Below are 112,371 nucleotides of genomic sequence, written 5' to 3'. Positions count from 1 at the left end.
TCCTCTAAAGAGCCGTTGAAGACTACGACGTTGATAGGTTGGATGTGGAAGCATAGTGATATGTGAAGCTGACCAATACTAATTGCTCGTGAGGCTTGACTATACAACACCCAAACAGTTGTTGTATTAAGCATCAATTGATTCGATATTCAGCAAAATAACTTGATTTAGTGATCAAGCTAGTTAAACTAAACAAACTTAATTCAACACAAATATTCTGTTAATAACTCTTTTGGTACAAAGTACGGCATGAGAAACATCGTTTCGCAAGAGAAGATGATCTATAAGACCCGAACAAGTCCATAAACAGTTGTGCTGGCGACAATAGCAAGAGTGAACCACCTGATCCCTTCCCGAACTCAGAAGTGAAACCTCTTTGCGCTGATGGTAGTGTGGGGTTACCCATGTGAGAGTAAGTCATCGCCAGCTCATTATTCGAAACACCCCCAATTTAACAGTTGGGGGTGTTTTTTTGTGCGTGAAGAAAGGCTTAGGTGATCACTCAGATGAAATCTCCACAGAAAAAATGAGCGAAAGGCGTATACTGGATCTATCTAAGGAGCGGATATGTCCTCAAATTCATCTTCTAGCCATATTGAATATGGTACTACCGCATTTAAAGCAGTACTTTTTTCCTTATTTCTTGCCGGCTTTGCCATTTTCTCATCTTTGTATTGCCTACAGCCGATGATGCCCATTTTGGCAGATTATTTTCAGGTCAGTCCGACTCAAAGTAGTTTTCCCTTATCACTTTCTACCCTTGCCTTAGCCATTGGTCTGCTATTTACCGGACTGATTTCAGACCGTTTTGGACGTAAACCGGTGATGGTCTGTTCCCTGGCATTGATTGCAATTTTGTTAATGCTCAGTTCGATACTATCTCTTTGGTCGGTATTTTTATTGCTTCGGATCTTGATTGGTCTCTGTGTCAGTGGTGTGGCAGCAGTCGCCATGACTTATATCGGGGAAGAAATTGCCGAAAAAGATATCGGTTTCGCCATGGGCTTATATATTTCTGGTACAGCCATTGGCGGGATGGGCGGGCGTTTGATTGCCGGAGTTCTAGTTGATTTTATCTCCTGGCAATCTGCTACTCTGATAATTGGTATCTTAAATATCTGTATTGCAGGATTATTTTATTATCTGTTGCCGGCATCGCAACATTTTAAAGCTTATCCGATCAAGTTTAATCGATTCAAAAACTCATTCAGGCATAATCTGGCCGATCCGAAACTTCGGATTTTATTTCTGCAAGGTTTTATCCTGATGGGCTGTTTTGTCTCGATATTTAACTATCTCAGCTATCGTTTGCTTCAGGCACCTTTTGAATTATCACAGGCCTGGATTGGTTTAATCTCGGTGACATATTTGGCTGGTATTTATAGCTCCCCCCGAGCGGCACATTGGGGTCGGCATTATGGTAAATTCAAGACATTGGTCGTCATGATGCTGATGATGCTCCTTGGATTAACGCTCATGCTGCTCAACCAGCTGGCTCTGGTCTTTATCGGATTACTAATCTTCACTTTTTCATTTTTTGCCGCGCACTCTACTGCAAGTAGCTGGGTGTCGATCCAGTCGTTACAATATCGGGCAGTCGGTTCTTCGCTATATTTATTCTGTTATTACCTCGGTTCCAGTGTGTTGGGCAGTTCGAGTGGACTGGTCTGGGAAAATTATGGTTGGAGTGGATTAACTGCATTTATTACACTACTGTTGCTGAGTGGTCTGGCATTCAGTTTCAAGCTCCGCTCAGATTAGAACATCGTATTTAGATTTTTCTCTATAAAATAAACCCTGTGCATTTATCTTGCGGATCATTTTGCTTTCAATTCTGATGATGACCAGGCCTTGATTCGCTTAGTTCCTGATTTTGTATAAATTATAATCAAGCAAGCTGGGTCTAATTCATGGTAAAATGATCGGCTTTCATCTTTGATCTTATTTTAGATCTCCTATCATCTGCCAGCCGAGAATTGCTAGCCATGTCTACTGCTTATACCATGCAGACTGCGCCAAAAGCGTTGTTTGATTACGACAAATATTGGGCGTCTTGTTTTGACCCTGCGCCTTTTTTGCCGATGTCACGCGAGGAAATGGATCAACTCGGCTGGGACAGCTGTGACTTTATTCTGGTCTGTGGCGATGCCTATATTGATCATCCGTCTTTCTGTTCAGGTATTATTGGCCGGGTATTAGAAGCCCAAGGCTTTCGTGTCGGTATTATTGCACAGCCAGACTGGACCAACGTGGATGCGTTCCGCGTTCTGGGTAAACCGAATATTGCTTGGGGGGTAACGGCAGGGAACATGGATTCCATGATCAACCGTTATACCGCCGACCGTAAAATCCGCTCGGATGATGCCTATTCCCCAGATAATCAGCCAAATAAACGTCCAGACCGTGCAGCAACTGTATATTGTCAGCGTGTCCGTGAAGCATATCCAGATGTGCCTGTATTATTAGGTGGAATTGAAGCTTCTCTGCGTCGTATTGCACATTATGATTACTGGTCAGATAAAGTCCGTCGTTCAGTGTTGATGGACTCAAAAGCCGATCTTTTGATGTACGGCAATGGCGAACGCTCAATTACCGAAATTATGCATCGTCTGGCGCGTGGCGAAAAAATTCACGAGATTACCGATGTTCGCGGTACTGCGTTCATTGTCAATAAACATAACCGTGCATCGAAAGCAAAGTTTGTCGAAATTGCCTCGAATGATGTTGATGCGATTGGCCGTGTCGATCCAATCATTAACCCTTATGTGATGACTGAAGATCTGGAAGGTTGTGAAATTGAAAAAGACAAAGATAGTCTGACTCAATATCAAGGTTTCCAGAAAGAGCCTGTCGCCAATCCGATTGTGCGGGCCGGCGATGAGCTAGATCCTGATACGCAAATCGTGCAATTACAACCCGCTTCAAAAGCAATTAAACATAAATTACCACCGCGTGAACTGGCCGTAATTCGCTTGCCTGCATTTGAAGAAGTGGCTGCAGATCCGGTGCTTTATGCCCATGCCAACCGAATTTTGCATTTAGAAACCAATCCGGGCAATGCCCGTGCCATGGTACAAAAGCATGGTGAACGTGATGTCTGGCTAAATGCGCCACCAATTCCGTTGACCACGGAAGAAATGGACTATGTGTTTGACCTGCCTTATGCACGTTTGCCACATCCTGCTTATGGTGAAGCGCGTTTTCCAGCGTTTGACATGATCAAGTTCTCTGTGAATATCATGCGTGGCTGTTTTGGTGGCTGTACCTTCTGTTCGATTACAGAACATGAGGGTCGTATTATCCAGAACCGTTCTGAAGAGTCGATTCTGCGTGAAGTGGAAAAAATCCGTGATACGGCGCCGGGCTTTACCGGGATTATTTCAGACCTAGGTGGCCCGACAGCCAACATGTACCGTCTGGCCTGTAAAGATCCAGAGATTGAAAAGAACTGCCGTAAACCGTCGTGTGTCTTCCCGGGCGTTTGTCAGAACCTGCATACCGATCATGCACCATTGACCCAGTTATACCGTAAAGCACGTTCATTACCGGGTATTAAGAAGATCTTGATTGGTTCTGGTTTACGTTATGACTTAGCGGTTTTAAACCCTGAATATGTCAAAGAATTGGTAACCCATCACGTCGGTGGTTATTTAAAAATTGCACCGGAACATACCGAAAAAGGCCCACTCAATAAAATGATGAAGCCGGGAATCGGAACCTATGATCGTTTCAAACAGATGTTTGAACGTTATAGTAAGGAAGCCGGCAAGGAACAGTATCTGATTCCTTATTTCATCGCAGCGCATCCGGGGACTACCGATTACGACATGATGAATCTTGCGATTTGGTTGAAGAAGAACGGTTTCCGTGCTGACCAAGTACAGACCTTTTATCCATCACCGATGGCAACGGCTACCACCATGTATTACACCGGTAAAAACCCGCTTGCCAAAGTGGCACGTTATACTGAGCAAGTAGATATTGTCAAAGGTGATAAACGTCGTCGTCTGCACAAAGCTTTCTTGCGTTACCATGATTCAAACAACTGGCCGTTGTTGCGTGAAGCTCTGAGAGAAATGGGTCGTCAGGATTTGATTGGTAACTCCAAACAGCATTTGATTCCGACTTATCAGCCTGCTGGCAGTGCAGAAGGTCAATACCAGTCTGCGCGCAAGAAAAACTCGACAGTGGCGGGTGATTCGCAGAAACGTACCGGTGAGCAGGGAAATCGTGGCAAGGCTGCACAAGCTCAGTCCCGTCCTTCAAATACCAAGAAGCGTCCTGAGCGTGGTCAAATCCTGACCCAGCACACAGGCCTACCGCCGCGTGAAACAGGGGATGCCAAAAAACCATTTGGTGGATCAAAGCCGAAAGCAAAGCCTAAATCACGTGCATAATTGAGTTAATAGAAAAGACACTTCGGTGTCTTTTTTTAGCACTTAGGTAAAGTAACGTAGCTTGAAACGAGGACTGAAAAATGTAAAAGGATGTATTATTTACATTAAGTCTGGCTTAAAAGTGATATAAAAATAACACTTTATCGGAATTGTTCTACAGTTGGGCAGATTTGTATTGCGATCAATTCTAGGGATGTTTTAGAGTGCATTATCAGTACTTTAAATCCACTTTCATTGACATAGGGAAAGATGTCATTTTAGGTAACGCAGAATCAGGTTTTGATACCGGTTGTATGGGTATCTAAGCAGATTAGTTGTAAGACCTATTTAAAATAAAGTGTGAGTTTATACTGCACCACAATAAAACAAAAATGATGATAAGAATGCAAGGATTGAGGCATGACCACCTATATTATGATTGGGAGTTTCCTGCTCTTCTGTGTCGTGCTCATGGCATGGAAAACGCTCGGAAATAATTCCAAACCACAAGACAGCGCGTTAAAGCAGCGTGCTATTTTTAACCTGAATGAGCAATTGACCTTCACGCGCTTGAAGGAAGTATTACCTGAATATATTGTTTTGGCCCATGTGTCCTATGACGCCTTAATGACCACCAAATTTAACCGGACGCGACATAAATATCGCAACCTGACTGCAGATTTTGTGATTATGGATCAACAGCATCAGATTATAGCCATTGTGGCTGTGGATGATCCTTTAATCTTGAAGCGTCCACAGCAGACTGGTTTTCAGGATGCCTTGTTGAGTATGGCCGGTTATCGGGTGATTCGCTACGATGATGTGCCGGAATATTACCAGTTGCGGCAAGATTTTCTGCAGGAGCAAGCGCAAATGAAGAAAATGCCCAAATATACGGTCAGCAATGATCTGAAAAAGTATTATTTATATTCAGATTTAGAGCGCAGTAAAATCAAAGCAGTAGGTTAAAATAAAAAAGCATGCCATGAGCATGCTTTTTTATGCATATCGATTTTGCCACATTATTCTGGTTTGACGGCCACGACTGTCATTTCAACCAAAACCCGTGGATCATAAAGTTTTGCCTCGACACAGGTACGAGGTAATGCTTCGATATCAGCCACCCATGCATCCCAGATTTCATTAAATGCCGCATAATCTTTTTCAATGTCTTTTAAATAGATGGTCACCGACATGATGTGACTTTTGTCTGTACCGGCATCTGCCAGAAACTGGTCGATAATATCTAAAGTTTGTTGGGTTTGACCTTTGATATCCAGCTCAACATCTGTGGCCAGTTGCCCGGCAAGATGTACCAGATTGCCTGCAATGGCAATTTCTGAAAAGCGTTTCGAGATATGTAAGCGTTCCACTGTCATATTATTCATCCTGCGTTTTGGGCACCAGGGCTGCGACCAGTGCGGTCAGCAAGCAACCCACTGCCAGATAGAGGGCAATATAATGCCATGAACCGTCTGCCCAAATCACCCGTACTGCTGCAATAAATGGGGGTAAAACCACCACCAATAATACTGCCCATCTGATAGCCAACGCCGGCACCGCTGTAGCGATATTCGGTACCGAACAGGGAAGTGAAAATCGGTTGATGAGCCCTGACCACCCTGTCGTATGCAACATTTGCCAGTAAAATTATGTCGACAATGATCATTCAGGTGTTTTGTGCATCGAGTGCCATAAAGAATGAAAAGGCCGAGAGCGCACCAATCAAACTATTCTAGCCACACATTTTTTGATGATGAAATGTATCCACCCGTCAGGCAAAAAACGGAATGCTGAAACAGCGGATTGCACCGACCATCAAGGTGATATTCCAGAAGAACTGTTTGTCCATGCCCAAGTAATTGCTAGAAATTCCCATCAGGACGACGGTTAAGACCTGCATTTTCTTATGGCCAAGCTAGTGACCAACGTGACCAAAGACCATGCCATCTAAGGGCAAAACAGAAAGCCAACACCAAAAGTGGCCAATGCCGCCAGAGTGTCCATATTCTCACCAATGCTGTGGAAACTGATCTTTAAAAATTAAGGTTGCAACAATGCCGTAAAGGAGAAAATCGATACCAATCGACAACAGCACCAACAAAACTAGACAGCGCAGCTTTACGCGTGTTGTTTTTGAACTACAGAAGATTTACAGAAGACATGCAGGAAGGAAGTCCATGAGTTACATCAGAGTTGCCCTGTAATATTCGGATTTGATCGTCACGCCAATCACAGGACAGCATGCTGAAAGTAAAGGTGATTTTCAGCATCTCAGCATATACATGGATAATGCATTGCGCAGATAGAGTACTCTAAAAAATCAAAATATAAAAATAAAGTTGCTGTATTTTTAAACTGATGTTCAAAACATGAACAAAAGTCGTTTAGAGCAGTAATAATTGGGTTTCAGTCTCGGGGGCGCTGAGTTGATAGACGCCGACACCGATCAGCCGGAATTGCATCTGCGGCGCGATATGCAGATCATCCAATAGTAAGTCTAAGGCTTGTGCTAATTCCTGCGGACTGCGCAAGAGCTGCTTAAAACTTTTACTGTGTTGCATCACCTGAAAATTCTTGAGCTTTAATTTGACCGTAACGCCGCGAGCCGAAAGCTGCTTTTTTTGCAAGCTTTGCCACAGTTGTGTAACTAAAGCTTCCCAATAGGGATGGCACTGATTTAAATAAAGATCATCATCAAAGGTGGTCTCTTTGGAAATCTGCTGGCGTTCCCGTTCTACTTCGACCGGTCGTTCATCAATGCCTTGCGCATATAAAAACAGCCGCCGTCCATATTTACCAAAATGCTGAATCAGGATAGCTTCATCTATCTGTTGTAAGTCACCCAAGGTATCCAGATTCAGGCTTTTCAGTTTTTCCTGGGTGACTTTACCCACCCCGGGAATTTTCTTCAGCGGCAGATTCTGAATAAAACGCTGCACCTGTGAGGGCTTGATCACACAGATGCCATTCGGTTTGTGCCAGTCCGAGGCAATTTTGGCCAGAAATTTATTTGGTGCCACGCCGGCAGAAGCAGTCAGTCCAGTCACTTGAACAATATCCTCCCGAATCCGCATGGCGACCTCGGTAGCACTCGGAATCTGCTGTAAATTTTCTGTGACATCCAGAAAGGCTTCATCTAGCGATAAAGGCTCAATCAGGGCAGTATATTGCTGGAAAATTTGATGGATCTGTGCAGAGACCTGACGGTATTTGGCAAAGTCCGGCTCAATCACGATGACCTGCGGACAGAGCTTGCGCGCCTGTCCCATCGACATGGCAGAACGTAGACCATATTCGCGTGCCGGATAGGAGGCAGCCGCAACCACCGCCCGGGGATGATGCGAGGCAATCACCACAGGCAGGTGTCTGAGTTCTGGACGTTCACGCAGCTCGACCGAGGCATAAAACGCATCCATATCGATATGAATAATTTTGCGCATAGCCGCTATCTTAAGGGGCTTTAATCTGCTTGGGAAGAGACCGCTTCGCGGAGTAAGTAAGGCTGTGGGCCGCTGAGCAGGATGACTTTAGTGCCTTGTGCCTCGGCGGCCTGAATCAGCAGATTTAAACTTTTTGGCGTGTCATCTGCAAGGCGGGGTAAAAATTGTAGCGGCTGGCTTAAAGGCTGGAAAAAATCATCCCAATGTATCGGGATGACCACTTTGGGTTTGAGCGTTTGCAGGGTTTCAGCCAGATAGTGCTACTGATAGTCATTGGATTGTCTGGAGAGCTGGGCAATACCCAAAAATAACGTATCGACCTGCAGGTTTTTAAATTGATCCGGGATAAATCCGGTACTGGCCTTGACCAGAATCTTGTGTCCTGAATGCTCAATCAGGTAATCAAAACTGCCGCCTTCCTTAAATTCGGAAAATTTGGCCGGCAGGGCTAAAGGTTGGAATAACTCTTCGCCTAGGTCATCATTTACCGCTGTGGCTGGCGTATGTTGTGAAGGAATTGCGGTTACTTGAAATTTGTTGACGTGCTGTATTTGCTCAGGCGTGACGGAGTGTAACTGCTGCGGACTTACTTTGGGATTTGCCCGGGCGATATTCAGGCTAGTGGGTGAACCGATGACAGCGGTTTCAGGAAGCATTTCCAGTAAAGCCGGTAGATCCAGAACATGATCATAATGCGAGTGACTGACCAGAATGGCTTTGGCCCGGTGCAGTTCATGCTCTTGAATTAGCTGCCTTAATAGCACGCTATCACTCTGAATTGGACCGCTAAGCACTTGCGACAACGACGGCCGGCTAAAGAAACCATCTATCAGGATCTGATCCTGACCATCATCCAGCAACAGGGTGGAAACACCGAAAAATTTAACGTTTAGTCCAGAACGAGAGGAACTGCTTTGCGGCTGCCAGTTCTGAAAGTCACTGAGCTTGCCTGAAGGTTGCAGCAGATAAGCCAGCACACCCACGCTGAGCAGCAGAACAATCACCAGACCGAGTAAAATACCTTTAATCCATTTCAAGATTTTTATTTCCTTATTTTTCTACTTTTATAAAGCGCTTGTTTTCAATCGATCGATTTTATTTGGCCTGATGAGTAGATGATGGTACTGCAATTGCATTCATTCTCAGAAAATCCAGCCACTGCTGTTCTGAGCCATAGAACACATTCAGATCCACAGTTGTACTAATGCCGGGAATTTTACCCTGATTGCTATGTTGCCAGAAGGTCCATTTGGGCTGATTGTTTAAATCGGGCAGGCCCTTATACTCGCGTACCCAGAGTGGCACTTCGGGAAAATATCCTGCCAATACAATATTATAAAATGCTTTAGAAATATAGAAAACTGGCTGTTTGCCATAATGCTTTTGCAGGGCATCGTGCATGATCTGGATTTCGTTTAGAAGCTGCTCTTTGGAATAGGTATTGATGCAATTGCTGTCATATTCCAGATCAATCACCGGCGGTAAAGCATTGGCTTGCTTGGGGACGGAGTCGATAAAGTTCTGTGCCTGAATGCTGCCATCGCGACAAAGCCGATAGAAATGATAGGCACCAACCAGAAAGCCGCGTTCCCGGGCCTTGAGCCAGTTCTCTTGAAAACGCGTATCTTTAAAGTCACCACCTTCTGTGGCTTTCAGATAGACAAAACGGTATTTTTCCGGCGAAATCTGCTGCCATTGAATTTCTTTTTGATGATGTGATACATCGAAACCCTGGATCGGATAATCTGCTGCATGCGCAGAAGGGGCTTTAATCAGGCAAAGATAAATCATGGCGATAATCATCACGGCGATCAGAATGCCAAGCCCGATGAAAAGCGGCTGTTTGAATCTGTTCAGAGCCAGATTTTTTTGCATTTTCAGTTCTTACCTGTATCTAAACCTGAGCTTAAAGGCTGCATTCGCCTGGCGTTAATATATCGTATTAAACAGGGGTGTTTTTAGGAATATGCCAGAAAATATAAGCCGCAATAATATTGATACCGCCCAAACAGATCAGTGACACATGAAAAGCAGCCACCAGATTGTCAGCGCCGTAATAGGCACTCAGCATGTTGACCAGGGTGCCTGCCAGCGCCACCCCGATACTCATTGACAGCATCATGATCATCGACAGGAAACTGTTGCCGCTACTGGCATCCTGCTGGCTTAAGTCCTTTAAAGTCAGGGTATTCATCGATACAAATTGTAGGGAATTTAAAATGCCGAAGATAAAGAAATGAATTGCACGCAGCCAGATCGGGGTGTCCGCCGTGGTCAGGGCAAAACTGGCAATACACAGACCCACCAATAAGGTATTGACCAGCAAAACCCGACGATAACCAAAACGCTGAATGATTTTTCGGATAATCGGTTTAGACGCCAGAGAGCCGAGTACGGTTGGAATCATCAATAGACCGGTAATAAAGGGCTCAAAACCAAAGGCGACTTGCAGCATAAGGGGGAGTAAAAATGGAATCGAGTTACCGCCAAGACGGGCAAAAAAATTCCCCAGAATGCCAATCGCATAAATTTTATTTTTAAAGAGCCGACTGCGGAACAGGGCGTTGCTATGCGTATGCGAATGATAGGCATACATCAGGGCCGCCAAGATTCCGGCCAGAATCAGACTCAGACTCCACCACAGCGAATTTTGTGGACTGGCAAAATTTTCAATTCCCAGACAGAGTCCCACCATGGCCACAACCAGCAAGACAAAGCCCCAATAATCAAAGCGAGCGACCAGCGGTTCAATGACATTCGGCATGGCCTTAAAAGTAATCAGCGCTCCCAGTAAGCCAATCGGCAGATTGATCAGGAAAATCCATTGCCAGGACAGATATTCCACCATCCAGCCCCCAAGAGTTGGACCAATCAGGGGGCCAATCAGGCCGGCCAGACTCATTAGGCTCATGGCAGCCAGAAACTGGGTACGGGGAATGATCTTGAGCATGGCCAAACGGCCGACGGGGAGCAGTAAGGCGCCACCCATTCCTTGCAAGATCCGATAAGCCAGTAATTCATTCAGACTATCTGACCAGGCACAGCCCAAAGAGGCCAAAGAGAAAATAATAATTGCAGCAAAATAGATATTTCTGACGCCGAAACGGTCTGCCAGCCAGCCACTCAAGGGAATACAGGCTGCCACAGACAAGACATAAGCCACCACAACACTGTGCATGCGTAAAGGATCGGCCTGTAGGTTATGTGCAATCGCGGGCAGAGCTGTATTAATAATGGTGGTATCCAGCCCCTGCATAAAAAATCCGATCGATACCAACAAGACCAGCAGTCTGAATTCGGGATCTAAGGCTTGATGCATAGGCGTGGCATTCATAATTCTGGAAAACTGAAAATTTTGAATAGTTTAAAGGAAGAGTAAGGCACAGGTGTAGTGAATACGTGTGAACTTTTTTTCAAGATATAAATCAGTTATAAGTGTAAAACTCATAACAAAGTGAGTATTTATCAGATCGGTGCCTCATATCTGTAAAGAGCGATAAAAATAAAATTAAAGCAGTACTTTTTGTTTATAAACAGCTTTCTCTGTCATTTTCATCTTTATCAAATGAAAATATGACAAAATTGTCATGAAAATGAAATAAAACCGTCATAATCTTGGGCCAACTTTTCAGCAATGCTGAAATCTCCTCGCGTATAGGTTTGTTTTTATGACAATCGAGATTTTGATGGTGATCGGCTTCTGTTTAGCCGCTTATTCTATTGTCGGAAATGATGTGCCTCAAACCTTAGGGACATTTATTTCCTCGAATTCACATCGTCCATGGTGGGTGTTGTGGATTTATATCAGCTCAATTTTAATTGTCGTATTGGTCTATGGTTGGTATGCATCCGGGGTGGGTGATGCCTCATATGGCCGTTTAGAAACGATTCCTTTCCCTGAAGGTGGCATTACCTGGCTGTACATTGTGCCGCCTATTCTCCTGTTAATGCTCACCAAATACGGGATTCCAGTCAGTACCACCTTCCTGGTTCTTACGATTTTCTCTCCTGCCAGTCTAGGCTCGATGATGGTGAAATCGATGATGGGCTATGCGGTGGCCTTTGTGGTGGCGATTGTCATCTATCGTTTTGTGGTCAAGCAACTGGCACGACATTTTGCCAAGACACGTCATCAGGAGCACTCCAAGGTCTGGATGGGCTTGCAGTGGGTCTCTACCGGTTTCCTGTGGAGCCAATGGCTGATTCAGGATCTGGCCAACATCTTCGTGTATGTGCCGCGTCAGGTTCCGTTTGAATTCCTGATGTTTGCCATTGCGGTATTTGTGGTCTTGCTGGGCGTCATTCTGTATCAACGTGGTGGGGCAATCCAGAAAATTGTCGATACTAAAACCGGCGTGACTGACATTCGTGCTGCGACGATTATCGACTTCCTGTATGCCATTATCCTGTTGATCTTTAAAGAATGGAGCAACATTCCAATGAGTACCACCTGGGTGTTCCTTGGGTTACTCGCAGGTCGTGAATTTGCCATGTCGATGATTCTGGATGAAGTCAATAAACATCGTACGTCACGTAATGTCAGTGCAGATGCGATGAAACTGATGTTCGGTCTGGCCATGTCTGTGATTCTGGCGACCACATTGCCGGTGTTCTATGATTTTGTGACGAATTATGGTCAATAACTAGCAGCCATAATCCATAAAAAAAGCGAGCCCAGTGCTCGCTTTTTTACTTTGAATGCTTTAAACCACAAATCTTTGTGGATGGCCCAAATTGGTTAAGGCCGTATAAATTTCATCTTCATGTTCGCAAATAATCAGTTTAGCCCGGTGCTGGGGAGGTAAAAAGCCATCTTCGACTGCACGATCCAATTGGGCAATCAAGGCATCATAAAAACCGTTGACGTTATATAGCATCATGGGTTTCTGGTGCTGGTTCAGCTGGCCCCAGGTAGCAATTTCCAGGATTTCCTCAAACGTACCTAGTCCACCTGGCAAGGCTACAAAGGCACAAGCCCGATCCGCCATCATGGCTTTGCGTTGATGCATGCTGGTCACCACATGTAATTCGGTCAGCTGGTTATGGGCAATTTCATAGTCCAGCATAAACTCGGGAATCACCCCAACGGCTTCACCACCATGCTGGATCATGGCATCCGCGACCTGTCCCATCAGGCCAATACTGGCGCCACCATAGACCAGCCCGAAACCATGTTCTGCCAGTCCTTGCGAGAGTTGAATCGCCTTTTCTAAATAAATCGGTTTGTTGCCGGCACGTGAACCACAATAGAGAGCCACTAAAGGGCGTGTTGTTTTTGGGGAGTTGTCTTTAAAATAATCTGTCATTTGAATTACGCTTTGCATTTCTTTTCTTCACCTTATCATTTTTCTTTCTTGTGACTACAGCTTAATTAATAAATATGACAATTCTGTGAGCAGGTACCATTTCACCATAAACAGGCAAGTGAAATTCATCGACAAACAGCCATGAAAACAGGTGAATTTAGATTTGATCTTGATATACTGAAAATTGGTTTCACAACAATAGAACGAAAATGGGTAGTGGTAGTTGGCCGTGTAACGCTATAAATCGCCATCAAGTAATTGGTATTGTTCAATATCAAAAATATTATGCTGTTTCATTACAGTCTCGGTTCATTCAATGCAGCAGTCCTGAGTTTCAGGAGCCAAGCGTATGATCTTTGAATGGATGTCTGACCCCTCAGCCTGGGTCGGTTTACTCACATTAATTGTTCTTGAGATTGTACTCGGGATCGACAATCTGGTTTTTATTGCCATTCTGGCGGAAAAACTGCCACCAGAACAACGTAATACTGCACGGGTTGTGGGCTTAATGCTGGCCCTGGTGATGCGTTTGATCTTGCTGGCTTCGATTGCCTGGGTCGTAACGCTCACCGATCCACTGTTCCAGATCTTTGATCATGCTTTCTCGGGCCGGGATCTGATTCTATTGTTTGGTGGGGTATTCCTGCTGTTCAAAGGCACCATGGAACTGCATGAGCGTCTGGAAGCCAAACCTGTGATCAAGGAAGAAAATCCGGTCCATGCGGTATTCTGGATGGTGATTGTCCAGATTGTGGTACTGGATGCGGTATTCTCGCTCGATAGCGTGATTACTGCGGTGGGCATGGTCAAAGACCTGTCTGTGATGATGATTGCCGTGATTATTGCCATCGGGATTATGCTATGGGCATCCAAAGCCTTGATGGATTTCGTCAATAAGCATCCGACCGTGGTGATTCTGTGTCTTGGCTTCCTGATGATGATCGGTTTCTCGCTGGTGGTAGAAGGCTTTGGTTTCCATATTCCGAAAGGTTACTTATACGCAGCGATTGGCTTCTCTGTCATTGTCGAGTTTATTAACCAGACCATGAAACGCAATCAGGAAAAAATGGTGACCACCACGGATATGCGTTACCGAACTGCTTCTGCAGTGATGCGGATGCTCGGTGGTAAACCTGCTCAGGACAATGATTCTTCGGAGCCGGAAGATGTTCTGGCAACCCGTGCCTTTGCTGATGAAGTCTTTAATGATGACAACGGCATCTATCACAGTGTCATGGTGCAGGGAGTTTTGGGTCTGTCTGAACGTCCGGTAAAATCGGTGATGACGCCGCGTCCCGAACTGGAATGGATCGATCTGGACAATGATGCCGACAGCATCAAAGCACAATTGTTGCAGATGAGCCATTCGCGTTTGATCATCGCTCGCGGCGAACTGGACAATATTGCCGGTGTGGTGCTGACCCATAAAGTCCTGAATGAATATATTGAAACTGGGGTGCTGGACTTTGAAAAGCATTTACGTGAGCCAGTCATCGTACATGAAAATGCTCAGGTACTGATGGTGATGGATCAGTTGCGTCAAGCTCCCTTACAGATGGCGATTGTGCTGAATGAGTATGGCTCAATTGAAGGGATTGCCACGCCGATTGATATTCTTGAAGCGATTGCCGGTGAATTTCCAGATGAAGATGAGCTGCAAGTGGCAGCAGAAAGTCTGGATGATGGCAGCCTGATTCTGGACGGTTCCACCGATATTCGTCACGTTTCCTTGCTGCTGGATCGTGATCTGGTCAATGAAACTGAAGAATATTCGACCCTGTCTGGCTATGTGTTATTCCATATGGCACGTTTACCGCACAGCGGTGAAAAGTTTGAAGCAGACGGGCATATCTTTGAGGTGGTGACCATGGACGGTCATAAGATCGATAAAGTGCATATCATTCCGCAGCTTCCTGCGCAGGACTAAACTATAGTCAGCGTTGGGTTGGTAAAGTTTGCTAAAATAGCCCGCATTGTCGGGCTATTTTTATGGAACTGAAATGTCAGAAGCATGTCCATGCGGACAAGGTGAATATCATAGCTGCTGTCAGCCCTTACATACTGGACAACAGGTCGCAGAGACTGCGCAGCAACTGATGCGTTCCCGTTATAGTGCCTTTGCCAAGCATGAAATCGATTACATCAAAACCACGACTGCGCTGGGTCAGCAGCAGGCACTGGATTTGCAAGCCATTAGTGATTGGAGTAAAGCCAATCAGTGGTTAAAGCTTGAGATTGTTCAAGCCAATGAAAAATTAGATAAAAATCACGCCTTAGTCGAGTTTAAGGCGCATTTTCATGATGGCAAGCAGGCACAAGTGCATCATGAAGCTTCGCATTTTGTAAAATTTGAAGGCCACTGGTATTTTCTGGACCCGACCACGGAGCAGAAACTCAGCATGAAACAGGTTTGCATTTGTGGCTCGGGGAAAAAATTTAAGCAATGTTGTGCGGGATTTTTATAACTTTCACATAGATTTAGCTTAGAATAAGCGCCATCTCAAAGCCTCAGGTGGAAGCAGGGCGATGTTACTGACCGTCATCTATATTATTGCAATTACCGCTGAAGCGATGACCGGGGCACTGTCTGCTGGCCGGCGCAGCATGGACTGGTTTGGTGTCATGATCATTGCCTGTGTTACGGCATTGGGTGGTGGTTCGGTCCGTGATGTTCTGCTGGGACATTATCCTTTAACCTGGGTCAAACACCCCGAATATCTGGTGCTGACCTGTTGCGCTGCTTTCGTCACCATCCTGATTGCAAAATGGATGCGCCAGTTACGTAATGTCTTCCTGGTACTGGATGCCTTGGGTCTGATTGGTTTTACCATTATTGGCTGCCAGATTGCTCTGGAAATGGGACATGGTTTTGTGGTGAGTGCCGTTGCAGGTGTCTTGACCGGTGTATCCGGCGGGATCTTGCGTGACATCCTATGTAATGATGTACCTTTGGTTTTCCGTCGTGAACTGTATGCCAGTATTGCTTTTGTTTCAGTGATCTTTTACTGGCTCTGTAGCCATTACGGCTTGTCGCAGGACCTGACCATTCTTTCCACCCTGATTTTCGGCTTTAGCTTGCGTTTGATCGCCATCTATTTTGGACTGGAAATGCCAAAATTCATTTATAAAGAAGATGATGGACACTCGGCATCTTCCAAAGACGAATCCTGATTTGTAATCGTCATGAATGCGGCTATAAAAAATAGCCGCATTCAGCTTAATTCATAGTATAAAAAATACAAAGCAGCCTACCTGTTGAGAAAGCAGCATCTCCCGTTCCACCTGATCAGAGATTTTTGTTATGGATTTAGTTTCTCGCATACAACGCTTACCGATTGGTCGGTTTCATTACACCTTGCTGGTGGTGATTGGACTCGGTTGGATGTTTGATGCCATGGATACCGGATTGATTTCGTTTATTCTGGCAAAAATGGCTGAAGACTGGCAGATGACTGCGGATCAAAAAAGCTGGGTAGTGTCGATTGGTTTTGTTGGTATGGCAATCGGTGCAATCTGTTCAGGTGGTCTGGCAGACCGTTTCGGCCGTAAAACCGTATTCGCTGTGACACTGGTGATTTATAGCTTGGCTACAGCGGCCTGCGCTTTTGCACCGAATTTGACCTGGTTGTTGGTGTTTCGTTTTATCGTCGGTTTAGGTCTGGGTGGACAGTTACCCGTGGCAGTGACGCTGGTCAGTGAATATATTCCTGCGCATGTGCGTGGCCGTTTTATCGTATTGCTGGAAAGCTTCTGGGGACTGGGCTGGTTGGTTGCGGCTCTGGTATCGCGCTTTGTCATTCCGGATTTTGGCTGGCAAACCGCTTTCCTGATCGGTGGTCTGCCTGCGCTATATGCGATTGTGATCTGGAAAATGGTGCCGGAATCTATTCCATTTCTGATTAACCGTGGCCGTGTAGAAGAAGCTTCGGCACTGGTGAAAAAGATCGAGCGTCAATGCGGCGTTGAAGTTTATGAAATCTTTGAAGTGAAGCCGGTCGCAGAGAAACAGTATATTTCATTTACCCAGTTGTGGTCGGGTATCTTTGCGCGTCGTACCCTCATGCTGTGGCTGATCTGGTTCGGTATTATATTTTCTTATTATGGCATCTTTACCTGGTTGCCAAGTTTGCTGGTCAAAGAAGGCTATAGCATCGTCCAGTCCTTTGAATACGTGCTGATTATGATTTTAGCGCAGTTGCCCGGTTATCTGGTGGCAGCATGGCTGGTCGAAAAACTCGGTCGTAAACCGACCTTGGCAGGTTTCATCGGCATGTGTGCCATCTCGGCATATTTCTTTGGCCAGTCGGGCAGTGTCACCGAAATTGTGATCTGGGGCTGTCTGATGTCCTTCTTTAATCTGGGTGCTTGGGGCGTGCTTTATACCTATACACCAGAACAATATCCAACCAATATCCGTGCTTTTGGTTCAGGCTGGGCTGGCGCAGTAGGCCGAATTGGGGGCATCGCAGCACCTTTTGCTGTCACCCATCTGATGGGCATGCCAAATGGTTTCAGTTATGTCTTCACCATGTTTACTGCGGTTCTGGTTGCCGTTGCAATCGTGATTCTGGTTTTGGGTGAAGAAACCAAAGGCAAGACCCTTGAGTCGATGGGCTTATAAACTTGATGAATTTTTAGTTGCTTAGGGTCTATAAAGTGGATATTTTTAGGCCATAAGACACAAATTGTCGCGCTGAGGCATTTGATGCTCTTGTGTCATCCCCAGCCGCGACATAGCATAAGAAACATTGATACAAAAACGAATTATTTAGGACTATAGGTTGTTATGACAAGCCTTGCGCATCATGCGACAGAAAACCGCTCCGTAGCAGAATTTACCGAACAAGCTTATCTGAATTACGCCATGTACGTGATTATGGATCGGGCATTACCGCACATCAGTGATGGCCTGAAACCGGTACAGCGCCGTATTGTCTATGCCATGAGTGAGCTGGGCCTGAAATGGACCAGCAAACCAAAGAAATCTGCACGTACCGTCGGTGACGTACTGGGTAAATATCATCCGCATGGTGACTCGGCCTGTTATGAAGCCATGGTGCTGATGGCACAGCCGTTTAGCTATCGTTATCCGTTTATTGAAGGACAGGGCAACTGGGGCTCACCCGATGATCCGAAGTCTTTTGCCGCAATGCGTTATACCGAAGCCAAACTGTCTCAGTACAGTGAACTGTTACTGTCTGAACTGGGTCAGGGTACCTGTGACTGGCAGGACAACTTTGACGGTTCGATGAAAGAGCCGGTGAACTTGCCGGCACGTGTACCGAATATTCTCTTAAATGGTACAACGGGAATCGCCGTCGGTATGGCCACCGACATTCCGCCGCATAACCTGCGTGAAGTGATTAAAGGCACCATTGCCCTGATTCGTAACCCGAATCTGACCGATGAAAAAATCTCAGAATATATTCCTGCGCCGGACTTGCCGACCAAAGCAGAAATTATTACCCCACCTGCTGAACTGTTAAAAATTCAGGTCACAGGTCGTGGTAGTTATCGTATGCGCGCGGTCTATACCGTCGATAAAAATGAAATTGTGATTACCGAACTGCCATATCAGGTCTCAGGCTCCAAAATCATCACCCAGATTGCCGACCAGATGCAGGCCAAGAAACTGCCTTTGGTCAGCGATGTACGGGATGAATCGGATCATGCCAATCCAACCCGTTTAGTGATTGTATTGCGTTCTAACCGGATTGATGCCGAAGCGGTGATGAGTCATTTATTTGCCACCACTGATCTGGAATCGAGCTACCGTGTCAACATGAATATGATTGGTGCTGATGGCCGTCCACAGGTGAAATCGATTCGTCGCATTTTACTGGAATGGATCGAGATCCGTAAAACCACGGTGACCCGTCGTCTGCAATATCATCTGAACAAAATCGAAAAACGCCTGCATATTCTGGGGGGGCTGATCATTGCCTACTTGAGTATCGATGAAGTGATTCAGATTATTCGTGAACAAGATCAGCCCAAGCCCGTGTTAATGGAACGCTTTGGCATTGATGAGATTCAGGCCGAAGCCATTCTGGAGCTAAAATTGCGTCATTTGGCCAAGCTTGAAGAAATGGAAATGCGCCGTGAGCAGGAAGAACTGGAAGCGAAGGCTGCGGTGATTCGTGAACAGCTGGCCAATCCGGAATCTTTAAAAGCGCTGATCATCAATGAACTGAAAGATGATGCCAAGAAATTTGGCGATGATCGCCGTTCGCCACTGGTGCAACGTGCCGAAGCTGCTGCGATTAATGAAAATGAGATGCTGCCAGCCGATCCTGTGACCGTGATTTTGTCAGAAGCCGGCTGGATTCGCTGTGCCAAAGGCCATGATGTCGACGCTGAAAATCTGAATTTCCGTGCCGGTGATCAATATCTCAGCCACGCACAGGGCAAATCCAATCAGCGTGTCTATGTATTGGATGAATCGGGACGTAGTTATGCCTTGCCAATCAATAACCTGCCATCGGCGCGTGGTCTGGGTGAACCTTTAAGTTCAAAATTATCACCTGCCAGCGGCATCGGTTTTAAACAGGTCTTTGTTGCAGAGGATGAGACGGAAGTCCTGGCGCTGAGTAACAAGGGCTATGGTTTTAAAACGCAGGCCAAACAGCTGGATACCAATGCCAAAGCAGGGAAGGCCTTCCTGAACTTATCCGATGGGGCGCAAGTCATGAGCCTGCAGCCACTCGAAGATGCCACGCATGTTGCACTGCTCAGTTCAGCAGGACGCCTGTTGATTGTCGATTTAGCAGAATTGCCTGTATTGAACAAAGGTAAAGGAAATAAATTGATACAACTTGAAGGTGGTGATCAAATTTTGTCCATGACAATATTGAAGCTTGATGAAATAATTCAAGTGCTTGCAGGACAACAGCAGTTAAAATTAAAAGGGGATGATTTGCAGAAATATATCGGCAAGCGCGGTGCAAAAGGACAGCTTTTACCACGCGGATATCAAAAAGCAAATAAACTGTTGATTCAAAGATAAGACTAGCATCCATCCTGTAAAATACGTTATATATGAACAACGATTCAACAAGATGGATGCAATATTGCACATATACAAGTCTAAAAATGGCGTGTGATATTGAAAAAAACAGTTGAAAACACTAAGGATTATGATTGGAGAGATGGGCATTATGGAAAAAATTTGGTTGGCTGAATACCAAAAGACAGGGATTCCGGAAACAGTAGAATTACCGGCAGAGAATACTTCTCTAGTCGATGTTTTTGAACGTAATTTCCAAAAATTTGGTTCGCGTGATGCCTTTATCTTTATGGATAAGGCCATGACTTTCAATGATCTGGAAGAGGCGAGCCGTAAGTTTGCAACGTATTTACAAAGCTTGGGGTTGGCAAAAGGTTCACGTGTGGCGGTGATGATGCCAAACGTTCTTCAGTATCCGGTCGTGGCACTTGGGGTTTTCCGCGCAGGGTTGGTACTGGTCAACGTCAATCCACTTTATACTTCGCGTGAACTTGAGCATCAACTTAATGACTCAGGTTCTGAAGTCCTGGTGATTATTGAGAACTTTGCCTCTGTTTACCAAGCGATTCTGGGTAAAACCCCGGTAAAACATGTGGTTATTGCTTCTGTAGGCGATATGCTGGGTGCTTTGAAAGGAACTCTGGTGAACTTTGTCTTGCGTTCTGTGCGTAAGCAGATTCCAGCTTGGGACATTCCAGGCCACGTGAAATTCAATACGGCATTAAATAAAATTAGCCCGAGCAATTACAAACGTCCTGAGTTGAGCCTGAGCGATACCGCGGTTCTACAATATACTGGTGGTACTACCGGCGTATCGAAAGGGGCTGAACTGACACATCGTAACCTGGTTGCGAACATGTTGCAGTGTGACGGGATCTTCCAGAGTAAGTTTGGTGCACAAGATGGCCAGCCAGATGACCGTATTTTCTGTGCCTTGCCGCTTTATCATATCTTTGCATTCATGGTGTGCGCACTTTATGGCATGTATAAAGGTCAGGCCAACGTCCTGATTCCGAATCCGCGTGATCTTCCTGCGGTGATGAAGGAACTACGTAAATACCAGCCGACTTTCTTCCCGGCAGTGAATACACTATTCAATGCGCTGGTGAACAATGAAGAGTTCAAACAGCTTGATCATAGCAAATTGAAAATGGCGATGGGCGGCGGTATGGCGGTACTTCCTTCTACAGCAGCAGCGTGGAAAAAGCTCACTGGAACCAATATTGTTGAAGGTTATGGCTTGTCTGAAACCTCTCCGGTTGCAACGGCAAACCCGCCTGCTTCTGAAGAATTCAGTGGCACCATCGGTATTCCATTGCCATTAACTGAAGTGGCGATTCTGGATGATGACGGCAATGAAGTGGCACTGGGTGAGCAAGGTGAAATTTCAATCCGTGGTCCTCAGGTCATGAAAGGCTACTGGAACCGCCCAGACGAAACTGAAAAAGTCATGGTTAATGGCTTCTTCCGTACTGGTGATATCGGTGTCATGGATTCACGTGGTTATGTGAAAATCGTAGACCGTAAAAAAGACATGATTTTAGTGTCTGGTTTTAACGTGTATCCATCTGAGATTGAAGAAGTTGTTGCAACCCATCCAAAAGTACTGGAAGTGGCTGCGATTGGTGTGCCAGATGAAAAATCTGGTGAAGTACCGAAACTGTTTGTTGTGAAAAAAGATCCGTCTTTGACCACAGAAGAAGTCTTGGCCTTCGCTAAAGAAAATCTGACCGGTTATAAACGTCCACGCTATGTGGAGTTTATGGACGAATTACCGAAATCGAACGTGGGTAAAATCCTGCGTAAAGATTTACGTAAAACAGCTTAAACTCGATATTAAAAAAAGCGCCTGATGGCGCTTTTTTTATTTGCAGGTTTTTATTTTTTCATGAGCCAGCGGTCAAAATAAGGACGTCCTACACCGACTACTCCCAGAAAAATAAACATGGTGCCAAATTGGCGGGTAAATCCTGTCTGGTTAAAGTTGCCATAACTCAGAATATTGTCGACCACACAATAGACCAAAATGGCTACCACCCAGTGCCAGATTGGCATGCGCTTGATGCCGACGGCATAAAAGGCAATCCATAAAATGGCAAAGCTAAAGATCGGCGACCAGATATTCATATTGGCACAAATCACGGCCATCAAAAAAGCCACAATCGGCAGCACGATTTTTAATACGCGATCCACTTGACGTTGATGCTGGCGCTGTTTATCGAGGACATCGAACATTTCATTTTGCTCAGGCGCGACCATAGTGAATCCTTCTTAAGTAATAAAAAACACTCTATTTAACAAAATTTATTCACGAAACACCATGCTATGATAGATATAAAATTTTCATGAGAAAAAACAGATGCACAGCATTAGTGGGGTGATTTATCTCATTTTAGCCGCTTGTCTTTTGCCTTATGTATTTACTTTGATTGCAAAGAAATCGGCAGGCTTTAGCGCGAAAGACAATCAGAACCCACGAGAGTTTTTAGCAAAATCAACCGGGCTCTCGAGCCGTGCCAATGCGGTTCAACAAAATAGTTTTGAAAGTTTACCATTGTTTATTGCCGCTATTTTAATGGCTGAATATATGGTGGTTCCTCAAACCCTGGTCATGACCTTCGGGATAGCCTATCTGGTATTTCGTGTGTTGTACGGCATTTGTTATCTGGCCAATTGGGCGACTTTACGTTCGATCGTCTGGCTACTTTCAATTTTATGTCCTGTGGCTTTATTGCTGCTGATCATCAAGATCGTTTAAGCAATCAATTACAGTTCGCGGACATATTTACAGTTCGATATTTTAAAATCCAAAAATTTCTTTAAAAACCGTTATAATTGTCGCGGTTTTTTAAAAGATATAACTTGTTAAAGAGTGATGCTATGAGCTACAGCAATATCCCAGCGGGTAAAGATGCGCCAAACGACATCTATGTCATTATCGAAATTCCTGCCAATGCAGCACCGATCAAATACGAAATTGATAAAGATTCTGATGCATTATTCGTAGACCGTTTCATGGGTACAGCAATGTTCTACCCAGCGAACTACGGTTATGTACCAAATACACTTTCATTGGATGGTGACCCGTTAGACGTATTGGTCGTAACACCACATCCAGTAGAGCCAGGTTCTGTGATTCGTTGCCGCCCAGTGGGTAAATTGAACATGGAAGATGACGGTGGTATTGATGCGAAACTGGTTGCTGTTCCGCACGAAAAACTAACCCCAATTTATAAAGATGTTCAAGAATATACTGATCTTCCACCATTGTTGATCAGCCAAATTGAACACTTCTTCCAACACTATAAAGACTTAGAACCAGGTAAATGGGTGAAGTTAAGTGGTTGGGAAGGTGCAGATGTTGCAAAACAAGAAGTATTGAACTCAATTGAAGGTTATAAAGCAGCAAATCCATAATTTGCGCTTAGCCTGCTAAGCTTTTTATTTTAAAGCTGAGATAAAAAAACCTGCACAATTTTTGTGCAGGTTTTTTATTGGGTTTCTATTCTGAGAAATTAGAATAATTTCACAGGAATATCTAACCAGATACGCCATTCATTGGTTGAGCCAATACCTTCGCTGTTATTCACTTTTTGGTTATTGTAGCTGCTACTTGAACGCAAGTACGAGTAGCGTAAGCGTAAGCTCGCATCTTTGAAGGCACCAGATTGAACCGTGTATTTCACTTGGTTGAAAAACTCATGTTCTTCAGCTTGATCAATAATTTCAGTTTGGTTGTCGCGTTCCGCAACATCAATATCCCAACCGTAAACAAATGCACTTGTCCAGTTCAAGCCAGGTAAACCGTGGTTTTTAAAGTTGTAGTTGTATTGCAAACCTACTGATTTTTCATCATTACCGTTGAAATCAGATAAGTATGAATTTGGTACATAAATACTTTGTAGACCATCTGCATTGTATGCATAGTCATAACCTGTATTGCCAGCATTATCTTGATAAGCCAGCATTACATTGTGAACATCTTTATTGTAGGTTGCCGAAACTCCCCAAATAGTGTTTTCACGGTCTGCAAGGTTATCTGTAGTATGTGAACCTGTGGCTGCGCCAGCTTCCCATTGTGTGTTATAGGCGACAGCATCTAAGGTTACATTTGCATCGTTTGGTACAGCAAAGTTGTAATTTGCATTGGCATAATGGCGTTCTAATTTATCTTTAACGTCTACCCCATAATAAGAGGCATTAACTTGGTCGTTAAACTTGTATTTTGCGCCCCAGAAAATAGCACTGTCCAAATTTTGTTGGTCTGAGCTGATATCATTAGACCATTGGTTTTTAGTAAATTTACCGCCAATTAAGGTCAAGTCTTTAATTTCATTACTTTCAATATAAAGACCAGTGTAGTACTCAGGGGTTAAACGAGCAGTATTGCTTGCAATTACTGGAATTTCAGATACTTGTGTACCATATTTAGCTGTGGTATTCGATACACGTGCTTTTACATAAGCACCGCCACGTGCCCAATGATCATAGGCATCTTTAGTTCCATCGGCATTATCTTGACTATGAGTTGGGATCATTTGGTTACCAGTATGCCCATTTTTACCGAGTTTAAATGAAGCATCCCCAATAATCCCTGCACCAAAACCAATTACACCTTTAGTAAAGCCTGAATCTAAATTGACAATTGCTGTTTGGGCAGCAGAACTGGTGTCATTAGTGAGACCATCTTTTTTATCACGATGTAAAAAACCTGTACGGAATAAAACCGAACCGTTTGCGTCTTCTACAAAGCCTTTAGATTCACTTTGTTCATTTGCATATACAGATGAAACCAAAGCAGCCTGAATCAAAACTGCCAACATTAATTTTTTTGAATTTTGCATTGGGGAGAGAGCCTTATACAAATTGATCGGAATTTTTAGGAATTGTATAAGAATTGCTGAAAAAATGTCATTTTTTATTGAGCATATTCCACTAAAGTTAAGATTTTTTACAGATTACATAAGAATCTGATTGAATATTAAGTGGTGTATTTTTTTATCTATCATATAAAATTTATTAAAAACAATATTATATTTAAATATCAAAATAATGAGCTTAAGCATCTTCATCCTAGAACTGTTCAGTCTATTTACTTTTTTAAAGTTAAAATTCTACAACAAGATCAAGAGTGGTGATGATGCACTGTTTTTTAGCATAAATTTTAATCAATATGGAAATGGGGTTAAAAAGAGGCAATATGTAAATAAATATATATTGTTTAAAAAAACAATAAGAGAGTATTGAAAAACATTTTGAGAATGAATTATCCAGCGTAAAGGTATTTTAAATATTCTATTTTTTAATTTTAAATCAAATGCTTAAAGTGGAAAGTATTTTTCTATTTTTAGCTCATTTGTATTTCTTTCTCGATTGGCATAGCTTTTGCAAAGTTTATCCCGAGTGCAATAAATGATCATAAAAACGTCTGAGGACGGTCTTGGGGAGCCATATAATGAAACTAATTTTAAAAGCCTTATCCGTTGCTGTATTGGGTGCGGCATCAACGTTAAGTTTTGCTGAGGAACCTACTGCTGAACATACGGTTTCAGGAAATATCAGCGTGCTTTCAAGCTATAACTTGCGCGGTATTACCAATGCTCCTGAAAATAGCGGAGCGACCTTGCAAGGTGGGCTGGATTACAACCATGCATCAGGCTTCTATGCGGGCTGGTGGGGATCAACATTAGACTATGGCGATGATTTGCCAAATGCCTTTGAAAATGACTTTTATGCAGGTTATAACGGTTCAATTAATGAGGATTGGGGTTATACAGCAGGTTTAGCTTATTATTACTATTATGATATTGGCAATACCGGTTCAAATGGTTTTGAAACCATGCTCGGTCTGACTTATAAAGATTTTGGTGTTACTGCTCAAACATTACTTGAAGATCTTGATTGGGGTAATGCAGGGGATACTTATCTAAAAGGAACCTATAGCTACGCACTGCCAAAAGACTTTAGCCTGGATACCGCACTTGGCTTATATATCTATGCAAAAGATGGGGATATAGAAGGTACGGAAAACAGTTTCGGTTTTCGTCATTTCGATATAGGTCTCAGCAAGCCACTGGGTGACACAGGTGTGACTGCAAGCATGAATTATACGGTTGGAGGTTATGATCGTTTTGAAGAAAAACAAAAGAATAAAGTGGTATTTGGACTTGGCTATAGCTTCTAATTCTATTTAGATAAAAAAGGCGACCTGAGGTCGCTTTTTTTATCTGTTTTGGTTCAGATCTGTTGCTGTCCCCGATAAGATAAAGCTTCCGACAGATGCTGACTTTGAATATCCGGACTTTGATTTAAATCAGCTATGGTTCGAGCAACCCGTAAAACGCGATGATAGCCGCGGGCGGACAAATTCAGTTTTTGCTGGGCCAGTTCAAGCATGTTCTGAGCAGGCAGATCTAATGTCGCATAGCGTTCTAGCTGTTTGGGGCTGAGGCTCATATTTAACGTATTTTGTCGTTGCATCTGAATGTCATAGGCGGCGATCACTCGCTGTCTGACTGTTTCCGAGTTTTCCGCGGGTCGATTATCCTGTAGCTCGTGGGCTTGCAAGGGGGGGACATCGATATGCAAGTCAATCCGGTCCAGCAGCGGGCCTGAAATCCGGCTCTGATAGCGTTTAATACTTTCAGGTGAACATTGGCAGCGAATATCCTGATTAAAAGCATAACCGCAGGGACAGGGATTCATGGCAGCCACCAGCTGAAAATTGGCTGGAAAGGTAATTTGGCGTGACGCTCGGGAAATGACGATTTCTTTTGCTTCCAAAGGCTGACGCAGAACTTCCAGTACTTTGCGGTCGAATTCTGGTAGCTCGTCCAAAAATAAAACCCCTAAATGTGCCAAGGTAATTTCTCCTGGCTTGGGGTGTGAGCCGCCACCGACCAGTGCCACCGCAGAAGCAGTATGGTGTGGTGCTCGAAAAGGCCGTTGTCCAAAAGGGTGATTGACATTCGCCACCGAATAAATACTCGCCACTTCCAGATTTTCCTGCGTCTTTAAGGGCGGCAAAATACTGGCCAATCGAGAAGCCAGCAAGGTTTTGCCTGTTCCAGGTGGGCCTCGAAACAGCAGGGAATGACCACCTGCCGCGGCAATTTCCAAAGCACGCCGTGGTCGCAATTGTCCTTTTACATCCGCCAGATCAAACTTATAAAAATGGTCTGTAGCGAGTGGACTGGCTTCTACTTGCAGCAAGCGCTGCACCTGGGAAAGATGTTCACACACTTCTTTTAAATGATGGGCTGCAAAGACTTTAAAGTCTGGGAGCTGACAGGCTTCCTTTGCATTTGGGCCAGGCAAAATCAGTTGATGCTGGTCACTTTGACAGGCAATGGCAATACTCAAGGTGCCGCTGACAGGACGTAATTGACCATCGAGGGCCAACTCGCCAATAAATTCCAGATGCTCGGTGCAATTTTCAGGCAGTTGTCCGGAGGCCACTAAAATCCCTAATGCAATCGGTAAATCCAGACGTGAACCATCTTTCGGTAAATCTGCTGGTGCCAGATTAATGGTCAGACGTTTGGTGGGGAATTGAAAGCCGCTATTCAAAATAGCCGACCGTACCCGGTCTTTACTTTCACGTACCGCCGCTTCGGGAAGCCCCACTATAGTGAGCGAAGGCATGCCCGAACTCACATGAACTTCGACTTCAATTAAAGGCGCATGCAGGCCCAGCAAGCCTCGCGTATAAATTTTGGCAAAAGACATTATTATTGTTCCAATTTGGTGCGTTATTTTTATAGTTCTGGTGTCTTTTGTGCACTGTAGTTGTGCTTATTTTTTATTCGAAATTTTCTCTTCTAATGCTTCTACCTGTTTCAGCAAATCATTCAAGCGATGATTGGCATTATTTAGGGCAGTACGCTGACGTTCTATTTCCTCTTTAGACACCAAATCCATTTTTGCCACAGCTTCATTTAACAGGGCACGGATATTATGTTCCAAATCTTTCTTAGGTTGTTCGACTTGCTGCAAAATTGCTTGTAATAAAGTTTCAATCATCGTCTGATCCATCGCCGTAGAAAGGAGCGCACAGTTTAGCATTGCTAAAATGCAGACTATAGTATTTCAGACAAAATATAGACTTATTCAATTAAAGATATTGTAAAAATCCACATAAAAAATGTCTATTTTTTGAAGATTCAAAGCCTTTATCCGTATAAAATAAGGTATAAATAAACCACATGCCGGGCTTTCTAATTTCCCCCGACCTTAGGAATCTTGGCATGAAATTTGAACGTAAAACCTTACTGGTGAAATAAGCCGAAGGAAAACAAACATGAAGCTCGTAACTGCAATTGTAAAACCTTTTAAATTAGATGATGTTCGCGAAGCATTGTCTGAAATTGGTGTTCAAGGCATCACTGTAACTGAAGTGAAAGGCTTTGGTCGTCAAAAAGGCCACACTGAACTCTATCGTGGTGCTGAATACGTTGTAGATTTCTTGCCGAAAGTCAAAATTGAAATCGCGATTAGCGATGAAATGGTAGACGCGGTGATTGAATCTATTACGCGTGTTGCTAGCACTGGAAAAATTGGTGACGGAAAAATTTTCGTGACGAACTTAGAACAAGTCATCCGTATTCGTACAGGTGAAACAGGTGCAGACGCTGTTTAACTTGGCACGAAGTTTGCTGAGTACCTAAGAACTCACAAAAACTTGGTTGGGGGATACGAATGAAAAAAATGCTACTTGCGTTCGGCATGGCCGGCGCACTTTTTGGTGGTTCTGTTGCATGGGCTGAAAATGCTGCAACAGCAACACCACCCGCAGAAGACATTGTGCTTGTTGAAGAAACAGGCGAAATCACACTGAATAATACGGCAGATACTCCAGCAGCAATTGCTGAAGCAGCGCCAGTTGAAACAGCAGTACCTGCAGAAGAAGAAGCAACATTAGATACAGGTGATACTGCTTGGGTTTTAACGTCCACCGCATTAGTTTTACTCATGACCATTCCGGGTCTAGCACTCTTTTATGGCGGTATGGTCCGTAAGAAAAACGTCCTGGCGACCATGGCGCATAGCTTTATTGCCGCTGCAGTCGTCAGCATTGTCTGGGTGATTATCGGTTATACCCTGGCCTTCGGGGAAGGGAATGCCTTCATTGGTAGCTTGGACAAATTTATGTTGGCCGGTATTACCACAGAGGCGCTTTCAGGCACCATTCCTGAAATTCTGTTTGTCATTTTCCAAATGACTTTTGCCATCATTACTGTTGCAATTATTAGTGGTTCGATCGCAGAACGGATGAAATTTGGTGCTTTCGTTGCTTTCATTGCACTTTGGGTGGTGATTGTCTATGCGCCGATTACTCACTGGGTCTGGGGCGGCGGCTGGTTGGGTAATGACGGTGCGCTCGATTTTGCTGGTGGTACAGTGGTTCACATCAACTCGGGTGTTGCCGGTTTGGTAGCAGCGTATATGCTGGGCAAACGTATGGGCCTGGGCCGTGAATCGATGGCGCCACACAACTTGACCCTTACTGTGGTGGGTGCATCTTTACTTTGGGTGGGCTGGTTCGGTTTCAACGGTGGTTCTGCCCTGGGTGCGAACGGCTCTGCAGGTTATGCGCTGGTGGTGACTCAAGTGGCAGCGGCAGCGGCAGCGATCTCTTGGCTGATTACTGAAAAACTGGCACGTGGCAAAGCATCTGTATTAGGCGGCGTATCGGGTGCAGTTGCTGGTCTGGTGGTGATTACGCCAGCCGCAGGTTTCGTGACGGTCGGTGGTGCATTGGCGATGGGTTTGATCGGTGGTGTGGTGTGTTTCTGGGGAATCACTGCGCTGAAACGTGCCTTGAAAGCCGATGATTCTTTAGATGCGTTTGGCCTGCATGGTGTAGGTGGTGTGGTCGGTGCAATTTTAACCGCTTTTTTTGCCAGCGAATTCATTATGGGGGATGCTGCACCAGCCAACATGATGAGCCAGCTTTGGGTTCAGGTTGAAGGTGTACTGGCGACCATCGCTTACTCTGCCATCATGACGTTCATTATCCTGAAAGTGATTGACTTGATCATTGGTATCCGTGTCGCATCTGATGATGAGCGCATGGGTCTGGATTTGAGCCAGCATGGTGAACGTGTCGAATAATAATAAACACACAATAATCAATATATAGTGCAAAACAGCCCAAATGGGCTGTTTTTTTTCTATATGTTGCGTAAGACTCTACAAAGTTTGCAATTTTTGCTACACTCGGAATCCATCTGGATTTGTTCAATTAAACCGCTATGCATTGCCCATTTTGCAATACTGCAGACAGTAAAGTGATTGATTCACGCCTGGCAGCTGAAGGCTGTCAGATTCGTCGTCGCCGTGAATGTGTCAGTTGTAATGAACGTTTTACGACTTTTGAAAGTTATGAAGTGGTGATGCCGCGCGTGATTAAATCGGATGGCAAGAATGAACCCTTTGATGAAGCCAAATTACGTCGTTCCCTGATGCATGCCTTGCAGAAACGTCCGGTAACCCAAGAGCAGATTGAAACAGTTTTGAGCGATATCCAGTTACAGATTCGCCGTTTGGGTGAGCGTGATGTGAAATCGCGTACCATCGGTGAAATTGTCATGCAGTCTTTATTCGCACTCGATCACGTGGCCTATGTGCGTTTCGCTTCGGTTTATCAGGATTTCCAGGATGTTGAAGCTTTTCGTCATCAAATTGAACAGATGCAACAGCGAGAATCACAAGAATAAGCATGTCTGAACTGAATCAAGATCAAGTCTGGATGCGCCGCGCAATTCAGCTTGCCCAGCAAGGTCAATACTCGACCAAGCCCAATCCGAATGTCGGCTGTGTCATTGTCAAAGATGGCGTCATTATCGGTGAGGGTTTTCATCCTCAAGCAGGGCAGCCGCATGCTGAAGTATTCGCGCTGCGTCAGGCTAGTGAGCAGGCACGTGGTGCAACCGCGTATGTCACTTTGGAGCCGTGTGCGCATTATGGGCGAACGCCGCCATGTGCCAAGGGTCTGGTTGAAGCTGGTGTGGCTAAAGTGGTCGTGGCCTGTCCTGATCCAAATCCGCTGGTGGCGGGCAAGGGTGTACAGATTTTAAAAGATGCCGGTATCGATGTTGAAGTCGGGATTGGTCAGGAACAAGCGCATCAGCTGAATCAAGGTTTCCTGAAAGCCATGGCGACCGGCATGCCGTATGTGCGACTTAAAATTGCATCCAGTCTGGATGGCCGTACGGCGATGGCATCCGGTGAATCGAAATGGATTACCGGAGCCGAGGCGCGTCAGGACGTGCAGTATTGGCGGGCCATTTCCGGTGCAGTCATCACTGGGATTGAAACAGTTCTGGCCGATGACTGTCAGCTGAATGTGCGGCAACTCGATGGCATTGAAGATATTGAAACAGTAGTACAGCCCAAGCGTATCATTTTGGATCGTCAGGGGCGTTTGCCATTAACGGCGAAAATTCTAGCGCAAGCCGACACCGTGTTGGTGATGGGACCTTTTCGGCAAGAGCTGGCCGATCTGGGTGTGTTACAATTGCCGGTACAGCCTTTAAAACAATTATTGTCCCAGCTGGCTGAGCAGCATCAGATTTATGATGTCTTGGTGGAAGCAGGGGCGACCTTATCTACGGCATTTTTACAAGAACAATTGGTTGATGAACTGATCAGTTACGTTGCACCGACCTTATTGGGTCAGTCTGCACGTACTATGTTTAATGCAGAATTCAGCCTTATGGCAGAACAACTCCGATTTAAGCTGCGCGATGTGACCCGCTTGGGTGATGACGTGCGCTTCAGGTTAATTCCTTTTCAAGAGACACTATGAGTTCAGAGTCTACGGTTTATCATAAACGTCGCCATGCGGCACGTACCACCGATGAATATCTTTTCCATCAGCTGGTTCCTTATCTGGGCAACAAACGCCGTTTATTACATTTGATTCTGGAAGCACTTGAAATTACAGGAACTCTGAAGCGTGAAGATGGCCGTGCGCCGATTTTTGCTGATTTTTTTGCTGGTTCTGGTGTGGTATCACGCTTAGCCCGTCAAAATGGTTATCGCGTGATTGCCAATGACTGGGAACCCTATAGCCATGCATTGAATCATGCGGTGCTGGCCTGTACTGAAGCACCGGCGTTTAAAGAATTGGGTGGCTATCAGAAAGCCATTGATTATCTGAACCGTCTGCCGGAAGTGAAAGGCTGGGTCACGCATAACCTGTGTCCGCGCAATGATGAAATTTATGATCCCGCCCGTGACCGTTTGTTCTTTAAACGTCGTAACGGCATGCGTATTGATGCGATTCGTCAGCAGATTGCAGCTTGGCAGGCCCAAGGTGCCATTGACGATGTAGAGATGTCTGCCTTGCTGGCACCATTACTGTATTCAGCCAGTTTTGTCAGCAATACCTCGGGCGTTTTCAAGAGTTTCCACCACGGCTGGGGCGGAAAAACCCAAACGGCGCTGGAACGGATTGAATCTTTACTGTGGCTGACCCCAAGCCGCTTTTGCGAGTCGGATCAGAAGAAAGGTATGGCTGCCGAAATGTGGTGTGTCGATGCCCAGCATCTGGCCAATCAGATGAGCGGTTTTGAAGTAGATGTGGCTTATCTGGATCCACCGTATAATCAGCATGCCTATAGCAGTAATTACCATGTCCTGAATGCTTTGACCTTATGGGATCAGGCCGATTTACCGACGCCAGATACCAAGGGCTTCAAGAGCGGGATTGACCGGGCATGGCGCAAAGAGCGTCCGAGCCAGTACAACTCTTCCAAATATGCCAAAGAAGCCTATGAAAACTTGTTGGCGACCATCAATGCGCGTTTCATTCTGACCAGTTATTCAACGGATGGTAATATCAGCGCCACTGATTTATTGCAGGCCAACCTGAAACGTGGCCGGGTGACCTTGCTGACTCAGGATGTACCACGTTATCGGGTCAGCAAACAGCGCCAATCTGAACGTGCACGCGTACTGGAATTTATTGTGATTACCGATACCCATGCCAGGTCAGGTCCACCGATCCGTCAACTCCTCAGCCAGTTGCATCATTATGCAGAATTGGGCGGTGTGGATACCACCGGTGTCAGTACCCAGTTGGCACTCTGGTAAAAGAATAGAAAAGGAAATAAAAATGTTTACAGGTATTATCGAAAGCCTCGGCAAAGTAGACAGTCTGCGAATTGTGGGTGGTGATGTACGTTTACGTATCCAGACTGACCTGGACATGTCGGATGTACATCTGGGTGATTCTATTGCTACAAATGGCATCTGCCTGACAGTCATCGACTGGGGCGAAAACTGGTATGCAGCTGATGTGTCCCGTGAAAGTCTGAACCGGACGACACTGGGCAACTGGAAAGCCGGTCAACCTGTTAACGTCGAAAAAGCCATGTTGCCGACCACGCGTTTTGGCGGCCATATTGTTTCAGGTCATGTCGATGCAGTCGGCGAGATCACTTTGGTGCGTGCAGATGCACGCTCGATTTATTATGAAGTCACTGCACCGGCTGAAATTGCCAGATATCTGGCAGAAAAAGGTTCGGTCACAGTCGATGGTATTAGCCTGACCATTAATCACTTGCGTGGCTGTGTGATTAGTCTGAACTTGATTCCGCATACGGCTGAACGTACCAATATCGGTACCTGGAAAGTGGGTAGCAAGGTCAATCTGGAAGTGGATGTGTTGGCACGTTATATCGAGCGTTTATTGCTCGGTGATAAAGCCGCAGATACCACTGAACAGTCTAAGATCAGCATGGATTTTCTGGCTGAAAATGGCTTTTTAAAATAAGCGGAATGCTTAAATACTGAACAGTCTGATTGAAAAATTAGACTGTTTTTTTATTTTTCGGGATAATCAGCAATTCAATTTGCAAATATTGCCTTGGTGGACGGGTCGAATGCTCGATTTTTTACTCAACTTGGAACAGTCATTACCGCTATTGCTTGATCAATATGGGGTATGGATCTACGCGATCCTGTTTCTGGTGATTTTTGCGGAAACCGGCTCAGTATTTTTCTTTTTTCTGCCCGGTGACAGTTTATTGCTGGCTGTAGGAGCTTTATGTGCCAGCAGCGATATATTGACCCTGCATTCGATGGGATTACTGCTCTTTACTGCATCGGTACTCGGCTACACCGTGAATTATTACACTGGAAAAGTGCTGGGCCTAAAATATTTTAATCGGCATTCACGCTATTTCAAGCCAGAATATATGGTGAAAACCAATCACTATTTTATGAAACATGGCGGTAAAACCATTCTGATTGCCCGTTTTATTCCCTTTGTTCGTTCATTTGGTCCTTTTGCCGCCGGTTCAGCCCATATGAGTTTTGCCACATTCAGCTTTTATAATATTACGGGTGGTATTCTCTGGATTGGTACTTTATTAACTATTGGCTATTTGCTTGGAAATGCTGCCTTTATGCTGGCCGATGTGCTCTAAAAGATCAAACTAAAAAGCCCGAATCAGCCGAATGCCAGTCAGTTAAGCAATTGACTGGTATTTTCTTTTTTAAATTCATAATTATATTTGATGGATGGAAAGGTCATCCGCAACTGTCTGAGGCATGCGGTGAATTGCACCGCAAGATGTCCTCCTTGCGAAGCTCCGCTTCTCATTTGGGCAAAACCAAATTAACCAATAATTTACAGATGTTTGATGTAAAACCTTAAGGCTCCATCGTGAACGGCTAAACAGTTAAAGCATCTATTTCTAAACTCCTTAACTGATCAGCATTACCGAATGAGCGGGCTTTTTATATGAGTTGGGATTTTTAATCAGGTCTCACTTGCTCGGAAAATTCTGAATTTTTCAGTATGTAGTCGATTTCTTCTTGGGCCGCCACACGCATTTGTTCTCTTAGTGCATTGATGGTCTGTTCAATCACCGTTTCTGCCTCCAGTTCCAGACGCAAACGCACACTCTCTAATTCGGATAAAATGGTGTGGTCTTGAATCTGGATACGACCTTGGGCAAAGTCAAAACTATGCTCAGGATTTTTCTGATAACGGGCAACATAGTGCTGCATTTCTGTCTCTAGACTGAGGTTTATGTCAGCGAGGGCTTGGGTCTGCTCAGCAAATTTACGCTGTTCATCCTGATATAGCTGTGCAATCGCAGCCTGCTCTGCGGCACGTTTATCGGCCAGAGCCTGTTCGAGTGCCAGCTGTCTGCGAATACGTGCAGCCTCAATCAATTCAGCCTTGCGCTGCGCATAGGCTTCTTCAATCTTGCGTTCAGATTCCTGCTGTAAGCGCTGATCACGAATCTGCCATTCTTCTAAAGAGGTTTCAGGCTTTAAAATGTCACAGATCCGAGAGAGGTCATCGATAAAGGTCTGACGTACAGCTTCCGGCACATTTAACCAGCGCTGTTTAAAATCTGGACCTACATTTAATGCCACATGCCTCTCCTTGTGGGTGATATCGGTTAAAGCTTATGGGTGTTGGGCTCAATACCTAAACGACGATATTGTTTGAATTTTTCACGACCCAGCTGTTTAGCCGTTTCATGGTTTTCAATGATCTCAATAATGTGACTAAATTTTGCGTAAGGTTCAAGTGCTTCTGGATTAAAATTGAAAATAATCCAGTCGGACTGTTCAGGCAATGTTGCCGAAATACACACGCTAGCCTCAGGCTGATCAATACCATGCGGAATAAAACTCGCGCGATCAAAGCTCCACAGGCGTTCATCCAGCTGCTGTTGTAACGCTGCATCGGCACATAGTAACCAGATCCGCGCCGGCTGGCGCAGAATCTTGCGGCATAAACGACAAGCACTTTCGACTTGTCGTTCAGGACTTTTTTCAAATAAATAAAAGCTGACCTTAGCCATTCGTTTGAACGCGGTTGGCCAGGAACTGCATCAATAATGGCACTGGACGCCCAGTTGCGCCTTTATTGGCACCTGAGTTCCATGCTGTACCTGCAACATCCAGATGTACCCAGCGATATTCACGGGTAAAACGTTGCAAGAAGCAGGCTGCAGTGACAGAACCAGCTTTTGGGCCACCGATATTGCCAATATCGGCAAATGGTGAATCGAGTTGTTCCTGATAGTCATCTATGACCGGCATACGCCATACCCGGTCAAATGAATGCTGGCCGGCAGTTTCCAGTTCTGCTGCCAATTTATCATCTGGTGTGAACAGACCTGTCAGCACGGAACCCAAAGCCACCACACATGCACCGGTCAAGGTCGCAATATCAATCACCAGAGCAGGGTTGAAACGTTTCACATAGGTCAGGGTGTCACATAACACCAGACGACCTTCGGCATCGGTATTCAGGATTTCAACCGTTTGACCGCTCATCGTCGTGACGATATCACCTGGACGAGTGGCTTTACCAGAAGGCATATTTTCTGCTGCGGCAATGGTTCCTACCACATGCAGAGCTAAGCGGGACTCACACAATGCACGCATGGTACCCAGTACAGAGGCCGCACCGCACATGTCGTATTTCATTTCATCCATACCTGCGCCAGGTTTGAGTGAAATACCACCGGTATCAAAGGTAATGCCTTTACCGACCAGTACCACTGGCGCTTCACTACGCTCTGATTGATATTCAATGCTGATAATACGACCCGGACGCTCTGAACCCTGGCTGACTGCAAGGAAGGCACCCATGCCTAAATCTGCCATCTGTTGTTCATCCAGTACCGTGACTTTCAGTAGATCCGGATATTCAGCAGCCAAGGCGATGGCCTGATCTGCCAGATATTCCGGGAAACAGATATTGCCCGGACGGTTGCCCAGATCACGTGCCAGGTTTTGCCCGCTCTGTACTGCTTGAACCAGTTGCAGCTGTTCTGTCGTTAAAACGCTATGTGTGGCAATCAGGTCGATCTGTTCAAGTACAAATTCATTCTTTTTCGACTTATATTCATCATAACCATAGCTGGCTTGGGTCAAAGCCAGAGCAAACAGATAATGCAATTCTTGTGGAAGTTGTGTCAGGTCTACAGAAATCTGTTTGAATTTTTTTTGAGTGGCCTGAATAATAGTCTGGGCAATTTTTGCGAGTTTTGCTGGTTGCAATTCAGCGACTTTGCCTAAACCGATCAGTGCTGCATGGCTGGACTGGCTGACTTGGCCAATCAGACTCAGACTTTCAGCCAAAGCTGCTTTGAACTGAGATGCTTCAATTAATCGGTCTAAATTGTTGATTTGATAGGTTGAGGTGGTATTTTGAAGTTGTTCTGAGTCAACTAAAATCAACAAAGATTGACTTGATCCATTCTCTGGGAATGACGTATTAATTGTAAGTTTCATATTCTGTTTTCACGCCTGTCTAGATTTGTAAATCATTCAGTCATTGAACCATTTATCTGAATAGAGTTTCAATGGGTAGGGCCGTCTAGGTTTTATATTTTTGCTATTCGGGTAAACTAGCACTCGTTTTATAGACCTTATTTTGGAAGAATTAATTTGATTATTCGGCGTTATCTGGTCAAGCAAGTTGTCTCGACATCTTTGGTGGTGATTGCCTTATTGACCTTGATCATGATGGGTGGCCGACTGATCAAGTATTTTGGTGTCGCAGCGCAAGGCCGTCTGGATGCAGGCATTTTATTTAGCATCATTGGCTACCGTCTGCCTGAGTTTTTAACCTTGATTCTTCCGCTCGGTTTCTTTATTGGCCTGATGCTGGTATTTGGCCGTTTATATGTCGACCATGAAATGGCGGTGATGAATGGCAGTGGTGTCAGCCGGCATCAATTGGCGCGCCTTCTGGTGCCGATGACCTTGGTGTTTCTCATTGCCCAAGCCGGCTTGATGCTCTGGGCAGCGCCATGGGGAATCCGCCAGTTTGAAGCGCTGACCACCAGTCAGGCGGTACGCACCGGCTTTGATCTGGTACGACCCAAAGAATTTATTTCCTCTGGCCCCTATACCATTTATGCCGGTGATCTGTCTGAAGACCGCAAGAACTTAAAAGATATTTTCTTCTATCAGCGGGCAGAAAAACCCGGTAAACCGGATGTGATGATTCTGGCCCAAGAAGCCACCCGCATCGAGGTGCCAAATGATGCGGCCAATGTGGTCGATCTGGTTCAAGGTCGCCGTTATGAAATTTATCCGGGCACTCCGCAATATACCCAGGCTGAATTTGCAAGCTATCGTCTGCGTTTAGAAAATGATGAGGAAGCACAGTTTGCCAGTGCTGAAGTTGAAGCCCTGCCAACCTCGCAATTGTGGCAGAACCGTCAGGATCCTGTGGTGGCCAGTGAATTAGGCTGGCGGGTATTTGTACCATTTGCGATTCTGATTGCTTTGATTCTGGCCGTGGCCTTGTCTGAAGTGAGTCCACGCCAAGGTCGTTATCTCAAGTTATTTCCGGCGCTCATGATTTTTGCCAGTCTGATTGTGGCGTTAATGGCCGTGAAAACCCGGATCAGTAAAGAGGAAATGGGGATCTGGGCTTATCCATTGATCCTGATTGCTTATGCGATTGCGGGTGCCTTGTTCTCACGTAAACAGAATTTGGCCCCGAAAATCAAGAAACAGATTCAGCGAGTGAGGTCTTAATAATGTTGGCACGTCGTATAGTTGCAAAACATGTGACCCAAACCACTGCGCTGGCGATGCTGGGTGCAACCGCTGTGTTGGCGGGTTTACAGGTGTTATTTACTTATCTGGGTGAGCTGGGTTCACTAAAAGAAGGTTATGGCGCCTGGGATGCCTTGAAATATGTGCTCTGGGGTGCTCCGAATTATCTTTATGAAATTCTGCCGATCTCGGCGCTGATCGGTGCGGTTTTAGGTTTGGGCACATTGGCCTCAAATAGTGAACTGATTGTGATGCGCTCGATCGGGATCAGTCTGTGGCGGATTGTTGGCTGGGTGATCCGTTCAGCATTACTGCTGGTGGTCTTGTCATTTGCCTTAAGCGAGTGGGTGATTCCCTATACCAATGAACAGGCCAAGAGCGTAAAAAGTTCGAGTAAAGCCGCACAACTGGGCGAAGTGCGGGGTTACTGGACCCGGGAAGGGCAGCGCTTTATTTATATTGATTATGCCAATTCGCAAGGTCAGCTGAAAAATGTGCAGATGCTGGATTTTGATGAAAATTATCGCTTACGCGGCACCTTGCAAGCGGATCAGGGTGAATTCGTCACAGATGGCTCCTGGACATTAAGCAATACTGAGCAGTTCGATATTCTGCAAAATGGTAGTGCTACCCTGATCAAGCAGGAACAGCAACCTTTGGCACTGGCATTACAGCCAAAATATGTGCATATGGTCACCATCGATCCTGAAGACTTGTCACCGAGCCAACTGATCAGTTTCACAAGTTATATGCATGAATATAGTCAGGTGCCAAAAACCTATCAACTGGCTTTCTGGCAGAAACTCGGTTCTCCTTTTGCCCTGATTGCACTGGTGGTGATTGCCTGTTCATTTATTTTCGGGCCGCTGCGTCAGCAATCCATGGGTTTTCGTCTGGTGATTGCCTTATTTGCCGGTCTGGGCTTTTTCTATCTACAGGATTTCCTCGGCTATGCCAGTCTGGTCTATGCGCCATCTCCGGCATGGTTTGTCTTTATTCCGATTCTGATCATGTTCGGTATTGGGGGTTACCTGCTGCATCGGGCACGCTAAGACCCAGGAAAATAGAACAAATCAATCGCGATGAGCGGCTTAAACCATACTCTGGTCATGGCCTCTTTTTGCAAACTTCGCTAAAATAGAGCGATTAATTCGTAGACGAACAGAGTATTTCATTATGACGGATGCAACTGCTGGCAAAATCCCTCACGTTTTGGTGATTATGGATGGTGTGGGTCATCGCGAAGCGGTCGAAGACAACGCGTTTTTAGCAGCTAAACGACCAAATTTAACTGCAATGCAGGACAAGCATCCGCATGGTTTGATCTCGGGTTCAGGCGAAGATGTTGGTCTGCCAGATGGCCAGATGGGGAACTCGGAAGTCGGACATATGAACCTCGGTGCAGGTCGTGTGCTGTATCAGGATTTTACCCGGATTACCAAAGACATTCGTACCGGTGATTTCTTCAATCATGAAGTACTCGTCGATGCGGTGGAGAAAGCCAAAGCTTCAGGTGGTGCAGTGCATTTGCTCGGCCTTTTATCTCAAGGCGGTGTGCATTCGCATGAAGACCATATTGTTGCGATGGCTGAACTGGCACTCAAACGTGGTGTCAAAGTTTATTTGCATGCTTTCCTGGATGGTCGTGATACGCCGCCACGAAGTGCCCAACCGTCATTGGAAAAACTGGATGCGCTGTTTGCACAATATCCGGGTCAGGGTCGTATTGCCAGCATGATTGGTCGTTACTTCGCGATGGATCGTGACAACCGTTGGGATCGCGTCGAACAGGCCTATCGTTTATTGACTGAAGGCGAAGCGGCCCGTACAGCTGCCACCGCAGTTCAAGGTCTGGAACAGGCTTATGCCGCAGATGAGTCGGATGAGTTTGTCAAAGCCACCCGCATTGGTGAGCTGGCAAAAATTCAGGATGGTGATAGCGTGGTCTTCATGAACTTCCGTGCTGACCGTGCCCGTGAAATTACCAAAGCCTTTGTTGAAAAGGACTTTGCTGGATTTGCACGTAAAGTGGTGCCGAACTTAGCCAAGTTTGTGATGTTGACGCGTTACCAAGCAACGATTGATGCGCCTGTGGCCTATATGCCAGAAGCGTTGGTCAACTCGATTGGTGAATACCTGTCAAATCTGGGTAAAACCCAATTGCGTATTGCTGAAACTGAAAAATATGCACACGTGACGTTCTTCTTTAGTGGCGGTCGTGAAGATGAATATCCGGGTGAAAAACGTATCCTGATTCCATCGCCAAACGTAGCCACTTATGACCTCAAACCGGAAATGAGTGCTTATGAAGTGACTGATGAGCTGGTGGCTGCGATCAATTCAGGTGAATTTGACCTGCTGGTCGTGAACTATGCCAATGGTGATATGGTCGGTCATACTGGCGTATTCGATGCTGCGGTGAAAGCAGTAGAAGCGGTTGATACCTGTTTGGGCCGGGTTTACGAAGCCGTGATGGCGCAAAAAGGTCATATGATTGTGACTGCCGATCATGGTAACGTAGAGCAGATGCAGGACTATCACAGTGGTCAGGTACATACTCAGCATACCACTGAACTAGTTCCATTTATTTATGTGGGTCCAACTCAGGCCACGATCGCAGAAGGCGGTGTACTGGCAGATGTCGCACCGACTTTATTAAGCCTGATGCAAGTTTCGGTACCTGCTGAAATGCAAGGTCGTAACCTGATTCAGCTTGATGCATAATTTTCGATAAAATTCTAAAAAAGGTCAAAGAATGGCAAGAACACGCTGGAAGTCTGTTGTAATACCATGCTTACTGATGTGTTTGAGTCATTCAGCCTGGGGGGCGGGTTCAAATGAGCCGGCATTCGATGATATGGAAATGGATGGGCAGGTCTATTCTGAAATTCCCGTAGCATCCATTCAGGAATTTGTGCAAATTTATGGCATTGTAAAAGACAATTATATTCAAGATAAAAATGACGATGCCTTATTCCAACAGGCCATTCAGGGTCTGGTCAGTGGCTTAGACCGCTATTCCCGCTATTTGTCGCCTGAAGATTATAAGCAGCTGCGTGAATATACCGAAGGTGATCTGGCCAGCATTGATTTTGATCTGCAATTTGACCCGCGGATGAAGCAATGGGTGGTTCAGGGCTTGAATGCCGATGCAGATTCAGCCAAGCAGGGACTGCGTAATGGCGTCACTGTTTATAAAATTGACGATCAGGTATTAAGTAGCCTGAATCAGGAACAAGTCCGGCAGTTATTGAGCGGAGCAGTTGGCTCTACGCTCACGATCCAGCTTTCCCCGCAAAGTCCGGCCGTTCGTCTGGTCCGCAATACCAAACTGGATACTGAAATTAAATCGAGCTTGCACAATAATCAGGTACTGGTATTGCAGGTCAAGGTTTTTCAGCAAGATACTGCCAATGAAATCAAGCGCCTGATTGAAAGTTATGCCGACAAGCGCCTAAAAGCCGTGCTATTTGATTTACGCAATAATCCCGGTGGCTTACTCTCGGCCGCAGTTGAATCTGCCGATTTATTTTTGAATCAGGGCGTGATTGTCTCGACCCAAAGCCGTTCGGAAGGCAATCAGCAATTTCAGGCGCTGCCAAGTTTTGAATTTCAGAATCTGAAAGTGGGCGTTCTGATTAATAACCGTTCAGCTTCGGCAGCTGAAGTCTTTACGGCAGCATTGAAAGAACATAGCCGGGCTTGGGTGGTCGGTGAGCAAAGCTATGGCAAAGGTGTGGTACAAAAGCTATTTCCACTGAGTAATGGTTCTGCTTTACAAATGACAGTGGCACAATACTTCAGTCCGAGTGGTCAGATGATTGAAGGGCGGGGCGTGCAGCCACATTTCAGTTATCCGTTTAAGCAGGAAATGCGTGAGGAGAGCTATCTGGAACACGTCACAGACCTGCTGCTCCTGCAAAAATAATTATTCGTCTTCCTCAATATCCAGTCCGAACTTTTTCAAACGATAGCGTAGGGAGCGGAATGACATACCGAGCTTTTTCGCGGCCAGTGTGCGGTTCCAGTGCGTTAGATTCAGCGCATTGAGTAGAACTTCTTTTTCAATCTTTTCTAAATATAGCTCTAGGCCTTCTTCTGGGAGCTTTCTCGGGGCAATCAGGGTGTCAGTCGCAATGATCTCGCTCGTGAGCGTATTCATCTCCTGAGCGCTGTTAAGAGCCTGACGTAACGGTGCACTTTGCAGGTGCTGAAGATCAATCCGCTCTTCATCACTCAAGGTAATTGCACGTTCCATAATATTACGCAATTCACGTACATTACCCGGATAATATTGTTCCAATAAAAATTCTTTACTGCGTTCTGTCAGTTTTTTATTGGCAATGCCCCATTCCTGGCAAATCTTCTGAATAAAATGTTCGGCGAGTAAGAGAATATCCTGACTCCGTTCACGCAGCGGCGGTAAAGTCAGATCCATCACATGAATACGGAAATATAAATCCTGACGGAATTTGCCTTGTTGTACCAAGGCTTCCAGATCCTGATGAGTGGCACTGATGACGCGGAAATCCACATCAATTTCAGTATCTGAACCGAGTGGACGAATACGTTTTTCCTGTACGGCACGTAACAGTTTGACCTGCATGGAAAGTGGCAGTTCTGCAATTTCATCCAGAAACAGGCTGCCACCATGTGCCGATTGAATCAGCCCCTGTTTGTCCTGAGCGGCGCCAGTAAAGCTGCCTTTCTTATGCCCAAACAGTTCGCTTTCCATCAGTTCAGTGGGAATCGCACCACAGTTAATTGCAATAAAAGGGCCTTCATTACGGTTGCTCAGGCGATGGACCAGATTGGCCACCACTTCCTTGCCAGTTCCCGATTCGCCAGTAATAAAAACCGGTGCCTGTGAGCGGGCAATTTTTTGTAAGGTAATACGTAAGTGCTGAATCGGTATCGATTGCCCAATCAGCATTTTATGTTCTAAAGCATCATTTGGATTATTATGGGAATAATCCACCGGTTTATTCAGTGCTTTTTGTAGCAGCTGTTCCAGATGTTTCTGATTGATCGGTTTGCTGACAAAGTCAAAGGCACCGGCCTTGAGTGCAGCAATCGCGATTTCCATGTTGCCATAGGCGGTCAGAACTGCGACCGGAAGTGCAGGGTAGAGATGGCCAATCCACTCCAGTAACTCCAAACCATTGCCATCGGGCAAGTTCAGGTCAGTTAAACAGGCATCATATTGATGATCTGCAAGACATTTTTTAGCATCTTGCAGACAATGTGCGATGTGCGTACGAATCCCCATCCGCAGCAACGACATTTGCATGAGGGTGCATAAATCTTCTTCATCATCCACCAAGAGCACCAGTGGCTGTTGTTCCACACTCATTTCCCTTAAACCCCTTTATACCGTAATACGTTGGCAGCTAATGCGAAAGCATGCGCCCTGTTCTTGTTGTATATAGTTTAATTGTGCCTGATTTGCTTCACAAAAACTATGTGATAAGTACAGTCCTAATCCGGTTCCACTAATCGAGGTGCTGAAAAAAGGTTGAAATAATAGGGCCTGGTCGTGTATGGCTACACCTGAGCCGAAATCCCGGATATCAATCCAGACCCGATGTTCATAGGGATGTATATTCAGCTGAATGTAATTGGCATCTGCTGAATTGTGACGGATGGCATTGCGAAGCAGGTTAATCAGGACTTGACGAAATTGTGCTTCATCGAACTGAATCAGCAGCGGCACATCAATATTAAATTGAATCTGATCGCAAATATCGGCCAAATCTTCCTGGATAAATAACGGGATAAATTCATTGAGATGAATCGGCACCGGATGGGTTTCTTTATTTTTGACCATATTCAGCGTGTCCTGAATAATCCGGTCAATCCGGGTCGCCTGTCGGCCAATCATCTGGTTGAGTACTTGTTGTTGTTCATTGTCAGAGTCATGATATAAATCATTGGCCTGCACAATAGCTGCCAATGGATTACGAATTTCATGCGCAATACTGGCTGAAAGCTGGCCCAGTGCAGCAAGCTTGAGTTGCTGCACCTGTTGATTGAGTTTTTTGGCATCCTGTAACACCAATAACATCAGGGTTTGATGCGGCACAATCAGCTTTTGTACCTGTACATGAATGTTATAGCGACTTTGCTGTGATTCAAACTGAAAACGCTCGCCATTTTCCAGCGTTTCAAACTGGATCAGTTCAAATAAATCTGGTTGTGACTGGTAGAGGGTAAATTTCTCATGTGCAAATTTTGCTTCGATCCCGAGCAGTGTACAGGCCGCAGGGTTACTCAGGACCACATGATAATTTTCATCCAGCACCAGATAGCCAGTTTCGATCTGTTCCAGAATATAACGGTTAATATTCTGTAAGCGATAAAGTTCCAGAGATTGCGAAAAGTTCAGGTTTTCCAGAATCTGAAAACGGCGCACCGCAATTTGCCCGGTTCCATAGACCACAAAGAACAAAAAGGCCAGCAGGGCACTATTACTGATATTGCTTAAGGAAGAAAATGCAAAAATACTGCCGATAAAATGTTGATATATGACACTAATCACAGCAATCAGCGTGACCACCAAAGCTTTTTTTGCATCCAGCAATAACGATGCGGAAAAGATGGTAATCACAAACAGCAAACCAATTTGCAGATTAGGCCCGTCACTTGCCAAAGTCAGTAAACTTAAGACGCAGACATCGCTAAAGAAAATCATAATCAGCTGCGGCTGGATCAGTCGTCTGATCCATTTCAGCGCGAACATCTGCGCTGTATTAATGGCAACACCGATTCCCAGCGCATAATAATACAGCTGTGGATATTGATAATCGCCGGTTAGCTCGGGGTAGGTCAGCAGAAAAATCAGCAGCAGGCCAGTGCTGATCAGCAGGCGATACGCGCTATACCAGATCCCTAAATGATACTGATTGAGTTCAGAATAATTGGGTTTTTGTGCCATATGCAGCGCGACTCGCCAAAGGCTAAGGTTTAATCAGCCCATAGCGCATGGCCAGATGCGTCAGTTTGACATCACTATCAATATTCAGTTTTTCAAAAATACGATAACGATAGGTATTTACGGTTTTGACGCTGACAAAGAGCTTGTCAGCAATTTCCTGAGCGCTGATACAGTTCACCACCATCATCGCCACTTGCATTTCACGTTCTGACAGTGCATCAAAAGGCGATTGCTGTGTATCAGAAAGGTAAGAACTCGCTAACTGTTCTGCAATGTCGGCACTAAAATATTTACCGCCTTGCATGACTTTATTGATGGCGCGAACCATTTCTGAAATCGGCGCCCCTTTGGTAATATAACCTTTGGCTCCGGCTTTTAATAACAGCGAAGGATAGGGTTCTTCTGCCAGACCGCTGACAGCCAGCACTTTGGTTTCAGGGGCACTCTGAAGCAGGCGGCGCGTGGTTTCCACGCCACCAATGCCCGGCATATTCACATCCAGTAAAACCACATTCGGATGATGCTGACGAACCAGAGAAATCGCTTCTTCACCAGATTCAGCCTGTCCAATCACCTGAACCTCCGCATGGTCTTCCAGCATTCTGCAAATTCCAGTACGTACTAATTCATGGTCGTCCACAACTAAAACTGTGATCACCTACGCTCTCCCTCTGTTAAAAAAATCATTTTTTTGTTACATAAAGCAAAATAAGCTTGCAATGAAAGTACAAAATTAGCAATCCTATTCGCAAGATAAAATCTGAAACTTATCACACAGTGTCAAGATCAAAAAATGTTCTGCAATGTGTTTAAATGTAAGGCATATTAGAGGTAATACGCAAATCAATCTTACCTCTGTTAGTTGAGTGAAGAAATAGTGAAGAAAATAAACAAGTCTTTAAGGCATGTATTGGGCCTGTCCGTGTTAGTCAGCATGAGTGCGACAAGTTTTGCTGAAATCATTATGAATTCTGGCACGACAGAGGGCGGATCCAGCATTAGTTGGTCTTCTGAGGAAGTCAATCAGCTGATGAGTGATGATTTCCGTGTGGCTGCTGATGAGCCTTCGCCACCCGGTTCAGCCACCGTGACCACGACCTTGCGTCAGAGTGTACCGAGCACCCAGCAGTCGGTCAGTGTTCAGCAACCAGCAAAAACAACACAGATTTTTGATACAAACAGTTATAGCAATCAACCCTCTGTAAATGCCCGTGCTGCATTGGTTATGGATGCGCAAACTGGTGAGGTGCTGTTTAGCAAAAACACCAATACCGCTTTGCCGATTGCATCTATTACCAAATTAATGACAGCTGTGGTGATTTCCGATGCACGTTTAAACATGTCTGAAAAAATCACGCTGCAACAGGCTGATTTCTCTTGCGCAGGTTGTAAAAGCTCAAGCTCGACCTTACGTGCTGGCGATAGCATGAACCGTGCCGAAGCTTTATTGTTTGCTCTAATGAAGTCTGAAAACCCGGCAGCTGCAGCCTTGGCGCGAACGTATCCAGGTGGTCGCAGTGCATTTATTGCAGCGATGAACAGTAAGGCCAAGGCCTTAGGCATGAATTCATCCCGCTTTATGGAATCAACCGGCTTACACCCTGGAAATGTGGCATCAGCACGTGATTTGGGTATTTTAGTGAATACCGCTTCTCAATATGGTTTGATTCGTCAATTCTCGACCACACCAAGCTATGACTTTAACTTGGGTTATCGTGTACTGAAATCGAATAATACCAATGCACTGGTGCGTAACGGCGGCTGGAATATCAATATTTCTAAAACCGGTTTTATTAATGAAGCAGGGCGCTGTGTCGTCATGCATACGACCCTGAATAACCGTCCGGTGGCAGTGGTACTGTTAGGTGCAAATAGCTCACAGGCGCGTACCAATGATGCGACCCGTTTGATGAGCTGGGTGAGCCAGCAACCAAAACGAATCTAATCTCTGCGCTCATAAAAAACCCTGCAAATGCAGGGTTTTTTATTCTGGCTGAAATTACATGTTCGACAGAATAGAGTCTTTTACCTGAGCCATGGTTGCGTCGATAGACAGCATCACCGCATCGGCACATTGTTTGATCGCGGTATCTGGATCTTTTAGACCATTACCGGTTACGGTACATACGATTACTGAACCTTCAGCGATTTTACCTGCTTTGATATCACGGATTGCACCGCCAACAGACGCAGCAGATGCAGGTTCTACGAATACACCTTCATACATCGACAGCAGACGTTGCGCTTCAAGAATCTCAGCATCCGTCAGTTCATCAAACCAGCCGTTTGAATCACGAACGACAGCTTTGGCATGATTGAAGCTTTGCGGATTACCAATACGAATTGCAGTTGCAACAGTTTCCGGATTTTCTACTGGACCACCACGCAGGAACGGAGCAGCACCAGACGCTTGGTAACCGGCCATGATTGGCAAGCCAGCCGGTTTAGGACCAGTGAAAGCATCGGTTTCAGCATCGTAAATCACTTGCTCAAATTCTTCTTTCGACTGATTGGCCACCGCTTCGGTATAGCCCATCCAGTGTGCAGTGATATTACCTGCGTTACCCACTGGCAGGCAGTGGTAATCCGGGGCACGACCTAAAGCTTCAACGATCTCGTAAGCAATGGTTTTTTGACCCTGCAGGCGGTACGGGTTGATTGAGTTTACAATCGTTACCGGTGCCTGATCAGAAACTTCCTTCACCAGACGCATGCCGTCATCGAAGTTACCACGAATTTGCATGGTGATTGCACCATACATCATCGCTTGGGCCATTTTACCCATGGCAATTTTGCCTTCCGGGATGAGCACGAATGCTTTGATACCGGCACGAGCAGCGTATGCAGCCGCAGCAGCAGAAGTATTACCAGTGGATGCACAGATGATGGCTTTAGAGCCTTCTTCAACGGCTTTGGTCACTGCCATAGTCATACCGCGGTCTTTAAATGAACCAGTCGGGTTTAAGCCCTCGTACTTCACATAAATTTCAACATCTTTACCAATAATGCGTGGAATATTCTCAAGCTTGATCAGTGGAGTATTACCCTCACCCAAAGAGATCGCACGAGTAGTTGCAGACACTGGTAAACGGTCGCGATAGCGGTCAACTAAACCAGTATAACGATTGGCATTCGACATGATGATGTTCCAATTGTGTGTAGAGCTTGGCAAGGGGAAATACTCCCCTTAACCCGATTAATTATCAAGCGATTCTAAACGAATTCGTACAATTTCGCCATGAATGACGGGTAATGCTTGAATTTGTGAGAGCGCTGCATCCATTTTTGATTCGACGATAGGATCGGTCAGAATCACGATCGGAATAAGGTCTTTTAAGCGAGGTTGCTGCATGATGGCATCAATACTGATTCCGGCACGACTGAGGATCGTGGTGACATCGGCAAGCACGCCCATTTGATCTTCGGCATTAATACGGATGTAATAGCCGGTGGTCATTTGTTCACGACTCAAGATCGGTAAATCGGTCAGGGCTTCAAAGGCCAGTTGCGGAATGGTTCCGGCACCGTCTTCGGTATAAATGATATCACGGACAATATCCACCACGTCTGCGACCACAGCAGAAGCCGTTGGGCCTGCACCCGCACCTGCGCCGTAGTACAGTGTTGGGCCAACCGCATTGGCTTGTACCAGTACGGCATTTTTCACGCCATTGACGTTGGCAATCAGTTCTTCTTCAGGAATCAGGGTTGGATGAACACGGAGTTCAATCCCGGCATCGGTGCGGCGTGCAATTCCCAGGTGCTTGATACGGAAACCGAGGTCTTCTGCATATTTCACATCTTGTGCAGTGACTTTGCCAATACCTTCAGTAAAGACTTTGTCAAACTGTAGCGGAATACCAAAGGCACATGAAGCCAGAATGGTCAGCTTATGTGCAGCATCAATACCTTCCACGTCAAAGGTTGGATCGGCTTCGGCATATCCGAGTTCTTGTGCTTCTTTGAGTACGTCTTCAAAAGTACGGCCTTTTTCACGCATTTCGCTGAGAATGAAGTTACCCGTACCATTGATGATGCCCGCCAGCCATTCAATCTTGTTGGCCGCCAGACCTTCACGAATCACTTTAATAATGGGAATACCGCCAGCCACTGCCGCTTCATAGGCAATTTGCACGGCATTGTCTTCAGCCGCTTTAAACAGCTCATTCCCATGTTCAGCCAATAGCGCCTTGTTGGCAGTCACAATATGCTTGCCATGTTTCATGGCTTCCATAATAATTTCAAAAGCAGGATGAATCCCGCCCATGACTTCGACCACCACGTCTACGTCAGGTTGACGCACGATGTCCATCAAGTCTGCACTTTGTTTCACTGATGCAGGTAGGTCCAGATCAGGACGTGGACGACGGGTGCCTACATAGGTAATTTCAATTTCACGACCGGTGCGACGTTTAATCTCAGCAGCATTTTCTTTTAATAGTTTCAAGGCACCACCACCTACAGTACCAAGACCGAGGATAGCCAGACGAACTGGTTTCACGTCACACTCCAAATAAACAGTTTTTTACGAGAACCTAGATCATAGCTAAAAAAACGCCATGACTCTAGGGTCATTTCAGAATATCTTTATGTATAAAATAAAGTTAAATAACGTATTAAAATGAGTTATTTAAGTCGCTTCAATAATTCAGCGCTAGACAGATATCCGCCGAGGTAAACCCCTTCCGAACTATAAATGGCAGGGGTGCCATTGACGCCCATATTCAGGCCCATGTGATATTGATCTTGAACAGGATTTTCACATTTCTCTGCACTAATCTGTGCGCCGGCAATGGCCTGATCAAAAGCACTATGACGGTCAGCACTACACCAGATTGCTTCCATGGCCGGCATATGCTGTTCACCACGCGGCCAGGCGATATAACGAACCTCAATACCTTTACTATTCATTTCATCCATTTGTTCATGGAATTTATGGCAATACGGACAGCTGACATCGGTAAAGACATAGACCACATGCTTGGCCTTGCCTTTGGCCGGATAGATCAGCAGATCTTCTGCTTTCAGTTCGGCAAAGAGTTTGTTGTTGATTCCGGCTTGCAGGTTTTCACTGACATTATGCAGCTGTTTATCACCGAGTCGGATCACGTCGCCCTGAATCAGGTATTTACCATCGCTGGTGACATAGACCGCAGACATACCTTCCAGACTGACCCAGAACAGGTTCGGTACTTCGGTGGTTTTAATATCGATAATTTTGGCACTGATCCCCGCAGTTTTGAAATGCTTTTCCAAGGTAGAGACCAGACGCTGTTGTGCATTGCGTTCGGTCAGGGTAGAGGCTTCTCCCGTTGCTGGCGCACTTGCAGTCAGTGTATCTTGCTTTTTAGTGTTGTTATCGGAATTGGAACATGCGCTAAGCCCCAAACCAGCAGCAAGTGTACAAGCCATAAAAACTTTTGAGCGGGCAAATGTCATAAATAACCCTTTTCTTCTTGGACTAAAAACAGAGCATTAGCATAACAAAAAAAAATACAAACACGTCAAACTTCTCAGTTTATTCCATATGTAGATGTTTTAAGCCCGTGGATGATGCGCTGCATGCAGCTGCTGCATCCGCACTTGCGCGACATGGGTATAAATCTGGGTGGTCGACAGGTCACTATGTCCAAGCAGCATCTGTACCACACGTAAATCTGCGCCATGATTGAGCAGATGCGTCGCAAAGGCATGCCGCAAGGTGTGCGGTGACAGCTCGGATGCAATCCCGGCCTGTAAAGCATAGCGTTTAATCGCATACCAGAAATTTTGCCGGCTCATGATGCCGCCATGCTGAGTCAAAAACAGATAATCGGTTGAGGTCTTATACAGTTGTGGACGGGCTTCATTCAGATATTTTTCCACCCATTCACAGGCCATGTGTCCCATCGGTACCAGCCGTTCTTTATTGCCTTTACCGACGATGCGTAAATAGCCCTGTTTTAAGTTAATCAGTTCCAGACGTAAGTTAATCAGTTCAGTGACACGTAAACCGCAAGCATACAGCACTTCAAACATGGCACGGTCACGCAGGCCTAAAGCAGTATTGATATCGGGGGCATCAATCAAGGCCTCAACATCGGCTTCAGACAAATCTTTGGGCAAGGCACGGCCAAGCTTCGGGGTTTTATGCGCTGCCACCGGATTATCACTACGCAGCTTCTGTTCACGCAGAAATTTATAAAATGAACGCAAGGCTGACAGACAGCGGGCAATTGAGCGTGGGCTTTTTTGCTGTTTGGTCAGTGCAATCAATACATCGGAAATATCGTCATGGGTCCATTCTGGCAAAGGCTTGCTCAGACATTCTGCACATTGCAGCAAATCAGATAAATAGGCATTTCGGGTGTGTGGACTAACCGTTTGCGCAATCAGATAATCACGAAAACCCTGTAAATAGCTCAAGGCTTCAGGAATTTGAACCGGGGCGGGAATACGGGGTTTTTTATTCAGCATAGGGTGCAAGGATCTGATCTGAAAAAGCGATGAATTTAATAGGTATTCTCCACTGTAGTTTAATTTCACCAGACTGTCGATGTGATATAAAAACTAATTCAGCATGTAATCAATCTTATTTGTTAATTATTCTCATTTGTTTGTATACTGTACAAAATAGTTCAGGAATTTCACGGTGCGTTTGTCTGATTTAAAAGCAAAACAAATTGCCATCATTCGAAAAGTGAGTCGAACAACTGATGGTGAAAGTGCTCTACACGATGTCGTCGCGAGTCGTTTGGAAACTCTAGGCTTTGTGCCGGGTACGAAGGTACAGGTGATTACGAAAGGTATTTTTGGTGGAGATCCCATTTTGATTCAAGTTGGATTTACCCGTTTTGCTTTGCGTAAATCAGAAGCAGCCAAAATTGAAATCGAACAGGCGGTGTCGGCATGAGTGATACATTACGTATTGCCCTTGTCGGTAACCCTAATTGCGGTAAAACTTCATTATTCAACCATTTAACCGGAACACGCCAAAAAGTTGGTAACTATGCGGGTGTCACGGTTGAACGTAAAGTCGGTACGTTTCAGCTTGCTTCAGGCAAAGCGGTACGGGTACTGGATTTGCCAGGGACTTATAGTCTGGATGCGACCAGCCCGGATGAAGAAATCACCCGTAATGTGGTGCAAGGTAAAATCGCAGAAGAACAGCAGCAGGATGCATTCTTATGTGTGGTAGATGCCACTAACCTGAAACTGCATCTGGGTCTGGTCCTAGAAATGATTGCTTTGGGTCGTCCGATTCTGGTTGTACTCAACATGATGGATGAAGCACGCCGTCGTGGGATGCAAATCAATACCCAGAAGCTGTCTGAACGTCTCGGCGTGCCCGTGGTGGAAACTGTAGCGGTACGCAGTTCAGGGATTGAAAACCTGAAGAATGCCCTGGATCAGGGAAAATTCTCGGTACCGCAGACTGAACTGAGTGGCTTAAAGGGTGACCCGCATCAGCAGGTAGAAGTCATTCTGAACGACGTGGTCAATTTCGTCGATCAGGAAGACAAACGTACTGATTTTCTCGACAGGATTTTTTTACATCCGGTACTGGGTCTACTCAGCCTGGCTGTAATGATGTTCGTGATTTTCCAAGCGGTATTTGCCTGGGCTGCGCCGTTTATGGATGGCATCGAAACCTTCTTTGGTTGGCTCGGTGAATTCCTCGGTGAATATATTGCTCATCCCTTACTGAATAGTCTGGTGGTGGACGGGATTATTGCTGGTGCCGGCGGGGTGGTGGTATTCCTGCCACAGATTCTGATTCTGTTCTTCTTTATTCTAGTCTTGGAAGAATCAGGTTATTTACCACGAGCAGCCTTCTTGCTCGATAAGCTGATGTTTAAAGCGGGCCTGTCAGGCCGTGCCTTTATTCCGTTATTGTCCAGCTTTGCCTGTGCCATTCCGGGCATCATGGCATCGCGTACCATCAGTGATCCGCGAGATCGTTTAACCACGATTTTTGTGGCACCGCTGATGACCTGTTCAGCACGTTTGCCGGTATATGCCTTGCTGATTGCAGCTTTCATTCCACAGCAAACTGTCTGGGGTTTTATGAACCTGCAAGGTCTGGTGTTATTTGGCCTGTATATGGCGGGTATTGTCAGTGCTCTGGCGGTGTCTTTTGTACTGAAATTTTTCCATAAAGATAAATCCCAGCACATGCTGTTGATGGAGCTGCCAAGCTACCGTTTCCCGGATCTGAAAAACGTCTGGATCGGCTTGCTGGATCGCGGCAAAATCTTCTTGAAGCGGGTCGGCGGTATCATCTTTGCCTTATCGATTGTACTCTGGTTCCTGTGTACCTTCCCGCAACCCCCAGAAGGTGCGACTTTGCCGGCGATTGATTATTCACTGGCAGGTATGCTCGGTCATCTGATGCAGCCAATCTTTGCACCGCTCGGTTTTAACTGGCAGATCTGTATTGCCTTGATTCCAGCCATGGCAGCACGTGAAGTGGTGGTTGCTGCATTGGGCACTGTCTATGCACTGTCTGCCGTAGATGACGATGCAATGTCCGAAGGTCTCTCTTCACTCATCAGTAGTGGTGGTGATCTGGGCTGGTCAGTGGCGACAGGTCTGTCTTTACTGGTGTGGTTTATTTATGCACCGCATTGTCTGGCAACTTTGGCGACAGTCAAACGTGAAACTGGTTCCTGGAAAACGGTCAGTATCATGACGGTTTACCTGTTTGGCTTGGCATATTTCATGTCATTCCTGACTTATCAAATTGCTTCATATTATTTGGGCTAATCTCAGGTTGGCCTCGGCCCGTTGAGCTTGCCTGAGTATATGCATGGGAGATTGAGATGATTGAAATTTTGATTGTGGCGGCACTGGTGCTGTGGAGTGCGCTGGTGGTATTTAAAAAGGTGTTTCCGAACACCTCTCACTCAGTCTTCCAGAAGCTGTCTGATGCCTGCGCAGCAAAAGGCTGGACGCGTCTGGCCAAATGGCTGCAACCGGGTATGGCTGCAGGCTGTGGTGGCAACTGTGCCTGTCCGGTGTCGGAGCAAAGTGCACAGGAAAAGCCGGCCCAGCAAGCGGTCAAATGGAAATAAGTTCCTTTTTGGCTGTGATTTTAAAAACCGTCATGAGCATGACGGTTTTTTTACGCATGGACACAAAAAAAATATGCAGAAAGCTCAATCAGAAAAGGCATTCAAAACAGCAAAGTGCTACCATTTCGTCAGTTTCAAAATAGACCAAAATATGGGGCGAAAATGTTAATACAACGTGGTGGGTTAAAAGTCGTTGCAGGACTCGGAATATCAGGTGTTGCAGCAGTCAATTTCTTACATGACCAGGGCTACCGCGTTGCAGTAACGGATTCTAGAGCCACCCCCCCGGGACATGACCAGATTCCGGCCGAAGTCCAGACCAGTTTCGGCCAGTTTGATGCCGAGCTGTTGCTGTCTGCAGAAGAAATCGTGATCAGTCCGGGACTGGATCCAAAATTGCCAGAAATTCAGGCGGCGATGGCGCAGGGTATTCCTGTGGTGAGTGAAATCCAGATTTTACGCCGTGCTACGGATAAGCCCATTGTCGCGATTACCGGTTCCAATGCCAAAAGTACAGTGACCACTTTGATTGGCTTAATGGCAGCCGATGCTGGCAAAAAAGTCGCCGTCGGTGGCAATCTGGGCCGTCCTGCACTGGATTTAACCAAAGATGATCCTGAATTCTATATTTTAGAATTATCCAGTTTTCAGCTGGAAACTACTTCAAATCTGGCGGCTGAAGTGGCGGTGGTACTGAACATGAGTGAAGATCATCTGGATCGGCATGGCGATATGATGGGCTATCACACCGCCAAGCACCGGATTTTTCAGGGTGTGAAAAAAGTGGTGTATAACCGGGATGATTCTTTGACCCGTCCTTTGGTGCCAGATGTGACGCCGATGCAAAGTTTTGGCCTGAATGCACCCGATATGAACCAGTACGGGATTCTTAAAGATACCGATGGTGGCATCTGGTTGGCGCGTGGTCGTGAACGTCTGTTAAAAAGTACCGAGATGTATATGCAGGGCACGCATAATGTTGCCAATGCCCTGGCTTGTCTGGCACTCGGTGAAGCGATTGGTTTGCCATTGGACAGCATGCTAAACACTTTAAAAACCTTCAAAGGTCTGGAACATCGCTGCGAATTTGTCAAAGCAGTGCAGGGCGTACGTTATTATAACGACTCCAAAGGCACCAACATCGGTGCAACCTTGGCGGCTCTCGATGGTCTCGGTATGGCGATTGAAGCCCAAGGTGGCAAAGTTGCGATTATTCTCGGTGGACAGGGCAAAGGACAGGACTTTAAGGCTTTGCGTGAATCATTGAGTAAATATGCCAAGATTGCAGTGCTGATTGGTGAAGACCGTCCGATCATCGAAGCAGCGATTAGGGGCACGACTGAGCTGGTTCATGCAGAGAGTTTGCAGCAGGCCGTAGAAATCTGCCAAAAGCACACCCAGGCAGATGATGTCGTGCTATTGTCTCCTGCATGCGCAAGTTTTGATATGTTCTCGGGTTATCCTGAGCGTGGTCGCAAGTTTGTTGCGTATGTGAATGAACTCAATTAAGAATAACAAGGATTCGTGATATGGCTGGGTTTGCTCAGACTACGATCAATAAACTAAACCAATTTTATAGCCAGTGGGTACCCAAGCTCCCCGCTGAGCTAAATCCACGGAATGTACTAATTTTCTGTGTATTGGCTTTACTGTGTATTGGTTCGATCATGGTGGCATCGGCCTCGATGCCTTATGCTGAACGTATGCATGAAAATGCCTTTCATTATATTAGCCGCCATGGCATTTCGATTTTTGTGGCAGCAGTAGCCGCCTATCTAACCTATAAAATTCCCTTAAAGGTCTGGTTTAATAACACCTTCTTTTTGTGGATTATTACCATTGTACTGTTGGTGGCCGTGCTGGTGGTCGGGACTGAGGTCAATGGTTCCAAGCGCTGGATTCGGGTGGCCGGATTTACCTTGCAGGCCTCGGAAGTGGCGAAAGTGATGATGGCGATTTTTACCGCGGACTATGTGGTACGCCGTGCGGAAGAAGTCCGGAACAATATTAAAGGTTTGGTTCGTTTAAGTGCGATTATGGGTGTGACCGTCGGTTTGATTATTCTTGAGCCGGACTTGGGGGCAACCGTAGTAATTACCTTGACCATGCTTGGCGTGTTTTTCCTCGCGGGTGCGCCGTGGATTCAGTTTGGTGTGGCCTTTATGACCTTGGTCGGTGCATTTGCCGCAGCGATTTTATTAGAGCCTTATCGCTTGCAGCGTTTGATGTCTTTTTCAAATCCATGGGAAGATCCACTGGGTAGCGGTTATCAGCTCTCGAATGCACTAATGGCCTTCGGCCGTGGTGAGTGGGCCGGGGTTGGATTGGGGCACAGCATTCAGAAAATGTCTTATCTGCCTGAAGCGCATACTGATTTTATGCTGGCGATTTTAGGTGAGGAATTTGGTTTCTTGGGTATTGCGACCATCCTGATCCTGTCTTTTACCATGCTGGTCTGCTGTATCCGGATCGGACATCGTGCCTTGCAACATCAATATCTACGCGCCGGCTATCTGGCCTATGGGATCTGTATCATTTTCCTGTTACAGATTCTGGTGAATGCCGGTATGAATATGGGCGTGTTACCGACCAAAGGTTTGACCCTGCCATTTATTAGTTATGGGGGTTCATCCTTAATTGTCTGTGCGGTAATGATCAGCCTGATTCTGAAAATTGATTCAACCACACGACAGGTCAATCCAAGCCGGGAAGAATCAAGCTTCTAGACTGGGATTACGCTGAGGTTCAGGCTGAGCATGGTCAAGCACTGTGCTCGGCATTGCAGTTCCGCAATTGGAACAGGTCACAAAAGCAGTTTTAGGCTTGGAAAGTGGAATCAATGGAATAAAAAACAAAGAAAAATAATGACGTTGCTGTTTCAGCTCATAGCCTGTACGGGTTCGGCAGACTGGACACAGGAACTGGCTCTTTTCAATAGTTTTGGTTTTAGGGCCGAATCCAAAAATAAAAAACATCTGCTTTTCCTCTCTGATTTTAATTCTAGAATTCTAGCTTAAGCCAAAACAGGTTTTTATTGATAACAACCTTGTAGCGCTGTTGTATGTGGAATCCGTTCAATGTTCCATTGCGCAACCGCCTGTTGCAGCATGCATTGTGGAGTATCTAGATCAACTTCAGCCTGATGCAAAGCATTAAGTGCCTGTTTTAAGAGTTGTGGGGCCTGACTTAAATCCAGTGCTTGGGCCAGATTCTGTTTTGAGAGTTTTTGTCCCTGATCATTCATCGCCAGGGGTAGATGCATATAATTCAGACGCGGATAACCGAGCAACTGCCCCAGATAGATTTGCCGTTCGGTATTGTCCAGCAGGTCAGCACCACGTACCACATGGGTCATGCCTTGCAGATAGTCATCGACCACTACCGCCAGCTGATAATTAATAATCCCGTCACGACGTTTTAAGACAAAGTCTCCCAGATCTTTCTTCAGCTTTGAGCAGTGTCGACCTTGTAATTGATCTTCAAAACAGATTTCGATATCTTCGACTTTTAAACGGATCGCTTGATTGTCGAATGCCAGAGCTAGGTCACGGCAGGTATCCTGATAGATATGATTGGAACCGAGCATTTTACGGGTACATTGACAGGCATAAACCAGACCCTGCTGACGTAATTGTTCGATCACATCTGCATAAATATCTAAACGGTCTTTCTGGAAAATGATTTCGCCGTCTGGCTCAAGCTGAAAGGCGTCCATGGCACGCAAAATATGCTCTTCACTGCCCGGATAAATACGCGGAATATCGGTATCTTCCACCCGAACCAGCCATGTGCCGTGGTTGGCTTTGGCATCGCAATAACTGGCAACTGCGGTAATGAGGGAGCCAAAATGCAAAGGGCCGGTTGGCGATGGCGCGAACCGACCCACATAAGCCATCCTATTGTCCCCCTCCTTTTTTAAAGGAGGGGTTAGGGGAGGATTATTCAACAGCATCATTAACCGTTATTTTGCTTCTCTTTGATTTCCGCCAGGGTTTTGCAGTCAATACATAAAGTAGCCGTTGGACGGGCTTCTAAACGACGCAAACCAATTTCGATGCCACAAGTTTCACAGAAACCATAGTCATCATTCTGTATCGCTTCGATTGACTGTTCGATTTTACGGATCAGTTTACGTTCACGGTCACGGGTACGCAGCTCAATTGCAAATTCTTCTTCCTGAGTGGCACGATCGTTGACATCAGGCAGGGCAGTATTCTCATCTTGCATCGTATTCAGCGTACGATCCACTTCTGACATCAACTCGGCTTTCCAGGCCAGCAAAATTTGGCGGAAATGCTGAAGCTGACCTTCAGACATGTATTCTTCATTTTTTTTAGGTTGATAAGGTTCAATACCAAATAAGCTAGCAGTAGAACCACCGTCAGTCGTTTTAGGCTTAGATTTGCGTACGCGCTTTGCAGCTTTCTCTTCTACAACTTCAATTTGATTGTCTAAGACTTGATTTTGGTTGTCATTCGCCATTTAGGGCATTCCTCATCATATGCGTATGATTGCTACGCAAAAAATATGGTGATATGCAATTTTTATCCACCCTGTAGAAGGATTATCCTCCTGTGGGGGCCGTCATCATATAGACTTTTTATGCTTATTGATAGTCTTTGATGTCTGGACTATGCATATCACATTTCCTTTGGTTGCAATAAAGTAATGCAAAAAAAACAAATTGAAAAGTTAATAACCTGAAATTTCAGTATTAATATTTTGCTGACTCAATGCCACCCGTTCAATATAGGTATCAAACTCACCATTTTGTTGCAAATGTAATACACGATAACCGGGCGCCGCCTGATCTAGCGCGAAATCCTGGCTTTTAGGTTTGAACTGCACACTGGTCGATGGCGTGGATAAAAAATAGATACCATGCCATTCATTACAGGAATCCTGATGCACATGACCAAACAAGACCAGCTTTATATTCTGGTGCCGTGCCAGGACATCTTTCAGAGCTTCGGCATTTTTAAGCCGGTGCTGGTCAATCCAGTGCGATTTCATCGCAAAAGGGTGATGATGACAAGCGATGATGACATGCTGATGCTTAAACTCAAGCAATAATTGGTTCAATTGATCAAGCTGAGCTTGTTCCACCCAGCCATCAACCTTGCCTTGAACCGCACTATTCAACAAAATCATGGTCCAGCTACCAAAATGAATCGCATGTACCTGATTGGCATTCTGATGAAACGGAAAGATCCGGGTGTCATCATGATTACCTGGAATTTGATAATGCGGCACGTTTAAGAACTGGATAAAGTCTAAATAACGCTGATAAGTTCGTTCCACCGGCACCTGCGCCAGATCACCGGTATGAATCAGCGCATCCATTTTGGGAAAGCGCTGCTGAATCTGCTGCATCACTTCATGAAAACTCTGCTCCGGATTCATCCGGGCAAATTCCAGCTCTTCCCGATCCATCAAATGGGTATCAGAAATCTGGATAATGGTCCAGTCGGGCTGTTCGGTTGTATTTGACTGCGAAAAACTCATGTCTTTCCCCTTAGACATATCCCTGCAGTATGAATATGTTGTTGCAACCATTGCAAGGCCATAATGACCGGTGCATTCCTTAAGCGCCCATTGCTGAGTAGTGCGGAAATATCTGCATAATCCAGAATATGCAGCTGGATATTTTCACCTTCATCCGGCATACCAAAAATACCGCCCTGTTCAGGCAATTCGGTCTGGGCCACATATAAATGAAATAATTCGGAACAGGCACCTGCGGAAGGGTAGAAGCTGAAAATGTGCTGTAGCTTATCCAGGGTACAGCCTGATTCTTCGAGTGCCTCGCGGCGGATACATGCTTCAGGTGCTTCATTGCCATCCAAAACGCCAGCAATCACTTCGAGTTGCCAAGGAGAATCGACATCGTCCAATCCACCAATCCGAAACTGTTCAATCAGGCCGAATTTCTGCTGTTGATGGTTGTACATCAGTACACCCGCTGCTTCTGGCCGGTGAATCAGCTCACGTTGCAAAATAGGCGTCGAGCTGTCCTGCTGGAATAAACGGTGTCGCAGGCTGACTTTTTCCACCTGAATAAATCCCCGGTACAAAAACTCACGTGCCTCTATGCGAAAGTCTTTTTTATTATAAGAGGCCTGTTTAATAATATTCATATGCTCAGATAGAATGAGTTGATTTATTTTCATCCTATCTGAGTTTTTTTTGAAGACAACTGTTTTTTTTAAAGTTTTATAGTTTGTGGTACAGATTTTGGCCAGACTTATGGAAGCTGGCTTTCATCTGATCCATACCTGCTTCAATTTCGGCCTGAGAGCTTGCCGGCTGATCAGGCTTGGCCTGCTGATTGGCATAGTCTCGAACATTCTGGCTAATCTTCATTGAACAGAACTTCGGTCCACACATGGAACAGAAATGTGCAGATTTATGGGCTGCTTTGGGCATGGTTTCATCATGCATGCTGCGGGCTGTATCCGGATCCAGACTCAAATTAAACTGGTCTTCCCAGCGGAATTCAAAACGTGCCTTGGACAGCGCATTGTCCCGGGCCTGTGCGCCTGGATGCCCTTTGGCCAGATCGGCTGCATGTGCTGCAATCTTGTAGGTAATAATGCCGTCTTTGACATCTTTTTTATTTGGCAAGCCAAGATGCTCTTTCGGGGTGACATAGCACAGCATGGCGGTGCCATACCAGCCAATCATTGCGGCACCAATCGCTGAAGTAATATGGTCATAACCCGGGGCGATATCCGTAGTTAAAGGGCCAAGGGTATAGAAGGGCGCTTCTTTACAGACTTCCAGTTGCAGGTCCATATTTTCCTTGATCATGTGCATCGGCACATGGCCCGGACCTTCAATCATCACCTGTACATCATGTTCCCAGGCACGATGGGTCAGTTCACCCAAGGTTCTCAGTTCAGCAAATTGCGCTTCGTCATTGGCATCCTGCACACAGCCTGGACGCAGGCCATCGCCGAGGCTGAAAGACACATCGTATGCTTTCATAATTTCGCAGATGTCATCAAAATGGGTGTAGAGAAAGTTTTCCTGATGATGCGCCAGACACCACTGTGCCATGATCGAACCGCCACGCGAAACAATGCCGGTCAGACGGTTGGCCGTGAGCGGTACATATCTTAAAAGTACACCGGCATGAATGGTGAAATAATCCACGCCCTGTTCCGCCTGTTCAATCAGGGTATCTTTAAAGATTTCCCAAGTCAGGTCTTCGGCTACGCCGTTGACTTTTTCCAAGGCCTGATAGATCGGTACGGTGCCAATTGGCACGGGAGAATTGCGGATAATCCATTCCCGGGTTTCATGGATGTTCTGCCCGGTTGAGAGATCCATAATGGTATCTGCACCCCAGCGTGTCGCCCAGGTCATTTTCGAGACTTCTTCTTCAATCGAAGAACCCAAAGCCGAGTTACCAATATTGGCATTGATTTTGACCAGAAAATTGCGTCCGATGATCATCGGTTCCAGTTCCGGATGATTGATATTGGCCGGAATAATCGCGCGGCCGGCAGCGACTTCCTGCCGTACAAACTCCGGGGTGATTTCAGTCAGGTTTTTAGCACCGAAATTTTGTCCCGGATGCTGGCGCATATCGACACCCTCCAGTTGACGCAGGTTTTCACGAATGGCGATATATTCCATTTCTGGCGTAATCATGCCTTGTTTGGCATAGTGCATCTGGGTGATGTTCTGGCCGCGTTTGGCTTTGCGCGGTTTTTGAATATGCGCGAAACGGATGGCCGCAGTACGGATATCACGTAAACGTTGTCGGCCAAATTCAGAGCTTAAATCGTCCAGCATTTCTGTATCGTTACGCTGTTCAATCCAGCTGTCACGGATATTGGGCAGGCCTTTATTCAGGTCAATCGTCACATTGGGGTCGGTATAGACACCAGACGTGTCATAAACCATCAAGGGCGGATTATATTCACCGCCCAAGCCGGTCGGGGTTTCACTGAGGGAAATTTCCCGCATCGGCACCTGAATATCAGGACGCGAGCCTGGCAGATAGACTTTACGTGAAGCGGGTAGAATGCGCGTTAAATCACGTGCTTCCTGTTCATGAGCGGAGAGAGAAGTTTCAGAAGAAAGATTCGTTAACTGGTTCATGGCTATGATCCTTATGAATGACATCAACGAATCAAGCACGACCAAAAACGCGGGCAGATTTATCCTGAGCAGATAAAGCAGGGGCTGGGTTTTTAGCTGGCTTGATTCCTACGCAGGTATTAACCTGATCAGGTTCAACGGTACCCATGCTCAATTCCTGATAAAGATAAAAGGAATCACATGATCTCAGCGAGGGATTACTCGCGCTCCGTCAAGCGAGGCTAAAGCTTAGCTCAGTTTATGCCGAATAAACAGGTCTAAATCTCTCAACTTTAGCGATGGTCTCTTCAGGCAGGGGAAGCTGGACTCAAGCCAAATATTTCTAGCTAGATACAGAATGCATCCATAAAACAGTCTTTATCATATTTTTGTGAGGGTGGGCTGATCTTGGCATAATACAGAATCTGTTCAGCATCCGAACGGTTTCGATAGTCGGCAGGCAAGGCTTGCTGGCGCTGTTGCGGATTCATGTCCAGAAACTCCAGAAATTGGCGAGCCTGGGTCGAAAGCGTTGATTTCTGACCACTGGATAGACCAATAATGGTTTCCAGATGACTGGTATCGACTGCATAACGGTCGCGATAATCCTCAGAAACGGGAGATGCTTCGGTGCCTCTAAACAAAAAATAGGTATATTGTTTCAGCAGGTATTCGGCATCCCGCTTATAGCTGCTCTCAGGATAGGTCTTGAGATAATCTTCCCAAAGCAGACTGCGGGCTGCAATGTCAGCTGCTTCAATTTGCAGGCGTTTTTCCACCAGTACCGGCTGCATATTCTGTTCAGCCAGATGTTCAATAAAGGCTTTTTCAGCGTCGGGTAAATAAGGCGCAAAAATGCGGGCCAGATATTCCGGACTACGACGATAATGTAAGTTGCCATCGCCAAGATCCAGCAGTTCGACATAAGCCTGACCTTTGTGTTTTAACAGGTACTGGTCACGTGAGGTGAGCTGCTGAAAATGGGCTTGCTGAATGGTCGGATGCTGGGCCATTTCCAGCGCATACTGTTCAAAGGCGCGTTGCTGGAACTCGGTACGGTCGACGGCTAAAAAGCGCTGATACATTTCAGTAGAACGCAGCATCAGATGCTTCTGCTCCGCCAATTCCATCAGGGGCAGACACACTTTAAGATCCTGATTAACCTGTTCCAGCGCAAAAGTGGTGCGCTGGTCATTAATCTGGGACATATTTTTTTCAATATTCTTGCACATCAGGCTAAAGTCATTGACTGGACTTTGCTTCTGATTGGTCTCAGTCTGTTCAACCTGGATCTGTGGTTCCGACGGCTGCTGACAGCCTGCCAGAAACAGCAGGCTGCCGGAAATTAGACAGGCTTTGAATATCGACGGGAATGGCATTAACACTATGTTTCAGGACTCTGTATAGGTGAATTCAGAAAATAACGGCCTTGCTGGGAGATATATTGTATAGATCAAATAAAAATACTATGTTTAGTATTGTGAATTGCTTTGTTACATTGCGGGTATAGATCTTGAAAATTGAATTAATCGTGGATAAAACCCGAGAGTTATATTAAAAAGTTAATAAAAATCATACGCAAAAATGCAAAAAATCTCTTTAGTATGGCTTAGCTTAAAGCGCCAGAATTTTTGATCTGAATGGCTGTTAGGGGTTAACACTATAAAATGAAACTAAAACTCAGTGTCATGGCCGGTTTATTGTGCAGTAGTCCGGCGATTTTTGCCCTGGATCTGCAACAAGCCTATGCGCGCGCCCAGCAAAACGATCCGAACTGGCAAGCGAATCTGTTGCAATATCAGGCCGATCAGCTCAATCTGGGGATTGCCAGCGGCAATTTACTGCCGACCGTGAGTCTTTCAGGAAATATCACCCGTAAAAACCAGTCTGTTGATGCACCTGCCGATCCACAGTTTTCTAATTTCATTACTTCCAGTAATACCACCCGTCAGGTGGCTTTAACTGCACGCCAGCCTTTATTTCGCTGGGATGCCTGGCAGGGCTATAAACAGGTCAAAACTTCGGTCGAACTCAGCGAAGTCAATCTGCGTCTGCAAAAACAGCAGCATATTTTACAGGTGGCAGAAGCCTATTTTAATGTCTTGCGTCAGCAGTCTTTGACCACGGCATATTTGCAGGAAGAACAGGCTCTATCTGAGCAGCTGCGCATGATGAATGCCAAACTAAAAGAAGGTCTGGTGGCACGTAGTGAGGTCAGTGAAGCCAATGCCCAGTATCAAAGTGCCCAAGCCAACCGGATTTCGACCCAAGTTCAGCTGATTCTAGCTCAGGAGCAACTGGCTCAGCTGATCGGGCCTTATCAGGAAAATCTGGCGGTATTACGCAATGACTTCCAGTTTCAGAAACCGATTCCAAGTGACATGCAGTCCTGGACAGATTTGGCACAAAGCCAGAATCTGAACATTCTGCAAGCCCGTCTGCAAAAACGCTATTCTGAAGATGCCAAACGGGTTGAGCAGGCCGCCCTCTATCCGCAGGTTGAAGCGGTCGGCACCTATGGCTATCTGAAACAGACACCAGAAACGATTATGTCCAGCAATGGTGATTTCGACCAGATTGGGGTGGAAGTCAACTGGAACCTATTTAGTGGTGGCCGTACCCAGAAAAGTATTCGTCAGGCTGGGGTCAATGTACAAAAAAGTGCAGCCCAATTAGACGCTGCGATCCGCAAAGCCAATACCGATGTGAAGCAGTCCTTCATGCAGGTAGAAACCGATCAGGCCAAACTGAATGCGCGTAAAGCGGCGATGGAATCTTCGGAAATGGTTTCACAAGCCTCCAGAGCCCAATATCAGGAGGGCTTAAAGACCATGGTCGATGTGTTGCTGGCCCAGCGCAATGCTTTTTCTGCCAAAACGGATTATCTGAATGCCAAATATGATTATCTGCTGCATGTACTACAGTTACAGGCTTCAGTCGGGCAGCTGACCGAAAAGGAGCTGGCAGAGCTGAATGCCTGGCTGATCGAATATGATTCACCTCAGCCCAGATGACGCTACGATTGTCATCAAACTTTCATCATAAATATGCTTTAATGTGCTTTATTATTGATCATCGCTATATGCCGTTTCAGGAGTAGACTTCCTTGTGTCCAAATAATCCTGTGTTAAGTCATCACATTTCTTCGCAATTTAATGAAGAGTTGCAGGACGTCAATACCAAATTCATGACCATGGGCGGACTGGTGGAACAGCAGGTGGCCAACGCCATTCATGCCTTACTGGATACCGATGTCGCCATGGCGATTGATGTGCAGTTTCAGGATAATGTTGTCAATCAGATGGAAAGAGACATTGATGAAGCACTGACCCTGATTCTGGCACGCCGTCATCCTGCTGCGATTGATTTACGGATGGTACTTGCCATGTCCAAGGCCAATACCGATCTTGAGCGTATTGGTGATGAAGCGTCTAAAATAGGCCGGATTGCACAAAGCCTGAGCGAAGAGGGTAGCTCGCCGCGCGGTTATATGGAAACCCGGCATATTGGCAACCAGGTTCGGGTGATGATTCATGATGCACTGGATGCTTTTGCACGTCTGGATGTAGATCAGGCCTTGAAAGTGATGTTGGCAGATGCGGATATCGACCGTGAATACCAGTCAGCAACGCGTACTCTCATGACCTATATGATTGAAGATCCGCGACATATTAGTCGTGTTATCAATGTGCTATGGGTGCTTCGTTCACTCGAAAGAATTGGCGACCATGCCCGGAATATTTCTGAACAGGTGATCTATATGGTCAAAGGTTTTGACGTACGTCATACCAGCGTCGAAGAAATTGAGCAAAAAGTTCAGCGTTAAAAACAATTATCTCTCAATAAAAGACCTCCCGCTCGGAGGTTTTTTTATTGGCTTGGAAGAAGCCCTAACCATGGGTTTCTTCCTCGGCATCATCCTCAAAAGTCTTGGCGATTTTTTCAATATTCAGGCTCTTGGCCATGGCATCAAAAATTTCCTTATACACGCCTTGCTGATGATAAAGCTGAGCGTGCTCACCATGTTCGGCAATCCTTCCCTCTTTCATCACATAGGTATAATCCGCGTCAATAATTTGCGACAGGCTATGTGAAATGATGATCACGGTACGGCCTTGCTTGATTTGATCCAGACTTTGCTTGATCTGTTCGGTGGCGATGGCATCCAGACTCGCCGTCGGTTCATCCAGAAAAATAATCGGTGGGTTTTTCAGGAACATCCGCGCCAAGGCAATGCGTTGCTGCTGTCCGCCAGAGAGCATGAGGGCATCACTATCATAGCCATCCGGTAACTGTAAAATCTGCGCATGAATCGAGGCTTTTTCTGCCGCCTCAATGATATCGTCCATCGAAGCCGTAGTTTTGCCATAACGGATATTCTCAAAAATGGTGCCTTGAAAAATATGATTTTTCTGCAACACCAGACCAATATGATCACGCAAAAATTGGGTGTCATAGTCTTTCAGGTCAATGCCATCCAGTTTAATCTGGCCTTGTTGCGGCTCATAAAATTTATCCAGCAGGCTGATCAGGGTAGATTTCCCCGCACCGGATAAGCCGACCAAAGCCGTGATCTTATTCGGACGAATTTCCATCTCAATATCTTTCAGGGCATGATGGCCATTCGGATAATAAAAATTCACCCCAGTCAGTTCAAATTTACCAGTCACTTGCGGTTTTTGTTGACCACTTTGTTCAATTTCCTGATCCGCTTCCAGAATCTTAAAGAAGCTTTCTGAATAGATCATGGCATCATTTACTTCATCATAAATCCGGTGCAGTGAGCGAATCGGGGCGGAGACATTATTAAACAGCAGCACATGAAACATGATCATACCGATACTCATCTGGTCATCCAGCACAAAATAAGAGGTCAGAATAATAATCAGCACAATGCCGATCTGTTCCAGGAACGTTTTCAGACCATCAAACAGGAAACTGGTCTGACGGGTTTTCATCTGGTTGTCGGTCAGTTCGCGTTGCAATCCTAACTGCTTTTCCGACTCAATCGCTTCCCGGTTAAAGGATTTGATCACGGTAATTGAATTAATAATACTGAGAATACCTTGACTCTTTTTCTCGCGGCCATCTCTTAAACTGCGGCGCCAACCACCGAGCTTTTGTGCCTGTTTATAGGTCAGCCAGAAATAGATTGGGACAATGGCGGTGGCCACCAGACCAACATACATATTGGCATAGTACATTAGGCCCAAAGCCACAATTGCGCTGGTAAATAACGGTAAAATATCAATAAAGAAGATCTGTACCAGACGGGTCAGTGAGCCGATACCACGATCAATTCGGGTCTGTAATTTTCCGGCCTGATTATTTTCCTGATTAAAAAATTCCAGACGATATTTTAAGAATTTTTCAATAATTCCTTGGGCCAGATCCTGAGAAACAAAAATCCGTAGCTTTTCTCCATAAAACTTCTGGCCGAACTGGACAAAGGCATTGATAATCTCTTTACCGAGCAAGATCGCTGAAATCGTAATCAGAATATGCCAGCCCTGCTCCAGTCCCTGACCTTGTTCCAGCAGCGCATTGATACTATCGACTGCATATTGCAGGGTTAGCGCATTGACCTGTGCGGTAAAGGATCCGATCAGGGTCAAAATCAGCGTGGCAATGACCAGCACCCGATAGGGCTGAACAAAAGGACGAAGTTTCTGAAACAGCTGCCATAAGTTCATAAAGGATTATTTTTATTGTGAAAGTTAAATTCAGTTTAGGCAGGAACAGGACAAGTCACAAGAGCAAATCTTGTAGTCATTTGTGAAATCCGGTTGTACTTTTTCAAAGTCAATGTCAGTATTTTCAGTAAGATACTGGGTCTAATTGAGATGACTTTAGATTTATTTGCGCCCCAACCTGAAACGAATATCTTACCCTTTGATGGGGTGGTGGAGGACTATGGTCTGATTCTGGAGCAGGCACAAAGCCAGCAGTATTTGCAGTATTTTCTGAGCCAGTTGGCCTGGCAACATGATGAAGTACGGTTGTTCGGCAAGCACTATATCACAGCACGCAAGGTGGTCTGGTATGGCGATGCGCACTATCAATATCGCTATTCGGGGACGCTCAAGCAAGCTCAGTTGTGGCCCCCGGGATTATTGCGTTTAAAGCAGCATATTGAACAGCTGGTGGGTCATCCCTTTAATTCCTGTCTGGCCAATTTATATGAAGATGGTTCACAAGGCTTGGGTTGGCATAGCGATGATGAGCCTGCTTTATATACAGGAAGTTCTCGGGAAAATGTCATTGCTTCTCTGAGTCTGGGCGTGACCCGTAAAATGAGTTTTAAACATAAAACCCACGGGGATAAAGTCGAGTTGCTGTTACACAGTGGCCAACTGATTGTGATGCGCGGCCAGACCCAGCAGCACTGGAAACACAGCATTGGTAAAAGCAGCAAAGTATTAACACCCAGAATTAACCTGACCTTTCGTTATTTTTACCCTTAATAAATATTCCTAGGTATGAAAAAGCATCCCAAAAGGATGCTGATTTTAAAATTTCACCAGCAGTTTAAGGGGTGATTCCGGCAGGATGGCGATACCAGCTTTCAATCAATAAGGCTGCGGCGATACTGTCCGCAGACAACTTTTTGCCGCGACCTTGCGCCTGATAATGATCCAGCTCATCGCGTGCTTCACGGGTGGTCAGACGCTCATCGACCATCAAAGTTTCAATATTGGTCTGGTGCCGTAAACGGCGCGCAAATTTACGTGCCCGTGTCGAAAGCTCCGATTCACTATCATCCATATTCAGTGGCAAACCGACCAGAAATAGATTCGGTTGATGGCTTTTCACTATTTTGAGCAGTTCATCCCAGTTCGGAATACCATCTTTCATGGGAAATAAAGGTAGGGGACTGGCACTTGCAATCAGGGATTGTCCAACAGACATTCCCATTTTTTGTGTACCAAAATCAAACGCCATAATGGTTTGTGGCGTGTTTACATCAGGCATGTCCAATCTCGGAAGATAACCAGTTGCGGTCGACGCCCATCTTTTTATAGGCAGCATCCCAACGGTCGTTATAAGGTAAGTTAAAAATCAGATCCATATCAGAATCACAAATCAGCCAGTCACCGTGGGCAATTTCCTGTTCTAGCTGGTGTTTGCCCCAACTGGCATAGCCAAGTGCGATCTGATAGCGACCCACACCTTCATTATGCGCAATTGCATCCAGAATATCTTTGGAGGTGGTGATACAGACATTTTCACCCACCGCAATAGAGGAATGCCAGGTCGGCTGACCGGTATGCAGCACAAAGCCGGCCTCAGGGCGTAAAGGGCCACCTTGCAAGACTTCATGTGGATTGACATTGTCTGCTTCAATATCAAGATCATTCAGCAATTCTTTAATTTGAATACCGGCAGGGCGATTGATGATGATGCCTTGTGCACCATCTTCATCATGGCGAGCCAGATAGATCACCGTCTGGGCAAAAAAATCATCATCCGCATGTGGCGGCGCAATCAGACAACGATGTGTCAGAAACTGTTTGGTCACCTGAGCAGTTCTCCTTAAAATCAATTTCTTTGCAAAGAAATCGTATGATCCTAACCGCTACGTTACTCGAGCTTTATGGATTTACCAACTTTTATTTGTCTGGATTGTGATATTTAAACCTGCTGAAATTTCAACTGACGTAACTGACGGGCATGTTGTAAAGTCGTTTCACTGATTTCAACACCACCGGTCATGCGCGCGAGTTCATCAATACGTGCATCTTCTTGCAAACTCAGAATGGTGCTGCTGGCCGGGTCGGTTTGCTGCTTTTTCACCAGTAAATGCTGGTCAGATTGTGCGGCCACTTGTGCCTGATGGGTAATACACAGAATCTGTACATGCTGGGCCAAACCTGCCAATAAACGCCCGACAATCTCTGCTGTACCGCCACTGATCCCGACATCAATTTCGTCAAAGACCAGTACTTCGGCTTCGGTTTTTTCTGCATTCATGACCTGCATCACCAGTGCAATACGCGACAGCTCACCACCTGATGCCACGCGAGCCAGGGGTTGTGCTGGAATGCCTTTATTGGCAGTAAATAGGAGTTGAATAAAGCTGAGGCCTTCACTCGATGGCTGTTCCAAAGCTTCAAACTTAAACTCGAAATGGGCTTCTGGTAGTGCCAGTTGTTTAACCTGTTCTGTGAGCTGCTTGGCCAGAGGTGCTGCGGCTTCACGGCGAATCTGATCCAGGTGTTGGGCTTTCTCCAGAAAATCCTGATAAGAGACTGCAACCTGTTCAGCCAGTGTTTCTGGGTCTTCCAGTTGATGCAGCTGTTCTAATTCGGTTTGCCAGGTTTCATATTCTGCCTTGAGCAATTCCGGTTGAGTACGATATTTACGAGCCAGACGGTGGAAAACCTCTAAAGTTGAATTCAGTTCTTCCATGCGTTCCGGGTCAAAACTCTGACGATCCATAAACTGACGTAAATTCGCCGCAGCATCTTCAAGTTCGCTTTGTGCATTTAATAAGGAATTATAAATTCCGGAAAGCTGCTCACTACGACCGGCATGCGATTCGACCCGACGCATAATTGATGCGAGTTCCTGGGTCATGTTCTGTTCAGCCTCATCGAGTACATTCAGGCTATAGACACAATCCTGCATGATCGCTTCATGATGGGAAAGCCGGTCAAATTCCTGCTCAATCTCCTGATAATCAGTCTGAACGATGTCTTCCAGTTCTTCCAGTTGCAGCTCAAGGGTTTCGATACGCTGTTTACGGGTGGCTTGTGCATCCAGTGCTGCCTGATGCTGGCGGATATTTTTCTGCCAGGTACTGTAGGCATCCCGTACCGCTTGCGCCGGCGCATAAAAATGATAATAACGATCCAGCCAATGCTTCGGATAAGGGGGTTCGAGTAGTTGTTGCTGACTGTGCTGGCTATAGAGTTGTACCAATAAACGCCCAATTTCTTTTAGTTCGGACAGGCTGCTCGGTCGTCCATTGATCCAGGCTTTGCTGCGACCGGTGGCAAAAATTACCCGGCGTAAATGGATTTCACCTGATTCATCATCCAGCTCATGTTCTTTTAACCACGCGGCTTCAGGACTATGTTCCTGATAGCTAAAGCTTGCAGTCACATCGGCTTTTTCGGAACCATAACGCACATAATTGGTATCGGTTCGCTCACCCAGACAGGCAGACAAGGCATCTAACAAGAGGGATTTACCTGCACCAGTTTCACCGGTTAAAACGTTAAAACCTTTATCAATATCAATAGCAAGGTGCTCAGCTAAAGCAAAATTGATCAGAGTTAAATGTGTCAGCATAAACGCATCCGGGCTGCGAAAAGTTTGAGTGAAATAGCCTGATGTTGGATTGGGGTCACAACACGGCTGTGATTATAAATCAGGATGAATCAATTTCATTCTATCTTAAATTTTAGCGATTCATATATGCTTATTTCACTGTATTTTCGAAAGAAGCTGACTCAAAAGCCGGCAAATTCACTGCTTGTTTTCATAGTTTTGACATTGTCAAAGTTTAAGCTAGAAACCAAATCTGGCGGGCTGAATATACCATCAAGCCAGTAAACAAGCGGCCTGAATACCCCTTTCGCAACAGGCATTCAGGCGAGATAGAATATTTCACCGCTGCCGACAAACTTCGATTGATTAGTTGAGAGTGCACATTTAAACTACAGCAATCAAAATATTACAAAATGCTTTATCTGGAGAAATCGCATGTCAGCTCAGTTTGATCATGTATCTGTACTTAAAAAATCAAATGTATATTTCGGCGGTTTATGTATCAGCCATATTGTTCAATTTGAAGATGGCACCAAAAAGACTTTGGGGGTCATTTTACCATCAGAAAATGCCTTAACCTTTGAAACGCATGTGCCTGAGCGCATGGAAATTGTTTCAGGTGAATGTCGTGTTCAGATCGGAGATAGCGAAGAAAGTGAGCTGTTCCGTGCAGGCCAGTCCTTCTATGTGCCGGGTAATAGCCGTTTTAAAATCGAAACCGATGATGTGCTGGACTATGTCTGCCATTTTGAAGGTTAAGTACAGCGCAAGATCAGTGCAAACCGGGCAAGAAATTTCAGTGCGAATCGGTTAAACTAATCATTCTATAGAAATCCTGTGAAGTCAGCTTTACGGGATTTTTCTTTTATATATAAATTTAATTTAGAGGTCGTTCATGGCAAAACCTGAATATTTTTATGGCGTACATTCAGTGGAGTCATTGTTAGAGCTTGAGCCTGAACGTGTCTTGACATTATTCACTCTCAAAGGACGCGATGATCAGCGTTTAAAACGTGTACTGGAACTGGCTGAGCCGTTTGGCATCAGTGTGCAGCAAGCCAGCCGTGACAAACTGGAAAAATTGGCCGGTCAACCCTTTCATCAGGGTGTCGTAGCAGCCGTTCGTGCTCATCCGGTCTTGAATGAAAAAGATCTTGAGACATTATTGAGCGCAAATCCGCAAGCCTTGTTATTGGCCCTTGATCATATTACCGATCCACACAACCTCGGCGCATGTGTACGTACTGCCGCCGCGATGGGGGTTGAGGCGGTGATTGCACCACGTGATCGTTCTGCAAGCTTGACTCCGACTGCACGTAAAGTGGCTGCTGGTGGTGCTGACAAAGTCAAATTTATTCAGGTGACTAATCTGGCGCGTACCTTGGGGCAAATCAAAGAAGACTTTAATGTGCGAGTCGTTGGTACCATGCTGGATGAAAAAGCGCTGCCGATTCAGGAGTTTGATTTCACCGGTACTGGTGTCTGTGTGGTGATGGGTGCGGAAGATACCGGTCTACGTCCAATTACACAAAGCCAATGCGATCAGACGGTGTATATCCCGATGGCGGGTAATCTACAAAGCCTGAATGTCAGTGTTGCAACAGGTATGGCACTGTATGAAGCTTGCCGCCAGCGTAACCTGTAATTGATGATGGCATTGTCAGATCGTACACAAGGTTATGTCTTTCTACTGACGACTATGTGTATCTGGGGCGGTTTTACTTTAACCGCCCGTCTGAATGCGCTTTGGAACATCAGTGCCTGGGATATCGTGGCTCTGCGGTTTTCTCTGGCTTTTCTGATTCTGATGCCGATCTTGCTCTATCGCAAGGAGGCGGCTTTTTTACTGAAAAAAGAACCCTTTATTCTGGCCATGATTGGCGGAGTAATTTACTGTCTGTTTGCCTATAGCGCCTTTCATTATGCGCCTACCGCCCATGCCGCGATTTTCTTGAATGGCTGTATTCCGATTTGTACTGCAATCATGGCTTTTTTCCTGATGGGGCAGGCTTTTGATAAGCATACCTGGGCCAGCCTGATTATTATGATTGCGGTGCTCTGTATCATGAGTCTGTTGATGTATCAGGAAACCGGGGTGGCATTCGGGGCAGGGGATGGGCTGTTTTTTATCAGTGCAATACTCTGGGCAATTTTTACCGTGTTATTGCGGAAATATCAGTTAACTGCATGGCAGGCAATGAGCGGTGTCGCGATCTGGTCAGCAGTGGTTTACGTACCTGTTTATCTGCTGTTTTTACCCAAAAATTTGAGTGTGCCAGAACCCCAGCATTTATTGTTTCAAACCATCTTTCATGGGGTTTTTGTGGTAATTATTGCCACTTTAAGCTATGTCGAAGCAATCAAGCGTCTCGGTGCATTTAAAGCCGGTAGCATTACCAATCTTGCACCATTTATTGCTGCGATTCTGGCGGTGCCTTTATTAAATGAAGCGCTGAGCCTGGCGATGATCTGTGGCTTGGTGGGGATGGCAATTGGGGCCTTACAGCCTTGGCGCTGGATTGGCCGTAAAGATAGTTTAGAAGCACAACTTGCAGCACAGAAAAAGCAGTCTTAATCGGACTGCTTTTTTTATACCTCAGGCAGCTGCCATGTTTAAATATTTTTCATGCAATGGGCGGAGATGGGCATAAAGATGATCCAGATGACCATCATTCAGCACAATATCATCAGCCATGGCCTGTTTCTGTTCACGTGACATTTGTGCGGCAATAATGTTTCGGATTTGCTCAATATTTTGACCATCACGTTGTGAGGCACGTTCAATTTGCAATTCGATTGTGGCATCAATCAGTAAGCGATGCTGAGTGAGCTCATGTTGATTGGTCTCAAACAGGAGCGGTGAAACCAGAATGGCATAGGAACTTTGCGCAGCATCTAACTGCTGAATAATCGAAGTGCGAATTGCTGGATGAGTAATATTTTCCAGGGTTTTACGTGCTTCAGGAGACTGGAAAATATATTCGCGCAAGGCACGACGATTCAGTGAACCATCTTCAAGCAGTACCCAATCCCCAAAAGCCTGCTGAATCTGGGCGAGTGCAGGCTGGCCAATCTCGACCACTTCACGCGCCACCACATCGGCATCCACAACGACAATGCCTTGTGCTTCAAACCATTGACTGGCCGCAGACTTGCCACTACCAATCCCGCCGGTTAATCCGAGTATAAATTTCACTTTATTGACCTAAATACACTTTCATAATCTGCTCGCCCCACAGAAAAGCAATCCAGCCGGCAATCGCGATATAGGGACCAAAGGCAAAAGGCTGATTTTCCTTACGGACTTTCAGCAGGATAATCCCGATAATCGCACCCACTAAAGAAGAAAGGAGCACAATTAATGGTAATAGCAAAGGCCCCATCCAGGCACCCAAGGCGGCAAGCAATTTAAAATCGCCATAGCCCATACCTTCCTTGCCAGTGACAATTTTAAAGACATAATACACCACCCACAAACACAGGAAGCCAATGATATAGCCCCAGATGGCAGAACTCGGTGAGGTATAGAGGGCATAACTATTGACGCCCAGACCCAGCGCGGCCAGGGGTAGGGTATAACGGTCCGGCAATAACTGGGTGTCAAAATCAATAAAGGTCAGTGCAATTAAGACATAAGTCAGAATCAGGCCAAATAACATCTGGACAGTCGGACCAAAAACAGCCACCACCATCAGCGCACAGGCCGCGGTCAGAAGCTCAATAAATGGATAGCGGATACTGATGGGATTTTGACAGTTGCCGCACTTGCCGCGTAAGACCAGCCAGCTGATGACGGGAATATTCTGGTACCAGCGGATTGGCTGATGACATTTGGGGCAAGTCGAATCGGGTTTGCTTAAACTTAATTTGGTCTCATCAATAATTGGCTGTTCCGGATGCAGGAACATTTGGCAATCGGTACGCCATTCCTGCTCCATCATCTTGGGAGTGCGATAAATCACCACATTTAAGAAACTACCAATGCAGAGACTAAAAAGCCCAACTGCGCTATACAGCGCTGTTGGGTTTTGAATGAAATATTGAATAAGATCTTGCATTAAACCACAGAACCCATTTGGAAGATTGGAAGGTACATGGCAATCACCAGACCACCGACAAGTACACCGAGAACAGCCATGATCAAGGGCTCCATCATGGAAGTGAGACCGTCTACGGCATTGTCGACTTCATTTTCATAATGGGTAGCAACTTTATCCAGCATGGCATCTAACGCACCGGATTCCTCACCAATGGCGACCATTTGCACGGCCATAGATGGAAACTTGTTGGTCACCCGCATGGCAAACTGTAATTGCTGACCAGTGGCAACATCTTCGCGGATTTTCATGACGGCATCTTCATACACCACGTTATTGGTTGCGCCAGCAGTGGATTCCAGTGCATCAATCAAGGGTACACCGGCTGCAAAAGTGGTGGCCAAGGTACGGCTATAACGGGCAATAATCGCTTTATACACCAGATCACCGAAAATCGGTGCTTTAAGTGCTGCTTTATCCAGAAAGTCGCGGAATTTTTTACTGCGTTTTTTTGCTTCCAGAAAAGCCGTAATGATGGCCCCAATGGCAATAATGAGCAGGAACCAATATTTTTGCATCCATTCCGACATATTGACCACCATTTTGGTAAAAGCCGGTAAGTCAGCACCAAATGAAGAGAATAAATCCTGGAAAACCGGGACCACTTTTACCATTAGAATAATCGTGACAATCAGCGCGACCACGACCACCGCAGCCGGGTACTTCATGGCTTTTTTAATTTTTTGCTTGAGCAGTTCACTTTTTTCCTTGTAGATCGCGACCCGATCCAGCATGGTTTCTAGCGCACCGGATTGTTCACCCGATTCGACCAGTGAACAAAATAGTTTATCGAAGTATTGCGGGTATTTACGCAGTGCACCGGCAAAGGTATTACCACCTTCCACCTCACCTTTAATCCCCAGAACGACTTCACGCATGGCTGGATTCTCCAGACCCTCTGCAACAATTTCAAAGCCTTGTACTAAAGGTACGCCGGCTTTCATCATGGTCGCGAGCTGTCGGGTGAAAATCGTAATATCCAGTGTGCTGACACGTTTTTTCATTAAGCCTTCGAGAATGTTTTTTTTCTTTTCCCGAATGGTCTTGATACTGATGCCCTGTTTTCTGAGCGTCACTTTGGCCAGTGCCATGTTGCGCGCCGGCAATTCCCCCTTGATCTTTACCCCTTTACGATCAATTCCTTCATAGCTGAAGATCGGCATCATCTGGCCTTTCTTTACTGCTGCCATACCTTTATCCTTATTTTAGATCAGCGCACGATCATTCGCTGGTGACACGATTGACTTCCTGTAAAGAAGTCACCCCCTGCATCACCTTGATTAAACCTGATCGGCGTAAATTGTTAAAACCTGCACGGGCAGAAGCATCGGCAATTTCAAGTGCATTGCCATCTTCCATAATAATTCTAGAAATTTCAGGCGTCACTTTCATGACTTCATAAACACCTACACGACCCTTATAGCCTTCGCGACACTCATTGCAACCCACCGGCTCATAGATCTGGAACTCTGGTTGCTGGAGATCTGCTTCGGTAAAGCCCATTTCCAATAAACTCTGCTGTGGAATGTCGGCAGGTTTTTTACATTGTGAACACAGGCGACGTGCCAGTCGTTGTGCAATGACCAGATTCACTGAAGTGGCAATATTAAAAGACGGCACGCCCATATTGCGCAAACGGGTCAGGGTCTCAGGCGCACTGTTGGTATGCAGCGTTGACATCACCATATGACCGGTCTGTGCCGCTTTAATGGCAATCTCGGCAGTTTCCAGATCCCGGATCTCACCGACCATCACGATATCTGGATCTTGACGTAAGAATGACTTCAAGGCAGCAGAGAAGGTCAGGCCGACTTTATTGTTGACGTTGACCTGGTTAATCCCTTGCAGGTTGATCTCGACTGGATCTTCCGCTGTGGAAATATTGGTATCTTCACGATTCAGGATATTCAAACCGGTATAAAGTGAAACCGTTTTACCAGAACCCGTTGGCCCGGTAATCAGCAGCATGCCTTGCGGTTTATCCAGCGCCTGCATAAACAGTTCTTTTTGTTCCGGTTCATACCCCAGTGCATCGATCCCCAGCATCGCGCTAGATGGATCTAAAATACGCAGTACCAGTTTTTCGCCAAACAGGGTCGGTAGTGAGTTGACACGGAAATCAATGGCTTTGTTCTTTGAGAGTTTCAGCTTGATACGGCCATCCTGAGGAACACGTTTTTCAGAAATGTCCATTTGCGACATGACTTTTAAGCGTGAAGACAGGCGGGTTGCCAACTGCAGCGGCGGTGTTGCAATTTGGCGTAATACCCCATCGACCCGATAACGAACCCGGTAGATTTTTTCATAAGGTTCAAAATGCAGATCCGAAGCACCCATACGAATCGCATCGATTAATAATTTATTGATATATTTGACAATCGGTGCTTCTTCTTCACCTTTGTCTTTTTCATCTTCTTCTTTACTCGGATCAGATGAATCGAAATCTACATCCAGATCAAAGTCTTCATCAAACTCAAAAGTGCTTTCTTCGGTAAAATTCTGCTCGATCAGTTTTTCCAGTTTATTGTGTTCAACAATAATGGTTTCAATATTGAGCTTGGTTGAAAAGCGAACGGCATCAATCGCTTCAATATTGGTCGGATTACTGATGGCAATATATAAAATACTGGAATTTTTAAAAATTGGCAGGATGCGATGCTTGGTAATCAGCTTCTCATCAATGATATCCCGCAAAATTTGCGCAGGATCATAGGCACTGATATCAAACAGCGGCTCACCAAATTCGACTGAAATCGTTTCAGCAATAACGGTTGGGGAGAGCTGTTGCTGGTTAATCAGCTCCGCCACAATATCTATTTTTTCTTGCTTGGCATGTGCCAAAGCACTGCGCATATCTTCAGCCGAGATGACGCCTTCCTCGACCAAACGACGAATAAATCCGGTAAATCTTGGCGACCCCTGTAATGCTGTCATGCTATAAATGCCTATAAATCAAATTTTTTTAATTGCTATATTAAAATTATACGTTTGTTACGTAAAAATACCATAGCTAAGAGTGCTGCTACCTTCCTCATATCCAGTAAAACTTTGAACTGGTTAGAAGAAGTTCCCATTTTTTTAAGTGATAACAAAAAACAACCATTTTGAATAGTCTAAACCTAGAATAAGTGATAAGAAAACTATTCTTTAAATTTTCCAATTCCGTGTAGAATGTGCCCAATTCGAAATATGTAAATAAAATAGGTTAATTATGTCAGTTTCGACGATTACCCCTTGGGTAATAGGTAACTGGAAAATGAATCCGCTGCAGGCAGATGCATTAACACTGGTACACGGTATTAAAAATTTACTGGAAACTGCACCAATCGCCGCAGATAAATGTCATATCGGTGTAGCCCCGATTGCCCTTGCCCTGACCCAGATTCGGACGGAACTGTCATCTGCGACTCGTCCTGTTTACACTGTAGCACAAGATGTTTCACGTATTTCAGGAACGGGGGCTTATACCGGTGAAGTGAGCGCTGAATTATTGCAAGACAGCCAGATTCATTATGTACTGATTGGTCATTCCGAGCGTCGTGAAGTTTTCGCAGAAAACGCAGAAGTTCTGAATGCCAAAATCAAGTATGCATTAACTGCCGGTTTAACGGTGATTTACTGTGTGGGCGAAAGCCTGGAACAACGTGAAGCAGGGCAGGCGGAAGCGGTCGTATTGCAACAGATTTGTGATATTGCAGCGGTAGTGGACGCTGAGCAATGGAAAAATATCGTGATTGCTTATGAACCGATCTGGGCAATTGGTACCGGTAAAACCGCCTCTCCTGAAGATGCGCAAGCCATGCATGCACAAATCCGTCAAGGTTTGAGCCAGATCACCGGCTATGGTGCAACTATGGCGATTTTATATGGTGGTAGTGTCAAGCCGGAAAATGCAGTAGAGTTAGCAGCCTGCCCGGATATCAATGGAGCACTGGTCGGTGGTGCATCACTCAATGCTGAGTCGTTCCATAAAATTGCTCACGCATTTGCAAATACACAATAATTAGGAGTTCAGCATGCAAACTTTTGTGCTGGTAGTACATATTATCTTAGCTGTTTTGATGATTGTCTTGATTTTGGTTCAGCATGGTAAAGGTGCAGATGCTGGTGCCTCTTTCGGTGGCGGTGGTGCGGCGACAGTATTTGGAGCATCGGGTTCCGGCAATTTTATGACCCGTTTGACTGCCATTTTAACGGCGCTATTTTTTGTGACCAGTTTGACTCTGGCTGTTTTGGCCAAGAAAGACAGCACAAATGCCTATAGTTTGGGAACGGTTCAATCTGCGCCGACCATGCCTGTGCAATCGAATGAAACTTCACCAACCGCACCAGAAACGACCGAATAGTTTTAATTAGTCCTTTCTTTTTTCCAGTGATGCGACTAGAATGCGTCACAGCTGCGGTGGTGGTGGAATTGGTAGACACGCTACCTTGAGGTGGTAGTGCTTTCGGGCGTGGGGGTTCAAGTCCCCCCTTCCGCACCAACTTATAATCCAGAAATTTAAGTTGGTGTATGCAGCTGAAAAAACTTCTGTTGATGCGGGATGGAGCAGTCTGGTAGCTCGTCGGGCTCATAACCCGAAGGTCGTTGGTTCAAATCCAGCTCCCGCTACCAATCAATCCTTTTTAAAGACGCAAACTTTTAAGAGGCAGTTTAATAAGTTATTAAGCTGAGAAATATAATTTGCATGTTGTTGCGGGATGGAGCAGTCTGGTAGCTCGTCGGGCTCATAACCCGAAGGTCGTTGGTTCAAATCCAGCTCCCGCTACCAATCTTTTAAAGATGCAAACTTTAAAAGCAGTTTAAGTTTTTTTAAGCTGAATGTTATTTGTACGCTGATGCGGGATGGAGCAGTCTGGTAGCTCGTCGGGCTCATAACCCGAAGGTCGTTGGTTCAAATCCAGCTCCCGCTACCATTTAAATAGTTTGGTAAACGTTATTTATAGATTTAGTTGATTGCTTGTCGGGCTCAACTCTCTATAATCTAGCGAAGGTCGTTGGTTCAAATCCAGCTCCCGCTACCATTTAAATGGTTTGGTAAACGTTATTTATAGATTTAGTTGATTGCTTGTCGGGCTCAACTCTCTATAAACTGGCGAAGGTTGTTGGTTTACATCCAGCACCCACTACCATTTTTTCAGTCACAAATGACAAATATGCAGAATGATGCAGTTTTGATTGAAAAGCTCTCATCTTTTGTATATAATTTTTGCACGTTGATGCGGGATGGAGCAGTCTGGTAGCTCGTCGGGCTCATAACCCGAAGGTCGTTGGTTCAAATCCAGCTCCCGCTACCAAGTTTCTAAAAAGAGGCTCACAACAAGGTGGGCCTTTTTGCACAGTGGGATTTGAAAAAAAATCGCTATTGTGCTTAATTGGGGCGATTTACGCCCTTTTTTATTGGCTATCGTGTAGTGTCGACATTATTTGGTCACTTCTCCATGTTTCACTACTACTATAGTTTGTATTGGTTTGTAGTGGTCAAATAGATCATAAAATCGCACCAGATGACGAGAGTAAATGAAGCTATCAAATAAAACTCAAGCACTTCAGGACTTGATTGCACCGGCAGTTGAAGCCTGTAATGTAAACCTTTGGGGGATTGAGTTCCTGCCACAGGGTAAACGTTCGTTATTACGTATCTACATCGACAAACCGGTCGATGCAAGCGCTGAACCGGCCGTTAATGAAGACGGTGAAGAGGAACAGGGGCGTGGTATTGGTGTTCAGGATTGTGTGCGTGTAACGCAGCAAGTCGGCGCCATGCTGGATGTTCATGATCCGATCTCGGGTGAATATTCACTTGAAGTGTCTTCTCCAGGCTGGGATCGTCCATTCTTCCAGCTCGAACAGATGTCAGGCTATATTGGTCATAGCGTAGCATTACGTCTGATTAGTGCAGTAGATAACCGTCGTAAATTCCAGGCCAAACTGGTTGCAGTCGACCTAGACAATGAAATGATTCAAGTTGAAGTAGAAAAGCAACAGGTATTGGAGATCGACAGTCACAATATCGATAAAGCAAATTTGGTCTTCCAAGATTAATTGAATAAATAAAAATTTAACGAATAGGTGACGTATGGCACGTGAAATTCTGACCGTCGTTGAAACGGTTAGTAACGAAAAGGGTGTACCTCGTGAAGCAATTTTCGAAGCGCTTGAGCAAGCTTTAGTTGCGGCGACCAAGAAAAAATTCTACGAAGGAACTCGCTCTGAAGAAGCACGTTTACGTGTGGAAATTGATCGCAAAACAGGTGACTACCGTACTTTTCGTCAGTGGGAAGTAGTCGCTGACGAAGATCATGAAATGCCAGCGTGTCAGGATGCGATTTCTGATCTTGATCCTGCACAATGGTCAATTGGTGATATTCGTGAACTCGAAGTAGAATCGATTGATTTCGGTCGTATTGCAGCACAAATTGCCAAGCAAGTGATTGTACAGAAGATCCGTGAAGCAGAACGCGCACTTGTGGCCGATGCTTACGAATCTAAAGTCGGCGAGCTGATCTATGGTGAAGTGAAGAAACAAACCAAAGATGGTTTTATCATTGACTTGGGTGATAATGCTGAAGCATACCTTGCACGTGAAGAAATGATTCCGAAAGAAATTCTTCGTCCGAAGCAACGTATGAATGCGATTCTGTTCAATGTGAACCGTGAAGGTCGTGGTGCGCAACTCCAGTTGTCACGTGCCAAGCCGGATATGCTGATCGCATTGATGAAGAAAGAGATCCCTGAGATTTCTGAAGAAATTATTGAAATTAAAGCAGCAGCTCGTCAACCAGGCGTGCGTGCTAAAATTGCAGTAAAAACAAATGATCACCGTATTGATCCGGTTGGTGCATGTATTGGTATGCGTGGTACACGTATCCAGGCTGTTCAACAAGAATTGAACGGTGAGCGTATCGATGTCGTGGTATGGTCTGACGACCCTGCCCAGTACATCGCCAGCGCACTGGAACCAGCAGATGTATCGAGTATTGTCATCGATGAAGATGCCCGTACTGCAGACATCATTTTTGCAACGAGTGATCAATTGGCTCGTGCGATTGGTTCACAAGGTCAGAACGTTCGTCTGGCATCAGAATTGACTGGCTACAAGCTGGACATGATGCTGGAAGAGGAATACTACGCCCGTCAACAAAACGAAGCGCAACAGTATCTGGACATGTTTGTAACACGTCTGGATATCGCGGAAGATTTGGCGATGGCACTGGTAGAAATGGGCTTCACCTCGCTTGAAGAAATTGCTTATGTCCCTGCAGAAACGTTTGATGAAATCGAACTTGATGCTGAACTGGTTGAATTATTGCAAAGCCGTGCGAAAGAAATTGCACTTGCTGATGCATTACAACAGCAAGAGAATATACAAGCGCCAAGTGAAGAACTTGTTGCAATGGAAGGCATGACAGCAGAGATCGCGCAAGCTCTAGCAGCTCGTGGTGTGGTAACAGTTGACGATTTGGCAGATCAGGCGACCGACGATATCGAAGATATTGAAGGTTTGGGTGCTGAGAAAGCCGGTCAACTCATTATGAAAGCGCGCGAATCATGGTTTAACTAGGAGGTAGTATATGACGGACAAGTCGATTAAAGAGTTAGCCCTCAGCGTGGGTCGTCCAGTTGAGAAGCTCCTAGAGCAGGTTCGTGAGGCAGGTTTACCACAGCGTAAAGCTGACGATATTATTACCACCGAACAACAAGATAGCTTGATGAGCCATGTGAAGAAATCACAAGGTTCAGAAAGCCAAGCAGGGCAAATCACGTTGAAACGTAAAACAACCAGTACTGCAAAAGTTGCGAGTACTTCAGGTAAGGCGAAAACGATTAATGTAGAAGTTCGCAAGAAGCATACATTTGTTAAGCCTGATCCAGAACAGATCAAAGCAGAAGCATTGGCGAAAGCCAAGGCTGAACAACAGGCCAAAGCTGCGCCTGAGCAGAATACAGCACAAGCTGCTTCTTCTGCTGAAGCTCCGAAAACTGGCGTAAATAACGCGAGTAAAGCTCTAGAAGCGATGCGTGCTGCTGCAAAACAAACCAGCGACAAGCAAGAAGTTTCTAAAGCGGCAGTCGTGGTAAAACGCAAATCGACCAACAAGCCGATTGTAAAACAGGTTGTTAAACAAACTGAAACGGCTGAACAGAAAAAAGCACGTGAAGCTCAGGCAGCGCAATTAAAAGCGACTGAAGAAGCAGCACGTCGTAAAGCGGCTGAAGAAGCGCAGCAACGTACGCTTGAACAAATGCGTCAGATGGCGTCTAAGTACACCGCTGAAGATACAACAGCAACGATTCGTGTCGTAGATGATTCTCCGCTTGCTGCCGGTCTGGTAGGTCAGGCATATGAAGACTCATTTGCCAAAGAAGACCGCGAGATCAAACGTGGTACCAATACCCCAGCTGCACGTGCACCGAAAAAAGGTGGACGTCGTGGTCAGGAAGAACAGAGCTTCAGCAAACAGCCTAAACGCGGTTTGAAAACCAGCCAGGGCAATAAGCACGGCTTCGAAAAACCTGTGAAGAAACAGGTTTACGATGTTGAAATTGGTGAAACCATTGTTGTGGCTGACCTGGCTGCGAAAATGGCGATCAAGGTTCGTGAAGTTATTAAATCTCTCATGAAAATGGGTGAGCTGGTTACTCAGAACCAAGCCATTGATCAGGAAATTGCAGCGTTAATCGTAGAAGAAATGGGTCATAACCCGGTATTGGTTTCTGATACGCAAGCTGAAGATAACCTGCTTGAAGCGGCTGAAGAAGCACGTGGTGCACAAACAACGCGCGCACCAGTGGTTACCATCATGGGCCATGTTGACCATGGTAAAACATCGCTTCTTGACCGTATCCGCCGTGCCAAAGTGGCGCAAGGCGAAGCAGGCGGTATTACCCAGCATATCGGTGCTTACCACGTTACAACCGACAAAGGTATTATTACCTTCCTTGATACTCCGGGACACGCAGCGTTTACTGCAATGCGTTCACGTGGTGCCAAAGCAACGGATATCGTGGTACTGGTTGTTGCAGCAGATGATGGTGTTATGCCACAAACTGCAGAAGCAATCGACCATGCACGTGCTGCAGGTACACCAATCATTGTTGCAATCAACAAGATGGATAAAGAATCTGCTGATCCAGATCGCGTATTGAACGAATTGACCACCAAACAGATCGTACCTGAACAATGGGGCGGTGATGTACCGGTTGCCATGGTTTCGGCGCATTCTGGTCAAGGTATCGATGAACTTCTAGACCTGATTTCGATCCAGGCTGAATTGCTTGAATTGAAAGCATCGGAAGAAGGTGCTGCACAAGGTGTGGTGATTGAAGCACGTGTAGACAACAGCCGTGGTGCGGTCACGTCTATTCTGGTTCAAAACGGTACCTTGAAAGTGGGTGACCTGGTTCTTGCTGGTTCATCTTATGGTCGCGTTCGTGCAATGACCGATGAAAATGGTCAGCGTATCAAATCTGCAGGTCCTTCAATTCCAGTGGAAATTTTGGGTCTTCCAGAAGCGCCAATGGCAGGTGACGAAGTTCTTGTTGTTAGCGATGAGAAAAAAGCACGTGAAGTTGCCGATGCACGTATGGATCGTGAACGTCAAAAACGTCTTGAGCGTCAATCTGCAATGCGTCTTGAAAACATCATGGCGTCTATGGGCAAGAAAGATGTGCCTATCGTGAACGTGGTGCTGAAAACTGACGTACGCGGTACACTGGAAGCCTTGCATGTTGCACTTGCTGAACTTGCAACGGATGAAGTGAAAGTACGTATTATTGGTTCGGGCGTTGGTGCAATCACCGAGTCTGACGTAACACTGGCTGAATCTTCAGAAGCAGTTCTACTTGGCTTTAACGTTCGTGCGGACAACACTGCGCGTCAAAAAGCCGATGCAGACAGCATCGACATTCGTTACTACTCAATTATCTATCAATTGATTGATGATGTGAAAGCAGCAATGAGCGGTAAGCTGGCACCTGAACATCGTGAAACGATTCTGGGTGTTGCACAAGTACGTGAAGTATTCCACTCAAGTAAATTCGGTGCGGCTGCGGGCTGTATGGTTCTTGAAGGCGTATTGCATCGTAACAAACCGATTCGCGTACTCCGTGATGACGTGGTGGTATTCCAGGGCGAGCTTGAATCTCTTCGTCGCTATAAAGAAGTGGTTGAAGAAGTTCGTGCCGGTATGGAATGTGGTCTTGCGGTGAAAGGTTATAAAGACATCAAAGCACTGGATAAGATCGAAGTGTACGATGTTCAACTGATTAAACGGAGTCTTTAATGGCGGGTAGTCAACGTCTGAAGCGTATGGCGGATACAGTACAACGCGAGTTGTCAGAACTGATCCGTCAGGAGCTGAAAGATCCACGCTTAGGTGGTCTGGTGACCATCTCTGCCGTGAAGGTGAGCCCGGACTTGGGATATGCGGAAGTTTATGTCACTGTTATGGGACGTGAGCTGGGCGATGAACAAAGTGAAGCGGCGAATAAAGAAACTTTAGAGGTGTTAAACAAAGCCTCTGGTTTCCTGCGTCACGAACTGAGCCGTCGTATCAAAACCCGTATTACACCTCGTCTACGTTTCCATTACGACAAGACCAATGCCTATGGTAACTATATGTTTGGTCTAATTGCTGAAGCTGTGAAGGATTTACCTGAAGCTGAAGCAAAAAAAGATGATGAATAAGTCTTAGGACAATAAAAAAGCCACCTTCGGGTGGCTTTTTTATAGCTGGCTTTATTGAAACTTTAAACATTAGAAGTGAATCGACCTATCTAAAAATAGTCCAAATCAAGTGAGATCATCATTTTTATGATTCATTTTTTTCTCATAAAAAGCACGGCGACGTGAACGTTGCCAAGGCAGGGGACGCTCCAGTGTTTCTGGAACCTCACCACTTAGCGAGCGTAAACGTAAATGCAATGCTGCCTGCGCCATCAGATTGGCCGATACGGGTGCAGTGATAAAAGCAAACAGGGTAATCAGCACTTCAGCAAAACCGAAACGGCCGTACATGGCAGAAAAAATAATCGCGGCAATCAGAAAACTGCCCAAGCCCAAGGTACTGGATTTGGTTGGTGCATGCAGCCGCATAAACAGATCGGGCAGGCGCACCATCCCGATCCCACCGACCAGCATGAAGAAAGCACCAATCAATAAAAAAATCGAAACTAGTATTTCTAAAATTAACGGCATTTAAAAACTCCTAGTCGATGACATGGCCAGTGGTGAAATAACGCGCCAAAGCTGCTGTAGAGACAAAGCCGAGCATCGCCACCAGTAAGGCCTCTTCAAACAGAAAAGTGCTACTCCAGTAAATTCCCAAAATGACAATCAGACAGGTGGCATTCAGGAACAGGGTATCGAGTGCCAAGAGGCGGTCAACGATAGAAGGGCCGGTAATGAGTCGGATCAGGCAGAGTAACATCGAGACAGTGACTGCACCCAGGCAAATCATTAATGCATAAGGCAGAATCGTCATATTTTTTCTCCTGTCTGTACGCTGAAAATTTTAAGCAAGGGCTGTTCATAACGTTGTTTGATCAGCTCGATTTCAGCTGCTTCATCATCCGTGCTTAAAGCATGCACCAGAATATCACCACGATCCTGATCAATACCGGCAGTGACTGTGCCCGGTGTGGTGGTAATAATCATGGCCAGTAAGGTGTTGACTTCTTCATGCTCGGTTTCCAGAGGCACACGGAACCATTTGGGATGTAGGTTTTTGGTCGGACCCAAGACCAGTTTTGCAACTTTAAGATTGGCCACCACAATGTCCCAGACCACGACAAAGAACAGACGCAGCGCAGGCCGCCACTGGATATTCGGGGTATAGTCAATAAACGGCGCGACCATTTTGGGAATGACAATCGCCAGAAGCAGGGCCACCAGCAAGGTTCCGGCTTCTGTGCTATGTGACAGTAAAGTCCAGCTGAGTCCCACGATTACAGAAACCAACGGGTGCGGGAACCAACGTTGCAGGAATGATTCAGCCATTAAGGTCCCTCCGCCGGTTTAAGTTGATTATCATCATGTTGGGTTTGTTCAATATGCTGCTGGTCAATCTGACGTTGTTTGAATTCAGAAATATTTTCACCTTCTAAAGTGGCTTCTGAAATCATATAAGGAATCAGATGTGCATTTGGATCCACCACCTCGCCACCATATTTGGTTTCTGGCAAATAACTTGGATCAAAGGGTTGCACACTAATAAATTGACCTTCTGCATCACGTTTTAACAGGGCAGCTTCATAGACCGGATTGTTTTTAATCTGTTCTGCCGTCTGATAGTTATATTGATAGATCGGTCCAGCAAATACAACATAAGCTGTTAAGCCGGCAAGTAGCAAATAGATCGTGTGATCATTACGTGCAGGTGCCTTACTGGGTAAAGCTTCATATTTGTGGAAATCGTCAGAATTCAAATCATCTTCAGGTTTGGTCGAGCGCCAGAACAGCATAAAGCCGACTCGAGTAAAAGCCAGAATACTGAGGAAACTCACCAGCAGAATGGTCAGGATAATGATCATCTGATGCTCTGAATTGGCAGAAGCCTGCAAAATAAAGACTTTGCCAAAGAAGCCGCTGAACGGTGGCAAACCGGCCATCATCAAGGCAATGATGAAATAGACAATCGAAACCAGCTTATTCTGTTTCATCAGCGGCGCGATTTTAAAATGATCTTTAAACTCACCGCGCTGTGAGGTAATCCAGCCAGACAAGATATAAAATGCCGCAGCAATCAGGGTACTGTGCACCATATAATACAGGGCGCCGGCCCAGGCTGCAGTCGTATTCATACCAATGGCCACCAGAATCGTGCCGACTGAAGACAGCACCATAAAGCCGACAAAACGGCGCAGGCGTTCTGTACCAATCGCACAAATGACACCATAAACTGAAGTAATCAGACCAATCACCAGTAGACAGTTCATTAGAATCTGATGGCTATACTCATCATCAAAAACAGTTCCATTGATTCGCAAAATCGCATAGATCCCGACTTTGGTCATGATGGTAAAGAGTGCGGCAACAGGGGTGGTGGCTACGGCATAGGTTTTGGGTAACCAGAAGCCCACCGGCAGCATTGCCGCCTTAATCCCGAAGACCACGAATAGCATGAGTCCACCGGCAACGGCCAGTTTATGCTGATCTGCTGCCAAGGTAGGCATTAAGCGCGCCACATCGGCCATGTTCAGACTGCCGACACTGCCATAAATCATGCCGAGTCCAATCAGGAACAGCGCAGAAGCCAGCAGGTTAATGGTGACGTAATGAATTCCCAGCTGGAAACGCGCCTTGCCCTGTCCATGCAATAGCAGCACATAGGACGCCATCAGCAAGATTTCAAAGAATACGAACAGGTTGAATAAGTCACCAGTCAGGAAGGCGCCGGTCAGGCCCATCAGCAGGAAATGCACCATGGTATGGAAATAACGGCCACGGGTATCCCATTCTTTACTGGCATACCAGACCACCGGTACTGCCAGGGCATAGGTCAACACCAGCATCATGGCAGAGAGTTGATCCAGCACCAGCACGATCCCAAAAGGTGCCGCCCATTCGCCCAGTGTATATACACTGACTTGACCCTGACTGCTGTCAATTAAATAACTGACCGCAATGATCAGACCCAAGATACCCGAGATATGGCTGATACCACGACGCCAAGGCTGACGCCAGTCTGTGGTCAGGGAGCCAGAACCCGGATTGCCTAAAAGTACCAGACTAAAAGCGGTAATGGCCGGTAAAAGAATACTGAAAATTGGCGTATGTTGAGACCAGAAGTGAAGAAGATCAGTCATTAAGGCTCATCCTCACGTGGGTCAATCTGAGGTGTTTCTTCTTTTGAATCAACGTGGTCTGTTCCTGATTCATAACGGCTACGCAGTGCCAGCTGAACAATAAAGGCAGTGGTGGCAAAGCCAATCACGATGGCGGTCAGCACCAGTGCCTGCGGAAGGGGATCGGTGACTCTGGAGGCCTCGGTCAATACGGCAGGCGAATTCATCTGGATCCGCCCCATGGCAAATAAAAACAGGTTGACCGCATAACCAATCATGGCCAAGCCCAGCACCACCGGAAAAGTACGCGCACGCAGAATCAGATAGATTCCAGTGGCGGCGAGTAGACCAATGGCGGAGGCTAATAAAAATTCTAAACTCATCATTCTATTATCCTCTTGGTACTGGGCCAGTCATACTGGAGTGACGTGAATCGCCCAGGACAGAAATCATCAGCATGGTCGCACCGACTACAGTGACATAGACACCGACATCAAACAGCGCCGCCGAAGCCAGATGCATTTCTCCAATCACGGGTGGCGAGACATAAATATGCGCACTGGTCAGGAATGGGCGTGACCAGAACCAGGCTGCAACCCCGGTCAAACCGGCAATGGTTAAACCCACGCCAATCCAGATTTCATACAAACGACCAGATTTGGCACCCAGCAACTGTTCAGTTTTATCCTGTCCCACCGCAATATATTGAATAATTAAGGCCAGTGAGGTGACTAATCCTGCAATGAATCCACCGCCCGGCAGGTTATGGCCACGCATAAAGATATACAGGCTGACTACCAGAGCTACAGGTAAAATCCATGATGCCGTGATACGTAACATCAAGGGGGAGGGATTAAATCGATAGGTCAAACCTTGGGTCATGGTGGTGCCATGCGCACGCATGCCATCCATAAGGCTAAGCACACCAATCGCGGCAATCCCGAGTACAGTAATTTCGCCGAAGGTATCGAAACCACGGAAGTCGACCAGAATCACATTGACCACATTGGTGCCGCCGCCGAGTGGAATTGACTGCTGCAGGAAGAACCATGAAATAGAATTATGATCACGGGTCATGATCAGCCAGGCGATGGTGGCAATACCGAGACCGCCGCCCAGCGCAATGATCGCATCACGCCAGCGCTGGGTTGGACTGGATTCATAAGGGGTTAGCTGCGGTAGCAGAGATAAACTCATCAATAGCAAGACGGTGGTTACCACATCGACCGTAATTTGGGTCAATGCCAGGTCAGGTGCCGAGAAGCCAATAAAGACCATGGTCACCACCAGACCCACTGCACCACTGATCAGTACCGCTTTAATCCGTTCATGATGGAACCATAGCAGCATCCAGCAGGCAGAGAACAGCAACATCCACAAGACAATGGCTAGGGCAGGGGCATGGGTCAGCTCACGCGTACCGCTACCGATACCATTGGATAGCAATGGGAAACCAACCAGACCGATGGTAAAGATCACAATCCATAATAAATAGCTTTGTAATTTGCCAGTTTCAGTGGCACGGCGGAAACGACGTGAATTTAACAGCAGATTTTTCAGGAATAGGTCAAACAGGATCCGACCCTGTAAGCGGCCCAGTTTTGGATCCAGATCAATTTCACGTAAGGCACCACCTTTAGCCAGAGAAAAGTAAAATACTGCACCACCGGCCAAAGCAATCACACTCATTAATAATGGCAGATTAAACCCATGCCAGAGGGCCAGATGCGTACCTTCAAAAGCAAAATTTTGAGTCGTTGCCTGCGTGGTACTATTCACGATTTTTTCGACCAAAAGTGCGGGCAATAGACCCACTAAAATACATAAAAATGCCAGTAAAGTGGCGGGTGCACGCATGCCAAATGGTGGCTCATGCGCATTTTTATTCGGGACTTGCTTGCCCAGTGGGCCGTCGAAAAATACCCCATGCACCAGACGAATCGAATAAGTGACTGCAAAAATTCCGGCCAATGTTGCCACAATGGCTGAACCGACCAGCACTGGCCCGCTTAAATTGGCCACCAGCTCAGTAAAGAACATCTCTTTGGAGAGGAAACCATTGGTCAATGGAACACCGGCCATAGAGGCCGCAGTGATCATGGTCAGCGTTGCAGTAAAGGGCAGCAGTTGCCACAGACCGGAAAGCTTACGTAAATCACGGGTGCCAGATTCATGATCGATAATACCGGCAATCATAAACAGGGCCGCTTTAAAGGTCGCGTGGTTAATAATATGGAAAATTGCTGCTGCGACTGCCAGTGGAGAACCAATCCCGAGCAGACACATGATCAGACCCAGATGACTGATGGTTGAATAGGCCAACAGACCTTTCAGATCTTCCTTAAAAATGGCAAAAAAGGCGGCCATGCACAGGGTAAACAGACCGACAAAGGTCACAATATTATGAAACAGTGCCGCACCCGCAAAAATCGGGAGTAAACGTGCGACCAGAAACAGGCCGGCTTTGACCATGGTGGCCGAGTGTAAATAGGCAGAGACCGGTGTCGGTGCTGCCATGGCATTGGGTAACCAGAAATGGAAGGGAAACTGCGCACTCTTGGTAAAGGCACCGAGTAAAATCAGCAACAAAGTGGGAACAAATAGCGCATGTGACTGGATCTGTTCAGTCATCGTCAGGATTTGATCAATCTGATAAGTGCCGGTAATTTGACCCAGCAGGATGAAGCCACCAAGCATGGCCAAGCCACCCATGCCGGTAATGGTCAAGGCCATACGTGAGCCGCGCTGTGCGGCTTCGTAATTGCTCCAATAGCCCACCAGTAAAAATGATGAAATACTGGTAAGTTCCCAGAAAACCAGCAGGATCAGCAAGTTATTCGACAATGAAATTCCGAGCATGGCTGCCATAAACAGCATCAGCAAGAAATAAAGTTTGCTCAGCGAATTTTTAGGATTGAGATAATAATAGGCATAAATATAGATCAGGGTGCCTATGCCACTGATCAGCAAGGCAAACAGCAGGGCCAGAGAATCCAGACGGAAACTGAAATCGATCCCGAGCTGGGGCAGCCAGGACCAGGTCTGAATGATCACGGCACCATCAAAGATGGCAGGCGCCTGACTCAATAATAATAAGAAACTGCTGAGGCTGACACCAATTGCCCCTAAAGCCGTTACCCCGCGCGAAAATTGCTTCAGCCACGAGACAAGGGTTGTGCCTAATACTAACGGTAACAATATAATAATCGGCAGCACACTCGTATCCATTGTCGTGATTTAGGTTGTGACCAACCTAGGGTGAATCTTCATCTTTCAAGGACTACAGGATTACAAGGAGCAACCCAAACTTCTCAATCTTGAAAGCCAAAAGAATATAAAAACAGTTGTATTGCGCAACTTATAAACGATAGCAAATTCCGATTTTACAATGAAATTCGCAAATAAAACCGATCATATTACAGGATAACAACAACATCAACGTTTTTATGTCGAACTTATAAATTATACGTGAGCAGGCTTTTGGCGTGGGGTGGATGCTTAAACAGATCATCCAGAAGTGACCGAAAATTAAGATTAAATTGCAAGCATTGATTGTAAATATGACTAAATGCAGTTTTACAATTGCAAAAAGACAGCACTAAAATGGTCTGGATAAATCTCGATATTCATCGAAACGATCATTACTGTTTTTCAACGTTACTTAGAGCGATTGCGGTAGCGTCGGCTGATCCTGAGCAAGTAAACGTAACAATTCCTGCTGCTGTTCAGGATTCAACTGTTGCTGAATCCGCTGTAATACAGCAAGCGGTGTAGTCGGTTCGGTGACGGTTTCTATTAGCGCTTCTTCGGCAGGAATTGCGTCTGGATCAGTATGTAGACCCATTTCGGCATAGATCTGATCAAACTGGATTTTCATGCTTTCAAGATGAATTGGATGCAACTGTTTATTTTCGAGTCTTAAGCACTGAAAGGCCTGTGCATGTTCCAGTAACTCAGGTCGGTTGCCGGTGGCAATAATTTGCAAGTTAGGAAATGCCTGATGCAGACGTGGCAGAATCTCTGCTGCCAGATCCTGATCCAGCTGATGATCAATGGCATCAATCAACAACACTCCTGTACCTTCCTGACATGGAAATAAACTGTTCGGGTTGAGCAGACAAAGACGCCGTACAATATCGCCCACCAGTGCAATCCAGGTGCGGATGCTATTGGGAAGTTGCTGAAAAGTAAAACTCTTGTCCTGATAGGTCAGCATCAGTTGCAGCTTGGGCTGGTATTTTAACTCAATCTGGCTGATGTCAGGCAGTACCTGCGACAGGGCGTTTTTTAAGGCCGTTAAATGCGGGGTATGCAGCTGTGCTTGCGCTTTTTCAATCTGCCGCGCCAGTTCATCTCCCCGAATATCTTCAGGCTGCTGCAAGGCACGCGCTAAAATCTGATCCATGATCTTGGCGCTTTGCGCATTTTCAATATCACTGACTTCACGCAACCATTCAAAGAAACGGGCAAAGGTCGTAAACGGAATCGCGCCAATGTCGTAAGCATACGCTGTATGGAAAATGGCCGGATTGTTTTTGCTGATCAGATTGACGTCATTGACAAAGCGGTCGGTAGGATAATAGGCAATTAGCGGCAAGCCGAGCAGAGGATCATTGAGTCGGGCTTTCTGATAAAGCCCAAGCATGCTGTCCAGTTGCGCGGTTTCTGCTTTGCTAAAGCCGAGTCCCTGACTATTTAAAGTCTTATAGACTTGCCAGGAACAGCTCTGTTGCTGTGCAGCTTCAGTCTGGCTGGATTCTGTAAGCGCTGAAACCTCTTCGGGAAAGCCAACCCGGATATCAATTTTGGATTGCAGCCGGTGTTGCATGATGTCCTGATCAGGCATCACCAGACCGGCAGCCCGGCTATCGCGATAACGCGCTGCAAACCAGGTCAGCGCCTGATAAGCACAGCGTAACAAAGTGGTTTTGCCAGTACCCTGATTGCCCAAAATTAAGGTAAGCGGATATTGTGAATGATCAAGCTGAAGCTGAATCTCTGGAAAATGCAGGGTGTGTTTCAGTTGAAGCGCTTCGATGTGCATAGGTCACCTGTACCATGATTTTACATCCATACCTTAACCGACGGCTTGACGAAGCGACTGCGGCATCTTGATCTTCAGTTGTTGAATCAGGTCATAAATGTGATGAATATTTAAGCTTACTTTAGCACGTGTACAGGCCACGTAAAGTAAACGTAGCTCTTCATCACTAATTTTATGATCTTTTTCATTCAGCTTAAACTGATAGTCATCTTCAATATGCACCCGTTCCCACTCCAGACCTTTGGCCTTATGTGCAGTGGAAATAATATAGTCCGCCTGTCCAATCGGGGTGATTTTGGCCAAGGCTTTTTTCAATGGATCGGTGCCATGTTCATCGACTAGTTTAACCAGCGGTTTGATATCGCTACCTTCATTGGTTTCACAGTATTCATGCACATCATGCCAGGAATTAAACCAAGCCAATTCCGGCACATCGACCACACGTTTGCCCTGTTTCAACATGGCAGCCGCATCGACAAAACGATTCAGTTTGACATGATCGGCTTGCAGACTGACTTTATCACCACGCACCAGTCCGGCAAGTAACAGTTCCATGGCCCGGGCATTGGTCCGGCATAAAATTGCATCCCGCATTTTGGTATGCGGTTTATTCACGACTTTAGAATCTAACAACGGATTGCCAAGCAAAGGCACGGTTTCATTCAGTGCACCTAAAATGGCATTGGCATTTAACGCGATTTCAGGGCCAAAACGAAACGATGTGGTCAGGCGTGATTCGGGTAAAGGCAGTTGCTGCATGGCATTCACCGCACCGCGCCAAGCATAAATCTGCTGATGCGCATCACCGACATAAATCACCTGAGTATTCCGCTGTTTCAGCAAAATTCCGAGCATGAGTGGGTCGGCATCCTGCGCTTCATCAAACAGCACATAATCGGCCGGAATATTCGGTTCAGACAGCGCCCAGAGTTTCAGGTAAATATCATGGCCAATCCCGGCCTGATGATTGGGATCGATTGATTCTAGCCAGCGCCGTTCTACGGCCGGATAAAGTTTCTTTTGCAGGATCTCAATATCATCTGGATGTAACCAGCTCGGTGCCTGAATATGCCGCGGAGCAGGGTATTGTGAACTGGTCGAACAGAAATAGCCAACCGCATTGGCGACTAAACTCGCCAGACGCGAAGGCATCAAGACATATTTTTCATAACGCCCACCCATCATACGGCGCATGGTCATCGGTTCCAGACGGTATTCTTTGGCAATAAAGCTTGGACTTAAACGGGGCAGACGCAGCTTGTCGGTGATTCCACGTGGAACACTGCGAAATGCCAGCGAGTGAAAAGTGCGGCAATCTACGCCACGATGAAATTTGGCTTGCGCTTCACTGGCAATGGCTTTGTTGAAAGCCAGATACATGCCACGCCGTTCAGGCATGGCATCACTGATCATTTGTAGTGTGGTGGTTTTACCTGTGCCGGCATAGGCAATCACTTTAAAGGAATTACCCAGACGGGCATTATCGATGGCAGTGGCCTGCTCATAAGTGGCCTTGGGTTTTTGCAGATCAGACACAGGCATATTCATCATTTAATGCTGACGGCTGGCTTTTTCAACCAGACCGGATAAGCCCTGACGACGTGCCAGTTCATTCAAGACCAGTTGCGGTTCGATATCGAAATAACCCAGCATCACAATGGTATGGAACCACAGATCAGCAACTTCATAGATCAGATCATTTTTATTGTCTTCAGAGACCTGAGCGTTGAAATCTTTGGCAGCCAGCACAGTTTCAAAGCTTTCTTCACCGACTTTTTCTAAAATCTTGTTCAGGCCTTTGTGATAGAGCTTGGCCACATAAGAGGAATCCGGATCGGCCTGTTTACGCTCTGCCATCATCTGTCCCAGATAAGACAAAACTTCAACCTGTTCAGATTGGGCGGTTGATGCTTCCATCGCCAGCGTATGTGGATTACTAGACTTTTCAGCATAAATCACAGACGGATCTTTGAGTTGTGCATCGACAATTTCCCAGCCATTTGGCGTGAGTTTGCGATAGAAACAGGATTCACGGCCGGTATGGCAGGCAATGCCGCCATGTTGTTCAATTTGCAGCACAATTACGTCAGCATCACAGTCCAGACGGATTTCATGTACTGTTTGAAAATGTCCTGATTCTTCGCCCTTATGCCATAACTTGCTGCGTGAACGGGAGAAATACACGGCTTGGTTTTTCTCAGCCGTCAGTGCTAGCGATTCACGATTCATCCAAGCCACCATCAAGACACGACCAGTTTGATGATGCTGGGCAATGGCAGGGACTAATCCTTGTTCGTTAAATTTTACTTCATCGAGCCATTGCGCGTTGTTCATAAGGGTTTCCATCATTTCAATCAAAATATAAAAATACGGATAGGAAATATCCGCAGATAGTGTACGTGATCTCGCAGCATTTGCGACAAAAATCTGTGTTGATCAGGACAGACTGTGTCGTGTGTTATCCAGATTGATCTGCTTTTACCCAGATATTTTAAATCTGAGACATTAAAAATCAGCCCTGTGGGCTAATGCTGATCAGTTAAAGAATTTAGAAATAGACTCTTTAACTTTTTAGTCGTTCACGACGGAGTCTTAGCGTTTTAAATCAAATATTTGTAAATCATTTGTTACTTTGGTTTCGCCCAAAGTAACCAAAGGCATTTGTCATCCGCAAAACTCGTCAGCCACCATCCACTAGTAAATTTATCGCAGAAATAATCATTTTTTAATGTAGTCCTGCCTCAAACAGTTGCGGATGACTTTTCTACCTATCAAATATAATCTTGAATTTAAAAAGAAAATGCCAGTCAATTATTTAACTGACTGGCATTAGCCCTGTAGGCGGCTTGTATTTCTAGGAAATTATCCCAGTAAAAATTACCAGTGTTCGCCCGGGAACAAACGCGCATATGCTTTTTGCACTAAGTTCAGTTTTTGCGGTTGACCCACAGATGCAGTTGAACTTGGGAACAGGTTATAGCCAATCGACATCAAGACATTGTTGATATCCGGTGCAATTGAATAGGTAATGGAAGCCAGACGGCCCAAACCGGTCGCCACTTTCTTCGGACGTTTCACAATCGCATAGGCAATCAGGTCAGCCGCCTGTTCCGGAGAAAGCGTCGGTACATATTTATAGATTTTGGTCGGCGCAATCATCGGGGTGCGCACCAAAGGCATATAGATCGACGTGATTGCGATTTTATGCGAATGCACTTCTGCAGACAGGCAGCGGCTAAAGGCGTCCAGCGCAGCTTTTGATGCGACATAGGCCGAAAAACGGGTAGCATTCGCCAGTACGCCAATCGAACTAATGTTAATAATGTGACCTGCACGACGAATCATCATTTGCGGCAGGATATTCATCACCAGACGCACCGCGCCGAAATAGTTCAGCTGCATGGTCCGTTCAAAATCATGAAAACGATCTACTGACTCGTGTACCGCACGGCGAATCGAACGACCTGCATTATTGATCAGAATATCAATATGATCGACTGAGGCAATAATCTGTTTGGAAACTTCATCAATTGCTTCCATATTGTTTAAATCACATGGAAAGATTGAGGCTTTGCCGCCTTTAGCTTCAATTTCTGATTTTACTTGTTCTAGGGTTTCCTGAGTACGGGCTACCAGTAAAACATGGGCACCTGCATCAGCCAGTTGATGTGCTGTCGTTAAACCAATACCGCTGGATGCACCGGTAATCAGGACGGTTTTACCTGCAACACGTTTTTCCAGTTGTTTGTGTAGTCTAGTTTTCACGTTTGTTATCCCTAATTTGAAGTCAGCGTTCAAATTATTTTTATTAAAGATCTATAGCGCTCTAACAGAAGATGAGAGCGAAGGTGAGTCCAGATATGATAACCAATTCTTCAAGAAAATCTATAAATTAAACTATTGAAATTAAAATAAAAATTAGAGTAATTGCTCTATTTGTGTTCACTCTTTCATTTAACTTTTAACATGAAAATAAAAAGCAAAGCAAGTGGCTGTTTTAGAAAATAAATAAAAAAACCTCACCAAAATGATGAGGTTTCGAAGCGGCTCGGGCACCTTTTTAAACGGCCGCCAGCGCCTGTTCCAGATCGGCAATCAGGTCATCACTATGTTCAATCCCAATGGATAAACGCACCATATCCTCACTGACGCCTGCCGATTTTAACTCTTCGGCATTGAGCTGACGATGCGTAGTAGTCGCCGGATGGCAGGCCAGACTTTTAGCGTCGCCGATATTGACCAGACGGGTGAACAATTGCAGGGCATCAATAAAACGTGTGCCGCCTTCGAGACCATGTTCTACCCCAAAGGTCAGAATGGCAGAAGGTTTACCTTTCACATATTTCTGTGCCAAGGCATGCTGTGGGTGATCTTTCAGGCCGGCGTAATTGACCCATTTCACTTTAGGATGTTTTTGCAGATATTCAGCGACTTTCAGTGCATTTTCGGTATGACGTTCCATACGCAAGCTTAAAGTTTCCAGACCTTGCAGAATCAAAAACACATTCTGCGGACTGATCGCAGCGCCGGTATTGCGCAGTGGCACCACACGCGCTCGAGCGATATAAGCTGCTTCACCGAGAACTTCGACATAGTTTACGCCATGATAACTTGGATCGGGGGTATTCAGCGCGGGAAAGCGTTCAGGATATTTACCCCACGGGAATTTACCGCTATCGACAATGATGCCACCAATCGAGTTGCCATGACCGCCGATATATTTGGTCAATGAATGCACGATAATATCGGCACCAAAATCAAAAGATTTTTGTAGCACTGGCGTTGCCACCGTATTGTCCACGACCACAGGCACACCGTACTCATGCGCGATTTTTGCAATCTCTTCCAGATCAATAATATTACCCAGTGGATTACCAATGGATTCCACAAAGACCAGTTTGGTCTTGTCATCAATTAAACTACGCAAGCTTTCCGGTTTTTCATAATCAAAGAAACGCACGTCAATACCTTGCTTCGGCAGGGTGTGTGCGAACAGGTTATAGGTGCCGCCATAGAGCGTAGATACGGATGCAATATTGTCACCGGCTTCAGCAATGGTCTGAATCGCATAGGTAATTGCAGCCATACCAGACGCTAAAGCAAGTGCGCCAATCCCGCCTTCAAGTGCGGCGATACGTTGCTCTAACACCGCCGTGGTCGGGTTCATGATCCGGGTATAGATATTGCCCTGTACCTTTAAATCGAACAAATCGGCCCCATGTTGAGTATTGTCAAAGGCATAAGACGTAGTTTGGTAAATTGGCACTGCAACTGCTTTGGTGGTGGCTTCAGGGCTATAACCTGCATGAATCGCAAGGGTTTCTGCTTTATAACTCATTATGACTGATCTTCTTGTGTTTAAGTTTATGACTTGAGTGTAACATTTTCATATATAAGTAAAAGTGCAATTTTACTGAAATAGATAGATGAAATAATCATATATAAATTGGGATTCGACGCACTTATTTGACTTAAATCAGCTGTTTGAAAAATCACCATAAATAAACTTGTAACAATGCATTGAAGTTCATGGCAATGGCTTATGTTTTCGCAGCTTTCTGCGTATAATAGCCGATTATTTTTTCGCTCTTTTTTGAGCTGGGGTGGTTGTTTTAACCCCATTTGGTTTTTCAGTTGAGGAGTCCTACGTGGCCCAATATATTTATACGATGAACCGAGTGTCTAAGATGGTGCCGCCGAAACGCGAAATCCTGAAAGATATCTCCTTATCATTTTTCCCGGGCGCAAAAATTGGTGTGCTTGGTCTAAACGGTGCAGGTAAATCGACCTTGCTTCGTATTATGGCGGGCGTAGATAAAGATTTCTCTGGTGAAGCACGTGCACAACCAGGTACTAAAATCGGTTATCTCGAGCAAGAGCCGCCTTTAGATGAAACTAAAGACGTGCGTGGCAACGTTGAAGATGGTCTGCGTGAACCGCTGGATGCTTTGGCACGTCTTGACGAAGTATTTGCAGAATATGCAGCAGAAGATGCTGACTTTGATGCACTTGCAAAAGAGCAGGAAAAGCTCGAAGCCATTATCCATGCATGGGATGCACATAACCTTGCCAATCAGATGGATCAGGCAGCTGCTGCATTGAACCTTCCAGCGTGGGATGCCGATGTTAAACTGCTTTCAGGTGGTGAACGCCGCCGTGTGGCACTGTGCCGTTTGCTCTTGTCTAAACCAGACATGTTGCTTCTTGATGAACCGACGAACCATTTAGATGCATCATCTGTTGCCTGGTTAGAACGTTTCTTGAAAGACTTCCCGGGCACCATCGTTGCGATTACGCATGACCGTTATTTCTTGGATAACGTGGCTGAGTGGATTCTTGAGCTTGACCGTGGCATGGGCATTCCATACCAAGGTAACTACTCTTCTTGGTTAGAGCAGAAAAATGCGCGTCTAGAGCAAGAGAACAAGCAAGAAGAATCTTTTGCTAAAGCATTGAAAAAAGAACTTGAATGGGTTCGCTCAAATGCCAAAGGCCAGCAAAAGAAAAACAAAGCGCGTATGGAGCGTTTTGAAGAGCTTAACTCGCGTGAATTCCAACAGCGTAACGAAACCTCTGAAATCTACATTCCACCTGGCCCACGTCTAGGCAACAAGGTTGTAGAAGTTGAAGGCATCAGCAAATCGTTTGGTGATCGTACCCTGTATAAAGATTTATCATTCGTTGTACCGCCTGCTGCGATCGTGGGTATCGTCGGTGAGAACGGTGCAGGTAAAACCACACTGTTCCGCATGATGACCGGTGAACAACAACCGGATACCGGTTCTGTGGTACTGGGTGAGTCGGTGAAAGTGGCTTATGTGGGTCAGATTCGTGACACGCTTGATGACAACAAAACCGTTTGGGAAGAAGTTTCTGGCGGTTTAGACATCTTGAAGATTGGCGAATACGAAATTGCATCTCGTGCATATATCGGTCGTTTTAACTTTAAAGGCCAGGATCAGCAAAAACGTGTCGGTCAATTGTCAGGTGGTGAGCGTAACCGTTTACAACTGGCTAAAATCCTGCAAATGGGCGCAAACGTAATCTTGCTCGATGAACCGTCAAACGACCTGGATATCGAAACCTTACGTGCGCTTGAGGATGCCATTCTGGTGTTCCCGGGTACTGTGATGGTGATCTCGCATGACCGTTGGTTCCTGGACCGTATTGCAACGCACATTTTGTCATTTGAAGGTGAAACACCTGAATTCTTCACTGGTAACTATGCTGAGTTTGAAGAATATCGTCGTAAGCGCGATGGTGATGATTTGGTCGCGAAGCGTCAAAAATACCGTAAAATTGGTGTTTAATCCCTGATTTTAAAATAAAAAACCAGCCTTCGGGCTGGTTTTTTGTGCTTATAGGGCGGTGGGGAGTGACTTAGATTTCCCACTCGTGATTACATTCACGACATTTCCATTTCTTTTGGGTCTGCATGAAGGCCTGCATGGAAATTTTAAAATCAGGCAAGTCTTTATAGAACATAAAGCCTGCAATCAAAGAAAGAATAAAGACGATGACGGTTGCAGTCTGTAAAGTTGTACCTGCACCATCACCAAAGATCCACATCGCGATACTGATGATCACCAGCAATAATAATAGGAATAGGGCGGGCACCAGAAACATCAGGCTTTTAGGAACCACCGGACGTGGAGCTGCTTGACCTGGCTGGGCCACCGGCATGATTTTCGGGCTTTGACACTTAGGGCAACGATATTGCATTACAACTCCAAAATTCTAAATTACTGATTATTTTATCGGAAGATGCGAAGAAACCGAAATATTGCCCCACATAAAATATACAGGCAATAAAAAACCCAAGTCATAATGCTTGGGTTTTTTAAAAGACCACTTCAAAAGTAATCTTGAATATGGCGTCCCTACGGGGATTCGAACCCCGGTTACCGCCGTGAAAGGGCGATGTCCTAGGCCTCTAGACGATAGGGACAATTGAGGCGTTACACAGCTAAAGCAAGACTTGATTTGGTGGAGTCAAGGAGGATCGAACTCCTGACCTCTACAATGCCATTGTAGCGCTCTACCAACTGAGCTATGACCCCAGTCTGTGTGAGCGCTATATTAGGGATATCGCGCTCACACGTCAACAAAAAAATTAATTAAGCTTGATCAACCGCTTCATTTTTCGGCAATTTTAAGCTTTCATTGAGTTTTTCCCAGACTTTTAGCTCTTTTTTGCTTGGGCCACCGACAATTTCCAGCGCATGACGTAAACGTGCGAAGGTTAAATCAGGGCCAATGGTGACCATAGTCTGCATCACCGGGGTAGACGCAGTTGAACCGGCAATGGCAATAAAAAAGGCCGGCATGAAGTCACGCAGTTTAATTTCCATTTGTGCTGCCAAATCCATCAAGGTTTGGCTGACCGTGTCGTTGTTCCAGGTGAACAGGCTTTCTAAACGCCAAATGGCAAACTGCAAGCTCTGACGTACCTGTTCGTCAGACAGTTTTTTGCTGACAAACTGCTCCTGAGTCAGTGTCGGGAAGTGGTTGAAGTAATGCGCAGACCAGTTCACTGCTTCAGACAGCAAGTTGATACGTGGTTGAATCGCAGCTGCAATTTCTTCTAATTTGGCACGGTCTGCTTTCCATGCCAGCAGCGTATCGAGCAATTCAGCAGGAGAAAGGGCTTTGATCCATTGACCATTGAGCCAGTTGAGTTTTTCAACATCAAAGATTGGACCACCGAGTGATACGCGTTTGATATCAAAATGTTCAATCATTTCTGCCAAAGTGAATTTTTCACTTTCATCTGGCATTGACCAGCCCATACGACCCAAGTAGTTCAACAAGGCTTCAGGCAGTACACCGATATCTTTGTAATAGTTGATTGAAGTTGGGTTTTTACGCTTAGACAATTTTGATTTGTCCGGGTTGCGTAGCAGTGGCATGTGACACAGCACCGGCATCTCCCAACCGAAGTACTGGTACAGCAACTGATGCTTCGGTGCAGATGGAATCCATTCTTCACCACGAATCACATGCGTGATTTGCATTAAATGATCATCTACCACGTTGGCCAAATGATAGGTTGGCAAGCCGTCAGTTTTCAGCAGAATCTGCATGTCGACCTGCGCCCATGGAATCTCGACTTCACCACGCAGCATGTCATTAAATTTACAAATACCTTCAGTCGGTACTTTCATGCGAATCACATGTGCTTCGCCAGCAGCCAAACGACGCTCGACCTCTTCTTGAGAAAGGTTTAAGCCTCGACCGTCATAACGTGGAGATTCACCACGTGCTTGCTGTTCAGCACGCATTTGATCCAGTTCTTCGGCAGTGGCGAAACAGTAGAAGGCATGACCTTTTTCAACCAGTTCCAGCGCATAGTTTTTATAAATATCCATACGTTCTGACTGGCGGTACGGTGCATGTGGGCCACCCACATCTGGACCTTCAGACCAGTTGAGACCGAGCCAGCGCAATGAATCCAGGATCATTTTTTCAGATTCAGGTGTTGAGCGCAGTTGGTCGGTATCTTCAATACGAAGGATGAATTCACCCCCATGCTGTTTAGCAAAACATAAGTTAAACAAGGCAATATAGGCAGTACCTACATGAGGAAAACCTGTAGGAGAAGGTGCAATACGAGTACGAACAGTCATAGCCGGATATAATCTAGAATATAAATTTGGTTCTATTATAGCGAAAAAGCCACATCACTTAATGCTTTATTCAACATTCAGTGATGTGGCTTTAAATCCTGCTGTTATTCGAGTTGGTTAAAACTGATTAAGAATGATCGCTAGAAAATATGCTTTGTACGAAGCGGGTAAAGCGATAATTTTGTGCTGCAAAGAAATTTTGTGAAGGTGCGACTTTCAGCGCAGTTAAGACTTTAAGATTATCGTCTGTATGCAGGGTTTTTTCGCTTTTTTGTTGTTGAATTGCTTTTTCAATCGGCGATGTCTTGCTTTCAACAGTAGTGACTGAGGCCTTCTGCAAATCTGTCTTCACAACGACGGCATGACCCAGTTGAATCGAAAACAGCATGATCAGACTTAGGATGCTAGCTGTGAATAATTTAAATTTCATATCCAAACTTCCTCCTTGCTTCTGGTTGGTTTTATTCTGTTAAAAATGTTTTTTTAATACTCCGTCTACAATTTAATCACAGTTGATTATAAAGAAGTAGAACCAAGTCACATTTTTTACAAAAAATTAATATAACATCTATGGAAAATTACTAAAAATCGTAATTCTCGCTTCTGGCGGCCTATTTTTAACAGACAACTGTGAAGAGAACGTGAAGAACTGTCTTATATTGTAGCAGGAGATTAATTTTTTAGCAGAATATGTATCCAGGTTTAATTGTTAGCAGATATCTCAAAATCAGAAATAGATCATCAATATTATTATAAATACATGATTGTTATATTTATTTTTTATTTATACAGTGTGGTTATCTCAATAATGAGTCACATAACATGAAAAAAATAATAGCAACCGCAATCTTGACAATATTTACTGCAACCACCATGCAAAATGTAATGGCCAAAGATTTCCTGAATGTCTCCTATGATCCGACCCGTGAATTTTACCAAGAATATAATCAGGAGTTTGGCCAGTTCTGGAAGCAGGAAACCGGACAGACAATTAATTTTAAACAGTCACATGGCGGTTCAGGCAAGCAGGCACGTTCGGTCGTCGATGCTTTGCAGGCCGATGTGGTGACTTTGGCTTTGGCCAATGACATTGAGGAAATCGTCAATGCCGGTTTAATCGAGAAAGGCTGGCAAAAAGAGTTTTCAAATAATTCAGCACCGTATACATCGACAATCGTTTTTTTGGTGCGTAAGGCTAATCCCAAGCAAATCAAGGACTGGAATGATCTGACCAAACCGGGTGTCGAGATTATTACGCCTAACCCGAAAACTGGTGGAGCGCCACGTTGGATCTATCTGTCTGCTTGGGGCTATGCGCTGAAACAGCCCGGTGGCAATGATGCCAAAGCCCGAGATCTGGTCAAAAAGCTTTATCAAAATGTCAAAGTGTTGGATTCCGGTGCCCGTGGTTCACTGACGACTTTTGCCGAGCGCGGTATTGGCGATGTACTATTATCTTGGGAAAATGAAGCCTTGCTGGCAACGCAAGGTCTGAGTAAGGACAAGTACGATATCATCTATCCCTCTATTTCAATTCTGGCCGAGCCATCGGTGGCGATCGTTGATAAAAATGTGAATAAAAATGGCAATGCCAATCTGGCGAAAGGCTATTTGAATTATCTGTATTCCCCCAAAGGGCAGGAGTTGGCTGCGAAATATTACTTCCGTCCACGCGATGCCAAAGTGGCTGCCAAATATTCCGCCCAATTTCCGAAAATTCAAACCTTTACCATTGATAAAGTCTTTGGTGGCTGGGAAAAAGCGCAAAAAACCCATTTTGTGAATGGGGCGATTTATGACCAGATTTATAATGAAAAGCGATAACAAGCTTGAATCTAAATTGAATGAAGAAAATGGATAAAGCGTTATCCGTTTTCTTTATATTTAATGCATAAAATTCTATATATTCGAAATAAGTGAAATGACTGGCTATATTTTGTTTTTAAAAACAGGTGATTAAGAATAAAAAACCTTTGATTATATCGTGTTGTGATGTTGTAGGTTGAATTGCGATAAATGATTTTATTTCATATAGTTATATCTATACAAGATAAACTCCCGTGCGCTCATGAAAAATCAATTAAAATCGTTATTTAGCGTTGCCTTATTGGCTACAGGTCTAGGCTTGACAGCGACTGTCTCACAGGCGGCTGATCGTCAATTTCTAAACGTGTCTTATGATGCAACCCGTGAATTCTATGATGAATTCAATAAATCATTTGGTGCTTACTGGAAAAACCGTACCGGTCTGGATGTGAACTTTAAACAGTCACATGGTGGTTCGGGCAAGCAGGCACGTTCGGTGGTCGATGGCCTAAAAGGCGATGTGGTGACTTTGGCGCTGGCCAATGACATCGAAGAAATCGTGAAATCTGGTCAGATTCAACCCGGCTGGCAAAAAGAGTTTCCGCATAATTCTGCACCTTATACCTCAACCATCGTGTTTATGGTGCGCAAAGGCAATCCGAAGGGCATCAAGGACTGGAGTGATCTGACCAAGCCAGGCGTAGAAATTATTACCCCCAACCCGAAAACCGGTGGTTTGCCACGTTGGGTATACCTGTCTGCTTGGGGCTATGCCGAGAAACAGCCGGGGGGTAATAAAGCCAAAGCACAGGACTTTGTCGGTAAACTCTATAAAAATGTCAAAGTGATGGACTCAGCAGCACGTGCTTCGATGACCACGTTTGCTGAGCGTGGCATTGGTGATGTATTGCTGACTTGGGAAAATGAAGCACTGGTTACCCAAAAGACTTTGGGTAAAGACAAGTTTGATATTATTTATCCGTCAATTACGATTTTGACCGAACCATCGGTGGCCATTGTCGATCGTACCGTGGATAAAAATGGCAATAAATGGTTGGCAACAGGTTATATCAACTACCTGTATTCTCCATTGGGTCAGGAAATGGCAGCCAAACATTTCTACCGTCCGCGCAATGAGAAAGTATTAGCCAAATATTCAGCACAATTCCCGAAAATCAAAACTTTTACCATTGATGAAGTGTTTGGCGGCTGGGCCAATGCACAGAAAACCCATTTTGTGAATGGCGCGATTTTTGATCAGATTTATAACTCAAAACGTTAATCTGCTGATTTGAAGACGAATTACAGATAAACAGGCCTCCCTCGCGGAGGCTTTTTTATTGACGACACTCAAATAAAAACGGTTTTCTCTATGGAAAGTAATATTTATCTACAAAAAGTCGTTTGGAGCTTTGCTGAAACAGGGTGATAATGTGCAGTTAAATTTTTCGCCCTATTGATTGAGTTTTTATGTCACATATTTCTGTATTACTTCACGAAACGATTGATGCCTTGTTGGCAGGTCGCAATACGGGAATTTATGTAGACGGTACTTTTGGTCGTGGCGGACATACTCGTTTATTGTTATCAAAATTAGATGAACATGCACGTGTATATGGCTTTGATAAAGATCCTCAGGCCCTAGAGACGGCAGCAATCTTAGAACAAGAGGATCCACGTTTTAAAATTATTCATGCCAGCTTTGCCGATCTGAAAGACGCACTGGCTGAGCTTGGGATTGAGACCGTGGATGGAGTGATGGCAGATTTAGGCGTGTCTTCGCCGCAGCTGGATCAGGCCGAACGTGGTTTCAGTTTTATGAAAGATGGCCCGCTGGATATGCGCATGGACAATTCTCAAGGTCCAACTGCAGCAGAATGGCTGCTTGAAATTGAAGAAGAAGCACTGGCCAATATCATTTTTAAATACGGTGAAGAGCGTTATAGTCGCCGGATTGCCAAAGCCATCAAGGCGGCAGGGCAGATTGATACCACGGCTCAACTTGCGGAAATTGTGAAAGTCGCGCATCCAAAATGGGAAAAAAATAAGCATGCTGCGACGCGTACTTTCCAGGCGATTCGTATTGCTATTAATAAAGAATTAGAAGATATTGAAATCTTCTTGCCTCAAGCAGTTGAGATTTTAAAACCTGAGGCACGTTTGGCCGTAATTAGCTTTCACTCTCTGGAAGACCGTTTGATCAAACAGTTTATTCAAAAAGAATCTACATTAGACGAAGATTTTGGCTGGGGAATGCCGGGGCAGCAAAAAGATACACGACGTTTAAAGAAGGTATCCCGCGTAAAAGCCAGTGACGAAGAAGTCAAAGCCAATCCTCGTTCACGTAGTGCATGGCTCCGGGTCGCAGAACGTTTAGCTTAATAGGCACATCATGAAAACTGAAGTGGTTGATAAAAAAACAGAAAAGTTATGGCTTAAACAAGCTAGCATCTATCTCGTCTTGATACTGATGGTCTTCATCAGTGCAGTCTTTGTGGTATTTCAGGTGTTTGAATATCGTCAGGACACCAGAAAACTGAGCACTTATCTGCGTGAGCGTGATGACCTGAATGCAGATTGGGGGCGTTTGTTAATTGAACAGCAAACTTTTGGTGCAACTGCGCAGATTGGCACACGTGCTGTCACCCAGCTGCGCATGTATTCTCCCCCGGTTTCACAAAGTGTCGTCATTTCTTTACCACAAACTTCAGATGAGAAAAAATAAGGCTAGCGCTCGGACATGATAGACAAAAGAAAGAAGCAAGCGGTACGTAAAAAACAATCAGTTACCGACAAAAACGCCTCAAATGTGTATATCAATCGTTTCTATATCATGTGGGCGGTGGTGTTGCTGTGTTTTATTACACTGATTTGCCGGGCCTTCTATGTGCAGATTATCAATAAGGATTTTTTGCAAAATAAAGCCAATGCCAATATTTTAAGAACCAATACCATCAAGGCCATGCGTGGCGTGATTTATGACCGTAATGGGGTGCCGCTGGCGATCAGTACGCCGATCATGAAAATCGTGATTGATCCACGTGACTATTTTGACAATAAAAAACTCTATGACGAGACCATATTGGCACTAGAAAAAGAGCCAGATAGCCGCAAGCTGAAACGCCAGTTGCCGGATAAAAACCTGAATCTGGATGAACTGGCCGATGCAGTCGGTATGGATCGGGCAGAACTACGCAAAAAAATGCAAGAACGCCCGCGTTCTCGTTATCTGATCCTGAAAAAAGAAGTTCCGCCACAACAGGCCGAACTGATCATGAAGCGTAATTTTCAAGGCGTGTATACCGAGAAAAATTACAAACGTTATTATCCGCAGCCACAGCCCAATTCACAGATTATTGGTCTGACCAATAGTGAAGGCACCGGGATTGAAGGTCTGGAAATGCAGCTCAATACCCGTCTGGCAGGTGAAGATGGTGAGCAGCAGATTATCCGGGATAAAAAAGGCAACCGGGTTAAAGAGCCGGAAGTGATTAAAGAAGTCGAGCCGGGCGAGAATATCACCCTGAGTATTGACTCGCGTCTGCAATATATTATGTACCGTGAATTGACTGCGGCAGGTGTGGCCAATAATGCCCGTTCTGCGACTGCGATTGCGGTCGATGTAAAAACCGGGGAAATTCTGGCCTTGTCATCTTGGCCATCATATAACCCGAATGATAAAAATGGTCTGCTGAACAAGGATGCCATGCGTAACCGTGGTGCAGTGGATTCCTTCGAACCGGGTTCGACCATGAAGCCCTTCACTGTGGCAATGGCTCTGGAAAGTGGTAAATATACGGCCAATTCAGTGGTCAACACCACACCGGGCAGTATGCGAATTGGCAATCACACCATTCGTGATACGCATAACTATGGTCAGTTAACACTGGGCGGTATTATCCAGAAATCTTCGAACGTGGGTGTCGCCAAACTGGCCTTGTCTTTGCCGTATGAAACTCTACCTACTTTCTATAAACGCTTGGGTTTTGGCTCACGCTCAGCAGTAAAATTCCCGGGTGAAAGTGCCGGTCTGATCTTGCCACCAAGTAAATGGAATGTGTCAGAAGTGGCAACCATGTCCTATGGTTATGGTCTGAATGCTACTGTGCTGCAAATGGCGGATGCTTATGCCATGCTGGCCAATAAGGGTGTGAGAATGCCGCTGAGCCTGTACAAGCTGGAAGAACAGCCGCAGGGTGAGCAAATGATTGATGCCAATATTGCAGATCAGGTCTTGCTTATGCTGGAAGTAGCAACTCTGCCTGGCGGTACCGCCACGCGCGCGACAATTCCGGGTTATCGTGTGGCAGGGAAAACCGGTACTGCGCATAAACTGCGTGCCGATCGTAAAGGCTATTCTACCAATGAATATCGGGCTTTGTTTGCTGGCGTAGCGCCCGTGAGTGATCCGCGTATTGCCATGGTGGTGGTGGTCGAAAATCCGCAAGGCACCTATTACGGTGGTACGGTATCGGCACCGGTATTTGCACGCGTGATGCAGGAATCCTTGCGTCTGCTAAATGTCCCTCTGGACAAACCTTTAGAATCTCCCAAAGTCCAGTAAATAGGTGATCAATGTCTATTACATTTAAAGATCTCTACGCCGTTCAGGATACTGCTGAATGGATGACCCAAGCCTTTCAGGGTTTCGAACTGGATAGCCGTAAAGTTAAGGCAGGGCAAATTTTTATTGCCCTGACCAGTCTGTCACAACCAGAAAAAACGGCAGTATTTGCACAAAAAGCTTTAGAGCAGGGTGCCTTAGCGGTGATTTCTGAAATCGAATTGGATATCTCACCCAATCTGGTGGTTGCTAATGTCCGACATTTGATGGGACAGTGGCAAAAACAATACTTACAAGCCAGCCAACCTGTTCAGGCTGCAGGTATTCTTGCAGTGACTGGTACCAATGGTAAAACCACGATTTCACGTTTGGTTGCGGAATTGTTCATGTTGCAAAGCAAAGCTTGTGCAGTGATGGGGACGACAGGTAACGGGATTTTACCAAATCTGGAAGCCTCGTCGCATACCACGCTCGATGCTTTGCAATTGCAAAATGCTTTACATGTTTATGCTCAAGCCGGTGCTAAATTTGCCTCGATTGAAGCCAGTTCGCATGGTCTGGAGCAAGGTCGCTTGAATGGCTGTGATATCGAGATTGCGGGCTATAGTAATTTAAGTCGCGATCATCTGGATTATCACGGGACGCTGCAAGCCTATGCAGAAGCCAAATCTGCTTTATTTAAATTTGAAAGTTTAAAAGTGGCTGTCATCAACCTGGATGATGCGCATGCTCATATCATGATTGATGCAGCGCGCAACAATCCCTCACAGCCAGAAATTTTGACCTATTCAACCCGTCAAGCTGCGGATTATCAGGTTCAGGATATTCAATACAGCATTTCAGGTGCGACCTTTAAGCTGAAAACTGCTTCTGCTGAATATGTTGTTAACAGTCCGCTGCTTGGACATTTCAATATTGAAAATCTGGTCGCCAGTCTGATCATGGCAGAGCAGGCCGGATTTGATTTAAACAGCTTGATTGTGACTGTGCCACAGCTCAAAGGTGCACCAGGCCGGATGCAGGTGCTGCGTGATGGCGAGCGCCTATTTGTAGTGGATTATGCGCATACGCCTGATGCCTTGACTCAGGTTCTCATCACTTTAAAACGTCATGTTTCACAAAATCTCTGGGCAGTCTTTGGCTGTGGCGGCGATCGTGACCGCGGCAAGCGTCCACTCATGACCCAAGCAGCATTAGAAGGTTCGGATATTGCGGTCTTGACTTCCGATAACCCGCGAACCGAAGATCCTGCACAAATTTTTGCCGATATGAAAAATGGCATCGACTTTTTAGGCAAAAGCTACCATGAAATTCATGACCGTCGTGAAGCGATCAAGTTTGCCGTTAAACACGCGCAGGCAGGGGACATCGTGGTGATTGCAGGCAAAGGTCACGAAAATTATCAGGAAATTGATGG

Annotated in this window: 97 protein-coding genes, 7 tRNA genes, 2 rRNA genes, 2 pseudogenes and 1 riboswitch (1 of these 109 cut by a window edge); of the genes and pseudogenes, 56 read left to right on the top strand and 52 right to left on the bottom strand. The window is 45.6% G+C overall.

Going from position 1 to position 112,371, the window contains the following annotated elements:
• From FTT73_RS07725 to FTT73_RS07705, 5 genes are all read left to right on the top strand, one after another.
• A 23S ribosomal RNA gene (locus FTT73_RS07725) occupies positions 1–103 on the top strand; the annotation flags it as partial.
• 211 nt (positions 104–314) lie between these two features.
• Positions 315–429 (top strand): 5S ribosomal RNA (rrf, locus tag FTT73_RS07720).
• A gap of 138 nt (positions 430–567) precedes the next feature.
• Complete coding sequence (locus FTT73_RS07715; protein WP_180077663.1) at positions 568–1,761, top strand: MFS transporter; 1,194 nt, start codon at positions 568–570, stop codon at positions 1,759–1,761.
• Positions 1,762–1,985: 224 nt separating this feature from the next.
• Positions 1,986–4,397 carry a YgiQ family radical SAM protein gene (locus FTT73_RS07710; RefSeq protein ID WP_005169087.1) on the top strand — a complete coding sequence of 804 codons (2,412 nt, stop codon included), beginning with the start codon at positions 1,986–1,988 and terminating at the stop codon, positions 4,395–4,397.
• Positions 4,398–4,796: 399 nt separating this feature from the next.
• Positions 4,797–5,345: a DUF2726 domain-containing protein gene (locus FTT73_RS07705; protein WP_005169085.1), complete on the top strand. Its 549-nt coding sequence runs from the start codon at positions 4,797–4,799 to the stop codon at positions 5,343–5,345.
• A gap of 53 nt (positions 5,346–5,398) precedes the next feature.
• Here the strand turns inward: FTT73_RS07705 and FTT73_RS07700 are convergent, their stop codons facing one another.
• The 6 genes and pseudogenes from FTT73_RS07700 to mdtD form a co-directional block, all read right to left on the bottom strand.
• On the bottom strand, positions 5,399–5,755 hold the full coding sequence (locus tag FTT73_RS07700; protein ID WP_005094519.1) for a RidA family protein: 357 nt from the start codon (positions 5,753–5,755) through the stop codon (positions 5,399–5,401).
• Between the two features lies 1 nt (position 5,756).
• Positions 5,757–6,490, bottom strand: a pseudogene (locus FTT73_RS07695) (hypothetical protein).
• Between the two features lie 273 nt (positions 6,491–6,763).
• Positions 6,764–7,819, bottom strand: a complete 1,056-nt coding sequence (gene dinB / locus FTT73_RS07690) for a DNA polymerase IV (RefSeq protein ID WP_180077661.1) — start codon at positions 7,817–7,819, stop codon at positions 6,764–6,766.
• 20 nt (positions 7,820–7,839) lie between these two features.
• A pseudogene (locus FTT73_RS07685) lies at positions 7,840–8,856 on the bottom strand (MBL fold metallo-hydrolase).
• A gap of 58 nt (positions 8,857–8,914) precedes the next feature.
• Positions 8,915–9,694 carry a GH25 family lysozyme gene (locus FTT73_RS07680; protein WP_180077659.1) on the bottom strand — a complete coding sequence of 260 codons (780 nt, stop codon included), beginning with the start codon at positions 9,692–9,694 and terminating at the stop codon, positions 8,915–8,917.
• 67 nt (positions 9,695–9,761) lie between these two features.
• A complete protein-coding gene (mdtD, locus tag FTT73_RS07675; RefSeq protein ID WP_180191239.1) occupies positions 9,762–11,153 on the bottom strand; it encodes a multidrug transporter subunit MdtD in 1,392 nt (463 codons plus the stop codon).
• A gap of 334 nt (positions 11,154–11,487) precedes the next feature.
• On the opposite strand from mdtD, the gene FTT73_RS07670 reads away from it, so the two are divergent.
• Positions 11,488–12,462, top strand: coding sequence for a hypothetical protein (locus FTT73_RS07670; protein ID WP_180097310.1), 975 nt, complete (start codon positions 11,488–11,490; stop codon positions 12,460–12,462).
• A 60-nt stretch (positions 12,463–12,522) separates the two neighbouring features.
• Here the strand turns inward: FTT73_RS07670 and FTT73_RS07665 are convergent, their stop codons facing one another.
• A complete protein-coding gene (locus tag FTT73_RS07665) occupies positions 12,523–13,143 on the bottom strand; it encodes a TIGR00730 family Rossman fold protein (protein WP_180097312.1) in 621 nt (206 codons plus the stop codon).
• Between the two features lie 331 nt (positions 13,144–13,474).
• On the opposite strand from FTT73_RS07665, the gene FTT73_RS07660 reads away from it, so the two are divergent.
• The 6 genes from FTT73_RS07660 (at position 13,475) to FTT73_RS07635 (ending at position 21,959) form a co-directional block, all read left to right on the top strand.
• Positions 13,475–15,052, top strand: coding sequence for a TerC family protein (locus tag FTT73_RS07660; RefSeq protein WP_159516354.1), 1,578 nt, complete (start codon positions 13,475–13,477; stop codon positions 15,050–15,052).
• Positions 15,053–15,125: 73 nt separating this feature from the next.
• Complete coding sequence (locus FTT73_RS07655; RefSeq protein WP_005094506.1) at positions 15,126–15,590, top strand: YchJ family protein; 465 nt, start codon at positions 15,126–15,128, stop codon at positions 15,588–15,590.
• A gap of 61 nt (positions 15,591–15,651) precedes the next feature.
• On the top strand, positions 15,652–16,296 hold the full coding sequence (locus FTT73_RS07650; RefSeq protein WP_005094504.1) for a trimeric intracellular cation channel family protein: 645 nt from the start codon (positions 15,652–15,654) through the stop codon (positions 16,294–16,296).
• A 130-nt stretch (positions 16,297–16,426) separates the two neighbouring features.
• Positions 16,427–17,746 (top strand): MFS transporter, encoded by a 1,320-nt coding sequence (locus FTT73_RS07645; RefSeq protein WP_005108434.1) that lies wholly within the window; start codon positions 16,427–16,429, stop codon positions 17,744–17,746.
• A 165-nt stretch (positions 17,747–17,911) separates the two neighbouring features.
• Positions 17,912–20,131, top strand: a complete 2,220-nt coding sequence (gene parC, locus FTT73_RS07640) for a DNA topoisomerase IV subunit A (RefSeq protein ID WP_100357794.1) — start codon at positions 17,912–17,914, stop codon at positions 20,129–20,131.
• A 151-nt stretch (positions 20,132–20,282) separates the two neighbouring features.
• Positions 20,283–21,959, top strand: a complete 1,677-nt coding sequence (locus FTT73_RS07635; RefSeq protein ID WP_005094498.1) for a long-chain-fatty-acid--CoA ligase — start codon at positions 20,283–20,285, stop codon at positions 21,957–21,959.
• Positions 21,960–22,009: 50 nt separating this feature from the next.
• On the opposite strand, the gene FTT73_RS07630 is transcribed toward FTT73_RS07635, so the two are convergent.
• Complete coding sequence (locus tag FTT73_RS07630) at positions 22,010–22,390, bottom strand: hypothetical protein (protein ID WP_074383676.1); 381 nt, start codon at positions 22,388–22,390, stop codon at positions 22,010–22,012.
• Between the two features lie 100 nt (positions 22,391–22,490).
• On the opposite strand from FTT73_RS07630, the gene FTT73_RS07625 reads away from it, so the two are divergent.
• Together FTT73_RS07625 and ppa are read left to right on the top strand one after the other, a co-directional pair.
• Positions 22,491–22,889 (top strand): MAPEG family protein, encoded by a 399-nt coding sequence (locus tag FTT73_RS07625; protein WP_005094494.1) that lies wholly within the window; start codon positions 22,491–22,493, stop codon positions 22,887–22,889.
• Positions 22,890–23,011: 122 nt separating this feature from the next.
• Entirely contained in the window at positions 23,012–23,548 is a 537-nt protein-coding gene (ppa, locus tag FTT73_RS07620; protein ID WP_004975651.1) for an inorganic diphosphatase, read from the top strand.
• A gap of 98 nt (positions 23,549–23,646) precedes the next feature.
• On the opposite strand, the gene FTT73_RS07615 is transcribed toward ppa, so the two are convergent.
• Positions 23,647–24,975 (bottom strand): OprD family outer membrane porin, encoded by a 1,329-nt coding sequence (locus tag FTT73_RS07615; RefSeq protein WP_005094492.1) that lies wholly within the window; start codon positions 24,973–24,975, stop codon positions 23,647–23,649.
• A gap of 611 nt (positions 24,976–25,586) precedes the next feature.
• Between FTT73_RS07615 and FTT73_RS07610 the strand changes: the two genes are divergently transcribed.
• Entirely contained in the window at positions 25,587–26,315 is a 729-nt protein-coding gene (locus FTT73_RS07610; protein ID WP_180191238.1) for a TorF family putative porin, read from the top strand.
• Positions 26,316–26,368: 53 nt separating this feature from the next.
• Here the strand turns inward: FTT73_RS07610 and FTT73_RS07605 are convergent, their stop codons facing one another.
• Together FTT73_RS07605 and FTT73_RS07600 are read right to left on the bottom strand one after the other, a co-directional pair.
• On the bottom strand, positions 26,369–27,859 hold the full coding sequence (locus tag FTT73_RS07605; protein WP_180191237.1) for a YifB family Mg chelatase-like AAA ATPase: 1,491 nt from the start codon (positions 27,857–27,859) through the stop codon (positions 26,369–26,371).
• Between the two features lie 66 nt (positions 27,860–27,925).
• On the bottom strand, positions 27,926–28,153 hold the full coding sequence (locus FTT73_RS07600) for an accessory factor UbiK family protein (RefSeq protein ID WP_004281041.1): 228 nt from the start codon (positions 28,151–28,153) through the stop codon (positions 27,926–27,928).
• 277 nt (positions 28,154–28,430) lie between these two features.
• Between FTT73_RS07600 and glnK the strand changes: the two genes are divergently transcribed.
• From glnK to FTT73_RS07565, 7 genes are all read left to right on the top strand, one after another.
• Complete coding sequence (glnK, locus tag FTT73_RS07595; RefSeq protein WP_004281042.1) at positions 28,431–28,769, top strand: P-II family nitrogen regulator; 339 nt, start codon at positions 28,431–28,433, stop codon at positions 28,767–28,769.
• Between the two features lie 59 nt (positions 28,770–28,828).
• On the top strand, positions 28,829–30,244 hold the full coding sequence (locus FTT73_RS07590; protein WP_180191236.1) for an ammonium transporter: 1,416 nt from the start codon (positions 28,829–28,831) through the stop codon (positions 30,242–30,244).
• A gap of 140 nt (positions 30,245–30,384) precedes the next feature.
• Entirely contained in the window at positions 30,385–30,849 is a 465-nt protein-coding gene (nrdR, locus tag FTT73_RS07585) for a transcriptional regulator NrdR (protein ID WP_005094481.1), read from the top strand.
• A gap of 2 nt (positions 30,850–30,851) precedes the next feature.
• Positions 30,852–31,940, top strand: a complete 1,089-nt coding sequence (gene ribD, locus FTT73_RS07580; protein WP_005169044.1) for a bifunctional diaminohydroxyphosphoribosylaminopyrimidine deaminase/5-amino-6-(5-phosphoribosylamino)uracil reductase RibD — start codon at positions 30,852–30,854, stop codon at positions 31,938–31,940.
• Complete coding sequence (locus FTT73_RS07575) at positions 31,937–33,229, top strand: DNA adenine methylase (protein WP_005094477.1); 1,293 nt, start codon at positions 31,937–31,939, stop codon at positions 33,227–33,229. The genes ribD and FTT73_RS07575 overlap by 4 nt, the downstream gene beginning before the upstream one ends.
• A 22-nt stretch (positions 33,230–33,251) precedes the next feature.
• Positions 33,252–33,911, top strand: a complete 660-nt coding sequence (locus FTT73_RS07570; protein ID WP_100329432.1) for a riboflavin synthase — start codon at positions 33,252–33,254, stop codon at positions 33,909–33,911.
• A gap of 109 nt (positions 33,912–34,020) precedes the next feature.
• Complete coding sequence (locus tag FTT73_RS07565) at positions 34,021–34,566, top strand: VTT domain-containing protein (protein WP_005169036.1); 546 nt, start codon at positions 34,021–34,023, stop codon at positions 34,564–34,566.
• Between the two features lie 331 nt (positions 34,567–34,897).
• Here the strand turns inward: FTT73_RS07565 and FTT73_RS07560 are convergent, their stop codons facing one another.
• The 3 genes from FTT73_RS07560 to FTT73_RS07550 are packed head-to-tail and all read right to left on the bottom strand — an operon-like array spanning position 34,898 to position 37,402.
• The gene (locus FTT73_RS07560; RefSeq protein ID WP_180040929.1) at positions 34,898–35,527 is read right to left on the bottom strand and encodes a hypothetical protein; all 630 of its coding nucleotides are present in this window, start codon (positions 35,525–35,527) and stop codon (positions 34,898–34,900) included.
• A 26-nt stretch (positions 35,528–35,553) separates the two neighbouring features.
• Positions 35,554–35,961, bottom strand: a complete 408-nt coding sequence (locus FTT73_RS07555) for a DNA polymerase III subunit chi (protein WP_005094466.1) — start codon at positions 35,959–35,961, stop codon at positions 35,554–35,556.
• Positions 35,954–37,402: a leucyl aminopeptidase gene (locus FTT73_RS07550; protein WP_180191235.1), complete on the bottom strand. Its 1,449-nt coding sequence runs from the start codon at positions 37,400–37,402 to the stop codon at positions 35,954–35,956. The genes FTT73_RS07555 and FTT73_RS07550 overlap by 8 nt, the downstream gene beginning before the upstream one ends.
• Positions 37,403–37,558: 156 nt before the next feature.
• On the opposite strand from FTT73_RS07550, the gene lptF reads away from it, so the two are divergent.
• The 4 genes from lptF (at position 37,559) to FTT73_RS07530 (ending at position 42,608) form a co-directional block, all read left to right on the top strand.
• The gene (gene lptF / locus FTT73_RS07545; RefSeq protein WP_005094462.1) at positions 37,559–38,659 is read left to right on the top strand and encodes an LPS export ABC transporter permease LptF; all 1,101 of its coding nucleotides are present in this window, start codon (positions 37,559–37,561) and stop codon (positions 38,657–38,659) included.
• Between the two features lie 2 nt (positions 38,660–38,661).
• The gene (lptG, locus tag FTT73_RS07540) at positions 38,662–39,732 is read left to right on the top strand and encodes an LPS export ABC transporter permease LptG (RefSeq protein ID WP_005094459.1); all 1,071 of its coding nucleotides are present in this window, start codon (positions 38,662–38,664) and stop codon (positions 39,730–39,732) included.
• A gap of 124 nt (positions 39,733–39,856) precedes the next feature.
• Complete coding sequence (gpmI, locus tag FTT73_RS07535; RefSeq protein WP_180191234.1) at positions 39,857–41,404, top strand: 2,3-bisphosphoglycerate-independent phosphoglycerate mutase; 1,548 nt, start codon at positions 39,857–39,859, stop codon at positions 41,402–41,404.
• A gap of 31 nt (positions 41,405–41,435) precedes the next feature.
• Positions 41,436–42,608, top strand: coding sequence for a S41 family peptidase (locus FTT73_RS07530; protein ID WP_180191233.1), 1,173 nt, complete (start codon positions 41,436–41,438; stop codon positions 42,606–42,608).
• Here the strand turns inward: FTT73_RS07530 and FTT73_RS07525 are convergent, their stop codons facing one another.
• The 3 genes from FTT73_RS07525 to FTT73_RS07515 are packed head-to-tail and all read right to left on the bottom strand — an operon-like array spanning position 42,609 to position 46,272.
• Positions 42,609–44,033: a sigma-54 dependent transcriptional regulator gene (locus FTT73_RS07525; RefSeq protein ID WP_180191232.1), complete on the bottom strand. Its 1,425-nt coding sequence runs from the start codon at positions 44,031–44,033 to the stop codon at positions 42,609–42,611.
• 15 nt (positions 44,034–44,048) lie between these two features.
• Positions 44,049–45,614 (bottom strand): PAS domain-containing sensor histidine kinase, encoded by a 1,566-nt coding sequence (locus FTT73_RS07520; RefSeq protein WP_180191231.1) that lies wholly within the window; start codon positions 45,612–45,614, stop codon positions 44,049–44,051.
• Between the two features lie 22 nt (positions 45,615–45,636).
• On the bottom strand, positions 45,637–46,272 hold the full coding sequence (locus FTT73_RS07515; protein ID WP_005108454.1) for a response regulator: 636 nt from the start codon (positions 46,270–46,272) through the stop codon (positions 45,637–45,639).
• A gap of 219 nt (positions 46,273–46,491) precedes the next feature.
• On the opposite strand from FTT73_RS07515, the gene FTT73_RS07510 reads away from it, so the two are divergent.
• Positions 46,492–47,559 (top strand): serine hydrolase, encoded by a 1,068-nt coding sequence (locus FTT73_RS07510; protein ID WP_141667085.1) that lies wholly within the window; start codon positions 46,492–46,494, stop codon positions 47,557–47,559.
• Positions 47,560–47,613: 54 nt separating this feature from the next.
• Here the strand turns inward: FTT73_RS07510 and thrC are convergent, their stop codons facing one another.
• The 4 genes from thrC to xerD all read right to left on the bottom strand — a co-directional run bounded on the left by thrC (position 47,614) and on the right by xerD (position 52,070).
• Positions 47,614–48,753, bottom strand: a complete 1,140-nt coding sequence (gene thrC, locus FTT73_RS07505; protein WP_180191230.1) for a threonine synthase — start codon at positions 48,751–48,753, stop codon at positions 47,614–47,616.
• Positions 48,754–48,810: 57 nt separating this feature from the next.
• Positions 48,811–50,115: a homoserine dehydrogenase gene (locus tag FTT73_RS07500; RefSeq protein ID WP_005094444.1), complete on the bottom strand. Its 1,305-nt coding sequence runs from the start codon at positions 50,113–50,115 to the stop codon at positions 48,811–48,813.
• 125 nt (positions 50,116–50,240) lie between these two features.
• A complete protein-coding gene (locus FTT73_RS07495; protein ID WP_100329427.1) occupies positions 50,241–51,053 on the bottom strand; it encodes a DsbC family protein in 813 nt (270 codons plus the stop codon).
• 99 nt (positions 51,054–51,152) lie between these two features.
• Positions 51,153–52,070, bottom strand: coding sequence for a site-specific tyrosine recombinase XerD (xerD, locus tag FTT73_RS07490; RefSeq protein WP_005094442.1), 918 nt, complete (start codon positions 52,068–52,070; stop codon positions 51,153–51,155).
• Positions 52,071–52,245: 175 nt separating this feature from the next.
• On the opposite strand from xerD, the gene FTT73_RS07485 reads away from it, so the two are divergent.
• From FTT73_RS07485 to ftsW, 5 genes are all read left to right on the top strand, one after another.
• The gene (locus FTT73_RS07485; RefSeq protein ID WP_004281065.1) at positions 52,246–52,506 is read left to right on the top strand and encodes a FeoA family protein; all 261 of its coding nucleotides are present in this window, start codon (positions 52,246–52,248) and stop codon (positions 52,504–52,506) included.
• A complete protein-coding gene (locus tag FTT73_RS07480; protein WP_005094440.1) occupies positions 52,503–54,359 on the top strand; it encodes a ferrous iron transporter B in 1,857 nt (618 codons plus the stop codon). Before FTT73_RS07485 ends, FTT73_RS07480 begins: the two co-directional genes overlap by 4 nt.
• A gap of 56 nt (positions 54,360–54,415) precedes the next feature.
• Positions 54,416–54,667 (top strand): DUF6587 family protein, encoded by a 252-nt coding sequence (locus tag FTT73_RS07475; protein ID WP_005094438.1) that lies wholly within the window; start codon positions 54,416–54,418, stop codon positions 54,665–54,667.
• A 162-nt stretch (positions 54,668–54,829) separates the two neighbouring features.
• The gene (gene murD / locus FTT73_RS07470; RefSeq protein WP_180191229.1) at positions 54,830–56,176 is read left to right on the top strand and encodes a UDP-N-acetylmuramoyl-L-alanine--D-glutamate ligase; all 1,347 of its coding nucleotides are present in this window, start codon (positions 54,830–54,832) and stop codon (positions 56,174–56,176) included.
• Between the two features lie 20 nt (positions 56,177–56,196).
• The gene (gene ftsW / locus FTT73_RS07465; RefSeq protein ID WP_180191228.1) at positions 56,197–57,393 is read left to right on the top strand and encodes a putative lipid II flippase FtsW; all 1,197 of its coding nucleotides are present in this window, start codon (positions 56,197–56,199) and stop codon (positions 57,391–57,393) included.
• On the opposite strand, the gene FTT73_RS07460 is transcribed toward ftsW, so the two are convergent.
• The 7 genes from FTT73_RS07460 to FTT73_RS07430 form a co-directional block, all read right to left on the bottom strand.
• Complete coding sequence (locus FTT73_RS07460) at positions 57,382–57,642, bottom strand: zinc ribbon domain-containing protein (protein WP_180191227.1); 261 nt, start codon at positions 57,640–57,642, stop codon at positions 57,382–57,384. The genes ftsW and FTT73_RS07460 overlap by 12 nt on opposite strands.
• Positions 57,643–57,698: 56 nt before the next feature.
• Positions 57,699–58,619: a tRNA glutamyl-Q(34) synthetase GluQRS gene (gene gluQRS, locus FTT73_RS07455; protein WP_167381279.1), complete on the bottom strand. Its 921-nt coding sequence runs from the start codon at positions 58,617–58,619 to the stop codon at positions 57,699–57,701.
• A 2-nt stretch (positions 58,620–58,621) separates the two neighbouring features.
• Positions 58,622–59,149, bottom strand: a complete 528-nt coding sequence (dksA, locus tag FTT73_RS07450; RefSeq protein ID WP_005094428.1) for an RNA polymerase-binding protein DksA — start codon at positions 59,147–59,149, stop codon at positions 58,622–58,624.
• 210 nt (positions 59,150–59,359) lie between these two features.
• Entirely contained in the window at positions 59,360–60,172 is an 813-nt protein-coding gene (gene cpdA, locus FTT73_RS07445; protein WP_180076072.1) for a 3',5'-cyclic-AMP phosphodiesterase, read from the bottom strand.
• Positions 60,169–60,804, bottom strand: coding sequence for an NUDIX domain-containing protein (locus tag FTT73_RS07440; RefSeq protein WP_180191226.1), 636 nt, complete (start codon positions 60,802–60,804; stop codon positions 60,169–60,171). Before FTT73_RS07440 ends, cpdA begins: the two co-directional genes overlap by 4 nt.
• Positions 60,805–60,880: 76 nt before the next feature.
• On the bottom strand, positions 60,881–62,776 hold the full coding sequence (gene thiC / locus FTT73_RS07435; RefSeq protein WP_074383658.1) for a phosphomethylpyrimidine synthase ThiC: 1,896 nt from the start codon (positions 62,774–62,776) through the stop codon (positions 60,881–60,883).
• 88 nt (positions 62,777–62,864) lie between these two features.
• Positions 62,865–62,997: riboswitch (TPP riboswitch) on the bottom strand.
• 105 nt (positions 62,998–63,102) lie between these two features.
• Complete coding sequence (locus FTT73_RS07430; RefSeq protein ID WP_074383657.1) at positions 63,103–64,134, bottom strand: hypothetical protein; 1,032 nt, start codon at positions 64,132–64,134, stop codon at positions 63,103–63,105.
• Between the two features lie 288 nt (positions 64,135–64,422).
• Here FTT73_RS07430 and FTT73_RS07425 point away from each other — a divergent pair, with 288 nt between their 5' ends.
• Together FTT73_RS07425 and phoU are read left to right on the top strand one after the other, a co-directional pair.
• The gene (locus tag FTT73_RS07425; protein ID WP_180191225.1) at positions 64,423–65,769 is read left to right on the top strand and encodes a TolC family outer membrane protein; all 1,347 of its coding nucleotides are present in this window, start codon (positions 64,423–64,425) and stop codon (positions 65,767–65,769) included.
• A 92-nt stretch (positions 65,770–65,861) separates the two neighbouring features.
• A complete protein-coding gene (gene phoU, locus FTT73_RS07420) occupies positions 65,862–66,581 on the top strand; it encodes a phosphate signaling complex protein PhoU (protein WP_005094412.1) in 720 nt (239 codons plus the stop codon).
• Positions 66,582–66,645: 64 nt separating this feature from the next.
• On the opposite strand, the gene FTT73_RS07415 is transcribed toward phoU, so the two are convergent.
• Positions 66,646–68,448 (bottom strand): ABC transporter ATP-binding protein, encoded by a 1,803-nt coding sequence (locus FTT73_RS07415; protein WP_180191224.1) that lies wholly within the window; start codon positions 68,446–68,448, stop codon positions 66,646–66,648.
• A gap of 150 nt (positions 68,449–68,598) precedes the next feature.
• On the opposite strand from FTT73_RS07415, the gene FTT73_RS07410 reads away from it, so the two are divergent.
• Complete coding sequence (locus tag FTT73_RS07410) at positions 68,599–69,219, top strand: alpha-ketoglutarate-dependent dioxygenase AlkB (protein WP_180077620.1); 621 nt, start codon at positions 68,599–68,601, stop codon at positions 69,217–69,219.
• 64 nt (positions 69,220–69,283) lie between these two features.
• Here FTT73_RS07410 and ruvX read toward each other — a convergent pair whose 3' ends face one another.
• From ruvX to recN, 3 genes are all read right to left on the bottom strand, one after another.
• Positions 69,284–69,727 carry a Holliday junction resolvase RuvX gene (gene ruvX, locus FTT73_RS07405; protein WP_100329418.1) on the bottom strand — a complete coding sequence of 148 codons (444 nt, stop codon included), beginning with the start codon at positions 69,725–69,727 and terminating at the stop codon, positions 69,284–69,286.
• Positions 69,720–70,274 (bottom strand): YqgE/AlgH family protein, encoded by a 555-nt coding sequence (locus FTT73_RS07400; RefSeq protein ID WP_159138536.1) that lies wholly within the window; start codon positions 70,272–70,274, stop codon positions 69,720–69,722. Before FTT73_RS07400 ends, ruvX begins: the two co-directional genes overlap by 8 nt.
• A 113-nt stretch (positions 70,275–70,387) precedes the next feature.
• On the bottom strand, positions 70,388–72,049 hold the full coding sequence (recN, locus tag FTT73_RS07395; protein WP_100329416.1) for a DNA repair protein RecN: 1,662 nt from the start codon (positions 72,047–72,049) through the stop codon (positions 70,388–70,390).
• Positions 72,050–72,463: 414 nt separating this feature from the next.
• Between recN and FTT73_RS07390 the strand changes: the two genes are divergently transcribed.
• From FTT73_RS07390 to FTT73_RS07380, 3 genes are all read left to right on the top strand, one after another.
• The gene (locus FTT73_RS07390) at positions 72,464–72,787 is read left to right on the top strand and encodes a pyrimidine/purine nucleoside phosphorylase (RefSeq protein ID WP_004281089.1); all 324 of its coding nucleotides are present in this window, start codon (positions 72,464–72,466) and stop codon (positions 72,785–72,787) included.
• Positions 72,788–72,923: 136 nt separating this feature from the next.
• Entirely contained in the window at positions 72,924–73,673 is a 750-nt protein-coding gene (rlmB, locus tag FTT73_RS07385; RefSeq protein ID WP_005168959.1) for a 23S rRNA (guanosine(2251)-2'-O)-methyltransferase RlmB, read from the top strand.
• A 6-nt stretch (positions 73,674–73,679) separates the two neighbouring features.
• On the top strand, positions 73,680–74,603 hold the full coding sequence (locus FTT73_RS07380; protein ID WP_005094400.1) for a DMT family transporter: 924 nt from the start codon (positions 73,680–73,682) through the stop codon (positions 74,601–74,603).
• 21 nt (positions 74,604–74,624) lie between these two features.
• Here the strand turns inward: FTT73_RS07380 and coaE are convergent, their stop codons facing one another.
• Genes coaE through pilB form a run of 4 tightly spaced genes read right to left on the bottom strand, consistent with a single transcriptional unit; the run spans position 74,625 to position 79,059 of the window.
• Positions 74,625–75,224: a dephospho-CoA kinase gene (gene coaE, locus FTT73_RS07375; RefSeq protein ID WP_074383651.1), complete on the bottom strand. Its 600-nt coding sequence runs from the start codon at positions 75,222–75,224 to the stop codon at positions 74,625–74,627.
• Position 75,225: 1 nt separating this feature from the next.
• Complete coding sequence (locus FTT73_RS07370) at positions 75,226–76,086, bottom strand: A24 family peptidase (protein WP_074383650.1); 861 nt, start codon at positions 76,084–76,086, stop codon at positions 75,226–75,228.
• Positions 76,086–77,315 (bottom strand): type II secretion system F family protein, encoded by a 1,230-nt coding sequence (locus FTT73_RS07365; protein ID WP_159138537.1) that lies wholly within the window; start codon positions 77,313–77,315, stop codon positions 76,086–76,088. Before FTT73_RS07365 ends, FTT73_RS07370 begins: the two co-directional genes overlap by 1 nt.
• Positions 77,316–77,346: 31 nt before the next feature.
• Positions 77,347–79,059, bottom strand: a complete 1,713-nt coding sequence (pilB, locus tag FTT73_RS07360; RefSeq protein WP_005094394.1) for a type IV-A pilus assembly ATPase PilB — start codon at positions 79,057–79,059, stop codon at positions 77,347–77,349.
• Positions 79,060–79,336: 277 nt separating this feature from the next.
• Here pilB and tpiA point away from each other — a divergent pair, with 277 nt between their 5' ends.
• The 11 genes from tpiA (at position 79,337) to FTT73_RS07305 (ending at position 86,816) form a co-directional block, all read left to right on the top strand.
• A complete protein-coding gene (gene tpiA, locus FTT73_RS07355; RefSeq protein WP_005168944.1) occupies positions 79,337–80,128 on the top strand; it encodes a triose-phosphate isomerase in 792 nt (263 codons plus the stop codon).
• A gap of 13 nt (positions 80,129–80,141) precedes the next feature.
• Positions 80,142–80,471 carry a preprotein translocase subunit SecG gene (secG, locus tag FTT73_RS07350; RefSeq protein WP_005094388.1) on the top strand — a complete coding sequence of 110 codons (330 nt, stop codon included), beginning with the start codon at positions 80,142–80,144 and terminating at the stop codon, positions 80,469–80,471.
• Between the two features lie 53 nt (positions 80,472–80,524).
• Positions 80,525–80,609: transfer RNA gene (locus FTT73_RS07345), tRNA-Leu, on the top strand.
• A 54-nt stretch (positions 80,610–80,663) separates the two neighbouring features.
• Positions 80,664–80,740: transfer RNA gene (locus tag FTT73_RS07340), tRNA-Met, on the top strand.
• Positions 80,741–80,820: 80 nt separating this feature from the next.
• A tRNA-Met gene (locus FTT73_RS07335) sits at positions 80,821–80,897 on the top strand.
• 68 nt (positions 80,898–80,965) lie between these two features.
• Positions 80,966–81,042: transfer RNA gene (locus tag FTT73_RS07330), tRNA-Met, on the top strand.
• 304 nt (positions 81,043–81,346) lie between these two features.
• A tRNA-Met gene (locus FTT73_RS07325) sits at positions 81,347–81,423 on the top strand.
• Between the two features lie 223 nt (positions 81,424–81,646).
• Positions 81,647–82,171, top strand: a complete 525-nt coding sequence (gene rimP / locus FTT73_RS07320; protein WP_005094386.1) for a ribosome maturation factor RimP — start codon at positions 81,647–81,649, stop codon at positions 82,169–82,171.
• A gap of 34 nt (positions 82,172–82,205) precedes the next feature.
• Positions 82,206–83,690: a transcription termination factor NusA gene (gene nusA / locus FTT73_RS07315; protein WP_005094384.1), complete on the top strand. Its 1,485-nt coding sequence runs from the start codon at positions 82,206–82,208 to the stop codon at positions 83,688–83,690.
• A gap of 10 nt (positions 83,691–83,700) precedes the next feature.
• Positions 83,701–86,412 (top strand): translation initiation factor IF-2, encoded by a 2,712-nt coding sequence (gene infB / locus FTT73_RS07310; RefSeq protein ID WP_005094383.1) that lies wholly within the window; start codon positions 83,701–83,703, stop codon positions 86,410–86,412.
• Positions 86,412–86,816, top strand: a complete 405-nt coding sequence (locus tag FTT73_RS07305; RefSeq protein ID WP_005094380.1) for a ribosome-binding factor A — start codon at positions 86,412–86,414, stop codon at positions 86,814–86,816. The genes infB and FTT73_RS07305 overlap by 1 nt, the downstream gene beginning before the upstream one ends.
• A 105-nt stretch (positions 86,817–86,921) precedes the next feature.
• Here the strand turns inward: FTT73_RS07305 and FTT73_RS07300 are convergent, their stop codons facing one another.
• The 11 genes from FTT73_RS07300 to FTT73_RS07250 form a co-directional block, all read right to left on the bottom strand.
• Positions 86,922–87,326, bottom strand: a complete 405-nt coding sequence (locus FTT73_RS07300; protein ID WP_005094378.1) for a Na+/H+ antiporter subunit G — start codon at positions 87,324–87,326, stop codon at positions 86,922–86,924.
• 10 nt (positions 87,327–87,336) lie between these two features.
• Positions 87,337–87,612, bottom strand: a complete 276-nt coding sequence (locus FTT73_RS07295; protein ID WP_005094376.1) for a monovalent cation/H+ antiporter subunit F — start codon at positions 87,610–87,612, stop codon at positions 87,337–87,339.
• Positions 87,609–88,127: a Na+/H+ antiporter subunit E gene (locus FTT73_RS07290; protein ID WP_179999316.1), complete on the bottom strand. Its 519-nt coding sequence runs from the start codon at positions 88,125–88,127 to the stop codon at positions 87,609–87,611. Before FTT73_RS07290 ends, FTT73_RS07295 begins: the two co-directional genes overlap by 4 nt.
• Positions 88,127–89,935, bottom strand: coding sequence for a monovalent cation/H+ antiporter subunit D (locus FTT73_RS07285; protein WP_159138538.1), 1,809 nt, complete (start codon positions 89,933–89,935; stop codon positions 88,127–88,129). Before FTT73_RS07285 ends, FTT73_RS07290 begins: the two co-directional genes overlap by 1 nt.
• Positions 89,935–90,300 carry a Na+/H+ antiporter subunit C gene (locus tag FTT73_RS07280; protein WP_005168933.1) on the bottom strand — a complete coding sequence of 122 codons (366 nt, stop codon included), beginning with the start codon at positions 90,298–90,300 and terminating at the stop codon, positions 89,935–89,937. Before FTT73_RS07280 ends, FTT73_RS07285 begins: the two co-directional genes overlap by 1 nt.
• A 4-nt stretch (positions 90,301–90,304) precedes the next feature.
• Positions 90,305–93,142, bottom strand: a complete 2,838-nt coding sequence (locus tag FTT73_RS07275; protein ID WP_180191223.1) for a monovalent cation/H+ antiporter subunit A — start codon at positions 93,140–93,142, stop codon at positions 90,305–90,307.
• A gap of 433 nt (positions 93,143–93,575) precedes the next feature.
• Positions 93,576–94,958, bottom strand: a complete 1,383-nt coding sequence (locus tag FTT73_RS07270; RefSeq protein WP_180191222.1) for an AAA family ATPase — start codon at positions 94,956–94,958, stop codon at positions 93,576–93,578.
• 33 nt (positions 94,959–94,991) lie between these two features.
• Positions 94,992–96,494, bottom strand: coding sequence for a UvrD-helicase domain-containing protein (locus tag FTT73_RS07265; protein WP_034608364.1), 1,503 nt, complete (start codon positions 96,492–96,494; stop codon positions 94,992–94,994).
• A 15-nt stretch (positions 96,495–96,509) separates the two neighbouring features.
• Complete coding sequence (gene hisIE / locus FTT73_RS07260) at positions 96,510–97,292, bottom strand: bifunctional phosphoribosyl-AMP cyclohydrolase/phosphoribosyl-ATP diphosphatase HisIE (RefSeq protein WP_180191221.1); 783 nt, start codon at positions 97,290–97,292, stop codon at positions 96,510–96,512.
• Between the two features lie 543 nt (positions 97,293–97,835).
• On the bottom strand, positions 97,836–98,723 hold the full coding sequence (locus FTT73_RS07255; RefSeq protein WP_004644933.1) for an SDR family NAD(P)-dependent oxidoreductase: 888 nt from the start codon (positions 98,721–98,723) through the stop codon (positions 97,836–97,838).
• 295 nt (positions 98,724–99,018) lie between these two features.
• The gene (locus FTT73_RS07250; protein ID WP_180191220.1) at positions 99,019–100,296 is read right to left on the bottom strand and encodes an O-acetylhomoserine aminocarboxypropyltransferase/cysteine synthase family protein; all 1,278 of its coding nucleotides are present in this window, start codon (positions 100,294–100,296) and stop codon (positions 99,019–99,021) included.
• Positions 100,297–100,606: 310 nt separating this feature from the next.
• Here FTT73_RS07250 and ettA point away from each other — a divergent pair, with 310 nt between their 5' ends.
• The gene (ettA, locus tag FTT73_RS07245; protein WP_005168915.1) at positions 100,607–102,268 is read left to right on the top strand and encodes an energy-dependent translational throttle protein EttA; all 1,662 of its coding nucleotides are present in this window, start codon (positions 100,607–100,609) and stop codon (positions 102,266–102,268) included.
• A gap of 70 nt (positions 102,269–102,338) precedes the next feature.
• Here ettA and FTT73_RS07240 read toward each other — a convergent pair whose 3' ends face one another.
• The 5 genes from FTT73_RS07240 to FTT73_RS07220 form a co-directional block, all read right to left on the bottom strand.
• The gene (locus tag FTT73_RS07240) at positions 102,339–102,680 is read right to left on the bottom strand and encodes a membrane protein (protein WP_004281123.1); all 342 of its coding nucleotides are present in this window, start codon (positions 102,678–102,680) and stop codon (positions 102,339–102,341) included.
• Between the two features lie 150 nt (positions 102,681–102,830).
• A tRNA-Glu gene (locus tag FTT73_RS07235) sits at positions 102,831–102,906 on the bottom strand.
• Between the two features lie 36 nt (positions 102,907–102,942).
• Positions 102,943–103,018 (bottom strand) — tRNA-Ala (locus FTT73_RS07230).
• A 57-nt stretch (positions 103,019–103,075) separates the two neighbouring features.
• Positions 103,076–104,584 (bottom strand): glutamate--tRNA ligase, encoded by a 1,509-nt coding sequence (gltX, locus tag FTT73_RS07225; protein ID WP_005168912.1) that lies wholly within the window; start codon positions 104,582–104,584, stop codon positions 103,076–103,078.
• A gap of 127 nt (positions 104,585–104,711) precedes the next feature.
• Positions 104,712–105,014 carry a hypothetical protein gene (locus FTT73_RS07220; RefSeq protein ID WP_005094351.1) on the bottom strand — a complete coding sequence of 101 codons (303 nt, stop codon included), beginning with the start codon at positions 105,012–105,014 and terminating at the stop codon, positions 104,712–104,714.
• Between the two features lie 392 nt (positions 105,015–105,406).
• Here FTT73_RS07220 and FTT73_RS07215 point away from each other — a divergent pair, with 392 nt between their 5' ends.
• From FTT73_RS07215 to FTT73_RS07190, 6 genes are all read left to right on the top strand, one after another.
• A complete protein-coding gene (locus FTT73_RS07215; RefSeq protein ID WP_180191219.1) occupies positions 105,407–106,408 on the top strand; it encodes a sulfate ABC transporter substrate-binding protein in 1,002 nt (333 codons plus the stop codon).
• Between the two features lie 244 nt (positions 106,409–106,652).
• The gene (locus FTT73_RS07210) at positions 106,653–107,672 is read left to right on the top strand and encodes a sulfate ABC transporter substrate-binding protein (RefSeq protein WP_005094348.1); all 1,020 of its coding nucleotides are present in this window, start codon (positions 106,653–106,655) and stop codon (positions 107,670–107,672) included.
• 188 nt (positions 107,673–107,860) lie between these two features.
• Positions 107,861–108,772, top strand: a complete 912-nt coding sequence (gene rsmH, locus FTT73_RS07205) for a 16S rRNA (cytosine(1402)-N(4))-methyltransferase RsmH (RefSeq protein ID WP_005168904.1) — start codon at positions 107,861–107,863, stop codon at positions 108,770–108,772.
• Positions 108,773–108,782: 10 nt separating this feature from the next.
• Positions 108,783–109,115 (top strand): cell division protein FtsL, encoded by a 333-nt coding sequence (gene ftsL / locus FTT73_RS07200; RefSeq protein WP_005168901.1) that lies wholly within the window; start codon positions 108,783–108,785, stop codon positions 109,113–109,115.
• 15 nt (positions 109,116–109,130) lie between these two features.
• Complete coding sequence (gene ftsI, locus FTT73_RS07195) at positions 109,131–110,954, top strand: penicillin-binding protein PBP3 (RefSeq protein WP_005094342.1); 1,824 nt, start codon at positions 109,131–109,133, stop codon at positions 110,952–110,954.
• Positions 110,955–110,965: 11 nt separating this feature from the next.
• Positions 110,966–112,371, top strand: partial view of a UDP-N-acetylmuramoyl-L-alanyl-D-glutamate--2,6-diaminopimelate ligase gene (locus tag FTT73_RS07190; RefSeq protein ID WP_180077603.1) — the 5' portion only. It continues 91 nt past the right edge of the window; 1,406 of the gene's 1,497 nt are visible here — the first part of the coding sequence; the start codon lies at positions 110,966–110,968; its stop codon lies off the right edge, out of view.

The organism is Acinetobacter sp. YH01006, assembly GCF_013420445.1.
Lineage (GTDB): Bacteria > Pseudomonadota > Gammaproteobacteria > Pseudomonadales > Moraxellaceae > Acinetobacter > Acinetobacter pseudolwoffii.
Note: the sequence above shows the minus strand (reverse complement) of the source record. Positions and strands in the feature narration are given on the sequence as shown.

Excerpts from the sequence above, each read along its gene's own strand:
- FTT73_RS07575 (WP_005094477.1), top strand. The coding sequence starts at position 31,937 with ATGAGTTCAGAGTCTACGGTTTATCATAAACGTCGCCATGCGGCACGT.
- thiC (WP_074383658.1), bottom strand. The coding sequence starts at position 62,776 with ATGAACCAGTTAACGAATCTTTCTTCTGAAACTTCTCTCTCCGCTCAT.
- cpdA (WP_180076072.1), bottom strand. The coding sequence starts at position 60,172 with ATGAGTTTTTCGCAGTCAAATACAACCGAACAGCCCGACTGGACCATT.
- ftsW (WP_180191228.1), top strand. The coding sequence starts at position 56,197 with ATGGCTGGGTTTGCTCAGACTACGATCAATAAACTAAACCAATTTTAT.
- FTT73_RS07380 (WP_005094400.1), top strand. The coding sequence starts at position 73,680 with ATGGCATTGTCAGATCGTACACAAGGTTATGTCTTTCTACTGACGACT.
- lptG (WP_005094459.1), top strand. The coding sequence starts at position 38,662 with ATGTTGGCACGTCGTATAGTTGCAAAACATGTGACCCAAACCACTGCG.
- FTT73_RS07635 (WP_005094498.1), top strand. The coding sequence starts at position 20,283 with ATGGAAAAAATTTGGTTGGCTGAATACCAAAAGACAGGGATTCCGGAA.
- FTT73_RS07415 (WP_180191224.1), bottom strand. The coding sequence starts at position 68,448 with ATGAACTTATGGCAGCTGTTTCAGAAACTTCGTCCTTTTGTTCAGCCC.
- FTT73_RS07240 (WP_004281123.1), bottom strand. The coding sequence starts at position 102,680 with ATGCAATATCGTTGCCCTAAGTGTCAAAGCCCGAAAATCATGCCGGTG.
- FTT73_RS07670 (WP_180097310.1), top strand. The coding sequence starts at position 11,488 with ATGACAATCGAGATTTTGATGGTGATCGGCTTCTGTTTAGCCGCTTAT.
- FTT73_RS07440 (WP_180191226.1), bottom strand. The coding sequence starts at position 60,804 with ATGAATATTATTAAACAGGCCTCTTATAATAAAAAAGACTTTCGCATA.
- FTT73_RS07520 (WP_180191231.1), bottom strand. The coding sequence starts at position 45,614 with ATGGCACAAAAACCCAATTATTCTGAACTCAATCAGTATCATTTAGGG.
- FTT73_RS07390 (WP_004281089.1), top strand. The coding sequence starts at position 72,464 with ATGTCAGCTCAGTTTGATCATGTATCTGTACTTAAAAAATCAAATGTA.
- FTT73_RS07665 (WP_180097312.1), bottom strand. The coding sequence starts at position 13,143 with ATGCAAAGCGTAATTCAAATGACAGATTATTTTAAAGACAACTCCCCA.
- FTT73_RS07550 (WP_180191235.1), bottom strand. The coding sequence starts at position 37,402 with ATGAAACTTACAATTAATACGTCATTCCCAGAGAATGGATCAAGTCAA.
- FTT73_RS07285 (WP_159138538.1), bottom strand. The coding sequence starts at position 89,935 with ATGACTGATCTTCTTCACTTCTGGTCTCAACATACGCCAATTTTCAGT.
- FTT73_RS07270 (WP_180191222.1), bottom strand. The coding sequence starts at position 94,958 with ATGCACATCGAAGCGCTTCAACTGAAACACACCCTGCATTTTCCAGAG.
- FTT73_RS07650 (WP_005094504.1), top strand. The coding sequence starts at position 15,652 with ATGTTACTGACCGTCATCTATATTATTGCAATTACCGCTGAAGCGATG.
- FTT73_RS07210 (WP_005094348.1), top strand. The coding sequence starts at position 106,653 with ATGAAAAATCAATTAAAATCGTTATTTAGCGTTGCCTTATTGGCTACA.
- xerD (WP_005094442.1), bottom strand. The coding sequence starts at position 52,070 with ATGCTGAATAAAAAACCCCGTATTCCCGCCCCGGTTCAAATTCCTGAA.
- ftsL (WP_005168901.1), top strand. The coding sequence starts at position 108,783 with ATGAAAACTGAAGTGGTTGATAAAAAAACAGAAAAGTTATGGCTTAAA.
- ruvX (WP_100329418.1), bottom strand. The coding sequence starts at position 69,727 with ATGCCTGATGTAAACACGCCACAAACCATTATGGCGTTTGATTTTGGT.
- nrdR (WP_005094481.1), top strand. The coding sequence starts at position 30,385 with ATGCATTGCCCATTTTGCAATACTGCAGACAGTAAAGTGATTGATTCA.
- nusA (WP_005094384.1), top strand. The coding sequence starts at position 82,206 with ATGGCACGTGAAATTCTGACCGTCGTTGAAACGGTTAGTAACGAAAAG.
- rimP (WP_005094386.1), top strand. The coding sequence starts at position 81,647 with ATGAAGCTATCAAATAAAACTCAAGCACTTCAGGACTTGATTGCACCG.
- FTT73_RS07460 (WP_180191227.1), bottom strand. The coding sequence starts at position 57,642 with ATGTTTTTTATTTTTGGATTCGGCCCTAAAACCAAAACTATTGAAAAG.
- FTT73_RS07630 (WP_074383676.1), bottom strand. The coding sequence starts at position 22,390 with ATGGTCGCGCCTGAGCAAAATGAAATGTTCGATGTCCTCGATAAACAG.
- FTT73_RS07525 (WP_180191232.1), bottom strand. The coding sequence starts at position 44,033 with ATGAGTGTGGAACAACAGCCACTGGTGCTCTTGGTGGATGATGAAGAA.
- glnK (WP_004281042.1), top strand. The coding sequence starts at position 28,431 with ATGAAGCTCGTAACTGCAATTGTAAAACCTTTTAAATTAGATGATGTT.
- ppa (WP_004975651.1), top strand. The coding sequence starts at position 23,012 with ATGAGCTACAGCAATATCCCAGCGGGTAAAGATGCGCCAAACGACATC.
- FTT73_RS07625 (WP_005094494.1), top strand. The coding sequence starts at position 22,491 with ATGCACAGCATTAGTGGGGTGATTTATCTCATTTTAGCCGCTTGTCTT.
- FTT73_RS07290 (WP_179999316.1), bottom strand. The coding sequence starts at position 88,127 with ATGGCTGAATCATTCCTGCAACGTTGGTTCCCGCACCCGTTGGTTTCT.
- FTT73_RS07305 (WP_005094380.1), top strand. The coding sequence starts at position 86,412 with ATGGCGGGTAGTCAACGTCTGAAGCGTATGGCGGATACAGTACAACGC.
- mdtD (WP_180191239.1), bottom strand. The coding sequence starts at position 11,153 with ATGAATGCCACGCCTATGCATCAAGCCTTAGATCCCGAATTCAGACTG.
- recN (WP_100329416.1), bottom strand. The coding sequence starts at position 72,049 with ATGCTGACACATTTAACTCTGATCAATTTTGCTTTAGCTGAGCACCTT.
- FTT73_RS07710 (WP_005169087.1), top strand. The coding sequence starts at position 1,986 with ATGTCTACTGCTTATACCATGCAGACTGCGCCAAAAGCGTTGTTTGAT.
- FTT73_RS07660 (WP_159516354.1), top strand. The coding sequence starts at position 13,475 with ATGATCTTTGAATGGATGTCTGACCCCTCAGCCTGGGTCGGTTTACTC.
- FTT73_RS07610 (WP_180191238.1), top strand. The coding sequence starts at position 25,587 with ATGAAACTAATTTTAAAAGCCTTATCCGTTGCTGTATTGGGTGCGGCA.
- ftsI (WP_005094342.1), top strand. The coding sequence starts at position 109,131 with ATGATAGACAAAAGAAAGAAGCAAGCGGTACGTAAAAAACAATCAGTT.
- FTT73_RS07295 (WP_005094376.1), bottom strand. The coding sequence starts at position 87,612 with ATGACGATTCTGCCTTATGCATTAATGATTTGCCTGGGTGCAGTCACT.
- murD (WP_180191229.1), top strand. The coding sequence starts at position 54,830 with ATGTTAATACAACGTGGTGGGTTAAAAGTCGTTGCAGGACTCGGAATA.
- gpmI (WP_180191234.1), top strand. The coding sequence starts at position 39,857 with ATGACGGATGCAACTGCTGGCAAAATCCCTCACGTTTTGGTGATTATG.
- dinB (WP_180077661.1), bottom strand. The coding sequence starts at position 7,819 with ATGCGCAAAATTATTCATATCGATATGGATGCGTTTTATGCCTCGGTC.
- rlmB (WP_005168959.1), top strand. The coding sequence starts at position 72,924 with ATGGCAAAACCTGAATATTTTTATGGCGTACATTCAGTGGAGTCATTG.
- gluQRS (WP_167381279.1), bottom strand. The coding sequence starts at position 58,619 with ATGCTGTTGAATAATCCTCCCCTAACCCCTCCTTTAAAAAAGGAGGGG.
- thrC (WP_180191230.1), bottom strand. The coding sequence starts at position 48,753 with ATGTCGAATGCCAATCGTTATACTGGTTTAGTTGACCGCTATCGCGAC.
- secG (WP_005094388.1), top strand. The coding sequence starts at position 80,142 with ATGCAAACTTTTGTGCTGGTAGTACATATTATCTTAGCTGTTTTGATG.
- FTT73_RS07655 (WP_005094506.1), top strand. The coding sequence starts at position 15,126 with ATGTCAGAAGCATGTCCATGCGGACAAGGTGAATATCATAGCTGCTGT.
- FTT73_RS07590 (WP_180191236.1), top strand. The coding sequence starts at position 28,829 with ATGAAAAAAATGCTACTTGCGTTCGGCATGGCCGGCGCACTTTTTGGT.
- FTT73_RS07430 (WP_074383657.1), bottom strand. The coding sequence starts at position 64,134 with ATGCCATTCCCGTCGATATTCAAAGCCTGTCTAATTTCCGGCAGCCTG.
- hisIE (WP_180191221.1), bottom strand. The coding sequence starts at position 97,292 with ATGAACAACGCGCAATGGCTCGATGAAGTAAAATTTAACGAACAAGGA.
- parC (WP_100357794.1), top strand. The coding sequence starts at position 17,912 with ATGACAAGCCTTGCGCATCATGCGACAGAAAACCGCTCCGTAGCAGAA.
- FTT73_RS07700 (WP_005094519.1), bottom strand. The coding sequence starts at position 5,755 with ATGACAGTGGAACGCTTACATATCTCGAAACGCTTTTCAGAAATTGCC.
- FTT73_RS07370 (WP_074383650.1), bottom strand. The coding sequence starts at position 76,086 with ATGCAAGATCTTATTCAATATTTCATTCAAAACCCAACAGCGCTGTAT.
- FTT73_RS07605 (WP_180191237.1), bottom strand. The coding sequence starts at position 27,859 with ATGTCTTTTGCCAAAATTTATACGCGAGGCTTGCTGGGCCTGCATGCG.
- FTT73_RS07410 (WP_180077620.1), top strand. The coding sequence starts at position 68,599 with ATGACTTTAGATTTATTTGCGCCCCAACCTGAAACGAATATCTTACCC.
- FTT73_RS07250 (WP_180191220.1), bottom strand. The coding sequence starts at position 100,296 with ATGAGTTATAAAGCAGAAACCCTTGCGATTCATGCAGGTTATAGCCCT.
- FTT73_RS07475 (WP_005094438.1), top strand. The coding sequence starts at position 54,416 with ATGATTGAAATTTTGATTGTGGCGGCACTGGTGCTGTGGAGTGCGCTG.
- FTT73_RS07615 (WP_005094492.1), bottom strand. The coding sequence starts at position 24,975 with ATGCAAAATTCAAAAAAATTAATGTTGGCAGTTTTGATTCAGGCTGCT.
- rsmH (WP_005168904.1), top strand. The coding sequence starts at position 107,861 with ATGTCACATATTTCTGTATTACTTCACGAAACGATTGATGCCTTGTTG.
- FTT73_RS07565 (WP_005169036.1), top strand. The coding sequence starts at position 34,021 with ATGCTCGATTTTTTACTCAACTTGGAACAGTCATTACCGCTATTGCTT.
- FTT73_RS07220 (WP_005094351.1), bottom strand. The coding sequence starts at position 105,014 with ATGAAATTTAAATTATTCACAGCTAGCATCCTAAGTCTGATCATGCTG.
- FTT73_RS07645 (WP_005108434.1), top strand. The coding sequence starts at position 16,427 with ATGGATTTAGTTTCTCGCATACAACGCTTACCGATTGGTCGGTTTCAT.
- dksA (WP_005094428.1), bottom strand. The coding sequence starts at position 59,149 with ATGGCGAATGACAACCAAAATCAAGTCTTAGACAATCAAATTGAAGTT.
- FTT73_RS07495 (WP_100329427.1), bottom strand. The coding sequence starts at position 51,053 with ATGACATTTGCCCGCTCAAAAGTTTTTATGGCTTGTACACTTGCTGCT.
- tpiA (WP_005168944.1), top strand. The coding sequence starts at position 79,337 with ATGTCAGTTTCGACGATTACCCCTTGGGTAATAGGTAACTGGAAAATG.
- infB (WP_005094383.1), top strand. The coding sequence starts at position 83,701 with ATGACGGACAAGTCGATTAAAGAGTTAGCCCTCAGCGTGGGTCGTCCA.
- FTT73_RS07280 (WP_005168933.1), bottom strand. The coding sequence starts at position 90,300 with ATGATGAGTTTAGAATTTTTATTAGCCTCCGCCATTGGTCTACTCGCC.
- ribD (WP_005169044.1), top strand. The coding sequence starts at position 30,852 with ATGTCTGAACTGAATCAAGATCAAGTCTGGATGCGCCGCGCAATTCAG.
- FTT73_RS07705 (WP_005169085.1), top strand. The coding sequence starts at position 4,797 with ATGACCACCTATATTATGATTGGGAGTTTCCTGCTCTTCTGTGTCGTG.
- FTT73_RS07215 (WP_180191219.1), top strand. The coding sequence starts at position 105,407 with ATGAAAAAAATAATAGCAACCGCAATCTTGACAATATTTACTGCAACC.
- FTT73_RS07570 (WP_100329432.1), top strand. The coding sequence starts at position 33,252 with ATGTTTACAGGTATTATCGAAAGCCTCGGCAAAGTAGACAGTCTGCGA.
- FTT73_RS07480 (WP_005094440.1), top strand. The coding sequence starts at position 52,503 with ATGAGTGATACATTACGTATTGCCCTTGTCGGTAACCCTAATTGCGGT.
- FTT73_RS07715 (WP_180077663.1), top strand. The coding sequence starts at position 568 with ATGTCCTCAAATTCATCTTCTAGCCATATTGAATATGGTACTACCGCA.
- FTT73_RS07425 (WP_180191225.1), top strand. The coding sequence starts at position 64,423 with ATGAAACTAAAACTCAGTGTCATGGCCGGTTTATTGTGCAGTAGTCCG.
- FTT73_RS07275 (WP_180191223.1), bottom strand. The coding sequence starts at position 93,142 with ATGGATACGAGTGTGCTGCCGATTATTATATTGTTACCGTTAGTATTA.
- FTT73_RS07680 (WP_180077659.1), bottom strand. The coding sequence starts at position 9,694 with ATGCAAAAAAATCTGGCTCTGAACAGATTCAAACAGCCGCTTTTCATC.
- FTT73_RS07555 (WP_005094466.1), bottom strand. The coding sequence starts at position 35,961 with ATGGCTAAGGTCAGCTTTTATTTATTTGAAAAAAGTCCTGAACGACAA.
- FTT73_RS07600 (WP_004281041.1), bottom strand. The coding sequence starts at position 28,153 with ATGATTGAAACTTTATTACAAGCAATTTTGCAGCAAGTCGAACAACCT.
- pilB (WP_005094394.1), bottom strand. The coding sequence starts at position 79,059 with ATGACAGCATTACAGGGGTCGCCAAGATTTACCGGATTTATTCGTCGT.
- gltX (WP_005168912.1), bottom strand. The coding sequence starts at position 104,584 with ATGACTGTTCGTACTCGTATTGCACCTTCTCCTACAGGTTTTCCTCAT.
- FTT73_RS07300 (WP_005094378.1), bottom strand. The coding sequence starts at position 87,326 with ATGCCGTTAATTTTAGAAATACTAGTTTCGATTTTTTTATTGATTGGT.
- FTT73_RS07365 (WP_159138537.1), bottom strand. The coding sequence starts at position 77,315 with ATGGCAGCAGTAAAGAAAGGCCAGATGATGCCGATCTTCAGCTATGAA.
- FTT73_RS07530 (WP_180191233.1), top strand. The coding sequence starts at position 41,436 with ATGGCAAGAACACGCTGGAAGTCTGTTGTAATACCATGCTTACTGATG.